Source organism: Serratia sp. C2(1) (genome assembly GCF_036352655.1).
Classification (GTDB): domain Bacteria; phylum Pseudomonadota; class Gammaproteobacteria; order Enterobacterales; family Enterobacteriaceae; genus Serratia; species Serratia inhibens.
Map to the genome: position 1 here is coordinate 1,379,951 of NZ_JAZFBA010000001.1, position 113,813 is coordinate 1,493,763.

A 113,813-nucleotide genomic window follows, 5' to 3' on the forward strand; every position below is an offset into this window, starting at 1 on the left:
CGCTGGGACGGCGAACGGATGCGTGGTGAAGGCTGGTGGCCGAAGCAATCGCTGAAAGTATTCCAGCCGTTGATCTCGCCGGATCTCAATATCACGCTGCGCGATGGCGAGTTCTATGCTCAGTCGGCTTTTTCGGCTGCTCGCGTGCAGGGCTTTGAAGCCGGTGGCCACTGGGTCGTGAACAACGGCGGCATGTGGCTGAAGGACGGTGAGATGAGCGGTCTGGATTTTGTCATGTCCTACCGATTCAAAAATCATTTGTGGCAATTGGGTGCCAAACGGCCGGTAACGTTGCGCATCAAGTCATTCAGCAACCTGTTCGAAATGCAGAATATCACTGCCGATCTTCAGGGCTTTTATCCCTACAGCGAGCCTGCGCCGTTAACGCTGAGCAATGTCGGCGTGGATGCACTGAATGGGCATATCAGCCTGTCGGCGTTGCGAATGCCGCAACATGATGCTGCGGTGCTGAAGCTGGATAAAGTGGATCTCAGCGCGCTGTTTACCGCGTTGAAGCCAAAGCAGTTTGCCATGTCCGGCAAGGTCGACGGCGAGCTGCCTCTGTACCTCAATCACCCCAAATGGTTGGTGCGCAATGGATGGATCGCCAATGCCGGCATGCTGACGCTGCGGCTGGACAAGGACATGGCCGATGCCATCGGCAGCAATAATCTGGCGACCGGTGCGGCGATTGACTGGTTGCGCTACATGGAGATCAACAGTTCGCAGGCCAGTGTCGATCTCGATAATCTGGGCGAACTGACGCTAAAAGCGCGCATTGACGGGGTAAACCCGCAGAAAAGCGCCAAACGTGAGGTTATCCTGAATTATACCCATCAGGAAAACGTGTTTCAGCTATGGCGCAGTCTGCGCTTTGGCGACAATTTACAGGAGTGGCTTGAGCAGGCCCTCTCAAAACCTGGGGAACAACCATGAAAATCATCAGCGGACCCTTGCTGGTCGCCATATTGGGCACTTTATTACTGAGCGGCTGCGTGCCGCGTATTGAGGTCGCGACGCCCAAAGACCCGATTACCATCAATATGAACGTGAAGATCGAACATGAAATTCATATCAAGGTGGATAAGGACGTCGATAATCTGCTGAAAACCCAAAGCGGTCTGTTCTAGGAGCCAAACAAAAATGAAAAAATGTTATCTAGGCTTGATGGGGGCCGCCTGGTTGTTCAGTGGTATGGCGATGGCACTGACGCTTGATGAAGCCAAACAGCAGGGCCGCGTGGGCGAGACGCTCAGCGGCTATATTGCGCCGGTCAAACAGGACGCCGAAACCCTGACTTTGGTGAAAAACATTAACGCCGGACGTACCCTAAAATATCAGGAAGTGGCGGACGGTAACCATATCGCCATTGATGAAGTGGCGCGCATGGCCGGGCAGAAGCTGGTGACGCGTGCGCCCGCGGGGGAGTATGTGCGCGGCATTAATGGCCAGTGGTTGAAGAAATAAAAAAGCGCGCCGTTTGGCGCGCAATCGCGATAGAGAATTATTTTGAGGGCAGTACAACCTTGACAGGCGTTAACGCAAACCTGTGAGGTTCGGCAGGGGCATATTGCCCCTGCGATAAGCATCAGGCGGCAACAACCTGCGCCAGCACGGCTTTGGCATCGGCCTGCGCTTTGGTTGCGACGTCCGGGCCGTAGGCGATACCTTCGGCGAACACGAACTCAACGTCGGTAATGCCGATAAAGCCCAGGAACAGACGCAGATAAGGTTCAACCAAATCGGTGGCGGTGCCTTTATGAATGCCGCCGCGGCTGGTCAGGATGATGGCGCGCTTGCCTTTCACCAGGCCTTCCGGGCCGTTTTCGGTGTAACGGAAGGTCACGCCGGCGCGGGCAATCAGGTCGAAATAGTTTTTCAGCTGAGTCGGGATGTTGAAGTTATACATCGGCGCCGCCATAACGATGGTGTCATTGGCCTGCAGCTCGGCAATCAGTTCGTCTGACAACGCCAGCGCTTCTTGCTGACGTGGCGTCAGTGGCGTATCGGAAGGGCGCAGCGCGCCAACCAGTTCGCCGTCAAGCACCGGGATTGGTTGCGCGGCCAGATCGCGGACGGTAATGGTGTCGTTGCCGTGGGTGTTGGCCCACTGTTCCACGAAGAAATCGGCCAGTTGATTCGACTGAGAATAGCCCGCCAGGATGCTTGATTTGAGAACCAATACTTTGCTCATCGGTAATTCCTTACGTTATGACAGTGACATCAGGACAACGCGTCCCTTGCATGCAGTACACTTTATTCAGATTCTTCCAACAGTGATAGCGCAATATTTCGAGTTCTTTGTTCGATTTTATTGAATGACCCAATGCCTCTTGCGCAGAGGTATTATGGGGAAAAAGCGGCTTGTGATACTCTGAGCGGCTAAAGCTGAAAATGTGCTAACACATCATTAAACCGTTGCTAAACCTTGATACGGCAGCGATGAAACAAGGAATACCGAACGTGAAATCTCCGCTCGCGGCATCCTCTGCCCAACTGGGCGAACTGATGCTCCGTGATCAACAACGCCTGCAACGTCGGCTGCAGGGCGCACGAAAAATCAAAAATCCCGATGCTCAGTTGGCGGTCGCCGCTGAAGTAGAAAGTGACATTGCGGCGGCGTTGCAGAAAGTGCAGGCGCGCGCTGCCTCTTGCCCGAAAATCTCCTATCCGGAAAACCTGCCGGTCAGCCAGAAAAAGCAGGATATTCTGAATGCGATTCGTGACCATCAGGTCGTGATTGTCGCCGGTGAAACCGGTTCGGGGAAAACCACTCAGTTGCCGAAGATCTGCCTGGAACTGGGGCGTGGGGTGAAGGGGCTGATTGGCCATACCCAGCCACGGCGCCTGGCGGCACGCACCGTAGCGAACCGCATTGCCGATGAACTGGAAACGCCGCTCGGCGGCAGCGTCGGTTATAAGGTGCGCTTTAACGATCAGGTCAGTGAAAATACGCTGGTCAAGCTGATGACCGACGGTATTCTGCTGGCGGAAATCCAGCAGGATCGGCTGTTGATGCAATACGACACGCTGATTATCGATGAGGCGCACGAACGCAGCCTGAATATCGACTTTATCCTCGGTTATCTGCGCGAACTGTTGCCGAAGCGCCCTGATCTGAAAGTCATCATCACGTCGGCGACCATAGATCCGCAGCGGTTTTCGCGCCATTTCAATAACGCGCCGATTATCGAAGTTTCCGGCCGTACTTATCCGGTCGAGGTGCGTTATCGCCCGGTGGTGGACGACGCCGAGGATACCGATCGCGATCAACTGCAGGCGATTTTCGACGCGGTAGATGAACTCGGCCGTGAAGGGCCGGGGGATATCCTGATCTTTATGAGCGGCGAGCGTGAAATTCGCGATACCGCCGACGCGTTGAACCGTCTTGATTTACCGCATACCGAAGTCTTGCCGCTGTATGCACGGTTATCGAACAGCGAACAAAACCGGGTGTTCCAATCGCACCATGGCCGCCGCATTGTATTGGCGACCAACGTGGCGGAAACCTCGCTGACGGTGCCGGGCATCAAGTACGTCATCGATCCGGGCACTGCACGCATCAGCCGCTACAGCTTCCGTACCAAGGTCCAGCGTCTGCCGATCGAACCGGTATCACAGGCCTCCGCCAACCAGCGTAAAGGCCGCTGTGGTCGCGTGTCGGACGGTATCTGTATCCGCCTGTACTCCGAACAGGATTTCCTGTCGCGGCCAGAGTTTACCGATCCGGAGATCCTGCGCACCAACCTGGCGTCGGTTATCTTGCAGATGACGTCGCTCGGGCTGGGCGATATCGCCGCATTCCCGTTTGTCGAAGCGCCGGACAAGCGCAATATTCTGGACGGCGTGCGTCTGTTGGAGGAACTCGGTGCGATTAAAACGGCCGAAAATGGCCATTACCAACTCACCCCGCAGGGCCGCCAACTGGCGCAGTTGCCAATCGATCCGCGTCTGGCGCGCATGGTGCTGGAAGCGCAAAAGAGCGGCAGCGTGCGTGAGGTGATGATCATCACCGCCGCGTTGTCGATCCAGGATCCGCGAGAGCGGCCGATGGACAAACAGCAGGCGTCGGACGAGAAACACCGCCGCTTCGCCGACAAAGACTCGGATTTCCTGGCCTACGTTAACCTGTGGGACTACCTGAAAGAGCAGCAAAAAGAGCACTCCTCCAGCCAGTTCCGTCGGTTGTGCCGCAATGATTTCCTTAACTATCTGCGGGTGCGCGAATGGCAGGATATCTACACCCAGCTGCGCCAGGTGGTGAAAGAACTGGGGCTGCCGATTAACAGCGAGCCTTCCGACTACCGCAGCGTGCATACCGCGTTGCTCACCGGGCTGCTGTCGCACATCGGCCAGAAGGATGCCGACAAGCAGGAGTTTACCGGCGCCCGCAACGCCCGGTTCTCGATCTTCCCCGGCTCCGGCCTGTTCAAGAAGCCGCCGAAGTGGACGATGGTGGCCGAACTGGTGGAAACCAGCCGTCTGTGGGGCCGCATCGCCGCGCGCATCGAACCTGAGTGGATTGAACCGCTGGCCCAGCACCTAGTGAAGCACAGTTACAGCGAACCGCACTGGTCGAAATCCCAGGGCGCGGTGATGGCCAGTGAAAAAGTGACGCTCTTTGGGTTGCCGATTGTCGCCGCGCGGCCAGTCAATTACAGCACTATTGATCCGCTGCTGTGCCGTGAGTTGTTTATCCGCCATGCGTTGGTGGAAGGCGACTGGCAGACGCGGCATGCATTCTTCAGCGCCAACCTGAAGCTGCGCGCCGAAGTGGAAGAGCTGGAGCATAAATCGCGTCGTCGTGACATTCTGGTGGATGACGAAACCCTGTTCAGTTTCTACGACCAGCGCATTCCTAGCGATGTGGTGTCCGGGCGTCATTTTGACAACTGGTGGAAAACCGCCGGTAAACAAAAAACGGATCTGCTCAGCTTTGAAAAAGAGATGCTGATCAAGGACGGCGCCAACAAAGTCAGCGCGCTGGATTATCCGAATGCCTGGCACCAGGGCAATCTCAAGCTGCGTCTGACTTACCAGTTCGAACCGGGCACCGATGCCGATGGCGTTACGGTGCACATTCCTCTGCCGATTCTCAACCAGATTGAAGATCAGGGCTTTGAATGGCAGATCCCGGGTATTCGCCGTGAGTTGGTGATTGCTCTGATCAAGTCGCTGCCGAAGCCGGTTCGCCGTAACTTTGTCCCGGCGCCGAACTACGCCGAGGCCTTCCTCGGGAGGGTGACCGCGCTGGAGCTGCCGCTGCTGGATGCGCTGGAGCGTGAGCTGCGTCGCATGACCGGGGTGACGGTGTCACGTGAGGATTGGCATTGGGATCAGGTGCCCGATCATCTTAAAATGACTTTCCGGGTCGTCGGCGAAAATCACAAAACCTTGCTCGAAGGCAAAGATCTGACGGCGCTGAAGCTGCAACTGAAGGATAAAGTGCAGGAGACGCTGTCGGCGGTGGCGGATGACGGGCTGGAACAAAGCAATTTGCATATCTGGAGCTTCGGCAAATTGCCCGAGTTTTATGAGCAGAAACGCGGCGGCTACTCGATGAAAGCCTACCCGGCGCTGGTGGATGAAAAAGACAGCGTGGCGATCCGCCTGTTCGACAGCGAGCAGGAGCAGCAACAGGCGATGTGGCAGGGTACGCGCCGCCTGCTATTGCTGAATATTCCTTCTCCAATCAAGTATCTGCACGAAAAGTTGCCCAACAAAGCCAAGCTGGGGCTGTATTTTAACCCTTATGGCAAGGTGTTGGATTTGATCGACGACTGCATCTCGTGCGGTATCGACAAGTTGATTGCCGAACATGGCGGGCCGGTATGGCAGGAAGATAACTTCGCGCGCCTGCAAGAGTTGGTGCGCGGCGAGTTGAATGAAACGGTGGTGGGGGTGGCCAAACAGGTCGAACAAATCCTGACCACGGTATTCAACATCAACAAGCGGCTGAAGGGCCGGGTAGACATGTCGTTGGCGCTGGCGCTGTCGGATATCAAAAACCAGCTTGGCGGCCTGATTTATCGTGGGTTCGTCACCAACAACGGCTGGAAGCGCCTGCCGGATACGCTGCGGTATTTGCAGGCGATTGAACGCCGGCTGGAGAAGCTGGCGATTGATCCGCACCGCGACCGCGCGCAGATGCTGCGGGTGGATCAGGTGCAGCAGGCGTGGCAACAGTGGCTGAACAAGTTGCCGCCGAAACGGCGGCAGGATGACGAAGTGAAAGAAGTACGCTGGATGATCGAAGAGCTGCGCGTCAGCCTGTTCGCCCAGCAACTCGGTACGCCTTACCCGATTTCGGACAAACGCATCATGCAGACTATCGAGCAGCTTTCAGCTTAAAACAAAGAGGGGTCAGCATGCTGACCCCGTCGTTATTTTCCTGCTGCCAGCGCGTCCAGCGCATCGCGAATGCCGGTCACTGCCAACGCGCGGTTATCGGCACGGTAACGGTCTTTGGCCGCCGGCGCGGAGCTTTGAATGGCGATCAACGACCAGCCGTCCGCGGTTTTCAGCAGCAAGGGCGAACCGCTGTCTCCGGGCAGGGTATCGCACTGGTGCGACAACACGCCCTGTTGCGCCCAACCCGTCACTTTACAGTTCTGGTGGCTGTAAAGATCGTCCAGATGGTCTTCCGGGTAACCCGCTTGGGTAATCAGCCGTTTGGCCTGTTTCATCGCCAGAGTCAGCGCTTTGCTGTCGCCTTGCCACAGCGGCAGAGGTTTAATCGGCAGCGGTTTTTTATCCTTCAGACGGATCAGCGCAAAGTCATAGGCTGCGGCAGCCGGCGGCACAATCCAGCCCTCGCCGTCAGGCTTGAGTTTTTTCCCCAATTTGCGGTCGACCAAGGTTTCAATATTGTCGGTCTGGTATTTCCAGCTTTTATTGCCGGCCACAAAGCGCAGGGAGATGGCTTTATCCAGTTGACCTGGCGGTGCCAGTACGCAATGGCCGGCAGTCAACGCCAGATGAGGGGAGATCAGTGTGGCGGTGCACAAGTTGCCGCTGGCAGTTTCTACCTGGCCAATCGCCTGCCAGGGCCAACCCTCGGTTTCTGTGACTTTTATCCGTTCATCCTTGCCAAAAAACAAGCGGGTTTGCTCAGCCGTCGACGTGTCGGATGGGCTGTCGGCCCGTGCCGAGAGGGGGAGTGCGAGCGGGAATGAGCACAGCAACAGCAAAACGGTTATGCGCATAGGTCTCTTGCCTGGCAAATACGAATCATCCATAAACACACAGAATGCTAACTATAGACTGATTTAGCTATTGTGTAGATGGGCAGTGATTGATTTTTCGATAATTTATAACCGAGGGGGATCGGCGGCTACAAATAAAAGAAGGTGGCGATCAACCCGCACAGGATCAGGGCGATCAGAATGATTTCAAATAAGTAGCGGCGCAGCATTGATGAGAACCCCCGATGAAAAAACACCCGGCTAACCGGGTGTTGGACAAATCAATTCTGGTCTGGTGAGGGGAACCTCACATCAGATTGCTGTTACGCCGCTTTTTTATGGCTGGCTTTTTTGTGGTGTTTTTTGGCTGCCTGGGCTTTCTGAGCCGGGGCTTTTTTAGCGGTGGCTTTGTGATGCTTTTTAGCCGCCTGAGCTTTTTGAACTGCCGCTTTCTTCGCGTGATGTTTTTTCACGTGAGTGGTTTTAGCCGGTGCAGCAGTCGTAGTGGTAGCTGTCGCCGCAGGGGCGGTAGTGGTGGTGGTAGCCGCGTCAGCAGCGAAGGCAACAGAAGACAGACCCATTGCAGCGGCAACAACCAGAGCTAATACTTTTTTCATCGAAGAATCCTCAAATTACTTGTCATGTATCAAGCCCACTGCGGGGCCGGTGTTAAGATAGTAGGCAAATGGCGGAATGCTTTCCGTGAGTGATTGGTTTCGGCGTGTAACCTAATGTACAAGCCGTGAGAGATAGCCTGCGGCCGCTATGATGCGCGGCTCCACAACGCAAAAAGGGACAGCAAATGAACGATATCGCAATCCGTCGTGGGCTCACCGAGCAGGGTGAAGTTCCGATAGCTTACGAAGACTGGGGCAATATTGCTCATCCGCCGCTGCTGTTGATTATGGGCATCGGTGCGCAAATGTTGCTGTGGCCGGATGAGTTCTGCCGTGCATTGGTGGAAAAGGGCTTTCGGGTGATTCGCTTCGATAACCGCGATGTCGGCCTGTCCGGCAAGACGCAGGGCAAAAGATCGCAGCCCTTGTGGCTATTGATATTACGGGCTCAGTTGGGCTGGCAAACGCGGGTGCCGTATTCGCTTGAAGACATGGCGAAAGACGCGGTGCATTTGCTGGATCACCTGCAAATCGCTCAGGCGCACGTATTGGGTGCCTCGATGGGCGGAATGATTGCGCAGGTGCTGGCGGCTGAATATCCGCAACGGGTAAAGGCGCTGACCATTTTGTTTTCCAGCACCAACCAACCATTATTGCCGCCGCCGGCACCTTCGTTACTGAAACTGTTGCTTCGTCGCCCGCCGGCAAATGCGACGCCGCAACAGCAATGCCAGTCTCTGAAAGAGGGGCTGCGCGCATTGGGTAGCCCGGCCTATCCGGTAGAGGACGCGGAACTTGATACGCTGGTAAGGCGGTTATTAAAGCGGGGGATGGATGCCGAAGGGCTGCAACGTCAATTATCCGCGTTACTCGGCAGTGGCGATTTGCGGCGTTACAGCCGCCGGATCACGGCGCCGACGCTGGTGATCCACGGCAATGCCGATCGCATGGTGCGTAAAGCCGGCGGTGTCGCCGTCGCCAGAGCGATAGCCCATTCGCGACTGCAGGTCATCCCGAATATGGGCCACGATCTGCCACCTCAGCTGCGCCCACAATTGGTCGAGATGATCAGCGCGCACGCGGCGCGGTAGCCCGGTCACCGTAGCGATACGGTGGTCTTTCCGGTTATTTTAGTTACAACATACATATGTAGAGCAGCCAACCCGCACTCTGTAACCACGGTGTCGCAAGTAAAGGCAGTGCTCTATAGAAGGGTATCGGTCACGCAGGCGAGAAAGGCACGGGCATACCCGTGCCTGGGGGCGTTACAGGTAGCGATTTTCCAGATGCTGACGGAAATAGCGCGGGTTTAACGCTTCGCCGGTCGCCTTGGTGATCAGCGCATCGGTAGAGAAGCGGCTGCCGTGATGCCAGATATTCTGTTTCAGCCAGTGGAACAACGGGTTCAGGTTACCTTCGGCGATGTCATTGCTCAGCGAGGGCAGCGCTTCGCGCACGCTGTGGAACAGTTGCGCGGCATACATCGCGCCGAGCGTGTAAGTCGGGAAGTAGCCGAAAGCGCCGTCGGTCCAATGAATATCCTGCATGCAGCCGTTGCGGTAGTTACCTACGGTGTCCAGGCCGAGATAATCGCGCATTTTTTCGTTCCACAACGCAGGGATATCCTCCACTTCGATATTGCCTTCGACCAGGGCCTTCTCTATTTCATAGCGCAGGATTACATGTGCCGGGTAACTCACTTCGTCCGCATCCACACGGATCAGGCCGGGTTTGACGCGTTGATTCAGGCGGATGAAGTTGCTTTCTTCCAGCGCCGGCTGCTCACCGAACTGCTTGATAATCAAAGGGCGCAGAATTTTCAGGAAATCGCTGCCACGCGCCAACTGCATTTCAAACAGCAGGCTTTGCGATTCGTGGATCGCGGTAGAACGCGCCTGCGCCACCGGTTGGCCCAGCCAATCACGCGGCAGGTTTTGCTCGTAACGTGCATGGCCGGTTTCGTGGATAATCCCGAGCAATGCGGTATGGAATTCTTTTTCATTGTAGCGGGTAGTGATGCGCACATCTTCCGGCACGCCGCCGCAGAAGGGGTGAGCGCTGACGTCAACACGGCCACCGTCGAAGTTGAAACCGAGCAGTTTCATCACGCTCAAGCCCAGTTGACGCTGGTCATCGACCTTGAACGGGCCTTCGGGAACGAGGCAGGGCTCCTGAGCCTGTTTGGCTACCACTTTTTGCAGCAGGTCGGGCAGCCAGGTTTTGAGGTCGCCAAAAATACGGTCGATATCGCTGCTGCGCATACCCGGTTCATACAGGTTGAGCAGGGCGTCGTAACGGTTGGAACCTGCCGCTTCAGCGCGGATCTGCGCTTCCTGACGGGTCAGTTTGACCACGTCACGCAGGTTCTCCGAAAATCCTTCCCAGTCGTTGGCTGGGCGTTGAGAGCGCCAGGCGTGTTCACAGCGGGCACCGGCCAGCGATTTAGCCTCAACCAGCGATTCCGGCACCAGTACGGCGTTGTCGTATTGGCGGCGCATTTCCAGCAAATTGGCCTGGTCAAAACCATCGAGCGTTTCCTGCTGCGCACGTTCAAACAGATGGCCGGTTTTTTCCGCCGTTAGAATCTGGTGTTGCAGCACGCTCAGTTCGGCCAAGGCTTCCGAACGCGCTCTGTTGCCGCCCGGCGGCATCATGGTCTGCATATCCCAGCCGGCAATGGCGGAAAGGTGGCCGAAGCGCGACAGCCGGGTGAAAATGGCGCGCAATTCGTGGTAGGCGGATGAAGGCGAATGTGCAGATGTCATTGTTTGGCTTCCTATTATTGTGAGCCGGATAACCTGATCGTTCCATCAGTTGAGCTGATGGAGGTTACACCGGCTCTGCTTTTAAATTGAAAGTGGGTTTCACTGGCCAGCAGAAACGGAAACTGGCTCCGCCGAGTGAGCTGGCGTCTACGTAAACCTGGCCCTGATAAGCGACGGCGATTGAATGAACAATCGCGAGGCCCAGCCCGCAGCCGCCGGTGGCGCGATCGCGACTGGGATCGAGACGCACGAAGGGTTCGAACACGCGTTCGCGTTCTTCAGGTGGAATGCCCGGTCCGTCGTCTTCTACCTGCAGGCAGGCGGCGTCGCCGTCAAACCACAAGCCGATACGCAGGCGTTGCTCGCTGTAGCGCAAGGCATTGTTCACCAGATTGTCCAACACCCGCTCCATCAGCCGTAAATCGACACCGCCAAAATCCCCGACATGCGGAATATCCAGCTGGATTTCGCGCTCGGGATGGATCAGGCGCATATCCTCTACTTTATCTTCCAGCCACTTGGGCAGATCGAGCGGCTCTATGTTCAGCGCTACCTGCGGACGATCCAGCCGAGCGTAAGTCAACAATTCGTCTATCAGCGATTCCAACTGACCGATATCGCGGTTTAGCGCCTGTTGTTCGCTATCGGAAAGGTTATCGCTCATTGCCAGCCGGTAGCGCAGCCGCACCAGAGGAGTGCGCAATTCATGGGCGATACCGTCTATCAACTGCTTTTTACTGGCAATCAGGGTATTGACGTTGTCCGCCATTTGGTTGAATGCCACCCCCAGACGATTCAGGCTGGAGGTCGGGTCGAAATGGGTACGCTCATCCAGATGCCCCGCGCCAAGGCGCTGAGCGGCATTCTCCAGCTTGAGCAAATCCTGCCAGTGCGGGCGCATCCATAAAAATACCGGCAACGCCAGCGACATGCCGATAAACACCAGCAGCGCCAGATCCAGCAACCGCATCTGGTGCAAATAAAACAGATAAGGAATGGGGCCGACCACCAACACATAATGGCTGCGCGGAATGCGCTGCATAAAGGTGTATTGATCGTCGAGAGCGATAATCTCGCCGAGGCGTAGCCGTTTTTTCAGATCCTCACTCAGATCCTGTTTGCCGAGCGGTTCGATGTGCAGCTTGAACGACAGGTTCAAGTCCAGCGTCGCGATGGTCTTGTTCCAGTCTTTCAACGGAATTTCCCGCAGCTCGCTGCGCATCAGGTACAGCGAACTTTTCATCAGGTCGTCCATGGACTGGCGGCCGGCGCGTTCGGCCGTGACCTTGTACACCAGGCCCACCAACATCGCCATCACCAGAAAGCAGACGAACAGCAGCAGGAAGAACTGCACGAAAAGCTTTCTCATTGCTGCACGAACTCCCAGGCATTTGGGGCGAACAGATAACCTTTATTGCGCACGGTTTTGACGCGGAACGGTTCCAGCGCATTGTCGTACAGTTTGCGGCGCAGGCGGGAAATCGCCACGTCGATGCTTCGATCAAGACCGTCGTAGCTCACACCGCGCAAGTTTTGCAGCAACGCTTCGCGGTCCATGATCTGGCCGGCGTGGGTAGCCAGCTCCCACAGCAGATCGAAATCCGAGGTGGATAGGGTGATCACCTCTTCGCCCAGCGTCACCTGGCGATTGACCGGATCGATGCATAACAACCCGAAGTGCAGCGCGTTGTGTTGGGTGATCGGTTGCGTTGACTCTTCCTTGGGATGATTGCCATGCTGGCGCAGATGTAAACGCAGCCGCGCCAGTAAAACCGCCGGCGGCGTGGTTTTCAGAATGTAATCGTTGGCGCCCATTTCCAATGAAAGGATATGGTTCATATCGCTGTCGAGCGAAGTGAGCAAGACGATCGGCCCGGGAAAGGTCGGGCGCAAATCGCGGCACAGCGTCATGCCGTCTTTTCCGGGCAGCATAATGTCGAGCAGGACCAGGTCCGGCAATTCTTGCTCAATGCGAGCCTGGGCGCTGTCGCCACGCGGCTCAATCAGCACTTCGATATCGTGCTTGCCCAAATAGGCGGCAATCAGCTTGCCGACTTCCGGATCGTCTTCCACAAAAACAATTTTATGCATATTCAGCGGTTTTATAAGAATAACGGAGTTCAGCATAACGCGGGGCTCAGCGATACGCCATGCACATCTTTGCCTAGCGCAGGGGCCGCCCTCCGTCCACACCATGAGTGCGGCCGGTGACATAACGGCTGTCCAGCAAGTAATTGACCAGGTTGACCACTTCGCTTTCACCCGGAGCGATTTTCATCAGCGACTTTGCCAGCGCCTGCTGACGATAAGGCTCATCGTCGCCCGGATTGAAAATAATCAATGCCGGTGCGATGGCGTTGACCTTGACTTCCGGTGCCAGTTTGCGGGCGAAAGAGCGGGTCATGTTGTCGAGCGCGGCCTTGCTGGCAGCATAAGCGATATGCTTGTCGCTGCCTTTCTCCACTACATAGTCGGTCAGATGGATAATATCGGCGCCTGCCTGCCCCTGGCCAAGCAGACAGGGCTCCAGTAACTGATTCAACAGATAAGGGGTGTAAACGTGGATTTGCAGCATCGCCGCCATAACCTGCTCCGGTGGCACTTCCGCAGACTCAGCCTGCCAGGCGCTGGCGTTGTGGATCACTGCACGCAGTTTCGGTGCGGCCTGACGGACCCGCTCGGCAAAGCGGTAAATGCCTTCGTGGGTCGAAAAATCGCCCTGAATGCACGTTGCCCCCAGTCTTTTCAGCTCTTTCAACGCCGGATAATCGCTACGATAGGCAATGATTACGGGGATGTCGCGTTGCAGGAAGGACCTGGCCAATGCCAACCCAATCCTGCGTGCGCCGCCTGTGATCAGCACCGGCGCTGAGTTGTGATGTTCCATTGATTAAAGCTCCTGGACAGACTGGCAAACAATAGGGGAATTATGCCATTATACGTCGGAAATTCGTTAAAGCTTCGCATCGATTATCCATTTCAGGATGTAATACACTGGCAATGAGAGGAAGGAAGGGATGAACAGCAGTCACCTTGCATCCGTCGCGCGCAGTGAGAAAATCTGCTTTGATTACATGGATTTTCTGTCCGCATCGTGCAAGAAGCACTGGCGCTTTGTTGATGCAATCTATGGTGTGATGCCATTTTTTGGCATGGTATTGAAATCTCAGGCTTGCGCTTCGCAAACGCGAAAAGAGCAGTTGAAGGAACTGGCGCTGCAGGTGGTATCCACCCAGGTCAGCGACGAAACCAATATCGTGCGCCTGATCGATCTGGCGCAGCAGCAGGGGCTGGCAGTGTTCGACATTAAACTGCCGTATGCGCTGGACCAACAGCAGTTGGCGGCCATTCAGCAAGAGTGCGTTGAGGGGGTGAGCATCTCTCAGGTAGAGGAACGCATGACCATTACCCTGCGCGCATCCTGAGGTAATTGACCGGGTGGTTCCACCCGGCCGCTTTTCACTACTGCAACATAAACCAGCCGGCCGGTATCGTGGCCACCAGTAACAGCAAAATGCTACTTTTCTCCAGCTGATTCAGCAGCTTGATATCTTCATGCCCACGTCTGGCATAGATAAACACCAGTAACCCCGGTGCATACAACAGCACCGACATCAACAGATGCATCAACCCTGAAGCATACAGCAGCCAAATGCCATACAGACAAGCGCCGGTGGCGGCGAACATCAGTCGTTTGTCCTGGCGGCGCAGCGCGACCTTGAACAAGAAAGCGCCGACCAGGAAGTAAGGCACCAAAATCATTTCCGAGGCGATAGTCAGCAGCGAATTATAGTTGCTGCCGGTCAGCCAGATCACCACCAGCGCGAACTGCACTGCAATATTGGTCAGCCATAGCGAAGCCGAAGGCGCGTGATGTTTGTTCTGCTTGCGGAATATTTTAGGAAAAGCACCGTGCTGGGCGGCCAGCAGCGGCACTTCAGCGGCCATGATCGTCCAGCTCAGATAAGCGCCGCATACCGAAACGATCAGGCCGGCGGCGATAATCACATCCCCCCAGGGGCCAATCAGATCGACCATCAGCACTGCCATCGAGGGATTGCGCATCCCGGCCAGTTCACTGCGCGGTACCACCCCCAACGACAACAGGGTCACCAGCAGATACACCGTCAGCGCGGAGAGCACCGCCAGCATGGTTGCACGGCCCACATCTTTTTTATGGCGTGCCCGCGCGGACACCACCACCGCACCTTCCACGCCGATGAATACCCACAGGGTAATCAACATGGTGTTTTTAACCTGTTCCCACACCGGTTTACCGAGCGCGACGCCGTGAAAATCCAGAGTGAATACGTCCATTTTGAACGCAATGGCTGCCAGTACGGCAAACAGCCCAAGGGGCAACAGCTTGGCCAGTGTTGCCGCTAGGTTGATGCTGGCGGCGGTTTGCACCCCGCGTAGCAGCAGCGCATGAACGACCCACAGCAGCAACGATTCCGCCAGCAGCGCCTGCCAGGTATTGCCGTCACCCAAAATGACCTCGCCGCCGCGATCGGTAAACAAGCTCAGCGCGGCAAACACGATCACCAGATAAGAGACGTTGGCGATCACCGCACATAGCCAATATCCCCAGGCGGAACAGAAGCCCACCAGCTCACCGAAACCCTCTTTTGCATAGGTGAAGATCCCGCCGTCCAGATCGGGCCTCAGGCGGGTGAGCAACAGCATGGCGAAAGCGAGAAACAGGATGCCGACACCGGTGATCGCCCAACCCAGCAGCAGTGCGGCCGGGCTGGCGACCTGCGCCATGTTTTGCGGCAGGCTGAACACCCCGGCGCCCAGCATGGAACTGAGCACCAATGCGGTTAACGCGGTAAGACCTAGTTTTTTTTCCAATGACGGATCCTGAGCGCAGAATAAACAACTGTAAGAGAACTGCCTGGCAGTAACAACGTAATGACAATTACTGAACAAATAGACAATAGCCCTAAAAACAGGCGCAAATTCTACGGATGGATCGTTACGGATGCAATGATTGAATATGCGGAATTTACAAAAAATTATTCAACCGGTGGGGCGGTATGCGGCAAAAAAACGGGCAGCTCAATGGCTGCCCGAGAGTAAACCGCGAAGTGAGATTTATTTGAACAGATCGGCGCTCACGGTCAGGTTGCCGCCACTCTTGTTCTGCCACTGACGAGTCACGTGGTAGAACTTGGCACCTTTCGCAGCGGCACGCTTCGCCACTTCGGTGGAAATGTCCGTCATGCTGTTGAAGTGGCCGGTGAAGGTCACGGAATCAAACGGTACCATCTGTGCGGCGGTAACGTTGTTCACTTCCTGGATTTTGGTGCCATTCGGCAGCGTAACGGTATAGCGTTGACCGGTAGAAGACTGGGTTTCGAAGAAACGGCCTACGTCACGGCTTGGCGACCCTGAGGAAGCGACGCCCGGGATTTCAACATTGGCGGCGGCTGCGCCACCGGCAGCAAGTGCGGCTTTGCCGGCTTCAGAATCGGCAGGAATGGCATCCGGGCTCTGAACTACGCGTTTAGGCGCATCGGCTTTATAAATGTAGGCGGTGATGAACTGGTTGCCGCCCTGGTTGGCATCGACCTGACGCACGATAAAGAACGAGGCTGCGCCTTTCTTTTTCGCTTCTTTGGTGATGGCGTCGTTGATGTCCGGCTGGCTGCGGTAGAAACCGCTGACGCTGACCGTATCGTAAGGCTCAAGCAGGAAAGCCTGCTCTTTCGGCAATTCAGTCACGCCGTTAATGACGCGGTACTTCGGCTCTTTGCTCACTTCTGCCGCGTCTTTATGATAAAGATCTGCGGTGACGCGCCAGTTGCCGCCATTGTTGCTGTTGTTGCTGTCCTGGATGTAGAAGGAGTCTGCGCCCAGTTTGTCTGCACGGCGGGATACGGCATCAACGGCTTCATTGATGGCATTAAAGCGGCCGGTAATAGTGATGCGATCAAACGGCTTCAACGCCGCTGCTTTTTCAGGCGTTAACTCAAGCGCAGCATGAGCAGACAACGCAGTGAGTGATAACAAGGCTGATGCGATGATCGTGTTCTTCAGCTTCATAAAAAATCCTTTCGCCAAGCGCATTAACGTTTATAACGTGCTGAACTGTTTATGGGTAATTCAGCCGCCGATTATTACATGTAATCTCGACAAGTGTCTCAGCATTTTATGTCATCGCATGAGACAAATCCCATGAAGGATTGTTTACGTCATTTGCCGTGTCATCGCCATAAGTTTCAATAATAAAGTCTTTGATGGCATAAGTGTTAATTATTCACAATTTTATAACTTTCATTCATTTTTGCCGCGCAGGGCCAGATATCTCCAGGCAGGAGTCCATCACAATTCTGCAGCAAAAATGGCATTGCGCGCGGGTTTTTGACTTTAAATTGCGATTTGTCATGTCCTTGTCTGAATTTTTATGTAAAAACGAGCATGAATGCGTAAGCAATTATGGATCATCGACCCTATTTTCAGTAGGTTATAGAGGGTGCCTTAATTCTATGCCGACAAGTATGCCTCCCGCTTTCAAATTGCGGCCACCAACGCGCAGTCTTGAAAGACGGTGGGAACAGATGTCAGCCGGCGCTACTGCTATGGGTAGAAAGATAATAAACATCATCAAAGACAGGTGAGAAGGGAACATTATGCGTATTGGTATACCAAGAGAACGGTTGGCCAATGAAGCCCGGGTTGCAGCAACGCCGAAAACGGTGGAACAACTGCTGAAGCTGGGCTTTACCGTCGCTGTCGAAAGCGACGCGGGTAAACTGGCAAGTTTTGACAATGCGGCGTATGAAACCGCAGGAGCAACGATCACCGATACTGCCGACGTCTGGCAATCGGATCTGATTCTGAAAGTGAATGCGCCACAAGAGGACGAGATCGCGTTAATGCGTGAGGGCAGTACGTTGGTCAGTTTTATCTGGCCGGCGCAAAACCCGGAGCTTATCGAAAAGCTGGCGGCGCGTAACGTCACCGCGATGGCGATGGATTCAGTGCCGCGCATCTCCCGCGCGCAGTCGATGGATGCGCTGAGCTCGATGGCCAATATCGCCGGCTACCGCGCGATTGTTGAAGCGGCGCACGAGTTTGGCCGTTTCTTCACCGGCCAGATCACCGCCGCCGGTAAGGTTCCGCCGGCAAAAGTGATGATTATCGGCGCAGGCGTAGCGGGGTTGGCGGCGATTGGCGCTGCGGGTAGCCTGGGAGCGATTGTGCGCGCCTTCGACACCCGCCCGGAAGTGAAAGAGCAAGTACAGAGCATGGGCGCGGAATTCCTCGAGCTGGACTTTGAGGAAGAAGCGGGCAGTGGCGACGGTTATGCCAAAGTGATGTCCGAAGCCTTTATCAAGGCCGAGATGGCGCTGTTTGCCGCCCAGGCGGCAGAGGTCGATATTATTGTCACCACTGCGCTGATCCCGGGTAAACCGGCACCAAAGCTTATTACTAAAGAGATGGTGGCTTCGATGAAGCCGGGCAGCGTGATCGTCGATTTGGCCGCGCAAAACGGCGGCAATTGTGAGCTGACGGTGGCCGATCGCGTGACCGTCACCGATAATGGCGTAAAAATCATCGGCTATACCGATCTGCCAAGCCGCTTGCCGACCCAGTCTTCACAACTTTACGGCACTAACCTGGTTAACCTGCTGAAATTGCTGTCGAAAGAGAAAAACGGTGAAATCGATATCGATTTCGAAGACACCGTGATCCGCGGCGTCACCGTGGTGCGCAGCGGCGAGGTGACATGGCCAGCTCCGCCAATCCAGGTTTCTGCCCAGCCGAAACAGGCGCCAGCGGCGGCGCCGATCGCTAAACCGGCGGCAAAACCGGTTTCACCTTGGCTGAAATACGGGCTGATCGCGCTGGCGATTGTCCTGTTCGGCTGGCTGGCCAATGCGGCGCCAAAAGAGTTCCTGTCTCACTTTACCGTGTTTGCGTTGGCCTGCGTGGTGGGTTACTACGTGGTCTGGAACGTCAGTCATGCATTGCATACCCCATTGATGTCGGTCACCAATGCGATCTCAGGGATTATCGTGGTCGGTGCGTTATTGCAGATTGGTCACGGCGGCTGGGTGAGTTTCCTCTCCTTCATCGCCGTGCTGATTGCCAGCATCAATATTTTTGGTGGATTCACCGTCACTCAGCGCATGCTGAAGATGTTCCGCAAGAACTAAGGGGTAACACATGTCTGGAGGATTAGTTACAGCTGCATACATTGTTGCCGCTATTTTGTTTATTTGCAGCCTGGCCGGCCTGTCGCGCCATGAAACGTCGAAGCAGGGCAACCTGTTTGGCGTCGCCGGGATGGCGATTGCGCTGATTGCCACCATCCTCGGGCCGGATTCCGGCAACGTGGGCTGGATCATCATTGCGATGATTATCGGCGGCTCCATAGGCGTCTATCTGGCGAAAAAGGTCGAAATGACCGAAATGCCGGAGTTGGTGGCGGTGCTGCACAGTTTCGTTGGTCTGGCGGCGGTGTTGGTGGGCTTGAACAGCTACCTGGATCACGGTGCGCCGATGGAGCCGGTGATGGAGAATATCCATCTGACCGAAGTGTTCCTCGGCATCTTTATCGGTGCGGTCACCTTCACCGGTTCGATTGTCGCTTTCGGTAAACTGCGCGGCATTATCTCATCCAAACCGCTGGCCTTGCCGAATCGCCACAAGATGAACCTGGCGGCGTTAGTCGTTTCCTTCCTGCTGCTGGTGGTGTTCGTTCGCGCCGACAGCGTAGGCTGGCAGGCGGTGGCATTGGTACTGATGACCGCGATCGCGCTGGCGTTCGGTTGGCATTTGGTTGCTTCTATCGGTGGTGCGGATATGCCGGTAGTCGTGTCGATGCTCAACTCCTATTCGGGCTGGGCGGCCGCCGCTGCAGGCTTTATGCTGAGCAACGATCTGCTGATCGTTACCGGCGCGTTGGTGGGTTCTTCGGGCGCCATTCTGTCTTACATTATGTGCAAGGCGATGAACCGTTCGTTTATCAGCGTTATCGCCGGCGGTTTCGGTACCGATGGTTCCTCGACCGGCAATGCGGAAGAAATGGGCGAGTATCGTGAAACCACGGCGGAAGAGGTGGCTGAGCAGTTGAAAAACTCCACTTCGGTGATCATCACCCCAGGTTATGGCATGGCGGTCGCGCAGGCGCAGTATCCGGTGGCGGAAATCACCGAAAAATTGCGCGCGCGCGGGATCAAAGTACGCTTCGGCATTCATCCGGTTGCCGGGCGTTTACCGGGCCACATGAACGTGCTGCTGGCGGAAGCCAGGGTGCCGTACGATGTGGTGTTGGAGATGGACGAAATCAACGAAGATTTCCCTGATACCGATACCGTGCTGGTGATCGGCGCCAACGACACGGTGAACCCGGCCGCACTGGAAGATCCGCGCAGCCCAATCGCCGGTATGCCGGTGCTGGAAGTGTGGAAAGCGCAAAACGTGATTGCCTTTAAACGATCGATGAACACCGGTTACGCCGGTGTGCAGAACCCGCTGTTCTTCAAAGAGAACACCCAGATGCTGTTTGGCGATGCCAAAGAGAGTGTGGAAGCGATACTGAGAGCGTTGCAGGCTTAATCGCAGCCAATAAAAACACGGGCCTTAATTGGCCCGTGTTTTTTTATGCCCGAAGATCAGTCCTCGTCGTCGTGCTCATCGTCTTCATCGACTTCGATAGGGCAGTTGAAATTATCCGGCTTAATCACCAGCAGGTCACATTTCAGATGGTCGATCACATGTTCTGCCGTGTTGCCGATAAACGCCGCCGAGATACCGGTGCGGCCTAATGTCCCCAACACCACCACGCCCGCCTGCAAGTGTTCGGCCAAATCCGGGATCACCTCTTCCGGCAGGCCTTTTTCGACGTGGGTGAACTCTTCGTTAATACAGAACTTCTGCCTTAATGCCTTCATGGCGATCAGATGCTGCCCGCGAATGGCGTCGTTATAGACGCTGGGATCAAAATCAGGCAGTTCGATGGCGATATTGATGGGGGTAACAGGATAGGCTCCGACCAGATGCACTTCCGTCTGGTTGACGTTTTGCGCCAGTTCGACGGTTTCCTGCACCAGCCTGATGTTCAGCGGATCGTGATAGGGTTCTTCGCTGGCCAGATTGACGGCGACCACCGCTTTGCCGCCTTCCGGCCAGGGTTGATCTTTGACCATCCACACCGGGCACGGACATTTGCGTAACAGGTGCCAGTCGGTCGGCGTGAAAATGACCGATTCCAGCCGGTCATGCTGATGTGCCATTTTCAGCAGCAAATCATGTTTGGCGGTGATCACTTCCTGAATAATTGCCTCGAAAGGGCGGTTATGCCAGACCACTTTGATTTCAATAGGAACGCCTTCGTCGAGGTAAAAACGGCATTGCTCGTTAATCCACGCGGCGCGTTGGCTGATAACGCCTTGCCGCATCGCCGTCCGTTCGTCGGGGGAGAGCAGGGTCGTCATCTCGTAAGAGAAGTCATAGATAGGAAGGAAGGCTTTGATACGCCCGCCGTTCCGTTTTACCAGGTAAACCGCACGGCGCAGCGCCGGCTGATCGTCCTGATTGGGGTCAATAGCCACCAGAAGATTCTGATACTTCGCCATAGGGCCTCCTTACAGCTGAAAATCAACAGTCTGTCAATTTACAGAGTAACCCAACATTGAAAAACAGAACAGCGGTGGAGATGTGCCGGGTCAATAATTCTGCGGAATTATTGACCCGGCATAGGATCAGGCGCTTACGGCTACGTTGATGCGGGGTGTGCCGGCCAACACCGACAGGGCGTCGACGTTTTCGATGGTGATGTACTTGCCTTTCACGCTGAGGATTTCGCTTTTCTGGAAGCGGCCCAGCAGGCGGCTGATGGTTTCAACCGTCAGGCCGAGGTAGTTGCCGATGTCGCCACGGGTCATGGTCAGGCGGAACTCACGCGGTGAGAAGCCCCGTTCCGCAAAGCGGCGCGACAGGTTGTAAACGAACGCCGCCAGGCGCTCTTCGGCGTTTTTCTTCGACAGCAGCAGGATCATATCCTGGTCGCCCTTAATCTCGCCGCTCATCAAACGCATGATTTGCTGGCGCAGGTTAGGCATTTTACCGGAAAGGTCGTCCAGGGTTTCAAACGGGATCTCGCAGACCATTGCGGTCTCCAGCGCCTGAGCGAAACTTGGATGCTTCAGGCCGCCAATGGCGTCAAAACCGACCAGATCGCCTGCCAGATGGAAGCCGGTGATTTGTTCGTCACCCTGTTCGGTAATGGTGTAGCTCTTGATGGTCCCGGAGCGGATAGCGTACAACGATTTCAGTTCATCGCCGGCCTTAAACAGGGTTTGCCCCTTCTGGATAGGCTTTTTCCTTTCGATAATGTTGTCGAGCTGGTCCAGCTCATGAGCATTAAGAGTAAAAGGAATGCACAGTTGGCTGATGCTGCAGTCCTGACAATGGATCGCACAACCACCAGACTGGATACGACGAATCACGCGTTTTTCCGGGATCATAGATTACGCTCGTTCAATAATTGATATGCGTCAATTTTAACATCTTTTGCCGCAGGTGATAAGAGTAGCATTAACATGAACAGGGGCATTGTGTGCGATTTTTGTTCTGTTGCGCCGCTGATTATCCTGTAGCTGACTGAATATTTTTGATTTTCTCATAACTTATGCAAATGCTTTACCCGCCCGACTCTCGTCGGTAACCTCGGGACAGGCAGCGTTTTTTAGAGTAAGCATTATTTCACTATCGGAGTTTGCCATCCTGAGGTGCGCATTTATGGCCGGAACCTGATGATATTGCCCGATGCGTTCCGGCCCAACCCTTTCCCCATCGGCACAGAAGCGCGCCGACATGAATTAAAGCCGATCGTTCTGTAAATAGCCTTCGTGTTTCAACAGCCACTGTTTGCGCTGCACGCCCCCGGCATAACCGGTCAACGCCCCCTGCGAACCAATCACCCGGTGGCAAGGCACCACGATGCTGATCGGATTGGAACCATTGGCCATACCGACCGCACGGGAGGCGGTCGGGCGCCCGATGCGCTTCGCCAATTCGCCATAGGTAATGATCTCGCCGCAGGGTATCCGGCGCAGTTGCTGCCAGACAGTACGCTGGAACTCCGTGCCCGCGGTCATGACCGGCAGGTTGTCAATCACCGCCAACTCACCGGCAAAATAGCGCTGCATGATATCGGTCAGGCCGCCGGGGTTCGCTTTTTCCTGCAATTGGAAACGGTCGGCGCGGTAATGGGTATTCAGCAGTTTCATCAGGCGCACTTCGTGTTCGGTCCAGTCGATGGCGCGTAAGCGGTCCTGTTCGTCGGCAATCAGCACCAGTTCGCCAACGGGAGTTGCCATACGATCAATAAAAAAGGTCTGCATTTTGATTACTCCTCTCGTTTGATGGGGCGATTATTACACGAAATGCGGCGGTGCGATGGCGGATTTCGGACATGAAGATGGAGGGGCTGAAACTGCGCTAATCGCAAGTGTAGAAGGTGCCGGATGGGAATATGCCATTAATGAATACTCACGCGAAAATCAATAAGTTAAATTTATGTTTTTTTTCCCGGGATTTTTAATGATTTTTCATTGTTGGCATATTGTTATTACAAGCCTGGTTATAGTCGATGATTACTCTTTATATCCTGATGTTATTATTTTTAGCATCAATGGTTATGGTTGAAATTAATCAATGTGAAATTTATTTGATTAAGTGGTGATATTAGTAAAATAAATGCAGGTGATTTATAGATGGAAATTTGAAACAAAAACACCGTTATCTTAGCGTGTTTAATAAGTAGAGGGATTATTGATGGTTTTATTTAAATATATGTTTTTATTGTGTTTATTTTTTGATTGATGGATGGCGGGTAACGCCAATGCCTTGAGTGAACTGGAGATCATCAATCCCTCTTTTAAGTGATGCAAAACTCATGTGATTAACAAAATTCAAATAAAGCGCATTGATTTAAAACAAAGAAACCAATTGCAACTTTCTTCGTATATAAAAATATTTTGAGAAATGTCAGCCATCTCTTGATTGATTGGTTTGATAATGGGGAGGCGGAATGAAGTAATGCCATAAAATGAACTACAGTGAAATTTAATTAATGTTTTTGTGGTGGGCAGTGAGGGTTGCGGGTATAGTGCGCAATGTATCGCATACAGCCGTTCTGGCGCAGTGTGCGACGGCATGTTTACTGCAGATTTAGTACCTATGACGATCGCTTCAGGCGCATAAAAATGCTGCGGCGGTGATGGTGGAGAAAAAACATCGCTGCCCTCTCTTCACTAATTTGATGCACCTGACAGGTCGAGGGAATTCATTTTTTGTCATGTAACTGACATGTTAGGGTTATGGCGCTGTCATGGGTTTGCAGCGGCAAAGCCGGGAGATAACGCGATGTTCAGCTTGGATTCTTTGTTGCAAGATGCATTTCCATACCGCAATACCCCTGCCTGGCAACGTAGCCTACTGAGAACCTTACTCTTCGAAAAAGAATTCAAACAGTTTGCCGCCGATTATCCGCACCTGAAAGGGCTGGATTTGATCGAGCAAGTGGTGGACTACTTCAACCTCAGCTGTGAACTGGTCGACGGCGACCTGGAAAACATTCCCAGCCAGGGGCCGGTGGTGCTGGTCGCTAACCACCCGATCGGCTCGCTGGACGGGCTGGTGTTGCTGCGTGCGGTCGCGGCGGTGCGGCCGGATGTGAAAGTGGTTGCCAGCCAACTGCTGACCAATATCGAACCGCTGCGCAGCCTGTTCGTGCCGGTGGGTAACGTGGGCGATAAAACCAGCCGCGAGCAAATTGAAGGCATGCAGACGCAACTCGATAAACAGGGCGTGTTGATCCTGTTCCCCGCCGGTGAAGTGTCGCGCATGAGCCCGAAAGGCATTCGCGACGGCCACTGGCATACCGGCTTTTTACGTCTGGCGGCCAAGGCGCGGGCGCCGATTGTGCCGATCCACATCAGTGCGCGTAACAGCAACCTGTTTTATTTCACTTCGTTGATTTACCGCCCGTTATCCACCTTGTTGCTGGTGCGTGAAATGTTCCAGCAGCAGGGCGGCCGTATCAAAATCCGCGTTGGCGGGCGCATTCCGTTTGCCAACTGGCACGATGGTCACGCCAGCGCCAAAGATTTGGCCGACCGTTTTCGGCGCCACGTCTATCGTCTGGGCCAGGGCAAGGAAGGGCTGTTCGCCAGCGAATCGGCCATCGCCCTGCCTGAGGACCGGCTGGAGCTGAAGAAAGCGCTGGCAAACTGCGAGCGACTGGGTGCAACGCCGGACGGTAAAATCATTTACCTGTATCGTCGCCGGGGTGAGGTGCGTACGCCCATACTGCGTGAATTAGGTCGCCTGCGCGAGATCGCCTTTCGCGCGGTGGGCGAAGGTTCCGGCCATCGGCGCGATCTGGACAGCTATGACGACGACTATTATCACCTGGTGCTGTGGGATGCGGACGAGCTGGAAATCGTCGGTGCCTACCGCTTTATTCCCACCGCCGAGCAGCTGGAGCGCAAGGGGCCGGAAAGTATCTACAGCAACAGCCTGTTCCATTTTGGTCGGGAGATGGCGCCGATCCTGGCGCAGGGCCTCGAGCTGGACCGCAGCTTTATCCAACCGGCCTATTGGGGCAAGCGTGGGCTGGATTACCTGTGGTTGGGCATTGGTGCCTATCTGGCCAAATACCCGCAGATCCGCTATCTGTTTGGCCCGGTCTCCATCTCCGGCAAGATGCCGGGGGAGGCACATGATCTGTTGATTGCTTTCTATCGGCTGTATTTCTCACGGGGGAGCGCGCGGGCGCAGTCGCATCAGCCTTACCCGGCTTCGTCGCCGCAGGTCCTGGCGCAGTTTGCCGGCGATAACTATCAAGAAGACCTGGTGCGGCTGAAAAGTCTGCTGAGCAACATCGGTTGCTCGATCCCCACCTTATATAAACAGTACACCGAGCTGTGTGAGCCGGACGGGGTACAGTTTATTGATTTCGGCACCGATCCGGCGTTCAGTAACTGTATCGACGGGTTGGTGTTGGTCGATCTCACCCGGATCAAACCGTCGCGCTTCCAACGCTATATTGCGGTTCATCAACCGAAGGAAATTTGCGTAGAGTGATCGGTCGCGCGTTCAGGCGTTTTTGCTCTAAGCGTCGGTTTGGGACCGGCGGTGAGAGAGCGCCGGGAGGATATAGCTCGCCTGGCGCTGTGTGCGGCGCCATATTAATACCGCAGGGGTTGATAGGAGCAGCAACGGCATGCCGGAAATCAGTCCCTTCGGGCTCCTGTATCAGTAGCTTAAAATGCGGCACCGGCGGTGATGGAAAAACCATCGCCACCTTATCTTCAATAATTTGCTATACCTGATAGGTCGAGGGATTTCATTTTTTTGTCATGTAACTGACATGTTAGGGTCATGGCGCTGGCATAAGTTTGCAGCGACTAAGCCAGGAGATAACGCGATGTTCAGCTTGGATTCTTTGTTGCAAGATGCATTTCCACACCGCAATACCCCTGCCTGGCAGCGTAGCCTGCTGAGAACCTTACTCTTCGAAAAAGAATTCAAACAGTTTGCCGCCGATTATCCGCACCTGAAGGGGCTAGATTTGATCGAGCAAGTGGTGGACTACTTCAACCTCAGCTGTGAACTGGTCGACGGCGACCTGGAAAACATTCCCAGCCAGGGGCCGGTGGTGCTGGTCGCTAACCACCCGATCGGATCCCTGGACGGGCTGGTGCTGCTGCGTGCAGTCGCGGCGGTGCGGCCGGATGTGAAAGTGGTTGCCAGCCAGCTGCTGACCTATATTGAACCGCTGCGCAGCCTGTTCGTGCCGGTAGACAACGTAGGCTATAAAACCAGCCGCAAGCAAATTGAAGGCATGCAGGCGCAACTCGATAAACAGGGCGCGCTGATCCTGTTCCCCGCCGGTGAAGTGTCGCGCATGAGCCCGAAAGGCATTCGCGACGGCCACTGGCATACCGGCTTCTTGCGCCTGGCGGCCAAGGCGCGGGCGCCGATTGTGCCGATCCACATCAGTGCGCGTAACAGCAATCTGTTTTACTTCACCTCGCTGGTTTACCGCCCGTTATCCACCTTGTTGCTGGTGCGTGAAATGTTCCAGCAGCAGGGCGGCCGTATCAAAATCCGCGTTGGCGGCCGCATTCCGTTTGCCAACTGGCACGACGGCCACACCAGCGCCAAAGATTTGGCCGAGCGCTTCCGTCGTCACGTTTATCGTCTGGGCCAGGGCAAGGAAGGGCTGTTCGCCAGCGAATCGGCCATCGCCCTGCCTGAGGATCGGCTGGAGCTGAAGAAGGCGCTGGCAAATTGCGAACAACTGGGCGTAACGCCGGACGGTAAAATCATTTACCTGTATCGCCGCCAGGATGAGGCACGTACCCCCATCCTGCGCGAATTAGGTCGCCTGCGCGAGATTGCTTTCCGCGCGGTGGGCGAAGGTTCCGGCCGCCGGCGCGATCTGGACAGCTATGACGACGACTATTATCACCTGGTGCTGTGGGATGCGGACGAGCTGGAAATCGTCGGTGCCTACCGTTTTATTCCCACCGCCGAGCAGCTGGAGCGCAAGGGGCTGGAAAGTATCTACAGCAACAGCCTGTTCCATTATGACCGCGATATGGCGCCGATCCTGGCGCAGGGCATCGAACTGGGCCGCAGCTTTATCCAACCGGCCTATTGGGGCAAGCGTGGGCTGGATTACCTGTGGTTGGGCATTGGTGCCTATCTGGCCAAATACCCGCAGTATCGCTATCTGTTTGGGCCGGTTTCCATCTCCGGCGGCATGCCGGTGGCGGCGCGCGATTTGCTGATCGCCTTTTACCGGCTGTATTTCTCACCGGGGAGCGCGCTGGCGCAGTCACGCCAGCCATATCCGGCTTCGTTGCCGCAGGTCCTGGCGCAGTTTGCCGGCGATAACTATCAAGAAGATCTGGTACGGCTGAAAAGCCTGCTGAGCAACATCGGTTGCTCGATCCCCACCTTGTATAAACAGTATACCGAGCTGTGTGAGCCGGGTGGGGTGCAGTTTATTGATTTCGGCACCGATCCGGCGTTCAACAACTGTATCGACGGGCTGGTGTTGGTCGATCTCACCCGGCTTAAACCGTCGCGCTTCCAGCGTTATATTGCGGTACATCAACCGCAGGAAACTTGCATAGAGTGATCGGTCGCGCGTTCATACGTTTTTGATCTAAGCATCGCCTTGGGGCCAGTGGTGGGATAGCGCTAGGATAAAGGTTTATCCCACCCAGGAGTTTTGCATGTCACAGTCCTTTGTCCCGCAGTTGCTATCCGCCGATGAGCCTCCCGCCGTTGCGGTTGAAACGCCCAACGGTGCCGCGCCCTTTTTATTGCTGTGCGATCATGCCGGCCAGGCGATACCGCAGCGTTTGGGCGATCTGGGCCTGCCGCCCGGTGAAATCGACCGTCATATCGGTTGGGATATCGGTGCCTTGGCGGTTTCACGTCATCTCAGCCGCCATCTGGACGCCACGTTGATTCATCAGCGTTACTCGCGTTTAGTGATTGACTGCAACCGGGCGCCCGGCATTGCCAGTTCGATCCCGCATCTGTCGGAACTGACGCCTGTTCCCGGCAATATCGGCATTGATGCCGAGCACGCGCTGGCCCGCGAGCGTGAAATTTTCTTGCCGTATCATCACAGAATTGACGATACGCTGGGGGAGCGGCAGCTGCGCGGAAAACCCACCGCTATTATCGCGATGCACAGTTTTACGCCGGTGTTCAAAGGTAACTCGCGTCCCTGGCAGGTTGGGTTGCTGTTTAACCGCCAACCGGAATTTGCCCACCTGCTGGCTGAGTTGTTGCGGGAGGAAGGGGATTTGCAGGTGGGGGTCAACGAACCTTACGCGATGACCGATGCGACGGATTACACCTTGCCGGTGCATGCGGAACGGCGCCGGTTACCTTACGTTGGCATCGAGATCCGGCAGGACCTGATCGCCGATGAACCGGGCCAGCAGGCCTGGGCAAAACGCTTCGCAAGACTGCTCCCACAGGCCTGGCATCGCTGGCAAATTTGACTTTAGGAATATTCCCAGTGATGATAACTGTAAGGAATTTGTAATCGCCATCGGGAAGAGTCAGGAGAGACGTGTGGAGCACAATGATAACGGATTGTTTATCAAACGGGAGCGTTTTGAAGTCCTGGCGATTTTGCGTGAAATTTGTAAACAACGCACACCGCTGCGGGTCGTTAACCAGCAGCAGCAGTTTCAAAGCCTGTTATTGAGCGTCGGTCCGGACAATATCGTCTTCAGCGGCGACAAGGCGGAGAGCGTGGCGGACGGCGAGTTTACCGTCGTGATTGAAAGCCACGACGCGAAGATCGAATTCACCGTCGGCCAACCCAAATTTACCGACCAACTGGGTGTTCAAGTCTGTTCTACCTGCCTGCCAAAAGAGCTGGTTTACATTCAGCGCCGCCGCCAGTTCCGCGTCACCACGCCACACTGGCGTCAGTTTCTCTGCAGCGGCGAATATGCTGACGGCACCGCATATCAGTTAAAGATCCAGGATCTCTCTGCGGGCGGTGTGGGCTTGCGCTTCGATGGCCCGTTACCGAGCAAGCTTCAACCGGGCATCCTGTTCAAAAAGGCGCTGTTGGATCTGGGCAGCTATGGCAGCTTCAAGGTTAATATGGAGCTGATGGTGATCAATGAGGATCAGGAACTGGACGATGATGACAAACCGGTGCATTTCTCGCGTTTGTCATGCCGCTTTATCAATCTCGGCCTGGCCATGGAAAGAAAAATCCAGAGTGCGGTGTTTGCGTTCGAATTGGATTTCAATAAAAAGAAGAAACGCTGAAGCAGGCGAACAGGGGCAGCGGGCTGCCCCTCTATGAGGTTGTTCTATCTCAAGGCACGCAGGCTGCCAATCTCCTCCCACCCGAAATGTTCCGCTTCCGCCAACACGTCACACACTTCGCCGCCGGCGGTAACTATGGCGTCGTTGAGGCTTTTGCCGTGCAGCAAATGGCTGACCAGCAGTGCGGTAAACATGTCGCCGGTGCCTTTCACCCCGGATTTGATTTTGGGGTGGGTATAGCTTTGCACCTGATTTCGGCTGACCAGCAATAACCCAAGCTCATCGTCGTTTTCCGCGATGCCCGGCGCGCTGGTCACCAACACCCACTCGGTAGTGTCATTCAAAAGCGCTTGCGCGGCGTGCTGAGTCTGTTCACGCGTAACCAGGCTGTGTCCGCAAAGCTGTTCCAGTTCAAACCCATTGGGAGTCAGGCCATTGGCGAGGCGCAGGAACGGTGAGCGGTAGTAATTGACGATGCGCGGGTCCACGTACACGCCTTCACCGTAATCGCCCATCACCGGATCGATATAGATTTTTATCTGCGGATTGATAGCGCGAACGCGCTGCAACCAAGCGTCCAGAATATGACATTGGCCGACATCCCCCAGATAGCCGACGATCACCGCCCGGGTGCGTTTCATCACGCTGCGAGCAATCAAATCGTCGAGAAAGCCGCTGAACCATTCGGCTGAAATCACGCCGCCGCTGGGGGCACCGTAATAGGGCGGGCAGCCGAACAGCACGCTGGGCACCTGCAACGCTTCCAGCCCCTTTTTCAGCAGGGTACGATAGGCGATACCGTTGCCGACGCTGCCATACACTACCTGCGATTGAATGCTGATCACATCAATTTGCGGCGGTTGCAATTGAAAAGTCTGTTGCATCTAACACGTCCTTTGTTCGTTTTTATCCAGCCACCGCGCGAACACCTGGCGGGCGCGCTGTTCCAATTCTGCGCCATGGCGTGCGGCCTGATCGCGCAATTGCTGCGGGGCAATGCCGGCCAACTCCAGCTCACAGGCGTGGCCAATCAGCCAGCGTTCAATATCGCGATGATCGGCCTCCAGGTGGAACTGCAATCCCAACGCGAAATCCTGATATTCGAACGCCTGATAACGGCAAGCCGCGGTGCTGGCCAAACAGGTTGCGCCCTCGGGCAGGGTAAACATATCACCGTGCCAGTGCAGCACCGGCGTGGCCGCCAGAGGCGCCAATACGGAGTCTTCATTTTCCGCCAGCGTCAGCGGCGCGTAACCGATCTCTTTCACGCCCAGTGACACGACGCCGGCACCTAAAGCCTGAGCCATCACCTGCGCGCCCAGGCAAATGCCGATCGTGGGGCGACGTTGCCGTAATCGCTGGGTGACCAGCGCCAGCTCGTCGTTGAGAAACGGATACTGTTGCTGCCCGGCAAAATGCTGTGCGGCGCTGATCGGCCCACCGAGCACCACCAGCAAATCGGTATCTTCATTATGGATGGCGCGGATATCGTCACGGCCGGCATCGTAATAATCAATCTGATAGCCGCGCAGTGAAAGCAGCGATCCCAGAATACCGAGGTTTTCAAAATTTACATGCCTGATAGCGACAACTTTTTTCATTGCTCTACTTCCCTGGCGTCGCGATAAGGCTCCAGTTCCAGCGCATCGCCGAGCACGGTAATGCCGTTGGCGCCGCTCTGATAAACAATCCGGCGCTCTTTGACCTGGCTGATGTGTAATTGATAGCCCTGCGCTGCGGGAAATAGCGCGCGGGCCTGTTGCAGTTGGTCGGCAGCCCAGGGCGTGAACATCTGCAAACGAGCGAAGGCTTTGCCGGCATGCTGAATGTCGAGTACGTAATGTTTTTCCATTTTGACCCCTTAACTTTTGCGTTCGAAACGGGTAAGCTATTTTGAACTAATACAAAAAGGTTTTATGTATGAGTTCATTGTATGCAAAAGGCGGCAGCGCTGTCCAGATTGCTGAACGGATCGGCGCGCAGATAAAGCGGGGTGACTTGCAACCGGGTGATCTGTTGCCGCCGGTGCGTCAGTTGGCCGGGGAGCTGGGGGTGAACCCCAATACCGTGGCCAGTGCGTACGCCAAGCTGCGGGATGCCGGGTTGGTGGCCACTCGTGGCCGCGCCGGTACTCAGGTGCTGGAGCCGCCGTTAAGGGCGGTGCGTAGCGTACGGCAGGTGCCTGAAGGCTTGTGCGACTTGGCCAGTGGCAATCTGGATGCCGCGCTGTTACCGGCGCTGTCGCTGGGCAAGGATGACGTATTTCCGCAGCAGAATGGTTATGACGTCAGCGGTGATTTACCGGCATTGTGCGCGCTGGGCAGCGAGTGGCTCAGCGAACAAGATGCAGAGTTGGGCGAACCCGCGGTGTTTTCCGGCGCGCTGGATGCCATTGAAAAGGCGCTGCGCTGCCATGCGACACCGGGGGCTGCGGTATGGGTGGAAGATCCTTGTTGGCCGCCGTTGTTGACGTTGCTGCGGCATCTTCGCCTAAAACCGCTGCCGCTGGCGATAGACGAACAAGGGTGCCAATTGCCGGAGAAGGATGCCGCAACGCTGGGTTGCGCGGTGATCCTCACGCCCCGCGCGCAGAATCCGACCGGCATGTCACTCAGCGCTGCCCGCGCCAAGTGTTGGCGTGAGTTCCTGGCGCAACAGCCCGGCTGCCTGGCGATTGTCGATGATTTCTGGGGGCCGCTGTCGCAGCAGCCGCTGCATTTACCCTGCGGTGCCGATAACGGTCTGTATGTGTTGTCACTGAGTAAGTTCCTCAGCCCGGATCTGCGCATTGCGTTGGCCTGTGGCGCACCGTCGTTATTGCAAGCGATGCGTGCCGATCAATACATCCGTGAGCGCTGGGTTAGCCATATCTTGCAACAGATTGCCGTCAAATTATGGACGCAGGTGCAGGGCGATGGCTTGCTGTTACGGGCGCAGGAAACCTATCAGGCGCGGCGCGATGCGCTGGCAGCGCGATTGGGCGCTCTGGCCGGCACGTCGTTGCCACCGGGGGAAGGCGTGCATATCTGGTTGCCGGTGCGCTCTGAAGCCGCCGCCAGCCAAATCATGGCGCTGCGCGGCTGGCTGGTGCAAAGCGGTGAGCCGTTCCGGCTAAAAAGTGGCCCGGCTGTCCGTATCAGCCTGGCCAACCTGCTTGAGGAAGAACGGGAGCGGCTGGCACAGGATTTGGCGGTGGCGATGGTCGCCGGCACCCTGGTTAACTGAAGGCAAGGCATCAAATCGGCATTGGCCATGCCGATTTAACGCTTATGGCCCCGTTTCCCCGATCAAGCCAACGCCAGGCTCTCCTGCGCCAGCAGTTGCAAAGAGGCCAGGCGCGCTGCGGGTTGGCTCACCGGCGTATCAATAACGAACTCTTCCACGCCATAGCGCTGGTGCAGTTGGTCCAACTGCCGGTGGACCTGCTGCGCAGTGCCGAGCAGAATGTGGCTTTCGCGCGGTTCGATGCGGTAATCGGTGGCGCCGGCCTGCTGAACAAAACTCTCCGCTTGCTCCAGGCTGCCCACCGTCACGCTCTGCCCGCCGGCCACGTGTACGCGGTATTGCTGGATCCCGGCCGCCAGTTCTTTGGCCTGCGCGGCCGTGTCTGCGACGATCGCCGCCACTGCCAGCAGGGCTTTGCGGCCGCCGCTTTGCGCGGAATAGTGCGCCAGCGCCCGTTGAATATCTTCTGGATTGCCATTGAGCTGGGCGGCAAAAACAAACGCCCAGCCGTGTTCGGCGGCCAGTTGGGCGCTTTCGCTGCTGGCGCCCAGCAGAAAGCGTTGAGCGGATTGCTCAGGCTGTGGCGTGGCGCTCAGGCCAGGTTGCGCATCGTCATTCAGATAAGCATTGAGCTGGGCCAACTGCTGCGGAAAATCCGGCTTATTCTGCTGGTCGTGCGCGGCCTGCAACGCCTGGGTAGAGAGCGGCAGCCCGCCGGGGGCTTTCCCCACGCCCAGATCCACCCGGCCCGGTGCGAGCGTTGCCAACAGGTTGAAGTTTTCCGCCACCTTATAAGCGCTGTAGTGTTGCAGCATTACGCCGCCTGAACCGATGCGAATACGCGAGGTTTGCCCGAGTAAATAGGCGATCAACACTTCGGGCGAAGGGCAGGCGAGCTGTGGGGTATTGTGATGCTCCGCCAACCAGAAACGGCGATAGCCCCAGATTTCCGCCTGCTGCGCCAGATGCAGCGTACGCGTCAGCGCCTGGGCGGCGCTTTCTCCTTCGGCAATCGGACTTTTATCCAACACGCTCAAGGCATAAGCCATTTTCCCGCTCCTTTATCATCAATTATTTATGACAAATACCATGCAGGGCGCCAAGGGCGTAATACTGATTCGGGATAGGATATTCCATTGATAAAAAACGGATTTAGATATGCGCAGCGCGGTTTAAGCCAGGCTACGCAAGGGCTCAGGACTCCAGCCAGGTTTTCAGCCGCAGCGCATCGGCGTAGTGCCCATAACGCTGCTGGGAGCCCAGCAGAATTATCACTACCGGCTGCCCCTTAATCAGGGTTCGCATCACCAGACAGTGGCCGGCCTCGTTGGTATAACCGGTTTTTTGCAACTGGATTTTCCAATGGTGATTATTGATCAGCCCGTTGGAACTGCGGTACAGCAGTTGGCCACGGCCGGGGTAAACGACATGCTGCTTATCGGTACTGAAACGGCGAATGGTTTGATAGCGATAAGCGTGATTGACCATTTTAAGCAGATCGTTGGCGCTGGCGACGTTGCGCGGCGTTAGCCCGGTAGGGTCGTAGAAACGGGCGTGTTTCATGCCGATGCTGCGCGCCTTCTGATTCATTTTCGCTACAAACGCCTTGCGACCGCCGGGATAGCTACGGCTCAACGCGGCTGCCGCACGATTCTCGGAGGACATCAACGCGATGTGCAACATATCGCGGCGGCTGAGTGATGAGCCCAGCGTCAGGCGCGAGTGGGTTTTCTTCAACAAATCGCGATCGGCGGCAGTCACCTTCATCTTGTTGCCCAGCGGACGTCGGCTATCCAGCGCCACCATAGCGGTCATCAGCTTGGTCAGCGAAGCGATGGGTAACGCGCGATTGGCCTGTTTCTGGAACAGCGTTTTGCCGGTGCGCTGATTGACGACCAGCACCGCTTTTGAGTGCAATACCAGCGGGACCGTGGCTTGCGCCGGGGAGAGAACAAACAGCAGGCTGAAGGCGATAACGGCGTGAAAACGCCGCAGGGAAAAAGGGATAACACAATTCAAGAATGACATGACAAGCGAGGCTCTTACTCTAAGGGACTAAAAAATATCGGTAAGAGTCTGCACAGCAAATGTGGAGAAAATAGGGTGAAGGCGATGAATATGCAGGCAAAAGGCCAGAGTATCCATCATGATGTCAGGCTGGGGGATGGCAATCCATCCCCCGATTGAAAATCAATATACTTCAGGGACCACCATCTCGTCAGGCACCGGATGGCGGTTATAGTCAGGGCTGCGTTTGCGCGGCGGCAGGGTGATCACGTTGCCCTCAGTCTCTTCGTAAGGCAGTTGCTGGAGCAGATGGCTGATGCAGTTCAGCCGCGCCTTTTTCTTGTCGACGCCCTGAACCACCCACCACGGCGCTTCCGGAATGTTAGTGCGTGCTAACATGACTTCTTTGGCCTCGGTGTAGTCTTCCCAGCGGCGGCGGCTCTCCAAATCCATTGGGCTGAGCTTCCACTGTTTCAGCGGATCGTGAATGCGGCTGAGGAAGCGCAGTTCCTGCTCGTCATCGGTGATCGAGAACCAGTATTTGATGATTTTGATGCCGCTGCGCGTCAGCATTTTCTCAAATTCCGGCACGCTGCGGAAAAACTCTTCGTATTCCTCGTCGTTGCAAAAACCCATCACTTTTTCCACGCCGGCGCGGTTGTACCAACTGCGGTCGAACAGCACGATTTCACCCGCCGCCGGCAGGTGGGCGATGTAGCGCTGGAAATACCACTGGGTGCGTTCGCGGTCGTTCGGTGCCGGCAACGCGGCCACCCGGCAGGTGCGCGGGTTCAGGCGCTGGGTGATGCGTTTGATCACCCCGCCTTTGCCGGCGGCGTCGCGGCCTTCAAACAGGATCACCACCCGGTGGCCGGTACGCATGACCCAGTCTTGCAGCTTCACCAGTTCCCCCTGCAGCCGCAACAGCTCGCGGAAATACTGCTTGCGCCAGGCTTTTTTCTGATCGCTGTCCACTTCGGTGTCGTCAAACCGCAGGTCATCCAGCTCCATTTCCAGCTCCTCGTCATAGCTGTCATAAAACTCCTGCAGCAGGCGCTGGTTGAAGGTGTCGTCGCGGTTAAATTCATGCATAGCCATAATTTATTCTCCGTGTTAACCCGGTTTTAGAAATGAGTGAAAACCCAGTACAGCCCGGCGGAAAGCAGTACCGAAGCCGGCAGCGTCAGAACCCAGGCCATCAGCAGGTTGCGCAGGGTCGACATTTGCAGGCCGGAACGGTTGGCCGCCATGGTGCCGGCGATGCCGGAGGACAGCACGTGGGTGGTCGAAACCGGCAGGCCGAAGGCGTCTGCCGCACCTATGGTGGTCATCGCCACCAGCTCGGCGCTGGCACCCTGGGCGTAGGTGAGGTGGCTTTTACCGATTTTTTCCCCAACGGTAACCACGATGCGCCGCCAGCCGACCATGGTGCCAAGGCCGAGGGCAATCGCCACCACCACCTTGACCCAGAACGGGATAAAGCGGGTGGCGCTGTCCAGGTCGCTTTTCAACGCATCCAGATTGCGCTGTGAGTCGGCGGAAAACTGAAGCCGTTTTTCCGCTTTCAGGTGTTTGATGGTTTCCGATGCCAGATACATATCGTTACGGGTGTTGGATACCGCCTGCGCCGGGATCTTGTCGACCGAGCCGTACTGGCGGACTTGATCGCCGATGGCGCCGGTCAACTGCGCCAGCGCGGGCACTACGTCCGGCGTCAGCTCATTGGTACGCACATAGCCGGTAAGCACCTCGCGTGGCGGCACCTGGCTGCCCGCCGGGAATTGGCGCAACAGATCGTTTTTGGTAACCTCCGCCAACGCGGCCACGCGCGGGATTTGCTCCGGCGACATCGAGCGGTTCAGGGCATAGGCGATCGGCATGGTGCCGACCAGGATCAGCATGATCAGACCCATGCCTTTTTGCCCGTCGTTGGAGCCGTGGGCGAAGGAGACGCCGGTACAGGTGAGGATCAGCAAACCCCGGATCCACAGCGGCGGCGGCGCATCATTTTTGGGTGCGGTGTACAGCAGACGGTTTTTAACGAACACCTTCAACGCCAGCAGCAGCAGGGCGGCAAACACAAAACCGATCACCGGCGAAAGCAGCAACGCATAACCCACTTTAATCGCCTGTCCCCAGTCCACGCCGCTGGTGCCGGTGCGCCCGTGGATCAGGGCGTTAGCCACGCCCACGCCGATGATGGAACCAATCAGCGTATGCGACGAGGAGGCCGGCAGCCCGAGCCACCAGGTGCCCAGGTTCCAGATAATCGCCGAGAACAGCAGGGCGTAAACCATGGCAAAACCGTTACCGGTGCCGGCTTGCAGGATCAATTCAACCGGCAGCAGCGAAATGATGCCGAACGCCACCACGCCGCTGGAGAGCAAAACGCCGAGGAAGTTGAAAAATCCCGACCAGACCACCGCCACCATCGGCGACAGCGAATGGGTGTAAATCACCGTGGCTACCGCATTGGCGGTATCGTGAAAACCATTAACGAATTCAAAACCCAGCGCAATAAGCAGCGCTAACCCCAATAAAAGAAAAGGCAGGTAGCTGGTATATACTGCACCGGCGTCGGTCACGTCGTTAAATAGATTTACTCCGGTAAAAGCGATCCCCAGTACTAATAAAAAAACAAAAAAAAGAACAGCGAGTCGACTGTTCTTTTGGTAGATCTTTGGCAGGCTGGACGCAGCTGGAACACCTGCTTGAACGGCGCTGTTATCGCTCATAAAGGACCTTCCCGATAAACTTCATTAGAATACTGACGGTGTTGAACGGCGTTGCCATGAAAGTATTGGGAAATAATGTGACTTTTTTATGACGGTAATATTAATCATCTGGAAAAGTGAAAATAATTAACGTTGGTATTTAAAGATTGATATAAAGGCTGAGGCCGGTTTATTGATTAATGCAGTTATTCGGGATAAAGATTTATGGTTCAAACGGTTGCGGATAAAATGCACAAGCTTGATTTTGATGATGAGGTTACCGGGCTGATTTACGGCCACGTGTTCCGCACGGGAGAAGCGCCGCTGCGCGTCTCTTCGCAGCAGGCCTGCCAGGCTTACCGGGATCTGTCGCCGGGCGAAGGGTTTATCTGGCTGCACCTTAATCTGAACCATGCGGCGGCAGAGAAATGGCTGAAAAATCACTTTGCGATCTCCGACTTTTTCTTCGATGAAATCCGTCACGGCTCCCACACCACGCGCATCGAACGGCAGGGGGATGACCTGTTTGCGGTGCTCAACGACGTGATTTTTCACCCCAAGGAAAATAATCCGGAGATCGCCACGCTGTGGTTGTATTGCCGCAGCGGGTTGGTGGTTACCGTGCGGCACAAGCCGCTGCGGTTGATCGAACGGTTGCTGGGCCGTCTGGGGCCATTGCAACTAGCCTCGTCCACCGAACTGTTGGCACACTTGCTGGAAGAACAGGAAGAGGTGCTGGAGCAGGTGGTGCGGCAGGCCAATCAGTATGTCGACACCATTGAAGATCGTTTGCTGAGCAATCATGTGAAACGCAATCGCACCGAACTGGGGCGCATGCGCCGCATGCTGTTGCGTTTTCAGCGTCTGCTGGCCCCGGAACCGGCCGCGCTGTTCCGCCTGCTGAATCGGCCACCGGCCTGGCTAAGCCGGGACGTGGTGCAGGATCTGCGGCAGTTTACCGAAGAATTCACCGTGGTACTGAACGATCTGGCCAGCCTGACCGAGCGCATTCGCCTGCTGCAAGAAGAGATTGGCGCCAAGCAAATGGAGCAGAACAACCGTACGCTGTACACCCTGACGGTGATCACCGTGCTGGCGCTGCCGATCAACATCGTCGCCGGTTTCTTCGGCATGAACGTGGGGGGGATCCCGCTGGCCAGCAATCACCACGGCTTTATTCTGCTGGTGTTGCTGGTCGGCGGTTTTACGTTGGTCACCGGTTATCTGGCGTTCAGACGCCGGGATGAAAGCTGATTACAGCCTTGCCCGGTACTCTTCTTCCAGCTTGGCGTGGGTGCTCCAGAACGGGCGCGGCTGGCGATCGTGCAGGCGGTCGAGCAGAATATCCAGATGGGTGTGCCATCCGCCGGCCACGCTGAGCATTTCGTCACGGTTGGCCAGGCGTCGGTGGGTGACCGTCAGCAGCACGGCGTTGTCCTGTTCGGTCAGTTCAAAGGTCACTTCGGAAGGGCGACCCTGTTCCTGTTCCGCCCAGGTAAAGCTCAGCAGTCGCGGTGGGAAAAGGCAGGTAATATGACCGAAGTGTTTGTCGTTGCAGCCGCTTTGTCGGTATTTGGCGGGAGCCTGCTCGTGTTCGCCCGTCAGCTCCGAATTGCGAAATACCAGTTCCACCGCAGCGCCTTTTTCCAGCGTCATCACGCCGGCAGCCAACCAGGTGGCGCGTTTGTCGGATTCCGTCAGGTAGGCCCAAACCCGCTCGATCGGGCCAGGCAGCAGCCGCTGAATGCGCAGCGTGCCGGTTTCAATAATCATACCGTAGTCGTTCATGCTTCACTCCTTGGGAGGATACTGTTCAGGCTGTCGCAGCGCGACTTCCAGCGCGTCCAGCCGTTCTGTCCAGAAATGCTCGTAGGTTTGCAGCCATTGCATGGCCTGCGCCATTGGCCCGGGTTCAAGCCGGCAGATATGGTTTCTTCCCTGCACGGTTCGCTGCACCAGCCCAGCAAGCTCCAGTGCCTTGATATGCTTGGAGGCACCGGCAAACGACATCTGCAACGGCGCGGCCAGTTCACCAATGCTGTGCTCGCCGTCGGCCAACGCACGCAAAATAGCGCGGCGCGTTGGGTCGGAAAGCGCGTGGAAAATGGCGTCCAGCTGTGAGGAAGATAATTTAACCATAAGGTTGAATATAGAACACGGAGGTGAATATTCAACCGATTCGTTGAATATTTTTTGCTATTGCCCCGGCCGGTTAACCGGGGCGAGGAGATCAGCTAGCCGTTTGCGCCAGCAACGCGTTGAGCAGCACGTTGGCACCGGCGGTGGCCCAGGCGGGCGAAATATTTTCCAGCTCGTTGTGGCTGATGCCGTCCACGCAGGGAATAAAAATCATCGCCGTGGGCGCTACCCGGCTCAGATAACAGGCATCGTGACCGGCGCCGGAAACCATCTCCCGGTGCGAATAACCCAGCGCTTGCGCGGCCTGGCGTACGCTGTCGATACAGTTTTCATCAAAGCGTATCGGTTGATACTGAAAGATGCGTTCGGCGCGAGCGCTCAACGTGCCGGCATCGATCTCGGCGACCGCCGCCAGCAACCGCTGCTCCATCTGTTCCAGCACCGCCTCCTGCGGATGACGGAATTCGACGCTGAAAAACACTTTGCCCGGCACCACATTGCGCGAGTTGGGGGTGATTTGCGCCATGCCTACCGTGGCGCGCGCATCCGGCATGAAATCCAGGCCGATCTGATTGACCGCCGTGACCATAGCGGCAAAGCCGAGCAGGGCATCGCGGCGCCGTTCCATCGGCGTGGTGCCCGCATGGGCGCTGAAACCGAGGATCTCCAGTTCATACCAGCGCTGGCCCTGCGCGCTGGTCACCACGCCGATCTCAATGTTTTCCGCTTCGAGGATCGGGCCTTGCTCGATATGCAGTTCAAAGGCGGCGTGGATGGGCCTGCCGCCGACCGGCTCCTCGCCGTCATAGCCGATTTGCTTCAGCGCTTCGCCGATACTGATACCCTGCGCATCGCGGCGCGACAGGCCGTATTCTTCATCGAACACGCCGGCAAACACGCCGGAGGCGATCATCGCCGGGGCGAAGCGGGCGCCTTCCTCGTTAGTCCAGTTAACCACCTCCAGTGCGCGCTCGGTAGCAATCTGATGATCGTTCAGGGTGCGGATCACTTCCAACCCGGCCAGCACGCCGTAAATGCCGTCAAAGCGCCCGCCGTTGGGTTGGGAGTCGACGTGGGAGCCGGTGACGACCGGCGCCAGTTCCGGGCGGGTGCCTTCGCGGCGCAAAAACATGTTGCCCATGCGATCGACCCGCACGCTGCATCCCGCTTCCAGCGCCCAGGTACGCAATTGATCGCGCGCCTGACGATCCTCCTCGCTCAGCGCCAGCCGGGTGACGCCGTCTTTCGGAATGGCGCCGAACTGCGCCATAGCGCGCAGGCTTTGCCACAGCCGTTCGCCGTTAACCTGTTGGGTCATTTTTTTTCTCCCGACGGTTTTGCGGCATAGCGGAAATCGCAGCAGGGCGCGCCGGACATAATGGTTTGGGTACGTTGCAGCTCGACGTCCGGCGCATAGCCGACGATAAACTGGCTGTCGCGGGCGCATGACAGCAAATGGCCAATCTCGCCCAACCCCATCTCGTGATACATCTCGGCATAGCGACAGCGGGTGACGTTATAGTCGAACTGCTGCTCGTCTTGATGGATCACCTTCACCTGCAGCGCGTCGTCTTTTTCCCACAGGTACTGCAAGGCGGCGAAACTCTGCAAATCCGCGCCATTCGGCTCCTGCGCGGCAAACTGCTTGCCCGCCTCGATGGCGGCGTTTTCAATGGCTTCGCCAATCACCGCCTGTGCGCGCTCCTTGCCGATCTCACGCACCAGAATCTGGTAGATCGGCTTGATGATCTCGGCTTCGATACGCCGACGGGCCAGAATGCCCAATTCGTTTTTTGCACAGCTCATCACCTTGCTCCCCTTGCTTTGTTATTGTGTTTTAGCGCCGCCCAATACGCTCTGCGGCTGCCATTTGCCGTCGACCACCTTGTAGAGGGTGAAGCTTGGCTGTTGCAGGTTGCCCTGCGGATCGAATGCGATGTTGCCGGTGACGCCCTGATAATGAATGGCGCGCAGTTTCGGCAGATAATCGGCCGGATTGGCGGATCCTGCCTGCTCAATGGCGGCAATCAATACCCGGGTGGCGTCATAGGCGAACGGCGCATGCAGTTCGATGTGGGTCTTGTAACGGTCGCGGTAAGCCTGCTCAAAGGCTTTGCCGCCCGGCATCTGCTCCAGCGGCAGGCCCGGTTCCAGCGCCACCACGCCTTCGCCTTCTTTCTGCGCCAGCGTCAGGAAGGTTTGGCTGACGAAGCCGCCGGCGCCCATCAGTTGAGTATTCATACCCAACTGTTTGATGCGGCGGGCCAGCGGTGCCGCCTGTGAATCCACGCCGCCGAAGAAGATCAGATCGGCATTCTTGCTGCGAACGGTGGTCAACACCGCGCTGAAATCGACGGTTTTGTCATCGACGTATTCACGCGCTACCGGTTGTATGCCCTGCGCCGCCAGCGATTTGATAAACTCGTCCGCCAACCCCTGGCCGAACGCGGTGCGATCGTCGATGACCGCAATGCGTTTGGCTTTCAGTACCTTGACGGCATATTCACCGGCGTAATTACCGCCGTCGTCGTCATGGCCCATCACGCGAAAGCTGGTATCAAACCCCTGTTGAGTATAGGCATGACCTGTGGCGACCGGTGCCACCTGGGCAATGCCGGCATCGTGATAAATGCGCGCCGCCGGGATGCTGGTGCCGGTATTCCAGTGGCCGACCACGCCGGCGACGCCTTCGTCCACCAGGCGCTGCGCCACCGCAACGGCGGTGCGCGGGTCGGACTGGTCGTCTTCGGACACCAATTTAAAGGTGACAGGTTTGCCATTCAGCGTCGGTTTTTGGGCATTGGCGTCGGCGATCGCCAACTGAGCGCCGTTTTCCAGATCCTTGCCGATACGGGCGGAAGGGCCGGTCAGCGGGCCGGCCAGGCCGATCAGAATGGTGTCGGCGGCCCACGCCGGCGTAGCTGCGCCAAGGGTAGCCAGAACGGCGGCGGCCAGGGCCAGCGGTTTAAAGCGAGTTATTTTGTTCATGTAAAACTCCCGGTGCGGTTAAAAGTAAAAACGACTATTCGCCCAGATAGGCTTGTTTGATTTTTTCATCGTCGAGCATGCCGGCAGACCGGCCGCTGTGGCTCAGGCTGCCGCTGTCCAGCACGTAGGCGCGATCGGTCGACTCCAGCGCCAGCCGGGCATTCTGTTCCACCAGCAATAGCGTGACACCGTCACTGGCAAGGGTTTTGATCACGTCAAAAATGGCTTCGACCACGATCGGCGCCAGTCCCATTGAGGGTTCATCCAGCACCAGCAGGCGTGGCCGGCTGAGCAGCGCTCGGCCCATCGCCACCATCTGTTGTTCGCCGCCGGAGAGCAGCCCGGCGGGTTGCCGCAGCCGTTCGCGCAGCCGTGGGAAAAGGGTGCAAACCCGCTCCAGATCCTGCCGTACCGCCGGTTTATCGCGGCGGGAATAGGCACCAAGCTGCAAATTTTCCAGCACCGTCATGCGGGCGAAAATGCCGCGGCCTTCCGGCACCATCACCAGCCCCTGTTGCAGCAGCCGATGCGGAGGAACACCGCGAATGGACCGGCCGTCGAACAGGATGTCTCCTTCGAAGGGTTGCAGGCCGGTCAACGCGCGCAGGCTGGAGGTTTTGCCCGCGCCGTTGGCGCCGATCAATGTCACCTGTTCGCCGTGGTTAACCGTAAAATCGATGCCTTTCACCGCATGAATGCCACCGTAAGACACTTTTAGCCGTTTGACCGACAATAAGGGTTCAGACATGCGCCGATCCTCCCAGATAAGCCCGGATCACCGCCGGTTCGCGCCTTACCTGCGCCGGTTCGCCTTCGGCGATGACTTTGCCGTAGTCGAGTACCGTCAGGCGGTCGCACAATCCCATCACCAGCTTGACGTCGTGCTCTATCAGCAGCAGGGTTTTGCCGCTTTCGCGGATGCGTTGCAGCAGCTCGCGCAGCGCCACTTTCTCTGCGGCGTTCATGCCGGCGGCCGGTTCATCCAGTGCCAATAACTGCGGGTCGGTAGCCAGCGCACGGGCAATTTCCAGCCGCCGCTGGTGCCCGTAGGAAAGATCGCCGGCGCGGTAATGGGCAAATTGACCGATGCCGACGTACTCCAGCAGCGCGTGAGACTTCTCCCGCGTTGCCCGTTCTTCCTCGCGGGCATGGCGGTGGCGTGAAATAGCCGCCCACAGGCCGTTGCGGGTACGTACATGGCAGCCCACCATCACGTTTTCCAGCACGCTCATTTCGTTGAACAACCGCAGGTTCTGGAAGGTGCGGGCGATGCCGGCCTGCACGACTTTGTCGATGGCCTGCGGTTTGTAGCGGCGATCCAGCAGGCGGAACTCTCCGTCGTCGGCGCGGTACAGGCCGGTAATCAGGTTGAAACAGGTGGTTTTGCCGGCACCGTTCGGCCCGATCAGCCCATAGATTTCCCCCTGGCGGATACTCATGCTGACGTCGTCCACGGCGGTCAGCCCGCCAAAACGTTTACTGACGTGGTTGAGGGTAAGTAGTGGCGTCATGATGCGGCTCCCGATTGATGACGCGCCGGCCACAGGCCCGCCGGGCGATACAGCATGACCAGAATCAGCGCCAGGCCGTAGAACAGCTGGCGGATAATTTCCGGGTCGATCCACACCTGGCCGAACAGGGCCAGTTGCAGCGGCCCCATGGTGCTGCGCAGCAATTCAGGCAGCGCTGCCAACAGCAAGGCGCCAAGGATCACGCCCGGAATGTGGCCCATGCCGCCCAGCACCACCATCGCCAGTACGGCAATCGATTCTTGCAGGGTGAAGGACTCCGGTGAGACAAATCCCTGGAACGCGGCAAACAGCGCGCCGGCGATGCCGCCGAACGTGGCGCCGATGGCGAACGCCAGCAGTTTGAAGTTACGGGTGTTGATGCCCATCGCCCGCGCTGCGTCCTCATCTTCGCGGATGGCGGTCCAGGCGCGACCGACCCGTGAATGTTGCAGGCGCAGGCAGATAAACAGGATCGCCAGCAGCAGGGCGGCGAACAGGTAGTAATACAAATACAGCGAGGAAAAACGGATGCCGAACCACTCATGCATGCCGGAAAACTTCAGGCCGAACAGGCTGACCGGATCGATGCCGGAAATGCCTTTTGGGCCGTTGGTGATATTGACCGGGCGATCGAGGTTGCGCATCAGAATGCGCACGATTTCGCCAAAGCCGAGCGTGACGATCGCCAGATAGTCGCCGCGCAGGCGCAGCGTCGGCGCGCCGAGCAGGATGCCGCACAGCGCCGCCAGCACGGCGGACAGCGGTATCAGCAGCAGGATGGACAGATGCAAGCCATCCGGGAACCAGTGCAACAGCAACGGAAACTGTTCGGTCAGGTGCGGCGACGACAGCAGCGCGGTCAGATAGGCCCCCACAGCGTAAAAGGCGATAAATCCCATGTCCAGCAGGCCGGTCAGGCCGACGACGATATTCAGCCCCAGCGCCAGCATCAGGTACAGCAATGCGAAGTCGATCACCCGCACCCAATAGTTGCCGCCGGCGGCCCCCGCCAACCAGGGGGCCAGCAGCAGGCCGAGCATGAACAGCGCGACGCCGAGCCTGGCGCGGCCTGGGGTGGCGGTTTGCAGGGTGGTGGTCAGAACGGTCATTTTATCTCCTCAGGCGCGGGTGGCGATGCGCTCGCCCAGCAGCCCGGATGGGCGTAATACCAGCACCGCAATCAGTATCAGGAAGGCGAAAACGTCCTGATAATTGCTGCCGAAGGTGCCGCCGGTGAGTTCGCCGAGATAACCGGTGCCCAGCGATTCGAATAGCCCCAGCAATAATCCGCCGAGCATGGCGCCGCGCAGGTTGCCAATGCCGCCCAGCACTGCGGCGGTAAACGCCTTGATGCCAGGCAGGAAGCCCATGGAGAAGCCGGCGTTGCCGTAGTTGCTGGCCATCATGATGCCCGCCACTGCTGCCAGCGCGCCGCCGAGGGCGAAGGTCAACAGGATCACCCGGTTGGGATCGATGCCCATCAGACCGGCGACCTGCGGATTTTCCGCCGTGGCGCGCATCGCGCGGCCAAAGCGCGAATGTTCGACCAGCAACAGCAGCCCGGCCATCACCAGCACGGCGACAACCAGCGTGGCGATACCGGTACCGGTGATCACCGCCGGCGCATGCCCGGCGCTGCCCTGGGTCAAGGCAATGGGGGACATGGGCAGCAGTTGCGGGAACATCAACGGATTGCGTGACCAGATCAGCATCGCCAGGGTTTGCAGCAGCAACGAGACGCCAATGCCGCTGATCAACGGCGCCAGGCGCGGGGCATTGCGCAGGCGGCGATAGGCCAGGCGTTCGATGCTCATCGACACCAGTGCGCAGACCGCCATGGCGAGCATCATCGCCAGCAATAGCACGGTGTACGGCGACAGAGTGGGGAAATGATGCTGCAACACGCCGATAGCCGACAGGGCGCTCAGCGCGCCGACCATCAACACATCGCCGTGGGCGAAATTGATAATGCGCAAAATGCCGTACACCATGGTGTAACCCAGGGCGATCAGAGCATAAATACTGCCGAGCATCAGGCCGTTGACGGTCTGCTGTACCAGCGTATCCATAGGGAGAGTCCCGAAAATAATGATTCAGGAGGCTCAGAGTAGAGAATTAAAAAAAATTGTAAAATACGGAAAAATAATTTCTTATGTAAAAAACGCGTGTTTTTAATTGATTGATTTATTTGTATATTAATTTAAACCCGCAGACGATTTTTTAGCAAATTAGTCAATATATGAAAAAAACAGAAGAGTACGATGCACTGCTACCGAACGATCCGCCACTGCGCGCCGTCAGGGCGTTCGAGGCTATCGCCCGCCTGGGCAGCATTACCGCGGCAGCGCAGGAACTGGCGATCTCACCTTCGGCGGTCAGCCATCAGCTCAAAACGCTGGAGGCTTTTTTGCAAATGCCGCTCACCGAACGGCAGGGGCGCAAGCTGATCTTGCGCAGCGAAGGGCGCGAGTATTACCGCTCGATCCGCTCGGCGTTTAACGTGTTGCGCCAGGCGACGGAGCATGTGCGTGAGCAATCGGCCTCCCGGCAGGTGACCATCAGCCTGATCCCGCTGTTCGGCATGGGCTGGTTTATTCCGCGTTTGCACGGTTTTCTGCGTGAGAATCCCGATATCGACATCAACGTGGTGTACGCCAATCACCGCAACTATCTCAGTGACGCCGCCGATATTTCGATTCGTTTTGGCGTGGGGCAATGGACCGGCTATCGCAGCGAAAAACTGATGTCCGGCAAAATGGTGCCGGTATGCAGCCGCAGTTTTATCAGGCTGCACGGGCTGCTGGATACGCCGGATCAGCTTTTGCCGCTGCCGTTGTTGCACGACGAAGAACGCAATACCTGGATGCAGTGGTTTCAGCAGGCCGGCGTCAGGCGGCCGCTGCGCAGCACCGGGCCGATGTTCGAGGATGGCCTGCTGACGCTGGCGGCGGTGCAGTCGGGGCTGGGCTGCGCCCTGATGCGCGAACCGCTGATCGCACCTTATCTTAACAGCGGCGAACTGGTTAAGTTGTTTGACCGACCGATTGACGATGGCCGCGATTATTACCTGTGCGTGCGGGCAGACAGCGAGCTGTCGCAAGAGGGGTTGAACCTGCAACAGTGGTTGCTGCGCGAGGCAGCCGGCCAATAAACAGGCACGCGCTAACTGCCTGAATTGACTATCCTGAGTAGAGTGCAATGGGCCAACAGGAGTGTCCGATGACTGCAGAAAACGAGCTGGAACAAACGCCAAAAATGAGCCTGCCGCTGCTGGCCGGTGGTGCCTTGGGCGTGGTGTTCGGCGATATCGGCACCAGCCCGCTGTATACGCTGAAAACCGTGCTTTATCTGTCTGGCGATGCGCCGTCCGCGCCGGTGATCCTCGGCTTGTTGTCGCTGATTTTCTGGACGCTGGTGATAGTGACCTCGCTCAAATACGCCATGTTCGCCATGCGGATCGATAACCGCGGCGAGGGCGGCATCATGGCGCTGATGTCGCTGTTGGTCAGCAAGAAAAACAGGCGTCCCGTCGTGGTGTTCGCCGGGCTGTTCGGGGCGGCGCTGATTTACGGTGACGGTGCCATCACCCCGGCGATCTCAGTGCTTTCGGCGCTGGAGGGGTTGAACATCGTCTTGCCCGAATCCAAACCCTATATTTTACCGGCGGCGGTAGTGATCCTGGTCACTTTGTTCGCCATTCAGCCGCTGGGCACGGCGCGTATCGGCAAGGTGTTTGGCCCGATCATGGCGCTGTGGTTTTTCTCGATCGCCGCCCTGGGCGTTTGGGGCATTATCCAGCATCCGGCGGTGCTGATGGCCGTCAACCCCGAGTACGGCGTGGCATTTCTGTTCTCCAACGGGTTAACCAGCTTTCTGGTGTTGGGCGGGGTGTTCCTTTGCGTGACCGGCGCAGAGGCGCTGTATGCCGACATGGGGCACTTTGGCAAAAGACCTATCTGGCTTGCCTGGTTCGGCATCGTATTCCCCAGTTTGTTGTTGAATTATGCCGGGCAGGCCGCGTTGATCCTCTCCGGCGCCGACGTGACCCAAAATATTTTCTTCCGCCTGTGCCCGCCAATGATGCAGATACCCTTGGTGATCCTGGCTACCCTGGCCACCATCATCGCCAGCCAGGCGATCATCAGCGGGGCCTTTTCCATGACCCGTCAGGCGATCCAGCTTGGCTGGTTGCCGCGCTTGCGGGTGAAACAAACCACCGAGGAGAGCTACGGCCAAATTTACATCGGTGCCATCAACTGGCTGCTGATGGCGGTGACGGTTTTTCTGACGGTGTTCTTCAAATCCTCCGATAACCTTGCCGCCGCCTACGGCATCGCCGTTTCGCTCACCATGATCATGACCAGCGGCTTGCTGTTTGTGGCGATGCGCGAGGTGTGGCGCTGGGGATTCGCCGCCAGCCTGCTGGTTGCCGGCGGTTTTTTTATCGTCGATCTCAGCTTTTTGGTGGCTAACCTCAGCAAGGTGCTGCAAGGGGGCTATGTACCGCTGCTGTTGGCCAGCCTGGTTTATGGCGTGATGCTGATCTGGCATCGCGGCGTGGCGGCGGCTTCACGCACGCTGGGCGAAAAGAGCCTGCCGCTGGCGGATTTCCTGGCACAAATCGAAGCGCAAGCCATTCCTCGGGTGCCGGGTACGGCGATATTTCTTACCCGTAATCTGAATGGCACGCCGCCGGTGATGAAATGGCACGTCAAACGCAACGGCTCGCTGCACGCCGATGTATTGACGCTGAACATCATGATCGTGAACGAGCCGCGAGTGGCGAATGCCGAGCGCTTGGTGATGCGGCAGCAGTCACCGGGCTTCTGGTGCGGCGTGGCCAGTTACGGCTTTATGGAAAGGCCGAACATTCCCCGGTTATTGCACCATGCCGAGGCGCAGAAAACCGGGTTGAATTTTGACGACGCCACCTATTACCTGGGGCATGAAACCGTGGTGCGTCGCGAAAGCAGCGGCAGATTGCCGGCGTGGCAGCGCAGTATCTTTGCGCTGATGGTGCGTAACGGCATGCACGTGACGGATTATTACTATCTCCCCAGCGATCAGGTGGTGGAGATCAGCCGCCGGGTGCCGGTGTGACGGTCTGGCTATAGGTTAAAAGCAACGGTTATTTAGCCGCAGGCATGGCGCAGGCTATAGTGCGGTGGCGCGATGTGCGCGGCTTTGCTCTGAGGGTTTATGTCACTGTTCGATCTTACTGCCTTGGCTACCGGCTTGCCGCTGGCATGGCGTTCCAGCATTCTGGGGCGCGTCGGTTCCGCCAATATCAAAGTGCTGCGAATGGATCAGCGCGCCATTGACGATGAGGTTCACGAATACCATGAGGCGCTGCTGGTGATCGAAGGCCAACTGAGGTTGGCGGTGCGGGGCGAGGAGATTAGGGTGAACGCCGGGCAGCTGTATCAGGCCGCTGCCGGCGTGCCGCATCGCGTGTTGGCGGGCAGCCACGGCACGCTGGTGATTGTTGATTTACCCGAGAATTAATGCCGGCCGTCCAGCGCGGACAACGCCACGTCAACCGCCGCTAACAGCCGTTCTTTTGTGACGCCGTCACGTGCTTGTGTCGATAATCCGTGCAAAAAGACCGCGAAGTAGTCGCCCAGGCTGTCGGCGTCGGTATCCGCCGGTAATTCCCCGTTTTTCACCGCTAGCTGCAGCCGCTCAATAATGCCCTGGGTACGCAGCAGACGGTGTTCCGCCAGCCAGGTTTTGATGCCGCTGTTTTCAGTGCTGACGCTGGCGGCGGAAGAGACCACCATGCAGCCCTGCGGCAACTCGCCGCGGCTGTACAGCGCCACCGCGTCTTCCAGCAGGCGCTTTATCGCCGCCCGCACGCCGGTTTCTTCGCTGAAGGCGCGTTCGGCAAAGCCGCCTTCATGGTTTTCGTAGCTGGCGATGGCTTCGCGGAACAGCAATTCCTTCGAGCCGAACGCCTTGTAAATGCGCGCTGAGGCGATACCCAGTTCGGCCACCAGATCCGACATCGAGGTGCCTTCGTATCCCTGGCGCCAGAAGAGATCCCGTGCTTTCAGTAATGCCTGTTCGCGGTCGAATTCGCGTGGTCTGCCTGCCATCGGTCGGCTCCTGTTTGCCTGTCATTCAGTGAGATAGGATCGCTTAAATCGCCCCGGACGCCAACGAATTTCTAAAATCTGCTTGCGGCGGGATTCATTTGAGCCTATTGTTTGTCAATCGACAACCAATAGGAGTTTACGATGAAAACCTTGAAAGGTCCAAGCCTGCATCTTGCACAATTCAGCGACGATGCCGCCCCCTTTAACAGCCTGCCCGCCATTGCACAATGGGCGGCGGAAACCGGTTTTAAAGCGCTGCAAATCCCCGCGTGGGATCGCCGCCTGTTCGATTTGGCTACCGCAGCGGAAAGCCAGACTTACTGCGATGAACTGGTCGGCATGCTGGCAGACAAGGGGTTGGTAGTCAGCGAACTGACCACCCACATTTTTGGTCAGTTGATGGCGGTGCACCCGGCTTATGACGCGTTGTGCGACAGCTTTGCGCCGCCGGCGCTGCACGGCAACCCGCAGGCGCGCGGCGAATGGGCGCGGCAACAGCTGCTGTTGGCGGCCAAAGCCTCCGCACGGCTGGGGCTGAGCGACATGGGCACCTTTTCCGGCTCGCTGGCATGGCCCTACCTGTTTCCGTTCCCACAACGCCCGGCCGGGTTGATCGAGACGGCGTTCGATGAGCTGGCGAAACGCTGGTTGCCGGTGCTCAACGCCTGCGACGAACAGGGCGTAAACCTGTGTTATGAAATTCACCCCAGTGAAGACCTGCACGATGGCGTAACGTTTGAAATGTTTCATCAGCGCGTCGGCGGCCACCCCCGTTGCCAGATCCTGTTCGATCCGAGCCACTTCGTGCTGCAACAGCTGAACTACCTGGATTACATCGATATTTATAAAGATTTTATCCGCATGTTCCACGTCAAGGACGCCGAGTTCAACCCGACCGGCCGTCAGGGCATTTATGGCGGCTACCAGTCGTGGACCGAACGCGCAGGGCGTTTCCGCTCGCTGGGCGACGGCCAGGTCGATTTCAAAGGCATTTTCTCCCGGTTGACGCAGCACGGCTACGCCGGTTGGGCGACGCTGGAATGGGAATGTTGCCTCAAGCACCCGGAGGACGGCGCTCGTGAAGGGGCTGCGTTCATCCGCGACCATATCATCAACGTCACCGACAAGGTGTTCGACGACTTTGCCGGCGCGCCGGTCGACCAGCAACAGATTAATACCTTGCTCGGCCTGCGCTGAGCCACGCTATTCCACCACGGAGAACACCCATGACAATGCAAAATAACGGGTCCATGCTGAATGGACCTGAACCCGAACACGTCTATGCACGGGTCAACGGCAACCGCATTCACTGCGTCACCCTCGGCGAAGGCCGGCCGGTGTTGCTGATCCCAGGCTGGCCGCAGACCTGGTATACCTGGCGTTATGTGATGCAGGCGCTGGCAGCCGCCGGTTTTAAGGCGATTGCGGTGGATCCGCCGGGCATCGGCGATTCTGATAAACCCACCGGCGGTTATGACACCGGTAGCGTCGCTGCCGTGCTGCACCAGACCATGCTGCAGCTTGGACACCCGAGTTATTCGTTGGTCGGCCACGATATTGGCATGTGGATCGGCTATGCGTTGGCCAGCGACTATCCGCAGGCGGTGGAAAGACTGGTCCTGACCGAAGCGGTGATCCCTGGGCTGGCGCCGGCACCGCCGATTTTTGTGTCGCCGGACCAAAACATCTTCCTGTGGCATTTCATGTTCAACCAACTGGCGGATCTGCCGGAGGCGTTGACGCTGGGGCGAGAGAGAGAGTATCTCGGTTACATCTTTAACCGCTGGTCTTATCGCCGCGATCGGGTGGCAGCAGAAACCTACATTGCCGCTTATTCTGCGCCGGGTAGCTTGCGGGCCGGCTTTGATTACTACCGCGCCATTCCCGAGACCGTGCGGCAAAACCAGCGGCGTGCCGAGAGCAGGCTCGAGATGCCGGTGATGACCATCGGCGCAGAACACGCCACTGGCGATGCGCCTTTTGTCACATTGCGCGATAACGCCGTGGATCTGCGGGGCGAGACGGTCGCCGGCTGCGGTCATTTTATTACTGAAGAGTGTCACGAGGCGTTTATCGCCCTGGTGGTGCCATTCCTGTCGGAGGCGCAGACCGATGCCGCTTGATACGCAGATTGCCCGTTTTCTGGCGGAAACGGCAGGTGCGGCGGCACCCGGTTCCCTGGCCGAGATGCGTGCCGCCGCCGAGGCCGGGCTGCTGCAACTGCAGGGCGAAGCGGAAGCCAGCGGCGGCGTGCGGGATTTTACGGTCACCGCCAACGACGGTCATGAGATCGCCATTCGCGCTTATCTTCCGCAGGGCGTGGCGGCAGAACCTTTGCCGGCCATGCTGTACGCCCACGGCGGCGGCTGGTGCCTGGGTTCGTTGGCGCTGTATGACCGGCCTTGTCAGGCGCTGGCCAATGCCACGGGGCGGTTGATCCTGTCGGTCGATTACCGGCTGGCGCCGGAGCATCCGTTCCCGCGGCCGCTGGAGGATTTTTACCAGGCTTTGTGCGCAGTGGTTGAGCGGGCGGATGAACTGGGGATTCTCGCCGGGCGTATCGCGGTTGGCGGCGACAGCGCAGGCGGCAATCTGGCGGCGGCCGTGGCCTTGCTGGCCCGCGACCGCGAAGGGCCGCAAATCGAGCATCAGCTGTTGCTGTATCCGGCGCTGAGCGGCGCTATGAATACCGCCAGTTATGACGACTACGCGCAGGGGTATTTTTTGACCCGGGAAGTGATGGCGTTTTGCTGGGAGACGTATCGGGGTAAAGAAGGGAAACCGCGTAATCCTTACGCCGAGCCATTGCATGCCGAAACTCTGCAACGGTTGCCCCCGGCGACCATTCTGAGCTGCGAATACGACCCGCTACGCGATGAGGCCGAGCAGTATGCGCAACGGTTGCGTGAAGACGGGGTGGCGGTGTGCTGCGAACGGTTGCCGGGCATGGTTCACGCCTGCATCCATATGCTGGGATTAACCCCGGCGGCGCGGCTGCTGTTCGACAAGGCGGTTTAACCTTTTGTTAGTGTGTTGAAAGCTGCACCTGGTGTGACTAATGCCCCGCATTGGAATTGCGGGGCATTGGTGTTTCCAGCGATGGGCGTCTAACGACCGGCGACGGTCACGAAACGGGTCTCCAGATAGGACTCGATCGCCTCGCTGCCGCCTTCGGTGCCGTGACCTGAGTCTTTCACTCCGCCAAACGGCGTTTCAGGCAGGCCGAAACCGATATGGTTGATGCTGAGCATGCCGCTTTCCACATCGCGCCCCAGCGCGTTTACCGTGGCGATGCTGCGGCTATAGGCATAAGCCGCCAGACCGTAAGGCAGGCGGTTGGCCTCGGCGATCGCTTCCTCATAGGTGGCAAATGGGCGCAGAAGGGCGACCGGACCAAAGGGTTCTTCAGACATCGCCCGCGCACTCAGCGGGACGTCGCGCAGCACCGTTGGCTCAAAGAAATTGCCGCTGCCTGGCAGCCGCTTGCCGCCGGTGCTGGCCTTCGCACCCTGATCGATGGCGTCCTTCACGAAGGCGTCGATGGCAGCGACGCTGCGCGCCAGCACCATCGGCCCCATGGTCACCCCCTCATCCAATCCGTTACCCAGCTTGATGTCACGCACCGCTGCGGTGAATTTCTCTACGAAGGCTTCATAGACGCCTTGCTGGATCAGAAAACGGGTCGGGGCGATACAGACCTGGCCGGCGTTGCGGAACTTGGCCTGTGCCAGCTCTTTGGCGGCGGCGTCGAGATCGGCATCGTCGAAAATCAACACCGGCGCGTGGCCGCCCAGTTCCATGGTGGCCTTCTTCATATGCTGCCCGGCCAGCGCTGCCAAATGTTTGCCTACGCGGGTAGAACCGGTGAACGAGATCTTGCGAATGGTCGGGTGCGGGATCAGGTATTCGGAGATATCCGCCGGGGTGCCATACACCAGCGCGATCACGCCGGCCGGGATGTCGGCGTCGGCAAAGGCTCTGATCAGCTCTGCCGGTGAGGCTGGGGTTTCTTCCGGGCCTTTGATGATGATGGAGCAACCGGCGGCCAACGCGGCGGACAGCTTGCGCACGATTTGGTTGATCGGAAAGTTCCACGGCGTAAAGGCGGCAACCGGGCCGACCGGCAGCTTAAGCGTTTGCTGTTGAACATCGCGGTTGCGGGCAGGGATGATTTGGCCGTAGGTGCGGCTGGCTTCGCCGGCAAACCAGTCAATGACGTCCGCCGAGTTAAGGATCTCAACCTTGGCCTGCGCCACCGGTTTGCCTTGTTCCTGCGTCATGATGGCGGCGATAGATTCTGCGCGTTCGCGCAGCAAGGCGGCGGCTTTACGCATCAGGATGGCGCGCTGATAGGCGGAGGTGTCGCGCCAGCGTTTAAAACCGCGTTCGGTAGCGGCCAGCGCCAGATCGAGATCGGCCTGTGCGGCGTGCGCCACGTTGCCAATGACCTCATCGGTAGCGGGGTTGGTGACCGGCATGGTGTTGCCGGCAACTGCGTTGCGCCATTGTCCGTCAATATAGAGTTGCGTATCTGGATACATTGTTGCCTCTTACTTTCAGGGAGTTAAACACCGTTTTCCCGCTCTGCGGCGGGATAATAAAATCCGCCGACGCCGATCAACAGGCGCCGGGCGATGGGTAAAATACCCTACGCCGAATGAGCGCTATCGTCCAGGGAACCGCGTTGCGCACTACTCAAACGGCATTGGTTTGACTATCATACAAGCCAGGTTCGGCCTTGATGCAAGGCGGCAGGGTGCAGGAGACGGAGGTAGAGTGCAGGGTGTTCCACAGCAGTTCCCTTTCGAAAAAGATTGCGCACAGTTCCGGCAGTTGCCGCAACTGCCGGGCGTAGAGCTTTACCACGCCCATATCGAGCGCTATGTCTTTGAACCCCATACCCACGACGCTTTCGCCATCGGCACCGTCGATGTCGGCGCCGAGCGCTTCCGTTATCGGGGGGCGCAGCATCTGGCGGCACCGGGTTCGCTGGTGTTGATGAACCCGGACGAGCTTCACACCGGCGAGGCGGAAACGGCCGGCGGCTGGAATTACCGAATGCTCTACCTTGAACCCGGGGCGCTGGAGTTGTTGTCCGGCGAGCAGGGGTTTTGGTTTACCGATGCGGTACGCCAGGATCCGCAGGCGGCGCGGCAACTTTCGGCGACGCTGGCCGCACTGTGGCAAGCCCGGGATCCGATGACGATTGATGACCTGCTGCTGCAAGTGGTGGCGATCTTCCGCCCCCACGCGCGCACCGCCCGGCCGCTGAAAGATGAGCCGGCACACCGTTTTGACATCGTCAAAACCTACCTGCGCGATAACTTTTCCACCGCCATCACGCTGGATCAGTTGGCGGCATTGGTGTCGCTCAGCCCGTATCATTTTTTGCGCAAATTCAAAGCCAAATACCATGTGTCGCCTCAACAGATGCTGATGGCGATTCGCCTTTCGCAAGCCAAGCTGATGCTGGGGCGCGGCATGCCTGCCGCGCAGGTAGCCGCGGCGGCGGGGCTAACCGATCAGGCGCATTTAACCCGCGCTTTCGCCAATCGTTACGGTGTCACACCCGTGCGTTATCAAAAACAGGTCATGTCCCGCTAAAACAGCAACCTGCTACAATATTGCCACGAGGAATTAGGCTAGGCTGCTCCTGAAATTCATTCACGGGTTGCTGGAGTCATTATGTTTTTTGGCGTGTTATTTGCCCTCTCGGCCGGGCTGATGTGGGGGCTGATTTTTGTCGGCCCGGTATTGATCCCCGAATATCCTGCGGCGTTACAATCCACCGGGCGCTACCTGGCCTTTGGCCTGATCGCCTTGCCGCTGGCGTGGCTCGATCGCCGCCGGTTGCGAAAGTTGCGGCGTAAAGACTGGCTTGAAGCGCTCAAACTGACGGCGATCGGCAATCTGCTGTATTACCTGTGCCTGGCCAGCGCCATTCAACGCACCGGGGCGCCGGTGTCCACCATGATTATCGGCACGCTGCCGGTGGTGATTTCGGTGACCGCCAACCTGTTTTACAGCCGGCATGACGGGCGGCTTTCCTGGCGGAAGTTAACGCCGGCGCTGGTGTTGATCGCCTGCGGGCTGGCGTTCGTCAACGTCGCCGAACTGAAGGGCAATACGGCACCGCTCGATCTCTGGCGTTATATCAGCGGTTTGGGGCTGGCGCTGTTGGCGGTGGCCTGCTGGACCTGGTTTCCGCTGCGCAATGCCCGCTGGCTGCGGGAAAATCCGGATCAAAGGCCAGCCACCTGGGCAACGGCGCAGGGGGTAGTCACCTTGCCGCTGGCATTGGTGGGTTTTCTGTTGGTTTGCGGCCAGTTGGCCTTCACTCAGCCGGAATTCGCGTTGCCGTTCGGACCCAGGCCGGGTGTGTTTGTCCCGTTGATGATTGTCATCGGTATATTCTGCTCTTGGATTGGCGCGCTGTGCTGGAATGAGGCGAGTCAGCGCTTGCCGACGGTGTTGGTGGGGCCACTGATCGTCTTCGAAATTCTGGCGGGACTGGCCTACACCTTTATGCTGCGCCAGACATGGCCGCCGCTGTTGACGCTGTGCGGCATCGCCTGCCTGATGATCGGGGTGATTTACGCCATGCGCATCAAGCCGCAGCCCGTAGTGGTGCGGCTGACAGAGAAAGCGTGACGCCTGCCGCGAAGGCGGCAGGCGGTGAACCCCTTAACGTTTGCTGTGGTGGATGATCTCTTCAGCCACGTTGCGCGGCGCTTCGGCGTAGTGGCTGAACTCCATGGTGTAAGTCGCGCGGCCCTGCGACATCGATCGCAGGGTGGTTGAATAGCCAAACATCTCGGACAGCGGCACTTTGGCGCGGATCTCCTTGCCGCCGCCGCCGGGGATATCCTCCATGCCTTGCACCAGACCGCGCCGCGACGACAGGTCGCCCATCACGCTGCCGGCATAGTCTTCCGGCGTTTCTACCTCCACCGCCATGATCGGCTCCAGGATCACCGGATCAGCCGCGCGACAGGCGTCTCTAAAGCCAAAGATTGCCGCCATACGGAAGGCTTGCTCAGAGGAATCGACGTCATGGTATGAGCCGAAGGTCAGATGCACTTTGACGTCAACCATCTGGTAACCGGCCAGCACGCCGTTATTCAGCGCCTCCAGCACGCCTTTTTTCACCGCGGGTATATATTCGCCCGGGATCACGCCGCCCTTGATTTCATCGAAGAACTCGAAGCCTTTGCCCGGTTCGTTCGGTTCCACCGTTAACACCACATGGCCATATTGGCCTTTACCGCCGGATTGCCGTACAAATTTGCCCTCCACGTCGACCACCCGTTTGCGGATGGTTTCGCGGTAAGAGACCTGCGGTTTGCCGGTGGTGGTCGCCACGCCAAATTCACGGCGCATACGATCGACGATAATTTCCAGGTGCAGCTCGCCCATGCCGTAAATAATGGTTTGACCGGAATCTTCGTCGGTGCGAACGCGAAACGACGGGTCCTCGGAGGTGAGGCGCTGCAGCGCGATGCCCATTTTTTCCTGATCGGCTTTGGTTTTCGGTTCAATCGCCTGCGCAATCACCGGCTCCGGGAACACCATTTTCTCCAGCGTGATAATGGCGTTAGGATCGCACAGGGTGTCGCCGGTGGTGACGTCTTTCAGCCCCACGCAGGCGGCGATATCACCGGCGTGCAGTTCTTCGACCTCTTTGCGGTCGTTGGCGTGCATCTGCACGATGCGGCCAATGCGCTCTTTCTTGTCTTTGGTCGGGTTATAGACGCTGTTACCCTTGGCCAGCACGCCGGAGTACACCCGTACGAAGGTCAGTTGGCCCACGAAAGGGTCGGTCATCAGCTTGAACGCCAGCGCCGAGAATTTTTCGTCGTCGGCAGCCCGGCGAATGATGATCTTGTCGTGCTCGTCATGGCCTTCCATCGGCGGCACGTCGAGCGGCGAGGGCATCAGTTCGATCACCGCGTCCAGCATGCGCTGCACGCCTTTATTGCGGAAGGCCGAGCCGCACAGCATCGGCTGGATTTCACCGGCTATGGTGCGCAGGCGCAGACCGTGAACAATCTCTTCTTCGCTCAGCGGTTGCTGATTGAGGTATTTGTCCATCAGCTCTTCCGAGCCTTCGGCAGCAGCTTCGATCATTTTATCCCGCCATTCTTGTGCGGAATCGCGCAGCTCGGCCGGGATCTCTTCAAAGCTGAAACTCATGCCCTGCGAAGCTTCGTCCCACAAGATGGCCTTCATGCGCACCAAATCCACCACGCCGGTGAAGTGGTCTTCGGCGCCAATCGGGATGACGATCGGCACCGGATTGGCTTTCAAACGTTCGATCATCATTTTGCGCACGCGGAAGAAGTCGGCGCCGACGCGGTCCATTTTGTTGACGAACGCCAGCCGCGGCACTTTATATTTATTGGCCTGCCGCCAGACGGTTTCTGACTGCGGCTGCACGCCGCCCACCGAGTCGTAGACCATGACTGCGCCATCCAGCACGCGCATAGAACGCTCGACCTCGATGGTAAAGTCAACGTGCCCTGGGGTATCGATAATATTGATGCGGTGCTGCGGATAATTATGCTGCATGCCGTTCCAGAAGCAGGTGGTCGCCGCCGAGGTAATGGTGATGCCGCGTTCTTGTTCCTGCGCCATCCAATCCATGGTGGCCGCGCCATCGTGCACTTCGCCCAGCTTGTGACTGACCCCGGTGTAAAACAGAATCCGCTCGGTGGTGGTGGTTTTGCCGGCATCGATGTGCGCCGAGATGCCGATATTGCGGTAGCGTTCGATAGGGGTAGTACGTGCCATAATTAACCTTTCTTAGCCGCGTTAAAGAAGGGCGGCTTAAACAGCATTAATAATTATGATAATCCTCAATGGGTTACCTTCTGGACCGCCAAGTGAATGAATCGGTCACAGAATAATCGTAGTTGATGAAGGGGGATTTACTAAGCAATGGCTGCGATAGGTAGAACCTGAATGATCGGGGCGGCGAACCGCCCCGGAAGGTTACCCGGCAAAGATATGCGCCTGCCCGATGATATTCAGGCTGACGTGGGAACCGGCATGGATGCCTTCGCGGCTGACGGTTTTTATTTCGATAGCGGCGTCGCTGCCGCTCATGCGCAGGTTGAGGGTCGAGACAAAACCGGCGAAATCGATGCTGGTGACCACCGCCTGGCTCTGCTGCGCTGGTTCTGACAGGCTGATTTGGATCTGCTCCGGGCGCAACATGATGCGGGCAGGCCCCTGGCGGTGGCGATCGTCCACCGCAATCCGTCCCAGCACGCAATCGGCCCAGCCGTGTTCAAGTTTGGCCGAAAGCACCAGGGTTTCCCCCAGGAAGGTGGCGGTCGGTTCATCTACCGGCCGCAGATAGAGATCCTGCGGCGGGCCGACCTGCGCCAGCCGACCATTGCGCATCACCGCGACCTGATCGGCAAACGACAGCGCTTCCGTCTGATCGTGGGTCACCAGAATTGACGCCACCCTGGCTTCCGCCAGCAGCTCCGCCACCGCTTTACGGGTGGCGGCGCGCAGGCCGGTATCCAGGGCGGAGAAGGGCTCGTCCAACAGCATCAGCTTGGGTTGCTGGGACAGCGCGCGCGCCAGCGCCACCCGCTGCTGTTGCCCGCCGGAAAGCTCATGCGGCCACAGCGCGCCCAGCCGCCGATCCAGCGCCACCATGTCCATCAACGCATCAATGCGTCGCTGCTTGTCGCGCTTGCTTCCCTTCAGGCCGAAACCGATATTCCCGGCCACGGTAAAGTGCGGGAATAGCGCGCCGTCCTGCGGCACAAAACCAATGCCGCGCAGGTGCGCCGGCACCCAGCCGCTGCCGTTGGCCATCGGTAAACCCTGCAAGATGACCTGGCCGCTGTCCGGTATTTCAAAGCCGGCGATAATGCGCAGCAAGGTGGTTTTTCCCGAGCCGGAAGGGCCGACAATCGCGGTGCGGCTGCCCTGTGCCACCTGTAAATCCACGTGTTCCAGGACCTTGACCGAATTATAGGACTTACCGATACCCTGCAGTTGAAGCGTGCTCATAATCCCGCCGTGCGTTTAGATTGAGAATAAAGAAGCCAGGTCAATGGCAGCGATAACGCCACCATAATCAGTGCGTAAGGTGCAGCCGCCACGTAGTCGATCTCGCTGGTCAGCGCCCAGAAGCCGGTCGCCAGGGTGCGGGTACCGTTCGGCGCGAGCAGCAGCGTCGCGGTCAGCTCATTGGATATCGCCAGAAACACCAGGGCTGCACCGGCCGCCGCGCCGGGTGCGGCCAGCCGCAAAGTGGTGCTCCACAGGGCCTGCGCCGGCGAGCGGCCAAGGCTGCGCGCCACATTTTCCAACTCCACCGGCGCCTGGGCAATGCCGGCACGCAGGTTGATCAACGCCCGTGGCATAAACATCAGCAAATAGGCCAGCAGCAGCGTGATTTCAGTCTGATAAATCGGCCGGAAGCTGTGAATGGTAATGGTCACCAGCGCCAGCGCCACCACGATGCCGGGCAGCGAACTGGTGACGTAATTGCAGCCTTCCAGCAGCCGATACAGCCGCGCCGGATAACGAACCGACAGCCAGGCCATCGGGATGGCGCACAGTGTGATCAGCAACGCACCGCCGGCGGCCAGCGACAGCGTTTGCAGCAACGCGGGCAGTAAATCCGCATTGCGCCAGACCTCGATCCCGCCCAGCGTCAGCCAGCGGGCCAGAGTGATAAAGGGCACGCCCAGCGCCAGCGCGCTAAGGCTCAATGGCAGTAACAGGGCAAGCAGAGTCGTCACCGGCCCCAGGCGGTAGGGGGTTTGGCTGCGGGCACTGCCGGAGCCTACTCGGGCATAACGCGCGCGGCCGCGGCTGGCGGCCTCCAGCAGCAGTAAACCCAGGCAACACAGCACCAGCACCCCGGCCAGCATGTTGGCTGCCGGGCCGTTAAAGGTGGACTGGAACTGATCGAAAATGGCGGTGGTGAAGGTGTCAAAACGGATCATGGCGTACAGGCCGTATTCCGCCAGCAGATGCAGCGCGATCAGTAACGATCCGCCCCAGGTCGCCAGTTTGAGCTGCGGTAACACCACACGGAAAAACACCGCCAACGGCCGGGCACCGAGCGAAGTGGCGACGTCTTCAATGCCGGGATCCAGGCGACGCAGCACCGCTGCGGCCGGCAGATAAATAAAGGGTAAGTAGGCAATGACTGAAATAAATACCCCGGCGCCCAGCCCATGCATCGAGGGCACCAGGCTGATCCAGGCGTAGCTTTGCACAAATGCCGGAACCGCCAGCGGCGCGGTCGCCAGCAGCGACCAGATGCGGCGGCCCGGCAGCGTGGTGCGCTCCGTGAGCCAGGCCAGCGTGACCCCCAGAATGGCGCAAATTGGCAGTGTGAATACCACCAGTAACAGGGTATTGAGCAACAGTTCGGCCACCCGGGGGCGCAATACCAGAGCTTTCACCGTCTGCCAGCCGGTTTCAAACGCCACGCTGACGACAAACCCCAGCGGCAACAGGGCCAACAGGGAGAGTAAAAGGGCGGCCGCCACGATAAACAGCCCCGGCCGCTGATGCCGCCGGGTGGTGGTGTAACGTGGCGTGACGCCGGTGGCGTTGAGGCTAATATTCGACATAGGGTAAAAGCTCTCTGCAACCGGCTTACAGCAGCCCGGCCTCGGTCATCAGTTCAACCACTTTTTTACCGTTCAGCTGTGAAGCGTCGATTTTCGGCGCGTCCAGCTCTTTCAGCGGCACCAGCTTAGGATTGGAAGCCGCGTTCACGCCTACCGCATATTCGAAGGCGTTATTGGTACGCAGAATGTCCTGGCCGTTCTTGCCGGTGATCCACTTCACGAAGGCCTGAGCCTGTTGTTGGTGTTTGCTGGAAGCCAGCACGCCACCGCCGGAGGTGCTGACGAACGCGCCCGGATCCTGGTGTTTGAAGTAATAAAGTTTGACGTTTTTGCTGTTTTCGCCGGTCTTGGCACCGTCGACGAACGGATAATAGTGATAGATCACGCCGCTGTCGATTTGGCCGGCATTGACCGCTTTCATCACCGTGCTGTTGCCCTTATAGGCGGTGAAGTTGGTTTTCATCGCTTTCAGCCATTCCAGCGTGGCTTTTTCGCCTTTCAGCTCCAGCAGCGCGCTGACGATCGCCTGGAAATCCGCACCGGATGGCGACGCGGCCCAACGGCCTTTCCATTCCGGCTTGGCCAGATCCAGCAGCGATTTAGGCAATTGCGCTTCGGTCAGTTTCGCCGGGTTGTAGACGAATACGGTTGAACGGGCGGCAATGCCGATCCAGCGGCCATGCTGCGGGCGGTACTGGGGTTCGACCTGCGCCAGCGTCGCGGCATCCAGCGGGGCAAACAGCTTGGCGTTGTCCACCAATACCATCGCCGGGGAGTTCTCCGTCAGGAAAACGTCGGCGGGGGATGCGCTGCCTTCCTGCACCAATTGGTTGCCCAACTCGCTGTCACCGCCGTTGCGCAGGGTGACCTTGATGCCGGTGTCTTTGGTGAAGCCGTCTACCCAGGATTTCACCAGGTTTTCGTGCTGGGCGTTATAAATAACGATGCCGTCATCGGCAGGGGCCGCATGGGCGGAAAACGCCAGCATCATCGATGAGGCCAGCAGGGCAATGGGGCCGAGAGAAGAAATACGCAGCTTCATACTGTTATCCTTTTTAGAGGTCGAAGAAGAAAAGCGAATATCGCCTGGCGAGCGCAAGCAGGCCCGATTGTAGCCAAGAACATTAATAATGATAGTGAAAACGATTCGTATTAATTTATTTTTTAAATTCGCTCATTAATTAACTCGCCCTAAGGAAAAATTAAGCTTCAGCCCGAATACTCTGAGCTGATTGCCTAATGTCGAGAGAATTCATCCGGTTGAAAATATCCCCTCATGCGCTCGCCTTCACAGGATCCGCCATCTCCACCGCAAACCAGTCTGCCAGTTGCGCTACGGAGCGGCTGTGCTTGCCTTCGGGGTTGCTGACAAAATAATGCGCAGCGCCCGGCAGCGAGTGCTCGAACGGCGCTACCAGCAGGCCCCTATTCAGCGCATGCTGCACCATCAGCTGGCTGGCGATAACGGCACCCTGGCCGGCGATTGCCGCTTGAATGGCGTGGGCCTCGTCGGTAAAGCGCGGGCCGGTATCGACCGCCAGTGCCGTCGGGCCAAACTCGCTGCGCCAACGCGGCCAGTCGGGGGAGGGCTGCGGCACCTGGCGGCCATCGATGTGTATCAGCGTGGTCTGCGACAGATCCGCGATTGAAGCGACATTCAACTGCGGGCTGACGACCAGCACGAAGCGGTCCCGTTGCAGCAATCGCGGCGACAGCAGTTCATCCGGCTCGTTGCCATAACGGATCGCCACATCAATCTGTTTGTTGCGCAAATCCACAATGCGGTCATCGGCGTGTAACCGCAGGTCAATGGCGGGGAACTGCCGCAACAGCGCCGGTAAACGCGGCACCAACCAGTGGGTGATCAGCGCCGTGGTGGCGGACAACGTCAACACCGCCGGCCGATGGCGTTCACCGATATTTTCCACCGCCGCCTGCAGCAGGTTGAACGCCTGCGCACTGGCATGTTGCAGGATCTTACCGTCATCGGTCAGCTCCACCTTGCGCGGCGTTCTTTCAAACACGCTGACGCCCAGCAGGTTTTCCAGCAATCGAATTTGGTGGCTGATGGCCGTCGGCGAAACGCCAATTTCTTCCGCAGCCAGTTTAAAACTCTGCAGTCTGGCAACCGCATCAAAAGCCCGCAGTGCCCCCAGGGGCGGCAGTTTTCTTTTCATGATGAGCTATTTTCATCTTTGGCTGAGAACTATGACTTTGAATTGCCGTTCATCGGCAGGTTATTTTCTGTATGCAGGTTAACAGATGAAAATTACTCAGCCAAATAACCAGGAGATAACCATGTCTGCATCATCGGTAAAACAGCTTCGTCTGGTGATCACCACCGAAGATTTTGATAACGCTTTGGCTTTCTACCGCGATCGGCTGGGACTGACCCAGGTCGACGCGGTGCCGCCGGACAGCGGCAGGGTGGCGATCCTCGAGGCGGGCAAGGCCACGCTGGAGCTGGTGGAGCCTTCCACCGCCGCCTATATTGACCAGATAGAGGTGGGAGAGCGCGTCTCCGGTTGGATCAGGGTGGCATTTGAGGTGACAGATATTGCCGCGACCACCGCCAGTCTGGCGCAGGGCGGCGCGCAGGTGCTGTCCGAGCCGCGAGTTACGCCCTTCAATTCGATCAATAACCGGCTGGAAGCGCCGGCCGGATTGCAACTGACGCTGTTCCAGCCGCTGTAAGCCCATGCCCGCCATCATGGCGGGTATTAAGATAATTTAGGGTATTTTGTTCGTGGCCATTATAGGGGGCTGACGCTCAGTGGAACGAAACTCACGCCTCACGCCAAGAGATTATGGTAAGCCAAGATAAGCAAAAAGATCCTTGTTGGATCCTTTTGCTTCTGAGAGACTGGCTGTTTATATTCCTCTGAATTGGGCTTATGAAGAATTTCAATCACCTTCAGTTATTTGACTTTTCCGGTAGCCCCATTTCGACAGTCTCAAGGGATTTAAGCATATAGGGGGTGAAATCGACTTCATTTCCGTCGACAAGGTTGATCATTGAGCCAAAACCGCAGAAAGCAGAGTAGCTCTGGTTTTGTATCAGACAGAATGAGAGGTTTTTTTTCACCCCTTTCTGTTTTTCCTGCAGGGATATATTGCGATTTACTACCGCATAGCCCCGGGCATTGACGGACCGGATATTATACAGATCCACAGGCTGTAACTCGCTCAGGCTTTTGATGCCGTAAACGTCCAGAGAACGCTGTATGCTTTCCCTGCTCAGGGGATACTTTTTCTTTTTCCAAAACCCTGTTTTTTTATCAAGGTAGATTCTTTCAGGCAGGACCTGCCCAGGTCCGTATCCGTCTTTGATGACATCAACAGGAAACAGACAAAGCCAGGACGCTGATGGCGGGTACTTATTGTACTCTGCTGGGTGGAATAATTTTAATGAAACAACTCCGCAGTCAGCCGTATTCGCCAGGTAGTTGCCTCTGTGTAATATTAGCTGGTCGAAAGACAATTCACTGAATTTGTCTGGAGTGGTAATATCCGGCGTTATTTTTCCATAGGAAAAAAAGGGAACTACCGCAAGCAGTAATAATTTTTTCATCAGCCTCTCCTTAGCTGGTCTGATTCAGGTTTTTCGTTGACCGGGTTGTTATTACTGTCCGGGAATTTCTGTTCGGTGAGCACGGCTATCGCACTGCCGTAGACGCAGCAGCGGGTATCAAAGCCATTCAGTCCCTGATAGTCTTCGTTGTTGACTTGGCCTGGCAGGTTAACGGCGGCGCTGGCCCGCCAGAAGGCCGGGCTGCGATAGTAAATCTTTATCCCGCTCCGCCGGGGGGTGACGCTGCACCGCTCCAGCACGTGTTCGGCATCGGCGTAGGGAGCCATATTCTTTGCCACCCAGTAAAATCCGGCGCTGCTGGCGGCCTCATGCAGGTCGCTGCTGACGTTATTCCGCCACTGGAGAATGTTCTCCGGGACATGGTTTTCCGCATCAGACAGGTGATTGTCAGAGTAGCGAAGGGGCCGGTGTGAATACAGACGATTGTATTCATTTTTCAGGGTGCTCCTGATATTTTCAGGGCAGGTTCGTCCCCTGAAGCTGAAATAATCAAAGTAATTCACTGGGCTGGTAAGCTGTAACAGGCCGCGCCCGTACCACGGATAATACCAAATGTTGTAGCGGCGGATGACCTGATGCGTACGCGGGTCTGTTTCCGTATAGCGGTAACCCTCTTCCATTGATCCCAGCCAGCCCGTTTCCTGAATGCCATTTCCCAGAAAACAGGCGATGCGCAGTGGGGGGGTGATCAGGTATTTCTGCATCGCTTTGTTCATGTGCGTACGGATAGTGTCCGCAACGCTGCCGACGCCGTCCCGGTAGGTGACGGCCTCCCAGCGGTATTCATTCCGCCCGGCCATTCTTAATGCGTTCCGGGGAACAATCTGCTTCAATTCTGATTTACTGAGCCAGCAGCACTTACGAAAGTGGCTGATGAAGGCTATCGGAGGAAAATGCCACAGCCTTCCGGTGCTGAGTTCGCCCATGTCAAAGCACAGTGCTGTAGCATGGCTTTTTAGCCTGTCGTAGTCCTCTTCAGACATGGCGGAGATATTGTCGGTACCGGTTTTTAGCCAAGTATAACGCTGGTCAAAGGTGGCTGCATTCCATTCGAGTGGGAAATGACAGACCAGACGGCTGCTCAGGTCGCTGAGATGTCCGCTTTCCTGCAGTCCGGCGATAAGGGGGGAATTGCACTGGCTGTTGTTGTCCGTGTCATCGTCCACCATTCGCCAGCCCGTCCAGTGCGGGAAGTCGGCATCGCTGAATTTTTTGATGTCGGAAGAGGCCAGGTTGACCATGCCCGTTCCGCCGGGAAAGCTGACGGTGCGCCACAGCGGGGCATCAGCAGGCGTCAGGGTTTCATGCCCGGTACTGATGACCCGCCCGAAGCGGAGCAGTTCGAACCCGGCAGACGGGTTCTGCGGGTACAGACGGCAGGCTGTCCTTTGGAGATTATATTCATATTTCAGAGATGTCCCGACAATGGAATTGTCTGCCGGACTGGCATCTGTATTCACCAGCGGCTCCCCCACGAGGTCGAATAATTCCGTGGTGGTGTTCTGCCTGCGGGTGACCATCGTGCAGTCGCCTTTTTCGAAGGTCATGCTGACGAACAGCGGTTCTGAGCTGGTGTAAACGGGATTCAGGCGGTTCGTACCTGGTGAGGCCGCGTCAGACACAGATTCGTAAAAACCTGTACCGGGAGGAAGATAAAAGTGAATATCGCCGTAAAGGGTATCGGTTCTGCCGTCACGAGTGATATCCAGTTCGGGGGTGGTGCGCCCGGTCAGTTTCAGCATGTTTTCGTTGTCACAGAACACCTGAAAATGAAAAGCATTGGTTTCGCTAACCATACCACTCTGCCCAATGCGGTCCTTGCGCCAGACTTTTGCTCCGCCCCTGATTGATGGGTCCAGTCGGTCCATGAGATGCATGTACAGGGAGTAATACACGACACTACAGTTTTCACCGATATCGGTCTGATGCTTCAGCAGCACATACCCGTCATCGGTTCTGCCATCATAATTCAGCGGGAAAGTATCGCGTTTGTCTGTGGAAGACGGAGAACGAAAAGAAACAACTTCCCCATCTGCAATGGCGCAGACGAGCTCAATGCGGTCGTAGCCTTCCTCACCATGGCGGTCAGTGTGGAGAACATGCACGCCACCGTGCCATGACGCGTGCCGGTTGAGCGGGAAGTCCCGGTTTATATCCACGGGCATCATCCTGCTAACCCATGACGGATCACTTTCTCCTGGGTTCCTGGGGCGGATAAACGGCGGGCTGATTATCATGCTGACTTCCTGTCTGATTTGTAGAATTAATAAAAGCGCAGAATAGCGCAATTTTATTTAAATAAACATTATGCACTGGCAAAGAAAATGTGGAATATTTACGCCTTGCCAGACGTTTTATAGACTGTGGAGCGGGCAATATTCAGTCGCCGGGCTATTTCTGATGCTCCCAACCCTTCCTGCCGTAGAGCCAACACCTGTTCCCGGTTTATTGTTCGCTTGCGGCTGAAGCGGATGCCTTTCAGTTTTGCTTCCTGTCTGCCTTCGTTTGTACATTCCAGAACTCTCTGCCGCTCGGTCTGGGCTACAGCCGACAGAATGGTGACCACCATTTTTCATCTTGATGAAGCAGACAAAGAATTTTGCTCGCAGATATCGTATTAATAGGGAGGTGCTTTTATTGTCTTTACGGTTAACATTGTTTTTTCTAAATATTTCATAAACGGCCGGCCAGATTTACGCCCGTCGCCCAAAAAACGCGTCTATAATGCCCCTCGTAGTTTATATGCAGTATCTCGTTTGGCGAGGCTCCTATACAAACACAGGTTACTGATCTGACGACATCGAGAGATGCCCAAGGTTAAGACAGGCTTTATCGGATTAAGGTTTAGCCCAAGGTAACTTCTGATAAATACATCAGATACGTTGTATAGTGCTAAAACCTGGACGCGGAGATAGGCTGTCTGCACTCCCTCTGTGGTTAACGCCCCTATGCGATTCGCTGTTGAAGTTTAAACAGAAATAGGGACTGACATGATGAAGTCACATCAAAATTACTCATCCGCGGCGCTGGCCCATACTGAAACTCTCGACGAGTCTTCGGTAGCCAACTATATGAACGCCAATTTCATTACCGTCCCCGGTAATATGACGGTCAATAAAGCCAAGGAATATTTCCTTTCACAGCTTAAAACGGACGAAATTCCGGCTCAGCTGTTTGTCACCGCCGACGATTATCAATTGCGCGGCACGCTGTCGGTTAAAAAATTGTTGCAGTGCGCGGACGATGATAAAACCGTTGGGGTAATGATTAACCACAGCTATTTCCAGGTATCGCCCGACGACGATCGTAATGACGTTGCCCATTTATTGAGTAAGGGCGGGTTGGACGTGGTGCCGGTGGTGGTGAATAAAACCTTGGTTGGGGTGTTGGGGGAAAAAGAAATCGCCCAACTGATTGAGGATGAAAACACCGAGGATGCGCAACGACAGGGCGCCAGCCTGCCGCTGGACAAGCCCTATCTGGAAACCAGCCCCTGGGCGCTGTGGCGCAAACGTTCGGTTTGGTTGCTGATGCTGTTCGTCGCCGAAGCCTACACCGGCAACGTACTGAAGGCGTTTGAAGATCAGTTGGAAGCGGCGATCGCGCTGGCGTTTTTCATCCCGCTGCTGATTGGCACCGGCGGTAACAGCGGGACGCAGATCACATCCACACTGGTACGCGCCATGGCGCTGGGCGAAGTCAGCCTGCGCAACCTGGGCGCGGTGATCCGCAAAGAGGTGTCCACCTCGCTGCTGATCGCCGCCACTATCGGCATAGCCGCCTGGGTTCGCGCCTGGATCATGGGGGTGGGCATGGACGTGACGATGGTCGTCAGCCTGTCGCTGGTGGCGATCACCGTCTGGAGCGCGATTGTGTCCTCGATTATCCCTATGTTGCTGAAAAGAGTGGGGATCGATCCGGCGGTGGTGTCAGCACCCTTTATCGCCACCTTTATTGACGGTACCGGCCTGATTATTTATTTCAAAATTGCCCAGTACATTCTGCATATTTAAACCGGGATCCGCTTCGTGTCGCTGCCGGAGCGGGCATTTTTATCTCAGCCAAAGGGAGGCGCGTTAATAGCAATGAACAATCCTTTAACCCACTTTTTAATTAAAGAGGTTTTTATCGATAACCGTTAACTGAGGAAATAATAATGGGAAACATGACAATTTTTGTAGGATTCCTGAGTATCATCAGCTCACTGGGCCTGTTAGCTGCCTATATGAGCACCAAATGGGATGATTAATGAACGTCGAAGAACCGCCTGAACGCATCCTCCCCGAAGTGCTTTTATTGACGACGGGGAGGATACCGATAAAGCTCTGACCGCCACCTGCGGTTTTAACGAGTGAAACGATAATGATTATTTTTATTTTAGGCCTGCTTTATGCCGTTTTAATGATCTCTGTGGGTGTTAATGAGATTTATTTTTATTCAACCGGTAAATCAGAATTCCTGGCTAGTTTAATGCTGACATTCTCGGGTAGTATGCTGCTGGTTGCTTTTGTCTGGCAATTGTCCGCGAAAATGAAAAAATAAATTCCCCTTCGAATGTGAGCCGTATTATGCAAAATGAAAAACAGTCCGTTGCCAGAAACTCGATGATAGCCAGCGGACTATTGGCGACCGGGAAATTTGCTGCGGGTATTTTTACCGGCAGTATTGGCCTTATTTCCGAAGGGATACACTCTTTCACCGATTTTGTCGCCACCAGCATTACCTGGCTGGCGGTGCGCATCAGCGATAAACCGGCCGATGAGGATCACCACTTTGGTCACGGCAAGGTCGAAAATCTGGCGGCCTTGTTTGAAGTGCTGCTGCTGTTGGGCGCGGCGGGCTGGATTGTTTACGAGGCCGGTACCAGCCTGCTGGGGCAGGCGCATGAAATTGTCGCCGCGCCGGTGGTGATTGCGGTACTGTTGATCTCGATTGTGGTCGACTATTTCCGCGTCAAGGCGCTGAATCGCGTGGCGAAGGCTACCGACAGCGCAGCGCTGGAAGCCGACGCGCTGCACTTTTTCTCCGACATGTTGTCTTCCGCCGTGGTGCTGCTGGGAATGATATTTGTGTTGCTGGGGTTCAGCCGCGCAGATGCGATTGCGGCGTTGATCGTGGCCTGTTTTATCGTGGTCGCAGCCGTGAAGCTGGGCAAACGTTCGTTCGATTCGCTGATGGACACCGCGCCCGCCGGTGCCAAAGAGGAGATTAGCGCGTTACTGGAGAGCTTTCCGGCGATACTGGCGACCGAGAATATCCGCATTCGCAACGCCGGTGCGGCCCTGTTTATCGAGGTGACCGTCGCCGTCTGCCGCACCTTGCCGCTGGAGCGCATCAACGCGCTGAAGCAGTCCATCGCCGAACGTCTGGAGCGGCAGTATGCCCATGCCGAAGCCACGGTGATTGCCAACCCGCAAACCCGCAGCGATGAAGACATGGCGACCCGCATCCGGGTGATCGCCGCCAATCACGGCGCGGTGGTGCAAAACCTGGCGTTGCAGCAATTGGCGGAACGTATGTCGATCAGCATGGATCTGGCGGTGCCGGCCAGCGCCAGCGTAGCGCAGGCGCACGATATCGCCAGCGAGATTGAAAACCTGCTGCGCCAGGCCATCGGCGAAGATACGGAAATCGAAACTCACCTTGAACCGCAAATGCATCACTGGGTCGCCAGTAAGGACGTAGAGCCGGATGAACTGGCCAACATTCGCCAGATCCTGCGCACCGCGGTGGAGAAGGGGGTGATGGTGCAGGACGTGCATAACATTCGGGCGCGCAAAACGGCAGAGGGCATTATCGTCAATTTCCATTGTCGGGTGTCGCCGGCTGCGTCCATTGTGGCGGCTCACGACGCGGTGGACCGTATAGAACGCCAACTGCGGGCGCTTTACCCCACCATTTCGCGGGCGATAGGGCACGTGGAACCGATCAAACCCGCTTTGTGAACCTGCATGCGGCGACAGTGGGATGACAATAAAGGCTTAAACAAGATAAAGTATCGGTAAACCAACAAGTTGGTATTACTGTTTGAAACGCGAGGACGAGCGATGGCCGAGTTTGCTTCCGATCACTATCACGATTCCATCGCGATGCCCGTCACCGGCGTAGCCGTCGATTACGCCAACGGCCACGTGATTGCCGCGCACAGCCATCGGCGTTCGCAGCTGGTTTATGCGGTTGAAGGGGTGTTGGTCATTGAAACGGACGTAGGCCGCTGGGTCGTCCCGCCGAGCCGGGGCGTGTGGCTGATAGCCGGCGTCAGTCACACCGTGCGTATGCGTGGTGTGGCGCGAATGCGCAGTATTTTCGTCAATCAGGATGCTATTCCCGGACTGCCCGACGCAGACTGCGTGATCGAGATTTCACCTTTGCTGCGTGAGTTGATCCTTGCCGCGACCAAAGTCACGGGTCATTACGATCTGCAAAGCCGCGACGGCCGTTTGATGCGTTTTATCCTCGATGAGCTGTGTTCTTTGCCCGTGCTGCCCTTTAATCTTCCCTGGCCGCAGGATGCGCGGATACTGCGCGTTTGCCAGACACTGTCCGAAGATCCCGCCGATAATCGCGCCGCCGATGACTGGGCCGCTGATTTGGCGATGAGCGCCAAGACGTTCCATCGTCAGTTTCAGCGGCAAACCGGCATTACCTTTGGACGTTGGCGGCAGCAGGCGCGCCTGCTTTTGTCACTCGAATGCCTGGCTCAAGGCATGCCGATTGTGCAGGTGGCGCTGCAACACGGTTACGAAAGCCAAAGCGCCTTTGCCGCCGCCTTTAAACGCCAGTTTGGATTGCGGCCTTCCGAGTTTTATCGCTAACGATCAGTTTTTTCGCAAAAAGAACCCAGCCAGCACGCAGGCCAGCATTGCCAGGCCGGCAAGGTAAAAAGCGTCGCTGTAGGCCAGCAGCAGGGCATCACGACGCACGATCTGATCAATCAACCCCAAAGCCTGCAGGCGCAACCTTGCCGCCCCCGCGCCATACAGGGCCGCGGCGTGATCGAGATGACCGTGCGAGAGCATTCTGACCGTCTCGACCAGCCGTTCCTGCGTCGCCTGAGCAAAAGAGGTCACCGATTCGCCAATGCGCTGCGCATGCAGTTTTTCACGCTCAACCACGATCTGGCTGGAAAGGGCGATACCGATAGCCCCGCCGATGTTGCGCACCATCGAAAAAAGCCCCGATGCCGATCCCACCTGATCCTTTTCCAGCCCTTGAATTGCCATCACCCCCAACGCCACCACCACTAACGATTGCCCGATGCCGCGCACGATCAGCGAAGGAACAATCACGTTATAAGCCGCATCGGGATTGAGATGAATGTTCATCAGGCAACCGAGGCCGGTAATCAAGAATCCGGCCACGATCGCGGTGCGTGCGCTGGTCCAGCGCATCAATCGAGGCGTAGCGAACGACATGATAAATTGAATAATGCCGTAAGGGATCATCATTGCCCCGATCTGGCTGGCGTTGTAACCGTGCACTTCGGCGAAATAGTTGGGCACCAGAAACACCACGCCAAACACCACTGCGCCGAAGCAAAACTGCATCAGGCTGGCGAGGCCGAAATTATAGCGGCCCAGCAAGCGCAAATTAATAAACGGCGTTTTGCTTTTAAGCTCCGCGTAAATAAAACCGGCAATGCCCAACACGGCCAGCAAGGTGCAATTGACGATAAAAGACGAAGCGAACCAGTCCTCTCGCCCACCTTCCTCCAGCATGATTTGCAGAGCGGAAAGACCCATCGCCATGGTGATAATTCCCCACCAGTCACCCTGTTTGAGTTTCTCGAGCCGCATGGGCTGCGGTTTGACCGACCAGCCAATGGCGGCCAGCAGCACTATCCCAGGGGGCACTTGCAGATAAAATATCCAGCGCCATGAATAGGCATCGGTTAACCAACCGCCCAGTGATGGGCCTGCCGCCTGCGCAACATTGTTAGCCACCGCAAACAGCGCCATGCCGAGAGAATGCTTGTGAGGGGGCAATTCGCCGACGATTAGCTGAAACGACAAGGGGATCAGCACGCCGCCAAACGCGCCCTGCAGCGCACGGGCGAGGATCATGGTCTGAATATTGGGCGCCAGCGAGCAGGCCATGGAGAAGAGCACAAATCCAGAGGTTCCGACCATCAGCACGCGGCGCATGGAAAATATCGAGACTAACCACCCGGTTATCGGGATGATGATGATTTCGGCCACCAGATAGGCGGTGGTGATCCAGGATCCTTCTTCAAAGGTGGCGCCCAGCGAACCCCTAACGTCGGGTAATGAGGCGTTGGTGACGTGTACATTCATGCCCGCCATAAAACAGCCGACGACGCTGCCCAATACGGCCACCCAGGTGCGTAACGAGATCTTGTCTGTGGTGGGCATGACCGTGGCCTGGGTCGAGATACGGCTATTCATGGCGCGTGTCCACCGTCACCATCACCGACATTCCGGGGCGGACCTGTTCAACCCTTGGCTGGCCGGCATCAAGGCGAATTCGCACCGGCATCCGCTGGACGATTTTGGTAAAGTTTCCGGTGGCGTTATCCGGGGGAAGCAGCGCAAATTGTGCTCCGGACGCAGGGGAAAAGCTTTCGATCTTGCCCTTGAAAACCTGCCCATCAAACGCATCTACCCGTACCTCGGCAGGTTGGCCAACCCGCATTGGGTCAATTTGCGTTTCCTTAAAGTTGGCAATCACGTAAGTATTGCCGGGAACCACGGCAAGCAGCGGCGAACCCGTCTCGACATATTGGCCGGCCCGCAAAACATGCTCACCCACAGTACCGTCGATCGGACTGACAATCCGGGTGCTCGCCAGATTAATGCGCGCGATTGCCAGCATGGCCTGCGCTTGCGTCTGCATGGCTTTCGCTTTGTCCAGCTCGGCCTCGGTAGCCTGTTGGCTGCTGGCGAGTACGGACAGCGCCTGCTGCTGGCTAGCGAGTCGCGCCTGGGTCTGTGCCAGCTGTGCGGCGGTTTTACGGGCATCCGCGTCAGCCGATTCTACCTGTTGGGCGCTGCTGATGTTTTGGCGAACCAGGCGATGCTGGCGCTGGTCCTCCAATGCCGAGCGATTTGATTCTGCGACGGCGGCGCGGACGGCGGCTTGAGCTTCCGCAATCAGGCTTGCCTGCTGCTGCTGGCGAGCGACCAGGTTGGCGATACGCGCCTGTTTCACGTCATTGTCGGCAACCGCCGCCGCGACGGCGGCCTCGGCCAGATCAACCTTGGCCTGATAATCGCGGGCGTCGATTCGGGCCAGTACCTGGCCGGCTTTTACCTGTTGATTGTCCTGCACCTCCACGGCGACCAGATAGCCGTTGATGCGGGGCGCCAGCGTGACAATGTCGGCGCGCGCATAGGCGTCATCGGTCTCGATCATCCAGCGGCCAGTGGTCCACCAGTAAGTTCCCCACGCCAACGCCAACAGGGTGACCAACAGGATGCCGGCCAGAGTTCGGGGCCGTGGTTTTGCGCGTCGGGTAGCAAAAACCGGCGTTTTAGCAGGCGAAGTATTTTCGGTCATTATTATGATTCTCTTTTAAAAACAGGAGGAAATAACATGCTGGAAACGGTTTTAGACCGCTGAGGGACCGGGAGCACCACAGAGGGAGCCTGCTGCCACCCGCCGCCCAGGGCTTTAAATAACGTCACCTGAGCCTCAATCACCCGCGTATTTGCGCGCGCCAATTCACTCTGAACGGCGACGTCGTTACGTTGGTTATCGAGATAGTCGAGAGCGGTTGCCGCACCGTCCTGATAGGCAAGCGTCGATAGCTTCAGCGCTTGTCGACTGTTTTCGGCAGTCTGCTGAAGGAGTTTTTGCCGCTGCAGGGCGGAGTCATAGTTTGTCAGGCTCACCTGTACCTCTTTCAGCGCAGCCAAAATCGCGCCGTCAAAATGCGCGAGTGCCGCGCTTTCTTTGGCTCCTGCCTGAGCGATGCGTGCGCGGGCCTCAGTGATATTGGGGAAGGACCATGAGATCAGCGGCCCGATGCTCCAGACGGTGGCACCGCTGTTACCCCAATCTTCAGGCTGGTGAGCGGAGCTGAGCATGTTGGCCCCCAGCGAAATTCGCGGATAGAGATCGGTGGTCGCTACGCGGAGGTTGGCCGTTGCGGCGACAAGCTGTTGTTGTGCCGTGCGCACATCGGGGCGACGGCGTAACAGGGCCAAGCCGTCGTTGTCAGGCAAGCCGCGATACGCCAACGTTGGCGGTTTCAGGCAGGCAAGCGCCTGTGCGGGGGGATTGGAAGGCAGGCGGCCCATTAGCACGGCGAGTTCAGCAAGTGCGCGCTGACGTTTGGCTTTCAACAGCGGCAGCTCGGCGCGAGTTTGGTAAACCAAACCTTGAGCGCGAACCACATCCAGCATGACGCCGGCCCCGGATTGATACAGCGCTTCGGTAATCTGCTGCCCTTGCTCAACCTGCGCCAAAGCCCGTTGAGCAATACCGATCCGTTGGCCGTAACTGCAGGCGCTGAGCCAGGCTCGGGTTGTTTCGGCGGCAACCCACACGCGCACACCGTCTTCTTCGGCCTGAGCAGACTCCGTGCCTGCTTGTGCCGCGCCGGATTGTGAACGCAGGCGGCCAAACAGGTCGAGTTCCCATTGCAGATCGATCCCGGCGCTATAGCGGCTCCCGGTGCGGATCTTGTCGCTTTGACCTAATGCCGCCTCGATTTGATCGTCGAGCGAACTGCCATATCCACCTTTGGCAGAGAAACTTGTGCCGGGCAGTTTTTGCGCATCGGTTTCGCGTAGAATCGCCTGGGCCGCAAGCACGTTTGCCGCTGCCGCACGCAGATCCCGGTTGTTGCTCAACGCCTGCTCGACGGCCTGGTTTAAGGCGGGATCCTGATACAAAGACCACCATTTATCCGGCGTATCCGGCGTGATAGTTTGGTTTTTTGCCAAAGGCTCAGCCGCGAGCGGCAGAGTGGTGAGGGGAGGTTGATCTGGGCCTACCACGCAGCCAGCAGATAACAAGGGAAGTAAGGCAATCGTCAGCCTTTTGGATATCAACATGGGTTGCACTCTTCAATGAGAATGCGTCCAGATTAGCGGGTAAAAAACTGTCTTTATGCCGAGATTTCGACTTTCATTATCTTGAAATGGTCATTTTTAACGGACCGACTAGCCAACGCGAGCTTTAACGATTATCAATAGCCTTCCTCCAATCATCGTTGTCTCGACAGCGCAGGTACCTCCCCATGTCACGAAGTAAAGACCTGCAAGACTGGGTAAAACCGGCCCGGTCGCCAATGCAAATTGAGCGTATCGAAGCCTTTTTCGGTGGCCACGGCTATGAGCTCCATCGCCACGATACCTACGCCATTGGCCGCACCTTGTCCGGTGTGCAAAGTTTTAACTATCGTGGCGGCAGGCGTCACAGCCTACCCGGCGGCACCCTGGTATTGCATCCGGACGAACTCCATGACGGGGAGGCCGGCACGGAAGAGGGGTTTCAGTACCGCATGGTTTATATCGAACCTGCATTAATCCAAAAGATACTCGGCGGCAAGCCGTTGCCCTTTATTCCGGGCGGTCTTTCCGGTGACCCAAGGCTTTTTGCTGCGGCTCAACCCTTGCTCAGGGCCATGGACGATCCGTTTGAAACGCTTGAGGAAGAGGATGCGCTTTATGACCTGGCGCAAACCCTGGCCATTGTCGGGGGGCAACGTTATCAACGGCGGGCGTTTGACTATCAGGCGGCTGAAAGGGCAAGGGAATATATCCATTCCTGTTTCGATAAGAATATTACCCTGGATGAGCTTTCTTTGGTCAGCGGCCGAGATCGCTGGAGTCTGAGCCGGGATTTTCGGGTGCTGTTTGGCACCAGCCCCTACCGCTACGTCACTATGCGCCGCCTTGAACATTGCAGGCGGCGGATGTTGGCGGGCCATAACCTGGCCGATGTTTCAATCGATGCGGGCTTTGCGGACCAAAGCCACATGACACGCCAATTTATCAGCAATTTTGGCGTTTCTCCTGGCCGCTGGCTGAGGTTTATCAAAGGAGGTTGAGCCGGAAGTTGCACAATCATTCAAGATTGCCGCCCGCCGGGTCCCCTATGCTGGGCTCCTGTTAACCAAGGAGCCTGAAAATGCATCAACCTATTAATTTCGCTCATAAACTCTCTCTGTTTACTGAACAATGGCAGCCGAAAGTGATTGCCGAGATGAATGATTACCAGTTTAAAGTGGTCAAAATTCACGGTGACTTCGTCTGGCATACGCATGCCGAAACCGATGAAACCCTTATCGTGTTGGACGGCGTTTTGCGCATTGATTTTCGCGATGGTCATGTGCTGGTCAATGCAGGCGAGATGTATGTGGTCCCGCGCGGCATCGAACACAAAACCTCTGCCGAGATCGAAACCCAACTGATGCTTATCGAACCTCGCGGCGTATTGAACACCGGTGACGAACGGGGAGAACGTACTGCGGTCAACGATGTCTGGATTTAAGTACGCACTCCGGTAAGCCGGTATCGGGGATAATAGAAAGGCCGCCAAAACAGGCGGCCTGTGAAGGTCAGTCCAGCTTCAGCCGGACGGTGATTTCAGCCATTTCGTTGCGCCATTGCCGTTGCAACGCCGGTTTTTGGTGCCTGGTTTTGCGCGCCAAATCTTCCTGCAGTTTAGCCTCGAGTTCGAACAGGCAGGCCAGCAGTCGCTCCTCGTCATGGTGTAGCCTCTCGCTGTCGCCGGAGGCGGTTTGCCTTGCCGCGTGGGGTTCGGCACCGGGTTCTTCCGCCAGCCGGGCATAGACCGGTTCCAGATCCTGCCACTCTTCCAGTTGTTGATGGTCAATCAGCCAGAAGCGGTTGCAACTGTTTTCTATCAGCATCCTGTCGTGAGTGACCAGCATCACTGCGCCCGCAAACTCGCGCAGGGTTTCCGCCAGCTCTTCTTTGCCCTCCATGTCCAGATGGTTGGTCGGTTCGTCGAGCAGCAACAGCGAATGGTTGGCCAGCGTCAGGCCGACAAACAGCAGGCGCGAACGCTCGCCGCCGCTCAGGGCGCTGATCCGTTGCTGATGGCGCAGATAAGGGAAGCCGGCACCAATCAGCGCCATTTTGCTCTGTTCTTCGGTCAGCGGAGCGAAGTGCGTCAACGCCTCGCTCAGCGTATCGCCATCCCGCAACTGCTGAAGGCTCTGATCGTAATACCCGATACGCACCCTGGGGTGGAATACCACGTCACCGCAAACGGCGCTTTGGTATTCCCGCCACAGATGCTGCAACAGCGAGGATTTACCGCAGCCGTTACGGCCAACGATGGCGATGCGATCGCCGCTTTTCACCCGCAGATGCGCCAGGCGAAACAGCACCGGCGCATCGGCTGCCGGGCGTACATCCAGCTGCGGCAGAGCCAACAGGCGATCGGCGTCCAGGGCTTCGCCCCGCAGCCGGAGCCGCCACTGGGTACCTGCCGTCAACCGGGTTTGCTCCTCTTTCAGACGATCGACCCGTTTTTCCATCTGTTTGGCCTTGCGGGCCAGATCCTCGTTGTCGTACACCCGCCCCCAGACCGCCAGCCGCTGGGCGCTTTTTTCCACCCGCTCGATCTCCTTTTGCTCCGCCTGACGGCGATGCGTATCCGCCGCGTCCTTCTCCCTCAGCGCCTGACGCGCCGCAGAGCAGGGCAAGCGGAAGAACTGCAGGGTGTTGTCGCGCAGGATCCAGGTACAGTTGGTCACCTTATCCAGCAGGTAGCGATCGTGGGACACCAGCACGAAACTGCCCGACCAGCCTTGCAGGAACCGTTCGAGCCACAACAGCGTCGGGAGATCCAGATGGTTGCTGGGTTCATCCAGCAACAGCAGGTCCGGCCGACGTATCAGCGCGCGCGCCAGCAGCAGGCGAGTATGCTGGCCACCGCTCAGGGTGCCGGCGGTCAGTGTCCAGGAGGACGCGGCAAACCCCAGTTGGGCCAGCAGGACTTCGGCTCGCCAACTTTCGCTGACGCGCTGGTTTTCCGGCAGGCGCGCCAGTACCGCCTCCAGCAGGGTGCAGCCGTGCAGTTCTGGGGGAAGATGCTGTTCCACTCGCGCCATCAGGCACTGATGAGAGAGGGTAACGCTGCCACAGCCGGCAGACAGATCGCCGCTGAGGATTTTAAGCAGAGTGCTTTTGCCGCAGCCGTTGTGGCCGATTAAACCGATGCGATCGCCTTTTTTCAGGCTGAAGGAAACCTCAGCCAGCAGCGGGCCGAACGCGTTGTCGTAACCGACGGATTGTGCAGATAATAATGTGCTCATTGCTTACTCAAGAGTTACAGGCATGCAAATGCCTATCGTCAAACATCGCTGACGACAACCCGGTAAGCCGGAGGGAAGGGACTCAGATTTTAGTAAGCTTCGCTCAAGCCTGGGTTATCGCAGCACGATACCGGTAATGCTTGAGCAGCGGCAATTACTATAGAAGTGTGAGTAAATAAACAATTCACACATCGGCATAGTAATCCTCCTTTTATAATGTTGGTTAATAGGTGAGCTGAGTATAAGGGGATTCTTCAGGATACGCCACTGCCCAATAACTCGGGTTATCAGTAAGCTAAGGACCAAAAGCGGCCAGGTTTCCGGTCATGTCGTTCGCGGCGAAGCAGCAGTAGGAATAATCTTGCTGAATGGGAATAATACTGATATTTAAGCTCGGATTAAGCAGCTATCATAATCCCAGTTTATGCTTAACCAAACGGGCCGGTAACTAATCAATACCGGCCCGTTTGTTTCGTTTGTCTATCATGCCAATGCCGAGCACTGAATTTATGTTAAAACCCCGTCAGATCATTCTTTTCCTGTTCCTGTTGTTTGGGTTGCAGTTGGTACCGCTGACCGGCGTCGCCGCTGAGGATGACCCTGTTGACATCAGCGCACCGGATGCCGCCATCGCGCTGAAAAACTACCAAAAGCAGCTGGACGGCATTAAACAGCAGGTCTCCAAGGCCAGCACAGATACCCAGCTCAGCAAGCTGAGGCAGACCACCGACGAGCTGGCCGCGGGTCTGGAGAAACTGGCAACCGATCTGCAACCGGCGCAGGAAAAGTTGCAGGGGCAGTTGGACGTCCTGGGCCCGCAACCCGCCGCCGGTTCGATGCCTGAAACCGCTGCCGTGGTACAACAGCGCAACGCGTTGAACAACAGCAAGAAACAGCTGGATGACGCGCTAAAACGGGCGCAAGAGATGAGAACCGGCGTGCTCGATCTGGGGCAGCAAATCGGCGATATGCGCCGCGTGGCGTTCAAAACCCAGTTGGCGCTCAATACCGGCAGCGTGTTGGGCGTCAAGTTCTGGTCGCCGATCGTGCAACCTGCGGCCGATGACGCACAGCGGCTGGATCAGTTCCATGTCGCCATGAAAGAGACGTGGGACGCCAGTTGGCAGGAGGAGTGGCGCTACGGCACCCTTGGCCTGCTGCTATTGGCGGTCGTTATCTGGTCATGGGGCCGCTATTTCTCCGAGCGTTTCCTGGCCTGGGTGAGCATTCGTTATCTGCCGGACGGACGTTTGCGACGCAGTTTTATGGCGATGGTGACCGTCAGCGTCACGGTCATCACCACCGGCATTGCGCTGAATCTGCTGTATCTCACCTTTACCCGCGTGCAGCCGCTGCCCGCCATGCTGGAGGATTTCGCCGAGGGGTTTAATCGGCTGGGGATCTTCTGCGCGCTGATCGCCGGACTGGGCCGCGCGACGCTTTCGCTTAACCGCCCGTCATGGCGTTTGGCCTCGCTGGACGACGCCGTCGCTTCCGGTCTGCGTTTCTTCTCGCCGTTGCTGGCAGGGTTGGCGCTGGCGTTTGGCACCATCGAGCTGATCAATAACGTGGTGAGCGCCAGCCTGGCCGCCACCATTTTCGGCAATGGTCTGGTGGCCGGGTTGATCGGCATGGTGTTGCTGGCGATGCCGCTGCGCGCTCAACGCATCCGCCGCAAACTGGAGCAGCAGGGCGAACACGTCGAGAAACGTTCCACCATCAGCGGGTTGCTGCACATGAGCACGCTGGTGTGCTCGCTGGTGATCTTGTTCTCGCTGCTGATTGGTTATATCGCCTTCGCCCGTTTCCTGACCTATCAGGCGATCTGGATCGCTCTGGTGCTGATGGCGTTCTATTTCCTGCTGCTGTTTGCCGTCGATCTGTGCGGCGCGATTTTCTCGCCGCAAACCGCCAGCGGCAAAATGCTCAAGAAGTCCTTTAACTTCAAGGACCGTCATTTGGAGCAGATGGCGATAATCTTCACCGCCGTCGCCAAATGTTCTTTGCTGTTACTGATGATTGTCGCGCTGTTCAACGGCACCTTCGGTACTACCACGCCTAACTCGCTGTTGGACAAGATTATCGCCATTCTCAGTGGCGAAGGGTTGAAGAGCCTGAACATCGTGCCCGGCAACCTGATCAACGCGGTGATATGCCTGGCCATCGGCATCTATATCATGCGGGTGACCCAACGTTGGCTGAGTCAGGAACTGCTGCCGAAAACCATCTCGGATATCGGCATTCGCGCATCCTTGGTCACATTGTTCAGTAATGTAGGCTATGTGCTGTTGATCCTGATCACCCTGGCGGCGCTGGGCATCCAGTGGAGTAATCTGGCGTGGATCGTCAGTGCGTTGTCGGTCGGTATCGGTTTTGGCCTGCAAGAGATTGTGAAGAACTTTATATCCGGCATGATCCTGTTGACCGAGCGGCCGGTGAAAGTCGGCGATATGATCGGTATCGGCGGCGTAGAAGGGGATGTGCGCCGGATCAATATCCGTGCCACCGAAATCCAACTCAGCGACCGTTCGACGATGATCGTGCCCAACTCGCAGCTGATCTCGCAGAACGTGCGTAACGCCACCATGGGCAACGCCCAGGGCGTGGTGACCATTGCGTTGACCTTCCCGACGGAAATCGATCCTGAGCAGGTGCGCAATATTCTGCTCAGCGCTTATCAGGAGTATGAAGCCATTCAGGAAACGCCGGCGCCTTATGTCCGTTTCAGCCAGCTCGGCCCGGACGGCATCATCCTCAGCGTGACCGGCTACGTTGCCAGCCCGCGTATGGTCGGCGCCACCAAAAGCGAATTGCTGTTTAATATTCTTAAACTGCTGCGCGCGCAGCGGGTCAGCATGTCCAGCCCGCAGGAAGTGGTGTTTATGAAGCAGCAGGCGAAGAATCTGGCCAACGAAGAAGAGCAGTCTTCTTAAGCTTTGCCTGAGGCCGGCGGGCCGGGGCGTTGCTCAGTGGCCCGCCACTCCGCCGCTTAATGCATCGGCGGCACTACCGATTGCGAACATTCGCTGTTGGCGCTGGCGGATGAGTTGTTGCAGGTGTGCGGATCGTTTTGCGCCGGCGGTGGCGGCACGTCTTGCGGGCCGCCTCTGCCGCTGAAACAGCCGGAAAGGACAAAAATCAGCATCGCAGGGATTATCGCTTTCATTTCACTCTCCTGAAGTCAATGTCACTGCCGTGCATTACCGCGGATACCGTATTTTGATCGTCGTGTCGGGCTTCAGACCTTGGCGCCGGTCATTATGTAGAGCAGCATGCAAACGATCAGCAATGATATAACGATAGCCCAGATTAATCGGTTCATCTGCGGTCCCTGGTTATTCTGTGAACTCAGGGCCTACCATAGCGCTGCCGGTGGCGCAGGGATATCAAAGATTGCCGTTTTTTTGTTCGCCATAGATTCACTCTATATCCTCATGGCCGAAACCAATTTCACTTTGCCCGGCGACCGGGCCTATGCTGCAGCGGCGTGTGGCAAACTCTCTCAGGAGGCATAATGGAAAAGCATGAGCTGGCGGCATCGGTGTTGGCGGCATTCGGCGGGGCGGACAATCTCATCAAACTGCGTTACTGCGCCAGCCGCATTCGGGCGGAACTGCGCGATGGCAGCCGCTTGGATCGGCCAGGGATGGAGGCGCTGGATGGGGTCAAAGCGTTGCTGGAAGTGGAAACGTCGCGCCGAACCCCCGAGTTTCAACTGGTGGTGGGGCCAGGCAACGCCCGGCCCCTGTATCAGGCATTGATCGCAGTGACCGGCGAGAAATAACTACAGCAACAAAGGGCGGATCTGCTCCAGGTGCTGATGCATCAACGCCTGCATCTGCACCACATGGGGCGCATCCGCCTTTTCGCGCATCAGGTAAATGCCTACCGTGCAGCGCAGGCTTTCTTGCGTCGTTTTCAGCGGCACAATGCCGTAGTCGGCGAAATAACCCGCCATGCAGGTGGGGTAAGCCAGCATCACCGCGTCAGAATCGTTGACCATGTCCACCGCCGACATCATCGAGTTGGTCGAGCAAATCACCCGTTCCGCCAAATGCAGCCGGTTACGCGCCAGCCGCTTCGGCTGCATGTCTTCCACCATATGTTGATAGCGACTTTCGTCCGGCGTCAGTTCCACGCACGGGTAATCCAATAATTCGTCAGGCTCAATCTGCCGGCCCGCCAGCGGATGCCCGCTGCGTACGAACATGCTGTCGGTGGTGCCGAACAGCGGCAAAAAGCTGATGCCGGCCTTGGGGTTCAACCCCTGAATTTCATGGCCGATAAACATATCGATATCCCCGCCCAACAGCAGATCCATCAGGCGCAGGTGGTTACCCAGGTCGATATGAATATTCACCGTGGGGTGCAGGCTGCGGTAGGCATTAAAACTGTCGCGCACGAACATATACCACCAGGCGTGGCCGGTACCCATGCGCAGGCTCTGCTCCTGACGCGCCTTGATAAACGCCAGTTTGATCAGCGTGTTGTCATAAATGCGCTGCATCATTTGCGCCTGTTCCAGCAGCAGATCGCCGTATTCGGTGGTTTTGACCCCGGTGGAGGTGCGTTCCAGCAGTTGCACTCCCAGATTCTCTTCCAGTTTCTTCATGTTGTGGGTCAGCGTCGGCTGGCTCAGGCACAGCTTGTTTGCTGCATGACTCACATTTTTGAACATCGCAACTTCGATAAACTGCCGCAGAATTTTGTCCACGATCATGTTTTCCGCTAGTGATATAGAAAGTTTCTATATCGTAGCGACGAAAAACGATTTCCGCCAATAGCCCGCCTTCGATAGTTTGCTCCTATGCCCAAAATAATTGGCGTTGCATCACAACAAAACCAACGGTTTGTTGAACAGCGCTTGCGCTGGCCCCAACGGGGCGAGGCTTTGCCGAGTAACGCGGCAAGGCCGTAAATCCCCAGGAGCTTAGTCAACTAAGTGACTGGGGTGCGCGGGTGCAGCCAACACAGATGCAGCTTCAAGTATGACGGGGATATGCCGGGATTCCCAGCCGCCACCAGAGAGGACGCAATGAGAAGATTGATACCGAGTATGGTCGCTACCGCACTGGCGTTAATGTCCGGCCAGGCGCTGGCCGATACCTTGCGGATGGAGTGCGCCCCCAGCAAAGAAGGGCGTCTGTTCTGCAACGAGATTAAGCAGCGCTTCGAGGCGCAGACCGGCCATACCCTGGAGTTTATCGATCTTCCCCGCGCCTCCGACGAAAAACTGTCGCTGTTTCAGCAATTGTTCGCCGCCAAAGATTCCAGCGCCATTGATCTGTTTCAGGCCGATACCGTGTGGATCGGCGTGTTGAACAAACACCTGTTGGATCTGACCGACAGCGTGGGCGATATCCGGCAGGATTTTTTCCCCGCAGCCTGGCAGAACAACCTGGTCAATGGCCGGCTCAAGGCGGTGCCGGCTTATCTGGATACCGGGGCGCTCTATTACCGCAAAGATCTGTTGGCAAAGTACGGCGAACAACCGCCGGTCACCTGGGACGATTTGACGCGCATCGCTACCCGTATCCAGCAGGGCGAGCGCCAGGCGGGCCATAAAAACTTCTGGGGGCTGGTGTTCCAGGGCAAATCCTACGAAGGGCTGACCTGCAACGCGCTGGAATGGGTGGCCTCGCAGAACGGCGGGGGATTTATCGATGCCCACGGCAACATCACCATCGACAATCCACAGGCGGCAAAGGCATTGGACAGAGCCGCCGGCTGGATCGGCACTATCTCGCCGAAGGGCGTGTTGGGTTACATGGAGGAAGAATCCCGCGCGGTATTCCAGAACGGCGACGCGCTGTTTATGCGCAACTGGCCCTATGCCTACGTACTGGCGCAGGACGACAGCAGCGCAATCAAAGGCAAGGTCGGCGTGCTGCCGCTGCCAAAGGGGGCGGACGGCAACTCGGTCAGCGCGTTGGGCGGTTGGCAGTGGGCGATCAGCGCCTATACCAAAAACCCCGAGGCGGCGATAGCGCTGTTGAAAATCGTCAGCGACGCCGAGTCGCAGAAAAAGGCGCTGGCGCTGATGGGCTGGGCACCGTCGCGCACCGCGCTGTATGACGATCCCAAGGTATTGGCGCAGGCACCGTATTTGGCGGACTTCAAGGGCATTTTCTCGCAGGCGATGCCACGCCCGGCGACGCAGACCAAAAGGCAGTATGCGCAAGTCTCGAAAGCCATCTACAACGCCACCTTCAATGTGTTGCGCGGTGACAGTGACGGCGTCACGGAAGTGGCGGATTTACAGCAGCGGCTGGAGCGGATTAAAGCCAGAGGATGGCGTTGAAGGCAGTGCAATTCCCCCCATTAACAACGGCCCGGAGTCTGATGCATGAAACGCGATACGCACAGGTTAACCCTGACCGCCACACCCGCTCCGGCGGCAGTGCAGCCGGTCAGGCGCAGCAAGCTTAATCATCGGCAGCGCCGCAGCCGCATCGCCTGGCTGTTGGTGGCGCCGGCAATGTTACTGCTGGCGGCGGTTGCCGGCTGGCCATTGCTGCGCACCCTGTTTTACAGCTTTACCGACGCGATGCTGGATGCGCCGGATGAATACCGCTTTGTCGGCTTCGCCAACTATCTGGATCTGACCGGGGGCGAACACGCGTACGGCGTACTGGCGGACCCGCAGTGGTGGCAGGCGGTAGGCAATACGCTACGTTTCAGCCTGCTGTCGGTATCGCTGGAACTGGTGTTCGGCATGCTGCTGGCGCTGCTGATGAACCAGAAATTTCGCGGTCAGGGGCTGGTGCGCACCGCCATCTTGGTGCCCTGGGCGATTCCTACCATTGTCTCCGCCAAGATGTGGGGCTGGATGTTCCACGATCAGTACGGCGTGGTGAACGATCTGCTGCTCAGGTCGGGGATTATCGCCGCGCCGCTGGCCTGGGTCGCCGAGCCGGGGCTGTCGATGTGGGCAGTGGTGATTGCGGACGTCTGGAAAACCACGCCGTTTATGGCGCTGATGCTGCTGGCCGCGTTGCAGCTCATCCCCGGCGATCTGTACGAAGCCGCGCGGGTGGACGGGGCTAACGCCTGGCAGCGGTTCCGGCGCATCACTTTGCCTTTGATTATGCCGGCGATGATCGTTGCGCTGATTTTCCGGGTGATGGATGCGCTGCGGGTATTCGACCTGATCTATGTGCTGACGTCCAACAGCGAAGCCACCATCTCGGTGTCCGGCTATGCTCGCGACCGCATGGTCAGCTACCAGGAAATGGGTTCCGGCTCGGCCGCTTCGGTACTGGTGTTCATGATGGTGGCCGGTATCGCTGCCTGCTTCCTCACGCTGGGCCGCTTGAATGACAAGGAGAAACGCGCATGAAACTGAATCGCCGACAACAACAGTACGGCCATAAGGCGTTGATTTTCGCCGGCGCCGCGCTGGCCAGCGTCATCTGTTTGTTTCCCTTTTACTACGCGCTGATCACCTCGCTGCGTTCGGGAGGCAGCCTGTTCCAGGTCGCTTACCTGCCGGGTGCACCGCATTGGGGCAATTATCTGACGGCGTTGATGGATAACGGCATCGCCCGCAGCTTGTTGAACTCGATCGTCGTGGCAACGCTGACGGTGGGCATCTGCCTGCTGGTGTCGATTACCGCCGCCTTCGCGCTGGCGCGCATCAGCTTTCGCGGCCGCAAATATCTGCTGTTCACCATTTTGTGCGTCTCGATGTTCCCCCAGGTGGCGGTGCTGTCCGGCATGTTCGAACTGGTGCGCTTTATGGGGCTGTACGATTCATTGGGCGCACTGGTGCTGTCTTACACCACCTTTTCGCTGCCGTTTACCGTCTGGGTGCTGACCACCTTTATGAAGTCGATCCCGGCGGAACTGGAAGAGGCGGCGATCGTCGACGGCGCCAATACCTGGACCATCATTACCCGCATCTTCGCGCCCATCATGGGGCCGTCGTTGGTGACCACCGGGCTGCTGGCGTTTATCGGCGCCTGGAATGAATTCATGTTCGCCCTGACGTTTGTCATCTCCAGCGGCAAGCGCACCGTGCCGGTGGCGATCGGCATGCTGCAGGGCGCCTCTCAGTTCGAACTTCCCTGGGGCACCATCATGGCGGCCTCGGTCATCGTCACACTGCCGATCATCGTGCTGGTTCTGATTTTCCAGCGTCGCATCGTCAGCGGATTAACCAACGGCGCAGTAAAAGGCTGATTTTCGATTAACCCTGAAGCAGGAGAAATGCAATGGCTACAAAAATCGTTTTAGTGGGCGCAGGCAGCGCGCAATTCGGCTACGGCACCCTGGGCGACATCTTCCAGAGCGAGACGCTGTACGGCAGTGAAATCGTATTGCATGACATCAACCCGGCCGCGTTGGCAGTGACCGAAAAGACCGCCCGTGACTTCCTGGCTGCGGAAGATCTGCCGTTTACCCTCAGCGCCACCACAGATCGCAAAACCGCGCTGAGCGGAGCGGAGTTCGTGATTATCTCCATTGAAGTGGGCGACCGCTTTGCGCTGTGGGATCTCGACTGGCAGATCCCGCAGCAGTACGGCATTCAGCAGGTGTATGGTGAAAACGGTGGCCCCGGCGGGTTGTTCCACTCGCTGCGCATCATTCCGCCGATCCTCGACATCTGCGCCGACGTGGCGGACATTTGCCCGAACGCCTGGGTGTTCAACTACTCGAACCCGATGAGCCGCATTTGCACCACCGTGCATCGCCGTTTCCCGCAGCTCAATTTTGTCGGCATGTGCCATGAAATCGCCTCACTGGAGCGTTATCTGCCGGAAATGCTCGGCACCTCCTTCGACAACCTCAGTCTGCGTGCCGGCGGGTTGAACCACTTCAGCGTGTTGCTGGAGGCCAGCTATAAAGACAGCGGCAAAGACGCTTACCCCGACGTACGCGCCAAGGCACCGGACTATTTCTCCCGCCTGCCGGGTTACAGCGACATTCTGGCCTACACCCGCAATCACGGCAAACTGGTGGAGACCGAAGGCAGCACCGAGCGCGATGCGCTGGGCGGCAAAGACAGCGCCTATCCGTGGGCGGACCGCACGCTGTTCAAAGAGATCCTGGAGAAGTTTCACCATCTGCCGATCACCGGCGACAGCCATTTTGGCGAGTACATCCGCTGGGCCAGCGAAGTCAGCGATCACCGCGGCATCCTCGATTTCTACACCTTCTACCGCAACTACCTGGGGCAGGTGCAGCCGAAAATCGAACTGAAGCTGAAAGAACGCGTAGTGCCGATCATGGAAGGGATCCTCACCGACTCCGGCTATGAAGAGTCTGCGGTCAACATTCCGAACCAGGGATTTATCAAGCAGTTGCCGGCGTTTATTGCCGTTGAAGTCCCGGCGATTATCGATCGCAAGGGCGTACACGGCATCAAGGTCGATATGCCGGCGGGCATCGGCGGCCTGCTGAGCAACCAGATTGCGATTCACGATCTGACCGCCGACGCGGTGATTGAAGGTTCGCGCGACCTGGTTGTCCAGGCGCTGCTGGTGGATTCGGTCAACGATAAATGCCGCGCGATCCCGGAACTGGTGGACGTGATGATTTCACGCCAGGGGCCGTGGCTCGATTACCTGAAATAAACCGGATGGCGGGGCGCGCTTGCGCCCCCTTGAATGCAACTACCTGGGGGTCGGGAGGAATATGGCGCAATTAACGCTGGAAAAACTGCAAAAACGCTATGGCGCTAACGCAGAGGTTATCAAATCGCTGGATCTGCAGATCAACAGCGGGGAGTTCGTGGTGATCGTCGGGCCCTCCGGCTGCGGAAAATCGACGTTGCTGCGCATGATTGCCGGGCTGGAGGAGATCAGCAGCGGCGGTATGTACATCGATGGCAACTACGTCAATGACGATACGCCTTCCGAGCGCGGTATCGGCATGGTGTTCCAGTCTTATGCGCTCTATCCGCATATGAGCGTATACAAAAACATGGCGTTTGCGCTGGAGCTGGCCGGTCATTCGGCGGAGGAGATCGACCGCCGGGTTCGCGAAAGCGCCCGCATTTTGCAACTTGAACCCTTGCTGGAGCGGCGTCCGAAGGATTTATCCGGCGGGCAACGCCAGCGGGTGGCGATTGGCCGCGCCATAGTGCGCGAACCTAAGCTGTTTTTGTTCGATGAACCTTTGTCAAACCTCGATGCCTCGCTTCGCGTACAAATGCGCATGGAGGTGGCCTCGCTGCACAAACGGCTGGGTTCGACCATCATTTACGTGACCCACGATCAGGTTGAAGCCATGACGCTGGCCGACCGTATCGTGGTGCTCAACAAAGGGCATATCGAGCAGGTGGGGACGCCACTGGAACTTTACGATCAGCCGGCCAACGAATTTGTCGCCCAGTTTATCGGCTCGCCGAAGATGAACCTGATCCCGGCCATTCTGCGGCGCGCCGGTGAGCGGCAGAGTGTGGTAGAGCTGGACAACGGCAAAGCGCTGGTGCTGCCGATCGCCACGCCGGTGGCGGCGGAAGGCCAGAGCGTCAACGTCGGCATTCGTCCGGAGCATATTCGCGGCGGTGAACAGGCGCAGTGCGAGTTTCAGGGCGAGGTGATGTTCGTCGAGCATATGGGCAACGAAACCTACCTTTATCTGGACAACGGCAACGCGGCGGAACCCTGGGTGCTGCGCAATCCAGAACGCTCGATCATTCAGGCCGGAGAAACCGTCGGCGTACGCCTGCCGGTAGAGTGCTGTTATCTGTTTGACCGCCAGGGCCGCGCTTTCCCACGCATTCTGGCATCCGAACAGGCGCATTGACCGATGATAAGGAAGCATGACATGAGCGGTGTACAAACGGCGCGATGGTGGAAAGAGGCGGTGGTTTATCAAATCTACCCGCGCAGCTTTATGGACTCTAACGGCGACGGCATTGGCGATCTGAACGGCATTACCGCGCGGCTGGACTATTTGCAGTGGTTGGGCGTTGACGCCCTCTGGATCTGCCCGATGTACCGCTCGCCGAACGACGACAATGGCTACGATATCAGCGACTATCAGGCGATCATGACCGAGTTTGGGACCATGGCGGACTTTGATCGCCTGTTGGCGGAGGCGCATGCGCGCGGCATGCGGCTGATACTTGATCTGGTAGTGAACCACACGTCGGACGAACATCCGTGGTTTATTGAATCCCGTTCATCAAAATCCAGCGCCAGGCGCGATTGGTATATCTGGCGCGACGGCAAAAACGGCGCGGAGCCCAATAACTGGGAGAGCATTTTCAACGGCTCGGCCTGGAAGTACCATCCCGACAGCGAACAATACTTTCTGCATCTGTTCTCCGAGCGCCAGCCGGATCTGAACTGGGAGAACCCGCAGGTGCGCGCGGCGCTGTATGACATGATGCGTTGGTGGCTGGACAAAGGTATCGACGGTTTCCGCATCGACGCCATTTGCCATATGAAAAAACAGCCGGGGCTGACCGACATGCCGAACCCGCAAGGGTTGCGTTACGTACCGTCGTTCGAGCGGCATCTCAACTACGATGGGCTGCTGGATTACGTTGATGAAATGTGCGAACAGGTGTTTAACCGCTACGACATCATGACGGTGGGGGAAATGAACGGCGCTTCGGCGGAACAGGGCGAGGAGTGGGTGGGGGAACGGCATGGCCGCTTGAACATGATTTTCCAGTTCGAACACGTCAAGCTGTGGGAAACCGCCAACCAGCAGGCGCCGGATGCCGGGCTGGATGTGCTCGGCCTGAAAAGCATTTTCACCCGCTGGCAGACCCTGCTGGAGGGCAAGGGCTGGAATGCGCTGTACGTCGAGAACCACGATATTCCGCGTGTGGTATCGAAATGGGGGGACGACGGGCGCTACCGACGCGAAAGCGCCACCGCCATAGCCGCGCTGTATTTTCTGATGCAGGGAACGCCGTTTATTTATCAGGGGCAGGAGTTGGGCATGACCAACACCCATTTTGCCGGTCTGGATGATTTTAACGACGTCGCCACCAAGAATCGTGCTGCCGACCTGCGCCGGCAGGGAATGGATGAGGATCGGATCCTGGCGACGCTGCGCCGCAGTTCGCGTGATAACTCACGCACGCCAATGCCCTGGAACGACGGGCCTAACGGCGGCTTTAGCGCCGCAACGCCGTGGTTTGCGCTTAACGCCAACTACCGCGATCTCAACGTGGCGCGCCAACGTGGGGAGCCGGACTCGGTGCTGAATTTCTACCGCGCGCTGATTCGGTTACGCAAGCAGACCCCGGCGCTGCTGTATGGCCGTTATCGGTTATTGCTGGCTGAACATCGGCATATTTACGCCTATACCCGCACGTTGGATGACCGGCAACTGCTGGTGCTGTGCAACCTGAGCGGCGACCCGCAACAGGTTGATCCCCAATCTTTGGCGCTGGACAGTTGGCAACTGCGGTTGGGCAATTATCCACACGGCGGAGAGCCACAGACGCTGCGCCCTTATGAGGCACGGATTTATCAGGCATAAGGGCTGATTCAACCCGCTTTGCGGCCGGGGCCTTTGTGTGAACGGAGAGCTGCACCGGCCGCATTTTCATCCCACGGAACAATCCCGCTTTTTAACTAACCATAACCGGTATTGTTATTTCGCTTTGCCATAGCCTGTTGCTAGCTTTTGTTCGTTCCATCAGGGGATGAATAACAGGGTAATAACAGAAATGACAAAAAAACTTATTAAAATCACAGCGCTGGCACTGTCAGTTTTCGCTGCTCACGGCGCCCAGGCGGCGCTTTCATTGCAGGGGAAAACCATTGGCGTGGCGGTGGTCGGCACGCAGCATTTTTGGGATCGCGAAGCATTCAAAGGCGCCAGCGACGAAGTGGAACATTTGGGGGGCAAAGTGGTGGCGGTCGATGGCGGCCGCGATAACCAGGTGCATGCCGACAATCACGATATCCTGCTTGCGCGCAAGGTGGATGCAGTGATCAGCATTTTGGGCGACAGCGCCGTCGAGCCTAAATTCAAAGCCTTGCGCGCCGCCGGGATCCCGGTATTCACCGTCGACCACGTATCGCCGTATTCCATCAACAACACCACCTCGGACAACTACAGCATCGGCAGCACCATCGGCCGTTATACCGCCGAGGCACTGGGCGGCAAAGGCAATGTGGCGGTGTTCAACGCCTTCTCCAACTCACTGCGCATCTGCGGCATTCGCTACGATCTGTGGAAGTACGTGTTGAAAGATTACCCGGACATCAAAATCATTCAACCGGAGCTGGCCGAGCAATACGCCAACTCGCCGGAAGATGCGCGCAAGAAAACCCTCGAACTGCTAAGCCAGCACCCGAAAGGCACACTGGATGCGATTCACGTCGCCTGCTGGGACCAGCCGGCGATCGGCATAGTGCAGGCGCTGGAAGAGAGCGGCCGCGCCGGCGACGTTAAGGTCACGGCGATCGACGCCGGGCCGGAAACCCTGGAAATCATGGCGGAGAAGGATAGTCCGTTGGTCGCCAACGTGGCGCAACAGCCGCGGTTAATCGGCACCACTTCAGCGGATAACGTGGCGCGTTATTTCGCCGGCGAGAAGTTGCAACCGCAAACCTTTGTGCCGGTATTACCGGTGAAAGGGCCGGAAGAGGCCAGGGCGGTGTACAAGCAGCTCGGCTACGGCGAGCTGAAATAACGCCATGAGCCAGCAGGAAACGCAGGCCGCTCCCGCCGTGGGCGGCCTGGAAATGATTGGCATCGAGAAACGTTTTCCCGGCACTCAGGCGCTGAGCGGTGCTTCACTGCGGGTGCTGCCGGGCGAGGTCCACGGTCTGATTGGCGAAAATGGCGCCGGCAAATCCACCTTGATCAAGATCCTCGCCGGGGTTTATGCGCAAGACGGCGGGGAGATCCGCATTGGCGGCCGGCGGCTGGCCTCCGTCACCCCGGCGGCGATACGGGCGGCCGGGGTGCGGTTTATCCATCAGGAACTGCATTTGATTCCGCACTTTACCGTGGCGGAGTCCGTGTATGTCGGTCAGGAGCGGCGTAACCGTTGGCTGGGATTGGACAAGCGCGGCATGCGTCATGACGCGGAACGTTTTCTGTTGCAGGTGCTGGACACTCGCCTGGACGGTAACCGACTGATCCGCGATCTCAGCATTGCCGAACGCAAGCTGGTGCAGATAGCCCGGGCGTTAATCGACGGGCAGGCGCAACTGGTGGTGTTTGACGAGCCTACTGCGCCGCTGGAAGCCCGAGAGTCGCAATTGTTGTTTAACGCCATCGCCCGCCTGAAACGGCGCGGCATCGCCATTATTTACGTCTCTCATTACCTCGCGGAAATCGCCCAGATTTGTGACCGTGTCACGGTGTTTCGTAATGGCCGCGACGTTGGCACCCTGCAGCAACTGGGCGATGGCGATATCGCGCGCATGATCCCGATGATGGTCGGCCGCGAAATCACCCACCTGTTTGCCCCGCGCCCGGCTCAGCGGGCGGTGGTTGAGCCCTGGCTTAGCGCAGAAAGTCTGTCGGACGGTGCACAGTTGCGCGATGTCAGCTTGCAACTGGCGCCGGGGGAGATCGTCGGCATCGCCGGGCTGCTGGGTTCCGGCCGCGAAGCGTTGATCGACGCTCTGTATGGATTACGCCCGCTTCAGCAGGGGCAACTGCGCATAGCCGGAAAGCCGGTGCGCATCGCTTCCCCGGCGCAGGCCACTGCCGCGGGGATGGCGTTGGTGCCTCGCGATCGGCGGAATACCGGTCTGGTGTTGCCCATGCCGGTGGCGGACAACATCAACCTGGCATCGCTTGGCACATTGGCGCGTGCGGGGTGGGAACTGCGCAAAAAGGCTCGGCTGCATGCCAAAGCGCTGGCGGAACAGTTGGATATCCGCCCGCGCAATCTGCAATTGCCGGTGCGTCTATTGAGCGGAGGCAATCAGCAAAAGGCGATTCTGGCGCGCTGGCTGGCGACTAACCCGCAACTGTTGATCCTCGACGAACCTACCCTGGGCGTAGACATCGGCGCCAAGGCGGAGATTTACCAACTGGTGGCCGCCCAGGCGGCTGAAGGGCGCTGCGTGCTGGTGTCGTCGAGCGACGGCAGCGAACTGATTGGGTTGTGCGATCGTATTCTGGTGATGTTGCGCGGCGAGATTGTCGCGAATGTCCGTACCGCCGGGCTGACGCAGGACGCGCTGCTGGCGTTGACCAGCGGCGGTTCAACGGCGTCCCCTTTAGTACAGGAGCCGGTTCTATGAGCCTATTGACCGAAGGCAATGTGGCGGCACGCTCCTCCTGGCGTCGCTTTTTGCCGCCCGGAGAGCAGATCGCCAATAAAATTCCGCTGTTGCTGTTTGCCGCGCTGCTGCTGTTTTTCTGCCTGCAGGCGCCTTACTTCACCAGTTGGCAGAATCTGAGCACTATCCTCAAACAAAGCGTACCCTTGGCGATACTGTGTTTTGGCCTGACCTGCGTGATTACCGGCGGCGGCGATGACGTGGTTTCCGGCGGTATCGATATCTCGCTGCCGGCGATCGCCGTGTTGACGGCGGCCCTCATCAGTAACGGCCTGACCCACAGCGGTGACGGTTATTTGTGGCTGACGGCGCTGGCGTTTGGCGCGGCGCTGCTGGCGGGGGGCGTCAACGCTTTGCTGGTGGTGGCCGTCGGGTTGCCGCCGTTGCTGGCAACGCTGGCCAGTTCGGTGGCGGTGGTAGGCCTCGCCAACCTGATCACCCAACAGCGGCGCATCAGCGTCAGCGACGCGGCCATTGTCGCGCTGCGTGACGACACCTGGCTGGGGTTGCCGCTGATGGTATGGTTAATGCTCGCTGCGCTGGCGTTGTTTGGCTGGGCATTGCATCACACCCGTTGGGGCATGCAGTTGCAAGCGGCGGGTGGCAATCGCGAAGCGGCGGAGATCTCCGGTTTGCGCGTCAAACCGCTGGTGATTGGCTCTTACCTGCTGGCGGCTGCGGCGGCCGGTTTGGCGGCCTTTGCCCTGGTGGCTCGCGGCTCGGGCAGTTCACCCGGCAGTGAAGAGCCTCTGCTGTTGGAAATGGTACTGGCGACTTTTATTGGCGCGTCCTTCTCGCGCCGGCGAGTCGTGACCATCTGGGGTGCGCTGCTGGGTGCCTTGCTGGTTAATGCCTTGTCGAATGGGTTGGCGCTGTTGCGGGTAGACATCTTTTGGGTCGGGGCGATCAAAGGCGGGCTGATCCTGCTGGTACTGGCCGCCGCCGCCAGGCAAAACCGGGGAGGAAACCCATGACGGCGTTGAACAACCTTTTGATTCGCTACGGCTTTATGCTGATTTTCATCGTTTTTTTCCTGTTCTTCTCCTGGGGCAATAGCGTGTTTTACAGTCTGGGCAATCTCAGTAATCTGTTACAGGGTAACGCAATATTGCTGATTGTCGCGCTGGCCATGACGCTGGTGGTGACCGCCGGTGGCGTTGACCTGTCGGTGGGCGTCGCGCTGGATTTTGGCGCGGCTTTTGCGCTGATCGCCCTGAAGCAATATCAGCTCAGTTGGCAAATGGCGGTAGTCGCCGCGCTGGCCGGCGGCGCGCTGATCGGCGCACTCAATGCGTTGCTGATCGTTTACTGTCGGGTTAAGCCGTTTTTGGCGACGCTGGGCACCTTTTTCATCGGCAGCAGCGTCGAACGTATTTATACCGACGGCGGGGGATCGATAGCCTACCGTCGCATGGCACAGCAGTATCACGATCTGGCGGTGGGCAACCTCGGTGGCGTGCCGTTACCGATAGTTATCGCAGCCGCGCTGCTGCTGGGCTATTTTCTGTTCTTCGAACGTACTGTCTTCGGCAAGCGGATTCATGCCATCGGCCTGAACCCGCAGGCGGCCCGTGCGGTGGGGATCCGCAATGGTCGTTACCTGTGCTGGCTGTTGATCGCCTCAGGCATGACCTGCGCGCTGGGCGGCGTGATCCTTTCGGCCAATCTGCGCCAGTTTACCCCACTGGCCGGGCAGGCCTATTTGTTGGACGCCATCGCGGCGGTGTTTATCGGCACCGCGTTTCATCCGCAGGGGCGACCCAACGTGCTGGGCACGCTGGTTGGCGTGCTGTTCCTGGGCATGGTGGCGAACGGCCTGAACCTGATTGGGCTGAATTTTATGGTGAAAGACGCGCTGACCGGCGTGATCCTGGTGGTGGCGCTGGCGCTGTCCTTTATCCAGAGCCGGTTAAAACAAACGCAACAGGCGGAGGCCGGCAGTGAATCGATATGATGCGGTATTTGTCGGTTTAACCTTGCTCGATATCGCGGGGCGGCCGGTCAGCGCTATCCCGGCAGGCGGCGGCGTGCAGTTTATCGAGCAGATCCGGCTGAACCCGGCGGGCACCGCCAGCGGCGCGGTGATGAATGCCGCCAAGCTGGGGATACGCACCGCCACCTCGGCCTGTCTCGGCGAGGATGAAAAGGCGGAGTTTATCCTCAATGCCTACCGTCGGCTGGGCATCGATTGTTCGCTGATCCAGCGCACGGCGCGGGCGGAAACGTCCGCCACCATTTTGCCGATCAGGCCCAACGGCGAGCGCCCGGCTCTGCATTACCGTGGGGCCTCGGATTTTCTGTTCGTTGACGATGCCGACTTTGACGCGCTGTGCGATACCCGTTTCTTGCATCATGGCGGCACCGGGCTGCTGGCGGCGATGGACGAGGGTCAAAGTGCCAGATTGCTGCGCCATGCCAAACGACTCGGCGTTACCACCAGTTTCGACCTGATTGCGCCTGGCCCGCATACCTTGGCGTTGTTGCTGCCGCTGTTGCCCAGCGTCGATTACTTTATGCCGTCGTTGGAGGAGGCGGCTTATCTGTCCGGCCGGCAAACGCCGCAGGAGATCGGCGCGTTCTTCCTCGATCACGGGGTGGGGAGCTGCATTTTCAAAGCCGGTGAGCAGGGATCCTTTATCGTCACCCGCGATGCCTGCGTGCGTATTCCGGCCTATCAGGTTGAGGTCGTGGACACCACCGGCTGCGGCGACAGCTATTGCGGCGGGTTTATCGCCGGGCTGAGCCGTGGGCTGGCGGTGCCGGAAGCCTGCCTGCTGGCGACGGCGGTGGCGGGGTTGGTCGCAGGCGGGTTGGGATCGGACGCCGGGGTGATCGACTGGGAACACACCCGGCAGTTTATGCAGCAAACGCCGCGCAGCGCTTAGCGCCAGGCGTACAGCAGCGGCTCGCCTTTGAGATAACGTTGGATGTCCTGGGCGATCATCTCGGTATGTTTGACCAGCGTCTCCCGCGTGGCGCCGGCGATGTGCGGCGTAATCACCACATTGTCGAATTCGGTGATAAACGGATGGCGGCGGTAAATAGGTTCGCTGGCGTACACGTCCAGCGCCGCGCCGGCCAAGCGTTTCTCCCGCAGGGCGGCAATCAGATCTTCTTCAATTACCACCGCCGCGCGCGAGGTATTGATAAACAGCGCGTGGGGTTTCATGCGGTTAAACAATTCACGGCCAATCAGCCCATCGGTTTGCGGCGTCGCTTTCAGGTGCAGGCTGATAAAATCGGCGTCGCTGAACAGCTGTTCCAGCGTGGTTTTCTCAATACCCGGCTCGTTAATTTCTACCCCGGAAACGTAAGGGTCCGCCACCAACAGCCGCATGCCGAAAGCCCGGGCAATACGGCCGACGCGTTGGCCAATGCTGCCGTAACCGACGATGCCCAGCGTTTTGTTGCGCAGTTCGCTGCCTTTAAACACTTCATAGGGGCTGGATTTATCCACGTCCCACACCACATCGCTGCGCAGACCCTCTTTGGCCGCCGCCGCGTGCGGTTGCTCGCGGGTGAACTCGCCGCGCTTGAGCGCTGCGTGGGCCTGGGGAATATGGCGGGCCAGGTTCAGCATCAACGCCAGCGTCAGTTCCGCCGCGGCGTCAGAATTGCGGCCTGGGGTGTAGATCACCGGAATATTGCGCCGTGCGGCGGCCTGCAGGTCAATATTGACCGGATTGGCACGGGTACAGGCAATCAGTTTCAACTGCGGGCAGGCGTCGATCACCCGGGCGGTAATATCGTCGTAGCTGGTGATGATAAAGTTGGCGTCATGGGCCAGATCAATCAGCGCGTCTTCGGTCAGCTTGCTTTCGCCGGCCGCCCAACCGCGGATGACCAGTTCGCCCAATTGGCGGAAATCATCAAGCGAGCCGGCGTATTCGGCGGTAAAGAGGGTTTTCATGATGCGGGGGTTCCTGCGTTAAGGGCATTGAGAATTTGCTCCCGGCTTTGCCACAGCGGTTCAAGCTGAAGGCGTAACTGGCGGAACAGTGGGTAGAGTGCCTGATAGATCTGCTGGTTGGCCGGATTGGGGACAAATAGCCGGCGGTTTTCGGCCTGAACAAGCGTTTCATGTGACACCGTCACGCCAATGCTTTGCGCCGCCAAAATCGCCACGCCTCGGGCGCTCAGCTCTTTCACCCGGCTGGTAATCACCCGCCGGCCGGTGCAGTCGGCGATGATCTGCAACCAGACGGCCGAAGCGGCTCCGCCACCGGCAAGATAAAGATCGCCCTGCGGTGGGTAATCGTGCAGCGAGTCTTTAATGGCGAACGCCAGCCCTTCAAACACCGCCCGCAGCAGGTGCAGATTGCCGGTATGCTGACCGATGCCGAAAAAACCTGCGCGGGCCGCCTGGCTGTAGAAAGGCGCGCGTTCACCGTTCAGATAGGGCTGATAGAGCACGCCGCCGCTGCCGGCGGGAATGGCGGCGATCTGCTCGCCAATACGCTCGAGATCGCCATCGCCACCCAGCTCACGTACCGCCCAGTCCAGGTTCGGCGTGCCCGCCTGCATGGCGAACAGGTTGATATAACGTCCTTGCTGCGCATGGGCGACAAAGCGCGTTTTCGGGCTGACCTGCGCCAGGCTGTCGCAGACAATGCCGGTGCAGCAGGTGGTGCCCAACAGGGTGTAAACGTCGTCGTGATGCACGGCGCCAATGCCCAGCGCTGCCGCCGACACATCCAGCGCGCCGGCGCATACCGGAATGCCTGCCGCCAGCCCGGTGACAGCCGCCGCCTGCACCGTGATTTCTCCGGCGCGTTGGCCGGGGCGCAACAGCGGCGGGAACAGCGGCCGAAGGGCCTGCAGGCCCAGCTCCGTCAAGACCTCGTCGGAAAGCGTTTCGCTGTGAAGATCGAGCAGTGAGGTGCCGGTATCCGTCAGCTCAAGATTGGCCGCACCGGTCAGGCGATAGCGGATCCAGTCTTTGGCGAAGAAGAAATAGCGCGCGCTGTTTAGCGCGGCGGGCTGATTTTCCGCCAACCATGTCAGGATCAGCGAACTGTTGCACGGCAGCAGGCGGGTACCGGTTGCCCGAAACAGCCTTTCTTCCCGTTCCGGTTGTTGCTTGAGACGCGCCACTAAAGGCGCGCTGCGGGTGTCGCTCCATAAAATGGCCTTGCGAACCGGTCGCCCTGCGGCATCGACCAGCCAGGCGCCTTCGCCCTGGCCCGAGAGGCCAATGGCGCGGATGCGCCCTTGTTGCAACAACGGCGAGTCGGCCAGCGCGCGCAATGTCGTGACCATATTGCGCCAAAGCTGCTCCATATCTTGCTCAGCATGGCCGGGGAACGGCACTTCGGTCAGGTTGTCGGCGCTGGCGACCTGGCATTGATTAAACTGCTCGTCGAATAAAACCGACTTGATCTTCGAAGTGCCTATGTCGATGCCGAGATAATAATCCATGAGAGCGCCAGCCTGCGGGGAACGAGATAGCCAGCGTAGCAATGAAGGAAAGGATCCCATATGCCATTTCCGGAAAAGCTAATCCATTAATAAGATTATGATTATTAATACCTTATAACGGAATGGTATTGGTGGCGCGCGAAGGCTTGGTGCTAGTTTTTTATTACTTTATGGAATCAAATAACCATAAATAAGAACGTACGGTTCTTAACCGGCGCAGAGTTTTGATCTTTCATTGGGGGTGACCATGTTTAAAACGACAATTTCCCGTTTGGCACTGCTGACGGCGCTGGCGCTACCGACCTCTCTGTTGGCGGCAGAACCGCTGCGGGTGGCGGCCGATCCGGTGCCCCATGCGGAAATCCTGGCCTACGTGCAGAAAATTGACCCGCAGCTGAAACTGAAGGTGATTGAGATCAGTAACGGCGTGAATTCCAATGAACTGTTGGCGCACGGCGACGTGGATGCCAACTACTTCCAGCACCTGCCTTATCTGCATTCGCAAGAGCAGGCGCTGGGCACAAAATTTGCCGTGGCGGCCAGCGTGCATATCGAGCCGTTGGGCATCTATTCGAGCAAGTATAAAAAGCTGAGCGAGGTGCCGGACAACGCCAAGGTGGCGGTGCCCAATAACGTCACTAACCTCAGCCGGGCGCTGTACCTGCTGCAGGCGCAAGAGTTGATTACCCTGAAAGCCGGCTTTAACGATCCGGCCAAGGATCAGGCAACGCCAAAAGACATTGCCAACAACCCCAAACATCTCAAGATACTGGAGATTGAATCGCCACAGATCCCGCGTGCCTTGGATGACGTCGATTTGGCGGTGATTAACGGCAACTATGCGCTGGAGGCGGGGCTTACGCCGGCCAAGGACGCGCTGGGGCTGGAAAGCCCGAAAAATAATCCGTATGCCAATATTCTGGTCACGACGCCGCAACTGGAGAACGATCCGCGCATCAAACAGCTGGCCAAAGATTTGCAGTCGCCAGAGGTGGCCAAATTCATTCAGCAAAAATATCAGGGTTCGGTGATCCCCGTGACAGCTGCGGACGCCGGCTGATGATTGTCGTAGAAGGGCTGGGTAAAACCTACGGCGCCGGTGAACCGCCGGCGCTGGAGCAGGTGTCGCTTACCATTAACGACGGCTCGGTGTTCGGCATTATCGGCCGCAGCGGTGCCGGCAAGAGTACTCTGATCCGCTGCCTTAATTTACTGGAACGGCCCAGCAAGGGCCGCATTTTGATGGACGGCCGCGATCTGACCCAACTGAGCGAAGCGGAACTGCGGCGCCAGCGCCAACGTATCGGCATGATATTTCAGGGGTTCAATCTGCTGCATGCCCGCAACGTGCGAGATAACATCACGGTGCCGCTGGAGATCGCCGGCGTACCTCGTGCGGAACGTATTCGCCGCGCCGGTGAACTGCTCGATCTGGTCGGGCTGAACGACAAGGCACGCGCTTTTCCTTCTCAGCTTTCCGGCGGGCAGAAACAGCGCGTCGGCATCGCCCGGGCGCTGGCGGCCCGGCCGGATTATTTGCTTTCCGATGAAGCGACCAGCGCGCTGGATCCGGAAACCACCGCCTCTATTCTTGCCTTGTTGAAAGACATCAACCGCCAGTTGGGGCTAACCATTGTGTTGATCACCCACGAACTGGACGTGGTCAAGGCCATTTGTGACCATGCGGCGCTATTGGCGGCCGGGCGGGTGGTTGAATGGGGGCCGATTGGCGAATTGCTGGCGAACCCGACATCGCCGCTGGGGCAGGCGTTGTTGCCGGGCTGCCTGACGCCGGTGGCGCCGGAGACCCAGGTGGCGGAGCTGACATTTTTCGACAGCGTGCGCGCCTCACCGGTGCTCAGCGAACTGGCGCAGCGCCATGCGGTGGACGTTACGCTGCTGGGTGGGGGCGTTGAATTGATTGCCGGCCAGAGCGTCGGCCGTTTCCGGGTGGGGTTGCGATCGCCGCAGGGCGGCTTGCCGCTGGCGGAAGTGGTGGCGTTCCTCAATCAACGGGGCGTGAGGGCCGAATTGCTATGAGAAATCAATTGTCCTGGGAAGATCTTCTGGCGCTGGTGCTGAACGCCACCGGCGAAACCTTGTATATGGTGGCGCTGGCATCGCTGTTTACCTTATTGATCGGTCTGCCGCTTGGCGTGGTGTTGTTTATTACCCGCAAGCAGGGCATCTTGCCCGCACCGCGCATCAACGGGGCGCTAGGCGCCATCGTCAATCTGGGGCGATCGCTGCCCTTTGTGGTGCTGTTGATAGCCTTGATCCCGTTAACCCGGCTGATTATCGGCACCACGTTAGGCAGCTCCGCGGCGGTAGTGCCGATTACCATCGGCGCTTTTCCGTTCTTTGCTCGCATCGTCGAGTCGGCGCTGGATGAGGTGGAAAAAGGGCGGATCGAAGCGATTTTGTCGATGGGCGGCAATGTGCGCCACGTCATTTTTAAAGTGTTGCTGCCGGAGGCCTTGCCGACGCTGTTGGCCGGGCTGACGCTGACGGTGGTGATGTTGATTGGTTTTTCTTCCATGGCCGGCGTGATCGGCGGAGGCGGATTAGGCGATCTGGCAATCCGTTACGGTTATCAACGTTTCAACAATCAGGTGATGATCGCGACGGTGATTATTTTGGTGCTCCTGGTGCAGGGCGTGCAAACCCTGGGCGATCGCCTGGTCCGCTCGCTGGCGCATCGGCGTTAGGGGTTTTGTCATTGGGGGCGTGCCGGCTTGGCGCAATATTGCGGTACGGACTAAGCTACATGCTGAAAATCACCGAGTTATGAGGAAAGCATGAGCGGAGCCATTAAAATCAGGGAGCTTGAAACGCGAGATTTTGCTGCATGGCATCTATTGTGGCAGGGATACAATGCATTTTATGGCCGCCAGGGCGCTACGGCATTGCCGGATGAGGTTACGCAAACCACTTGGTCGCGTTTTTTTGACGCCTATGAACCTATGCATGCGTTGGTGGCGGAAGACGATGGCAAGTTGGTGGGGCTGACACATTATCTGTTGCACCGCAGTACTATTCAGATCCAACCCAACTCGTATATTGGAATACGCATGAAACCAACCTGAACGCCATACGGCTGTACGACAAGCTGGCGGACAGACCCGGTTTTGTGATGTACCGAAAGATACTTTGACTCTACGGGCAAACCCGCGCCGTTGATGAACGACGCCAAAGGTCCAAACATCATGGCCACAGGCTCTGGCTGTGTGGTTCCCCTTCATGTTGTTCATGCCAACGCTTTCTGCCTTGATCCTGGTTTGCGGCATGCATTCAGGAAGGCGGGTGTATTGCCTAATGCTTGTCAGTTAAGCCTGACTGGCATTTTTTATCCAATCTCTGTGCGCTCCGTGCAGGAGGAATTGCCGTAAATATCCCGTATTTCTCTGCTACCGCCATGAACGGTAATGGGAGGGGCCGAAGGCGCGGCCCCTCCACCCGCGCCCTCGCTTAACACCGTCTGTCCGCTACGCGGATACCCTCGCTGCACCCGCGTTGCCGGGCGGGTCGGCTACGACAAACCTCCCTGTTAGTCTCGCCTCAACCGGCCTCCCTGGCCGGTTGCCCCTGACAACACCGTCTTGCTCGGCAGCCGGTGATGCGCGCCAGGGTCAACACCCGAATCGGCTGCCACCGGGCAACGTTGGATATTGCGTTATGAAAAACAGTGAAAATGATGAGATGAGCAGGGTGTTGGGCGCCCTTGAAGACGCCGAACGCAGGAGCGGCGCCTAGGCGAAACCGCCACGGACGGCGGTTTCAGGCGAGACAGGCAGGGACGCCTGTCGTAGCCGGCCGTGATGCGCGGTGACGGAGGGAGGGGCGTTGGCGTAGCCAACCGTCTGACAGGGCAACGGCGCGGGTTGCAAGGGGCCGCGCCTACGGCCCCTTGCTCGGTCGAGACGAGTGAGTTTCATGGCGCATTTCACCTTTATCGACCGAAAACTTCACCACACCTTCAGAAAAACGCTAACTGACAAGCATTAGGGTGTATTGCACCATTTGGCGCTACAGTTAATTTATAAATATATTGCCAAGCCTTAAATTAACAGGTGATCGGACCTGTGAAAGTAGCAATAATGCCACTCTGACCGCTCAATTTTTACGCGTATCGTCAGGTATGATGAATCGGTTGTCGCTCCTCATCATGCAGGCAGGATTTTATCCGTATTCTTCGAACGCTCTGGAAGCAAGATGCACACCACCCAGTCACCGGACACCACAAAATTACAGCCTGCGCTCACCATCTTTATACTGGTGTTCGCCGCCTGTATCTTCGGTATCGAGAGCCGGCCCATTGGCTTTCTGGCGGCCTTTTGGCCGAGCAATGCGGTGTTGCTGGCGGTGTTCGTGCGTTATCCGGAGCTTGTCAGCCGTTTAGGTTGGGTGATGGCGATATTAGGGTATTTGACGGCGGATCTGATCACCGGCAGCACGCTCGACAAAGCCCTGTTGCTGAACGGCGCCAATATTGCCGGCGTCGTGGTGGGGTATCAGTTGTTTAAGCGTATGCCGCCGCAGGCCAAAACGCTGGAGCGCACGTCGGCCAGCGTTTATCTGTTTGCCATTTGCCTGGCCAGCGCCGCTACCACCGGGGTAATAGGCGCCTTGGCCTCGGTGCTGTTGTTTGATCGCGAATATTTCTCCGCCCTGGCGCTGTGGATGTCTTCGGAGTTTACCAATTACATTACGCTGATGCCTTTTATCCTGGCCTTTCCTGCCGATTGGCGGGGTTACCTGCGCGGCCTCGTTGAGGGCATTACACAACAACGTGAGTGGTATAACACCGGCAGAAAACTGGCGGTTCTGGTGCTGCTGGCGCTGGCCTGCATTGGCAGTATCCTGATTGGCGGGCCTGGCGCCGTAATTTTTCCGATACCGATCCTGCTGTGGCTGGCGATGTCGTTTTCACTGTTCACCACCCTGGTGGTGGTGCTGATCTACGTTTTATGGTGCCATCTGGCCATTGATTTGGGTTTGATCGCCATTAACGTCGATATGCAGGCGCTGCAGAACACCGTGTCGATGCGACTCGGGGTAGCGCTGTTGGCCCTGGGACCGATTGCGATCGCCAGCATGAATTTCGCCCGTAATGCGCTGCTGCGGCAGTTGGAGCACGTGGCGAACCACGACGCGCTGACCCACGTGCTGACGCGCAATGCCTTTATGCAGCGCGGCTCGCGGTTGCTCACCCAAAAAGGCGAGCAGGTCTGCATCATGATGCTGGACATCGACTATTTCAAATCCATCAACGATCGCTTTGGGCACTCCGGCGGTGACGCCGCACTGATTTCCTTTACCCGCGCCATCACCGGCGATCTGCGCGATTCCGATCTGTTTGGCCGCATGGGTGGGGAGGAGTTTGCGATTGTTGCGCTTATCGAGCGCCAGCAAGATGCGTTTTATCTGGCCGAACGTTTGCGCCGGCGGGTGGAGATCGAATCGATCGCCATGCCTGCCGGCAATCATCTGCAAATCACCGTCAGCATCGGGATGGTGACCTGCCTCGGCGGTACGGAGCAAAATCTCGATAATCTGTTGAAAATCGCCGACATGGCCGTCTACAAAGCCAAAAACAGCGGCCGCAACCGGGTTGCCACGCCAGAAATATCCCCACTGATTTACAGCGATCGTTGAAACCCGCTGCTTGTCGTTCATGGTTGACCCCGGCCAGGGGGTCTAAAATGAAAGGGTGCGCGGGCAATCTCGCTTGCGCCATACCTGATGTCCGATCGGACAAGAGGAATCATCTCATGAACTATGTTGATGGCTTTGTTGTGGCGGTGCCTGCCGCCAATAAAGAGGCGTACCTGAAGCTGGCCGCCACGGCCGCCCCCTTATTTAAAGAGTTCGGCGCAACGCGGGTTGTCGAATGCTGGGGCAACGACGTGCCCGAAGGTAAACTCACCGATTTTCGCGGTGCGGTGAAAGCCGAGGCCGATGAAGTGGTGGTTTTCAGCTGGATCGAATATCCCTCAAAAGCGGTGCGCGACGCCGCCAACGAGAAAATGATGAACGACCCGCGTATGAAGGCGCTGGGCGAGCAGATGCCATTTGACGGCAAGCGCATGATTTTCGGCGGTTTCGAACCGATCCTTGACGAGTAGCGGAGAGGGAGCGATGAAGATCACACAACACCTGTGGTTTGAAAAAGACATGGAGGCCGCGCTGCGTTGCTACATAGCGCTGATCCCCGGTTCTTCCCTGACCTGGATCTCCACCTTGCCCGCCGATACCCCGAGCGGCCCTGCAGGCAGCGTAAAACTGGCGGCCTTTACCCTCGGCGATCAGCGCTATGCGGCTATCGAAGCCGGCCCGCTCGATGCTTTCAATCACAGTTTTTCGATTATGGTTGAATGTGCGGATCAGGCGGAAGTGGATCGGTTATGGGATGCGTTAAGCGAAGGTGGCACCATAGAGCAGTGCGGCTGGTTGCGCGATCGCTGGGGGTTGAGCTGGCAAATTGTCCCCCGGCGGCTGGGTGAGTTGATGAGCGACCCCGACAGCGCGAAGGTGAAACGGGTGACTGAAGCTATGCTGCAAATGGTCAAACTGGATATCGCCGGGCTGGAAGCGGCGGCTCGCGGCTGACTTTATCCCCGTAACAAGGACGGACATGATGCATAAAGAACGGCACAGCATTGAGAATATAGGTTGGCTGCGGGCGGCGGTGCTGGGCGCAAACGACGGTATTGTCTCTACGGCCAGCCTGTTGCTCGGCGTGGCGGCGGCCAATGCTGCGCACGGCGGCATCTTGCTGGCCGGCATTGCCGGGCTGGTTGCCGGCGCGATGTCGATGGCTACCGGTGAATACGTCTCGGTGTCGTCGCAAGCGGATACGGAAAAGGCCGCGCTGGCGGAGGAGCAGTCGGAGTTGCTCAGCGATTACCCGGGCGAGTACCGTGAACTGACCTCTATCTACGTGCATCGCGGGTTGGATTTGGCGCTGGCCAAACAGGTGGCTGAAAAGCTGATGACGCATGATGCGCTGGGAGCCCATGCCCGCGATGAATTGGGGATTTCGTCCATCACCACGGCGCGGCCATTGCAGGCGGCGCTGGCCTCGGCACTGAGCTTTTCCGTCGGGGCGCTGTTGCCGTTATTGGTCGCGGTGCTGGCGCCGGTCGCATGGACCATTCCGGCTATCGTGGTCTCCGCCCTGGTGTCTTTGGGCGTTCTCGGCGGGATTGCCGCCAGGGCAGGCGGCGCGCCGATTCGCCCGGGTGTAGTGCGTATCCTGTTCTGGAGCGCGCTGGCGATGGCGGTTTCCTCCGGCGTTGGCCTGCTGTTTGGCTCCGCGCTGGGGTAATGGTCAGGCTCGTCGTGCAACAAAATCAGTTTTGCATTAATGCCGCTCATGCAAGGCTGAGTTTTTATCATTTGTCAGCGCCGCTGAATCGCTGCACCCTAGGGAAATCGTTACGTAGCGTAGAGAATAACAATGGATAAATCACAGATTCAGCAGTGGGTTACGCAATTTCCGTTGGTGCAGGACCTGATCGACCTCAAACCGATAACCTGGTTCAACCCGCGAGCAACGACCTTGGAAGCGGGGTTGCCGTACGTAGGATTGGGCGCTGACGACGTCGCCGATGCGGAGCGGCGGTTGGCGCGTTTCGCCCCCTATCTGAGTGCCGCTTTTCCGGAAACCCGGGCAGCCAACGGCGTGATCGAATCCGAGGTTGTCGCCATCCCGGCGATGCAAACTGCGCTCAATCAGCGTTATGGACTGAAACTCGGTGGCCATTTGCTGCTGAAAAAAGACAGCCATCTGCCGATCTCCGGCTCAATCAAAGCGCGCGGGGGCATTTATGAGGTGCTGGCACATGCGGAAAAGTTGGCGCTGGCGGCGGGGTTATTACGGCTTACGGACGACTACGGCAAACTGTTCTCGGAGGAATTTCGCCAGTTTTTCAGCCGTTACCGCATTGCCGTGGGGTCAACCGGTAATCTGGGGATGTCGATCGGCATCATCAGCGCCAGATTGGGATTCAGCGTTAGCGTGCATATGTCGGCGGACGCGCGTGAATGGAAAAAGCAGAAACTGCGCGACAATGGCGTCAACGTGGTTGAGTACGAACAGGATTACGGCGTCGCCGTTGAGCAGGGCCGGTTACAGGCGGCGGGCGATCCGAGCTGCTTTTTTATCGATGACGAAAACTCGCAAACGCTGTTTCTCGGTTATGCGGTGGCCGGTGGCCGCCTGAAGCGGCAGTTCGCCGAGCGCGGCATTCGGGTCGACGTGCAGCATCCGCTGTTTGTCTATCTGCCCTGCGGCGTCGGTGGCGGGCCGGGCGGGGTGGCTTTCGGGTTAAAGCTGGCCTTTGGCGACCACGTTCACTGCATCTTTGCCGAACCGACGCACTCGCCGTGCATGCTGCTCGGGGTGTATACCGGGCTGCATGATCGGATCGCGGTTCAGGATCTGGGCATCGATAACCAAACCGCAGCGGACGGGCTGGCTGTGGGGCGCGCTTCCGGCTTTGTTGGCCGCGCCATGGAGCGCCTGCTCAGCGCGTTTTACACGTTAAGCGATCGCGAGATGTTCGCGCTGCTTAGGCTGCTCGATAGTGAGGAACATATCCAGCTGGAACCTTCGGCGCTGGCGGGCATGGCGGGGCCGTGGCGCGTGGCGGCTAACCCCGAGTGGCTGGCCGGGCGCGGGCTGGATGAACACCAGATGAACCAGGCCACTCACCTGGTGTGGGCGACCGGCGGCGGCATGGTGCCAGAGGCGGAGATGGCGAAATACCTGGGTTTCATTTGAGAAAAGGAAAATATTATGCACGTTTTTCGCCGTGTTCATTTTCATAGGTAGACAGTCCGTAATCGCAGACCCGGCGCTTAAACATCCAGACTTTAAACGCCGGCCTCTTTTCTGCCATCCACCCAATCGATGGATAAGGCTGCGCTCAGAATATTTAGCTTCTGTTAGGGAAGAATATCAGGCAGTGCAACGATCATTCCATGTAGGCCTAGTGGGAGCGAAGCTGCAAAATGCGACATCTGACTTTTTTTAACTGGATCTGAGTAAAAAGTGAAATGGTTGCCATAGCGATTACCCATTGATGATTCAGGGAGTTGGGATGTTGTCACAGGAGCAGACTTTTGATGACAGGGACGGCAGGCACAGCAGCACCGCCAAAATATTCGTCGCTATCCACCCGCAATAACATTCAGCATCCAACCTATAAGGCACTCGCGGAGCTGGGCAAAGCGATTAAGACTATCTTCCTCTGCCGTTATTTGCAGGATGAGTCACTGCGTTGCGAAATTAATGCTGGCCTCAACGTCGTGGAAAACTGGAACAGCGCCAATAATTTTATTTTTTATGGCGAACACGGAGAATTCACCAGCAACCGGCCTGCGGATCAGGAATTGTCGATGCTCTCTCTGCACCTGTTGCAAATCAGTCTGGTCTATATAAATACATTGTTGATTCAGAACGTGCTGGCCGAGCCGGTCTGGCAGCAGCGAATGACAGAAGAAGACTGGCGTGGTCTGACGCCATTGATATACCACCATGTTAATCCGTATGGTCGTATCGAGTTGAACATGGACCAACGGCTGGCACTGGCAGCCTGATATCGAGGGCTTCCTGAATTTTTAAAAAATGTATCACCAGTTCTTATAATACAGTCCAATAGTTGGAACAAAGAGGAGATAATATGAAATTAAAATTTTTATCATTAGCACTAACTCTTGCTGCAGGCATCGTTCATGCTGATCCTACGATATATTATGAAGCACCGAGTGGACATGACTATGACTCCATGTCGGTGGGAATTAAAGTTGACAGCATGACTAAACAGAAAGGGTATTACTGGGCAAATACGTATATCTTTTATGAAGGGAATCATCAGGGATACATGGGGATTCAGCCTCGTGCAGAAGGAGAATCAAATCTAGTTATCTTCAGTGTATTTGGTGATGGTGCTAAATCTACTTCCGTAAACTGTAATTCAGGCGCTGATGGAGGAAAGGGCGTTTCCTGTCGTGTGGCTTATGAATTTAAAGAGGGGAAAGAATATTTGCTTAAGATTGAGAAAGAGGAAGGAGGTGATTCAGGCTATAATAAATGGCTGGGTACAATAACGGACCGTAGTACAGGTGAACGCATCACTATAGGAGAATATATGACCCCTGTATCTTGGGGAATGTTGTGGCGTAAAGCAACATTTTTTGATGAATGGTTTCCATTCAACGGGGGCCCATCCGATCCTTCGAAACGTGACTGCGTGCCTTACGCAAAACTAACTACCTACAATCCAATATTCAGCGTAAATGGTAAGCAAGCGAACACGAAGGTAACTGGGTCACGCATAACCGCAGGCCAGGATAAATGTGCCGTAGCACATGGCTCCCCAAATACCCGTCTGACACTTGGAACCGATAGTCACATAGTGGAAAATGGTATTTTTACGGAAAAATAAAATTTTCTAAAAACTAATGTGGTCGGCTTTAGCCGGCTACATTACGTATGATTAAGTAATCAATAGGTAATCGGGGTAGTGACCGGGTAGCTGCGATAAGGGGTCTGACGCTCAGTGGAACGAAAACTCACGCTAAGCAATGTTTTCTTCCTCTGACGCCTCTTATTAATGGCCGCAGATACCCTTTTGTCACCAGTTCTGCCAGTGTGAAGGAATAATGGCCGAGCATATTGATATGTCCGTGGCAAAGCGGTGAGAGGCGCGCAATATCTTCATCATTCAGAGTTTCCCCCTGTGCCCGGAGATGCTCCAGGGCTGCCTACATATAAATAGTGTTCCATAACACGACGGCGTTAGTGACCAGCCCCAGCGCTCCCAGTTGATCTTCCTGACCATCGGTATATCGCTTTCTTATCTCACCTTTCTGACCGTGACAGATAGCTCTGGCAACGGCATGGCGGCTTTCTCCCCGGTTAAGTTGGGTCAGGATGCGCCTGCGGTAATCTTCATCATCAATATAATTAAGCAGATACAGCGTTTTGTTAGTGCGTCAGCAGCGAAAGCTCTTGCGCGCCTTCGAGCAGGATCGGCAGGATGCGCTCGGTCAATTCACTCACTGGGACATGGCCGGCTTGTACGCCGACGTTTAACGCCGCGGTGACGCTGCCGTTGGCCGACATGATCGGCACGGCAATGGAACGCAGGCCGATTTCCAGCTCCTGATCGTTAATCGCATAGCCCTGCGCGCGGACCTTATCCAGCTCTTCGCGCAGTTTGTCGATGGAACCTATGGTGTATTGCGTATAGCGCATCAGGGTGAGGCGCTGCAGGTAATCATCCCGCTTATCCGCCGGTAAATGGCTCAGCAGTACGCGCCCCATCGAGGTGGCGAACGCCGGCAGCCGGCTGCCTATGTTCAGATCGATAGTCATGATGCGTTCGGCGGAGGCGCGGGCGATATACAAAATGTTGTCGCCGTCCAGCGTAGCGATGGAACAGGATTCATTCAGCAATTGGCTGATGTGTTTCAGCACCGGCTGGGTGGCCTTGGCCAAGGGTGTCGATCCGAGATAAGCATGGGCCAGCGTCAAAATACGCGGGCGCAGCTCGAAATTTTTGCCGTCCTGCGCGTAAACAAACCCCAGCTTGTTCAGGGTGTACAGGCAACGGCGCACCGCAGCGCGCGGAATACCGGTTTTCTGGCTGATTTGCGAAATCGACATCAGGCGGCGTTGCGGGGTAAAGGCCTGGATCACCTCCAGCCCCCGGGCCAGCGAGGCCATAAAGTTGGGATCGCCCTTGAAAGGATCGCCGCTGGCGGCGGTCAGCGGAATGTCATGGGTGGCGAGGTCTTCGCCGGCAGAGGTCTTGGTCATTCAGGCTCCCGGTTTAAATACTTACAGCGCCAGATAGCGCAGGGTCGCCACGACGGCCAGCCGCCGGTTATGGATAACCTGATCTTCCGGCGGTTCATGACTTTCGAACAGCGTATTAAAGGTGTACTGGTTGGCAACATAGTGGAAACACAGGCTGCTGATCAAGCGGTGCACGTCGGCGGCGCTGGCATCTGCAGTAAACTCCCGGCTTTGCTTGCCGCGCTGCAAGATATCTTCCAGCAAGCTCAAGGCGCTCTGATTCAATGCCTTAATGCGCGGTGACTGGCGGATGTACTGACCACGCAGCATGTTCTCCATGCAAATCACGCGGATGAAGTCCGGGTGCTCCGCATGGTAGTTGAAGCTTTCCTCAACCAGCCGGGTCATCGCCTCCACTGGCGGCAGCGCTTGCAGATCCAGCGCGGTTTCATGTGCGCGAATATGCTGATACACGTGCTCGAGCACCTCCAGATAGAGCGATTCCTTGTTCTTGAAATGATAAACCACCATGCGTTTGGTGGTGGCCGCGTGCTCGGCAATGTTCTCCATGCGGGCGCCTTTCAGGCCCGCCTCGGCAAACTCACTCAGCGCCCCGGCGAAGATTCGCTGTTTCAGGCCGACCGGGTCGTTTTTGCGTTTGGTGGCGGGGATATCATCATTGTTCAACACATCAGTCACTTATCGTTTAGGTACACCGGTTAAGAGTAACCGGGGTGACCGGGTAATACAATCCGCTGCTGTGGCGCTTTTGTGAGTGCGATCATGTTGCTCCCACAGGCGATGACGGGGCGCAGGATGATACCGCTGCATCGCCCAACGAGCAGCGATAAAAATGTGGGGTAGGGTGTGTAAAGAAAGAACCTGAATCTGAGCGGCCATCCTATTAATAAGGAACAGGTATCCTGTTCTCATCACAGGGTAGAGAATATATCAACCTGAACAGAGGCTGCGTTTGGTCTGTGGGTTTGAAAAGTGGTTTATATCGGCTAATGGTGAACCGTAAAGAACGTTATTTTAACTCCCCGGATTCTCCGATTCAGTCTTTCCCCGGGTTAATGATTACGAACTTCGTTTGCACTTTTTCCCCGGATGGCGTGTGGCTTACATAGCCCCTGTTATTTTTTTCAACGTCGCAAGGCTTAATTTTGCTCGTCTATTCTCAAGGGGAATCGACGCATTTTAAATAAGAGGGTGGTGCCAAGAGTCAGTCATGCTGGTACAGCGTTCATTTATGTGAGAATACGGATATTGCGGGTAAACCAAGAGGAATATCTGCTGCATAGGCGACAACGGCAGGGGGGATGGCTGAAAAACACGGTGACGAAAAGCAAATTCGGATAATCAATGTGATGGCGGATTTCAAATGTCGCAAAAAGCGCGATAGGGATGTATAGAAATCATACAGGCGCTATACAAAAGCAAGATTTAGATGATAATCGATGACTAAATTCTTTTAGTTAATTGATTTTAAATGATTTTTAATCTATTCCGAAGGTTGTGAAACAAGGTGGACACCTGAGTTCGTGGCTAAACCAAAGTGAAATTTTATGAACATTGACGATTTCACTTTTATTTTCACATTAACAAAGCCTGTTGATTTTGATTTCATGTTTTTTTACATGCCAGGCTGCAGTTTTGGCGCTACTCTGATTCGGCAGTGTTTAATTAAGGATGATGTTATGCAGGATATGCAGATAGCATAGGGACATGTTATGGATTCTTCTTTTGAACTACGAGTATTATATTTCATTGTCCCGAGTTTACCTCCTGAAGCATTCTCTTTTCGTAGCGCTGTAAAGTTTTTATTTGGCTG

100 protein-coding genes, 3 pseudogenes and 1 riboswitch (1 of these 104 cut by a window edge) are annotated in these 113,813 nt (G+C 57.2%); of the genes and pseudogenes, 54 read left to right on the top strand and 49 right to left on the bottom strand.

The annotated features are described in order from the left end of the window. The 3 genes in view from V2S86_RS06420 to V2S86_RS06430 are tightly spaced (at most 13 nt apart) and all read left to right on the top strand, a layout consistent with a single transcriptional unit that may run on beyond the window. A protein-coding gene (locus V2S86_RS06420) for a YdbH family protein (protein WP_330761705.1) crosses the window boundary here: on the top strand, window positions 1-936 show its end. The gene continues 1,677 nt to the left of window position 1, outside the view; the window shows 936 of its 2,613 coding nt (coding positions 1,678-2,613); its start codon lies off the left edge, out of view; its stop codon occupies window positions 934-936. Continuing rightward, entirely contained in the window at window positions 933-1,130 is a 198-nt protein-coding gene (locus tag V2S86_RS06425) for a YnbE family lipoprotein (RefSeq protein ID WP_330761706.1), read from the top strand. Before V2S86_RS06420 ends, V2S86_RS06425 begins: the two co-directional genes overlap by 4 nt. 13 nt (window positions 1,131-1,143) lie before the next feature. Then, window positions 1,144-1,467, top strand: coding sequence for a YdbL family protein (locus tag V2S86_RS06430; RefSeq protein ID WP_006319568.1), 324 nt, complete (start codon window positions 1,144-1,146; stop codon window positions 1,465-1,467). A 121-nt stretch (window positions 1,468-1,588) separates the two neighbouring features. Here V2S86_RS06430 and azoR read toward each other — a convergent pair whose 3' ends face one another. Beyond that, window positions 1,589-2,194 carry an FMN-dependent NADH-azoreductase gene (gene azoR / locus V2S86_RS06435; RefSeq protein WP_006319569.1) on the bottom strand — a complete coding sequence of 202 codons (606 nt, stop codon included), beginning with the start codon at window positions 2,192-2,194 and terminating at the stop codon, window positions 1,589-1,591. Window positions 2,195-2,463: 269 nt separating this feature from the next. On the opposite strand from azoR, the gene hrpA reads away from it, so the two are divergent. Further along, window positions 2,464-6,351 carry an ATP-dependent RNA helicase HrpA gene (gene hrpA / locus V2S86_RS06440; protein WP_330761707.1) on the top strand — a complete coding sequence of 1,296 codons (3,888 nt, stop codon included), beginning with the start codon at window positions 2,464-2,466 and terminating at the stop codon, window positions 6,349-6,351. A 32-nt stretch (window positions 6,352-6,383) separates the two neighbouring features. Here the strand turns inward: hrpA and V2S86_RS06445 are convergent, their stop codons facing one another. Together V2S86_RS06445 and asr are read right to left on the bottom strand one after the other, a co-directional pair. Beyond that, a complete protein-coding gene (locus tag V2S86_RS06445; RefSeq protein WP_330761708.1) occupies window positions 6,384-7,205 on the bottom strand; it encodes a trypsin-like serine peptidase in 822 nt (273 codons plus the stop codon). 302 nt (window positions 7,206-7,507) lie between these two features. Further along, window positions 7,508-7,801, bottom strand: coding sequence for an acid resistance repetitive basic protein Asr (gene asr, locus V2S86_RS06450; protein WP_330761709.1), 294 nt, complete (start codon window positions 7,799-7,801; stop codon window positions 7,508-7,510). 185 nt (window positions 7,802-7,986) lie between these two features. On the opposite strand from asr, the gene V2S86_RS06455 reads away from it, so the two are divergent. Continuing rightward, window positions 7,987-8,892 carry an alpha/beta fold hydrolase gene (locus V2S86_RS06455; protein WP_330761710.1) on the top strand — a complete coding sequence of 302 codons (906 nt, stop codon included), beginning with the start codon at window positions 7,987-7,989 and terminating at the stop codon, window positions 8,890-8,892. A 174-nt stretch (window positions 8,893-9,066) separates the two neighbouring features. Here V2S86_RS06455 and V2S86_RS06460 read toward each other — a convergent pair whose 3' ends face one another. The 4 genes from V2S86_RS06460 to folM all read right to left on the bottom strand — a co-directional run bounded on the left by V2S86_RS06460 (window position 9,067) and on the right by folM (window position 13,453). After that, window positions 9,067-10,566, bottom strand: a complete 1,500-nt coding sequence (locus V2S86_RS06460; RefSeq protein ID WP_330761711.1) for a carboxypeptidase M32 — start codon at window positions 10,564-10,566, stop codon at window positions 9,067-9,069. 64 nt (window positions 10,567-10,630) lie between these two features. Continuing rightward, on the bottom strand, window positions 10,631-11,935 hold the full coding sequence (gene rstB, locus V2S86_RS06465; protein ID WP_330761712.1) for a two-component system sensor histidine kinase RstB: 1,305 nt from the start codon (window positions 11,933-11,935) through the stop codon (window positions 10,631-10,633). Beyond that, window positions 11,932-12,657, bottom strand: a complete 726-nt coding sequence (rstA, locus tag V2S86_RS06470) for a two-component system response regulator RstA (protein WP_004945009.1) — start codon at window positions 12,655-12,657, stop codon at window positions 11,932-11,934. The genes rstB and rstA overlap by 4 nt, the downstream gene beginning before the upstream one ends. Before the next feature lie 73 nt (window positions 12,658-12,730). Next, on the bottom strand, window positions 12,731-13,453 hold the full coding sequence (gene folM / locus V2S86_RS06475; protein WP_212559974.1) for a dihydromonapterin reductase: 723 nt from the start codon (window positions 13,451-13,453) through the stop codon (window positions 12,731-12,733). 130 nt (window positions 13,454-13,583) lie between these two features. On the opposite strand from folM, the gene V2S86_RS06480 reads away from it, so the two are divergent. Further along, window positions 13,584-13,991, top strand: coding sequence for a hypothetical protein (locus V2S86_RS06480; RefSeq protein WP_330761713.1), 408 nt, complete (start codon window positions 13,584-13,586; stop codon window positions 13,989-13,991). A gap of 37 nt (window positions 13,992-14,028) precedes the next feature. On the opposite strand, the gene V2S86_RS06485 is transcribed toward V2S86_RS06480, so the two are convergent. Together V2S86_RS06485 and ydgH are read right to left on the bottom strand one after the other, a co-directional pair. Continuing rightward, the gene (locus V2S86_RS06485) at window positions 14,029-15,420 is read right to left on the bottom strand and encodes an amino acid permease (RefSeq protein ID WP_330761714.1); all 1,392 of its coding nucleotides are present in this window, start codon (window positions 15,418-15,420) and stop codon (window positions 14,029-14,031) included. A gap of 243 nt (window positions 15,421-15,663) precedes the next feature. Continuing rightward, window positions 15,664-16,614: a DUF1471 family protein YdgH gene (gene ydgH, locus V2S86_RS06490; RefSeq protein WP_006319620.1), complete on the bottom strand. Its 951-nt coding sequence runs from the start codon at window positions 16,612-16,614 to the stop codon at window positions 15,664-15,666. Between the two features lie 587 nt (window positions 16,615-17,201). On the opposite strand from ydgH, the gene pntA reads away from it, so the two are divergent. Next, entirely contained in the window at window positions 17,202-18,731 is a 1,530-nt protein-coding gene (gene pntA, locus V2S86_RS06495; RefSeq protein WP_330761715.1) for a Re/Si-specific NAD(P)(+) transhydrogenase subunit alpha, read from the top strand. A 10-nt stretch (window positions 18,732-18,741) separates the two neighbouring features. Next, on the top strand, window positions 18,742-20,136 hold the full coding sequence (gene pntB, locus V2S86_RS06500; RefSeq protein ID WP_006319624.1) for a Re/Si-specific NAD(P)(+) transhydrogenase subunit beta: 1,395 nt from the start codon (window positions 18,742-18,744) through the stop codon (window positions 20,134-20,136). A 56-nt stretch (window positions 20,137-20,192) separates the two neighbouring features. On the opposite strand, the gene uspE is transcribed toward pntB, so the two are convergent. The 3 genes from uspE to ogt all read right to left on the bottom strand — a co-directional run bounded on the left by uspE (window position 20,193) and on the right by ogt (window position 22,925). Further along, a complete protein-coding gene (gene uspE, locus V2S86_RS06505) occupies window positions 20,193-21,155 on the bottom strand; it encodes a universal stress protein UspE (RefSeq protein WP_006319628.1) in 963 nt (320 codons plus the stop codon). Window positions 21,156-21,281: 126 nt separating this feature from the next. Next, complete coding sequence (locus V2S86_RS06510; protein ID WP_006319629.1) at window positions 21,282-22,046, bottom strand: FNR family transcription factor; 765 nt, start codon at window positions 22,044-22,046, stop codon at window positions 21,282-21,284. Between the two features lie 354 nt (window positions 22,047-22,400). Then, window positions 22,401-22,925 (bottom strand): methylated-DNA--[protein]-cysteine S-methyltransferase, encoded by a 525-nt coding sequence (ogt, locus tag V2S86_RS06515; protein WP_330761716.1) that lies wholly within the window; start codon window positions 22,923-22,925, stop codon window positions 22,401-22,403. A gap of 1,024 nt (window positions 22,926-23,949) precedes the next feature. Here ogt and V2S86_RS06520 point away from each other — a divergent pair. The 4 genes from V2S86_RS06520 (at window position 23,950) to V2S86_RS06535 (ending at window position 29,403) form a co-directional block, all read left to right on the top strand. Next, window positions 23,950-25,671: a lysophospholipid acyltransferase family protein gene (locus tag V2S86_RS06520; RefSeq protein ID WP_330761717.1), complete on the top strand. Its 1,722-nt coding sequence runs from the start codon at window positions 23,950-23,952 to the stop codon at window positions 25,669-25,671. 343 nt (window positions 25,672-26,014) lie between these two features. Beyond that, complete coding sequence (gene olsF, locus V2S86_RS06525) at window positions 26,015-27,736, top strand: ornithine lipid synthase OlsF (protein WP_330761718.1); 1,722 nt, start codon at window positions 26,015-26,017, stop codon at window positions 27,734-27,736. 97 nt (window positions 27,737-27,833) lie between these two features. After that, window positions 27,834-28,616 (top strand): N-formylglutamate amidohydrolase, encoded by a 783-nt coding sequence (locus V2S86_RS06530; RefSeq protein ID WP_330761719.1) that lies wholly within the window; start codon window positions 27,834-27,836, stop codon window positions 28,614-28,616. Between the two features lie 73 nt (window positions 28,617-28,689). Beyond that, window positions 28,690-29,403 (top strand): flagellar brake protein, encoded by a 714-nt coding sequence (locus tag V2S86_RS06535; protein ID WP_330761720.1) that lies wholly within the window; start codon window positions 28,690-28,692, stop codon window positions 29,401-29,403. 44 nt (window positions 29,404-29,447) lie between these two features. Here V2S86_RS06535 and V2S86_RS06540 read toward each other — a convergent pair whose 3' ends face one another. From V2S86_RS06540 to V2S86_RS06550, 3 genes are read right to left on the bottom strand one after another with little or no spacing between them, the layout of a single operon-like run. After that, window positions 29,448-30,287 carry a PfkB family carbohydrate kinase gene (locus V2S86_RS06540; protein WP_330761721.1) on the bottom strand — a complete coding sequence of 280 codons (840 nt, stop codon included), beginning with the start codon at window positions 30,285-30,287 and terminating at the stop codon, window positions 29,448-29,450. After that, a complete protein-coding gene (locus V2S86_RS06545; protein ID WP_330761722.1) occupies window positions 30,288-31,004 on the bottom strand; it encodes a glutamine amidotransferase in 717 nt (238 codons plus the stop codon). It lies immediately after the preceding gene. After that, entirely contained in the window at window positions 31,001-31,255 is a 255-nt protein-coding gene (locus tag V2S86_RS06550; RefSeq protein WP_330761723.1) for a hypothetical protein, read from the bottom strand. Before V2S86_RS06550 ends, V2S86_RS06545 begins: the two co-directional genes overlap by 4 nt. A gap of 68 nt (window positions 31,256-31,323) precedes the next feature. Here V2S86_RS06550 and V2S86_RS06555 point away from each other — a divergent pair, with 68 nt between their 5' ends. Beyond that, window positions 31,324-32,628 carry an aminotransferase class I/II-fold pyridoxal phosphate-dependent enzyme gene (locus V2S86_RS06555; RefSeq protein ID WP_330761724.1) on the top strand — a complete coding sequence of 435 codons (1,305 nt, stop codon included), beginning with the start codon at window positions 31,324-31,326 and terminating at the stop codon, window positions 32,626-32,628. A 62-nt stretch (window positions 32,629-32,690) separates the two neighbouring features. Here V2S86_RS06555 and V2S86_RS06560 read toward each other — a convergent pair whose 3' ends face one another. The 4 genes from V2S86_RS06560 to V2S86_RS06575 form a co-directional block, all read right to left on the bottom strand. Beyond that, the gene (locus V2S86_RS06560) at window positions 32,691-33,677 is read right to left on the bottom strand and encodes an LLM class flavin-dependent oxidoreductase (RefSeq protein ID WP_330761725.1); all 987 of its coding nucleotides are present in this window, start codon (window positions 33,675-33,677) and stop codon (window positions 32,691-32,693) included. A gap of 145 nt (window positions 33,678-33,822) precedes the next feature. Next, window positions 33,823-34,656, bottom strand: coding sequence for a serine hydrolase (locus tag V2S86_RS06565; RefSeq protein WP_330761726.1), 834 nt, complete (start codon window positions 34,654-34,656; stop codon window positions 33,823-33,825). A gap of 162 nt (window positions 34,657-34,818) precedes the next feature. After that, window positions 34,819-35,733, bottom strand: a complete 915-nt coding sequence (gene ppk2, locus V2S86_RS06570; protein ID WP_330761727.1) for a polyphosphate kinase 2 — start codon at window positions 35,731-35,733, stop codon at window positions 34,819-34,821. Window positions 35,734-35,759: 26 nt separating this feature from the next. Then, window positions 35,760-37,370, bottom strand: coding sequence for an inorganic phosphate transporter (locus tag V2S86_RS06575; RefSeq protein WP_330761728.1), 1,611 nt, complete (start codon window positions 37,368-37,370; stop codon window positions 35,760-35,762). Between the two features lie 204 nt (window positions 37,371-37,574). Here V2S86_RS06575 and V2S86_RS06580 point away from each other — a divergent pair, with 204 nt between their 5' ends. Continuing rightward, window positions 37,575-38,603: a transporter gene (locus V2S86_RS06580; RefSeq protein ID WP_330761729.1), complete on the top strand. Its 1,029-nt coding sequence runs from the start codon at window positions 37,575-37,577 to the stop codon at window positions 38,601-38,603. On the opposite strand, the gene V2S86_RS06585 is transcribed toward V2S86_RS06580, so the two are convergent. The 9 genes from V2S86_RS06585 to V2S86_RS06625 all read right to left on the bottom strand — a co-directional run bounded on the left by V2S86_RS06585 (window position 38,604) and on the right by V2S86_RS06625 (window position 46,056). After that, on the bottom strand, window positions 38,604-39,137 hold the full coding sequence (locus V2S86_RS06585) for an SRPBCC family protein (protein WP_330761730.1): 534 nt from the start codon (window positions 39,135-39,137) through the stop codon (window positions 38,604-38,606). A gap of 3 nt (window positions 39,138-39,140) precedes the next feature. Further along, window positions 39,141-39,488 carry an ArsR/SmtB family transcription factor gene (locus V2S86_RS06590; RefSeq protein WP_006319643.1) on the bottom strand — a complete coding sequence of 116 codons (348 nt, stop codon included), beginning with the start codon at window positions 39,486-39,488 and terminating at the stop codon, window positions 39,141-39,143. Between the two features lie 91 nt (window positions 39,489-39,579). Continuing rightward, window positions 39,580-40,806, bottom strand: a complete 1,227-nt coding sequence (locus V2S86_RS06595) for a Zn-dependent hydrolase (protein ID WP_330761731.1) — start codon at window positions 40,804-40,806, stop codon at window positions 39,580-39,582. After that, window positions 40,803-41,294 (bottom strand): L-2-amino-thiazoline-4-carboxylic acid hydrolase, encoded by a 492-nt coding sequence (locus V2S86_RS06600; protein WP_330761732.1) that lies wholly within the window; start codon window positions 41,292-41,294, stop codon window positions 40,803-40,805. The genes V2S86_RS06595 and V2S86_RS06600 overlap by 4 nt, the downstream gene beginning before the upstream one ends. Before the next feature lie 21 nt (window positions 41,295-41,315). Further along, window positions 41,316-42,476: a branched-chain amino acid ABC transporter substrate-binding protein gene (locus V2S86_RS06605; RefSeq protein ID WP_330761733.1), complete on the bottom strand. Its 1,161-nt coding sequence runs from the start codon at window positions 42,474-42,476 to the stop codon at window positions 41,316-41,318. Between the two features lie 34 nt (window positions 42,477-42,510). Continuing rightward, window positions 42,511-43,224 carry an ABC transporter ATP-binding protein gene (locus V2S86_RS06610; RefSeq protein WP_330761734.1) on the bottom strand — a complete coding sequence of 238 codons (714 nt, stop codon included), beginning with the start codon at window positions 43,222-43,224 and terminating at the stop codon, window positions 42,511-42,513. After that, window positions 43,217-43,987, bottom strand: a complete 771-nt coding sequence (locus V2S86_RS06615; RefSeq protein ID WP_330761735.1) for an ABC transporter ATP-binding protein — start codon at window positions 43,985-43,987, stop codon at window positions 43,217-43,219. Before V2S86_RS06615 ends, V2S86_RS06610 begins: the two co-directional genes overlap by 8 nt. Further along, the gene (locus V2S86_RS06620; protein WP_330761736.1) at window positions 43,984-45,096 is read right to left on the bottom strand and encodes an ABC transporter permease subunit; all 1,113 of its coding nucleotides are present in this window, start codon (window positions 45,094-45,096) and stop codon (window positions 43,984-43,986) included. The genes V2S86_RS06615 and V2S86_RS06620 overlap by 4 nt, the downstream gene beginning before the upstream one ends. Window positions 45,097-45,105: 9 nt before the next feature. Beyond that, the gene (locus V2S86_RS06625) at window positions 45,106-46,056 is read right to left on the bottom strand and encodes a branched-chain amino acid ABC transporter permease (protein ID WP_330761737.1); all 951 of its coding nucleotides are present in this window, start codon (window positions 46,054-46,056) and stop codon (window positions 45,106-45,108) included. A 170-nt stretch (window positions 46,057-46,226) separates the two neighbouring features. Here V2S86_RS06625 and V2S86_RS06630 point away from each other — a divergent pair, with 170 nt between their 5' ends. From V2S86_RS06630 to V2S86_RS06640, 3 genes are all read left to right on the top strand, one after another. Continuing rightward, window positions 46,227-47,138: a LysR substrate-binding domain-containing protein gene (locus V2S86_RS06630; protein WP_330761738.1), complete on the top strand. Its 912-nt coding sequence runs from the start codon at window positions 46,227-46,229 to the stop codon at window positions 47,136-47,138. 68 nt (window positions 47,139-47,206) lie between these two features. Then, on the top strand, window positions 47,207-49,087 hold the full coding sequence (locus tag V2S86_RS06635) for a potassium transporter Kup (RefSeq protein ID WP_330761739.1): 1,881 nt from the start codon (window positions 47,207-47,209) through the stop codon (window positions 49,085-49,087). Window positions 49,088-49,186: 99 nt separating this feature from the next. Beyond that, a complete protein-coding gene (locus V2S86_RS06640) occupies window positions 49,187-49,492 on the top strand; it encodes a cupin domain-containing protein (protein ID WP_330761740.1) in 306 nt (101 codons plus the stop codon). Here the strand turns inward: V2S86_RS06640 and V2S86_RS06645 are convergent. Then, on the bottom strand, window positions 49,489-50,082 hold the full coding sequence (locus V2S86_RS06645; protein ID WP_330761741.1) for a TetR/AcrR family transcriptional regulator: 594 nt from the start codon (window positions 50,080-50,082) through the stop codon (window positions 49,489-49,491). The genes V2S86_RS06640 and V2S86_RS06645 overlap by 4 nt on opposite strands. Window positions 50,083-50,223: 141 nt before the next feature. Here V2S86_RS06645 and V2S86_RS06650 point away from each other — a divergent pair, with 141 nt between their 5' ends. The 3 genes from V2S86_RS06650 to V2S86_RS06660 are packed head-to-tail and all read left to right on the top strand — an operon-like array spanning window position 50,224 to window position 53,100. Continuing rightward, a complete protein-coding gene (locus tag V2S86_RS06650) occupies window positions 50,224-51,279 on the top strand; it encodes a sugar phosphate isomerase/epimerase family protein (protein WP_330761742.1) in 1,056 nt (351 codons plus the stop codon). A 29-nt stretch (window positions 51,280-51,308) separates the two neighbouring features. Further along, window positions 51,309-52,205, top strand: coding sequence for an alpha/beta fold hydrolase (locus V2S86_RS06655; protein ID WP_330761743.1), 897 nt, complete (start codon window positions 51,309-51,311; stop codon window positions 52,203-52,205). Then, window positions 52,195-53,100 carry an alpha/beta hydrolase gene (locus tag V2S86_RS06660; protein WP_330761744.1) on the top strand — a complete coding sequence of 302 codons (906 nt, stop codon included), beginning with the start codon at window positions 52,195-52,197 and terminating at the stop codon, window positions 53,098-53,100. The genes V2S86_RS06655 and V2S86_RS06660 overlap by 11 nt, the downstream gene beginning before the upstream one ends. Window positions 53,101-53,189: 89 nt before the next feature. Here V2S86_RS06660 and V2S86_RS06665 read toward each other — a convergent pair whose 3' ends face one another. Then, window positions 53,190-54,623, bottom strand: coding sequence for an NAD-dependent succinate-semialdehyde dehydrogenase (locus V2S86_RS06665; RefSeq protein ID WP_330761745.1), 1,434 nt, complete (start codon window positions 54,621-54,623; stop codon window positions 53,190-53,192). A gap of 235 nt (window positions 54,624-54,858) precedes the next feature. Between V2S86_RS06665 and V2S86_RS06670 the strand changes: the two genes are divergently transcribed. Both V2S86_RS06670 and V2S86_RS06675 read left to right on the top strand, forming a co-directional pair. After that, window positions 54,859-55,686: an AraC family transcriptional regulator gene (locus tag V2S86_RS06670; protein ID WP_330761746.1), complete on the top strand. Its 828-nt coding sequence runs from the start codon at window positions 54,859-54,861 to the stop codon at window positions 55,684-55,686. Between the two features lie 81 nt (window positions 55,687-55,767). After that, window positions 55,768-56,733, top strand: coding sequence for a DMT family transporter (locus tag V2S86_RS06675; protein WP_330761747.1), 966 nt, complete (start codon window positions 55,768-55,770; stop codon window positions 56,731-56,733). 33 nt (window positions 56,734-56,766) lie between these two features. Here the strand turns inward: V2S86_RS06675 and fusA are convergent, their stop codons facing one another. The 5 genes from fusA to V2S86_RS06700 all read right to left on the bottom strand — a co-directional run bounded on the left by fusA (window position 56,767) and on the right by V2S86_RS06700 (window position 63,868). Then, window positions 56,767-58,872 (bottom strand): elongation factor G, encoded by a 2,106-nt coding sequence (gene fusA / locus V2S86_RS06680; protein WP_330761748.1) that lies wholly within the window; start codon window positions 58,870-58,872, stop codon window positions 56,767-56,769. A 201-nt stretch (window positions 58,873-59,073) separates the two neighbouring features. Beyond that, window positions 59,074-60,111: an ABC transporter ATP-binding protein gene (locus V2S86_RS06685; RefSeq protein WP_330761749.1), complete on the bottom strand. Its 1,038-nt coding sequence runs from the start codon at window positions 60,109-60,111 to the stop codon at window positions 59,074-59,076. Beyond that, window positions 60,108-61,691, bottom strand: coding sequence for an ABC transporter permease (locus V2S86_RS06690; RefSeq protein ID WP_330761750.1), 1,584 nt, complete (start codon window positions 61,689-61,691; stop codon window positions 60,108-60,110). Before V2S86_RS06690 ends, V2S86_RS06685 begins: the two co-directional genes overlap by 4 nt. 25 nt (window positions 61,692-61,716) lie before the next feature. Then, window positions 61,717-62,733 carry an iron ABC transporter substrate-binding protein gene (locus V2S86_RS06695; protein WP_330761751.1) on the bottom strand — a complete coding sequence of 339 codons (1,017 nt, stop codon included), beginning with the start codon at window positions 62,731-62,733 and terminating at the stop codon, window positions 61,717-61,719. A 232-nt stretch (window positions 62,734-62,965) separates the two neighbouring features. Next, window positions 62,966-63,868 (bottom strand): LysR substrate-binding domain-containing protein, encoded by a 903-nt coding sequence (locus tag V2S86_RS06700; RefSeq protein ID WP_330761752.1) that lies wholly within the window; start codon window positions 63,866-63,868, stop codon window positions 62,966-62,968. Between the two features lie 121 nt (window positions 63,869-63,989). Between V2S86_RS06700 and V2S86_RS06705 the strand changes: the two genes are divergently transcribed. Next, the gene (locus V2S86_RS06705) at window positions 63,990-64,385 is read left to right on the top strand and encodes a VOC family protein (protein ID WP_330761753.1); all 396 of its coding nucleotides are present in this window, start codon (window positions 63,990-63,992) and stop codon (window positions 64,383-64,385) included. A gap of 220 nt (window positions 64,386-64,605) precedes the next feature. Here the strand turns inward: V2S86_RS06705 and V2S86_RS06710 are convergent, their stop codons facing one another. The 3 genes and pseudogenes from V2S86_RS06710 to V2S86_RS06720 all read right to left on the bottom strand — a co-directional run. Next, window positions 64,606-65,262 (bottom strand): hypothetical protein, encoded by a 657-nt coding sequence (locus V2S86_RS06710; protein ID WP_330761754.1) that lies wholly within the window; start codon window positions 65,260-65,262, stop codon window positions 64,606-64,608. Then, on the bottom strand, window positions 65,262-67,520 hold the full coding sequence (locus V2S86_RS06715; RefSeq protein ID WP_330761755.1) for a M23 family peptidase: 2,259 nt from the start codon (window positions 67,518-67,520) through the stop codon (window positions 65,262-65,264). The genes V2S86_RS06710 and V2S86_RS06715 overlap by 1 nt, the downstream gene beginning before the upstream one ends. A gap of 98 nt (window positions 67,521-67,618) precedes the next feature. Next, a pseudogene (locus tag V2S86_RS06720) lies at window positions 67,619-67,855 on the bottom strand (helix-turn-helix domain-containing protein); the annotation flags it as partial. A 172-nt stretch (window positions 67,856-68,027) separates the two neighbouring features. Next, window positions 68,028-68,201, top strand: a riboswitch (M-box (ykoK) riboswitch). A 72-nt stretch (window positions 68,202-68,273) separates the two neighbouring features. On the opposite strand from V2S86_RS06720, the gene mgtE reads away from it, so the two are divergent. From mgtE to V2S86_RS06745, 5 genes are all read left to right on the top strand, one after another. Next, on the top strand, window positions 68,274-69,296 hold the full coding sequence (mgtE, locus tag V2S86_RS06725; protein ID WP_330761756.1) for a magnesium transporter: 1,023 nt from the start codon (window positions 68,274-68,276) through the stop codon (window positions 69,294-69,296). Between the two features lie 152 nt (window positions 69,297-69,448). Next, complete coding sequence (gene mgtS / locus V2S86_RS06730; RefSeq protein WP_375190752.1) at window positions 69,449-69,532, top strand: protein MgtS; 84 nt, start codon at window positions 69,449-69,451, stop codon at window positions 69,530-69,532. 113 nt (window positions 69,533-69,645) lie between these two features. Further along, the gene (locus tag V2S86_RS06735; RefSeq protein WP_330761757.1) at window positions 69,646-69,825 is read left to right on the top strand and encodes a hypothetical protein; all 180 of its coding nucleotides are present in this window, start codon (window positions 69,646-69,648) and stop codon (window positions 69,823-69,825) included. Window positions 69,826-69,851: 26 nt separating this feature from the next. Further along, a complete protein-coding gene (locus V2S86_RS06740) occupies window positions 69,852-71,228 on the top strand; it encodes a cation diffusion facilitator family transporter (protein WP_330761758.1) in 1,377 nt (458 codons plus the stop codon). Between the two features lie 102 nt (window positions 71,229-71,330). After that, a complete protein-coding gene (locus tag V2S86_RS06745; RefSeq protein ID WP_330761759.1) occupies window positions 71,331-72,098 on the top strand; it encodes an AraC family transcriptional regulator in 768 nt (255 codons plus the stop codon). A 3-nt stretch (window positions 72,099-72,101) separates the two neighbouring features. On the opposite strand, the gene V2S86_RS06750 is transcribed toward V2S86_RS06745, so the two are convergent. From V2S86_RS06750 to V2S86_RS06760, 3 genes are read right to left on the bottom strand one after another with little or no spacing between them, the layout of a single operon-like run. Beyond that, complete coding sequence (locus V2S86_RS06750) at window positions 72,102-73,688, bottom strand: DHA2 family efflux MFS transporter permease subunit (protein ID WP_330761760.1); 1,587 nt, start codon at window positions 73,686-73,688, stop codon at window positions 72,102-72,104. Then, window positions 73,681-74,799 carry an HlyD family secretion protein gene (locus V2S86_RS06755; protein ID WP_330761761.1) on the bottom strand — a complete coding sequence of 373 codons (1,119 nt, stop codon included), beginning with the start codon at window positions 74,797-74,799 and terminating at the stop codon, window positions 73,681-73,683. The genes V2S86_RS06750 and V2S86_RS06755 overlap by 8 nt, the downstream gene beginning before the upstream one ends. A 2-nt stretch (window positions 74,800-74,801) precedes the next feature. Further along, window positions 74,802-76,301, bottom strand: a complete 1,500-nt coding sequence (locus V2S86_RS06760) for a TolC family protein (protein ID WP_330761762.1) — start codon at window positions 76,299-76,301, stop codon at window positions 74,802-74,804. 185 nt (window positions 76,302-76,486) lie between these two features. On the opposite strand from V2S86_RS06760, the gene V2S86_RS06765 reads away from it, so the two are divergent. Together V2S86_RS06765 and V2S86_RS06770 are read left to right on the top strand one after the other, a co-directional pair. Further along, on the top strand, window positions 76,487-77,299 hold the full coding sequence (locus tag V2S86_RS06765; RefSeq protein WP_330761763.1) for an AraC family transcriptional regulator: 813 nt from the start codon (window positions 76,487-76,489) through the stop codon (window positions 77,297-77,299). Between the two features lie 80 nt (window positions 77,300-77,379). Continuing rightward, a complete protein-coding gene (locus V2S86_RS06770) occupies window positions 77,380-77,742 on the top strand; it encodes a cupin domain-containing protein (RefSeq protein ID WP_330761764.1) in 363 nt (120 codons plus the stop codon). 67 nt (window positions 77,743-77,809) lie between these two features. Here the strand turns inward: V2S86_RS06770 and V2S86_RS06775 are convergent, their stop codons facing one another. Next, entirely contained in the window at window positions 77,810-79,537 is a 1,728-nt protein-coding gene (locus V2S86_RS06775) for an ABC-F family ATP-binding cassette domain-containing protein (RefSeq protein ID WP_330761765.1), read from the bottom strand. 509 nt (window positions 79,538-80,046) lie between these two features. On the opposite strand from V2S86_RS06775, the gene V2S86_RS06780 reads away from it, so the two are divergent. Next, complete coding sequence (locus V2S86_RS06780; RefSeq protein WP_330761766.1) at window positions 80,047-82,470, top strand: DUF3772 domain-containing protein; 2,424 nt, start codon at window positions 80,047-80,049, stop codon at window positions 82,468-82,470. A gap of 56 nt (window positions 82,471-82,526) precedes the next feature. Here the strand turns inward: V2S86_RS06780 and V2S86_RS06785 are convergent, their stop codons facing one another. Continuing rightward, window positions 82,527-82,703: a hypothetical protein gene (locus V2S86_RS06785; RefSeq protein ID WP_330761767.1), complete on the bottom strand. Its 177-nt coding sequence runs from the start codon at window positions 82,701-82,703 to the stop codon at window positions 82,527-82,529. A gap of 348 nt (window positions 82,704-83,051) precedes the next feature. Here V2S86_RS06785 and V2S86_RS06790 point away from each other — a divergent pair, with 348 nt between their 5' ends. Then, a complete protein-coding gene (locus tag V2S86_RS06790) occupies window positions 83,052-83,321 on the top strand; it encodes a PTS transporter subunit EIIB (protein WP_330761768.1) in 270 nt (89 codons plus the stop codon). Here V2S86_RS06790 and V2S86_RS06795 read toward each other — a convergent pair whose 3' ends face one another. Beyond that, window positions 83,322-84,257 (bottom strand): LysR family transcriptional regulator, encoded by a 936-nt coding sequence (locus V2S86_RS06795; RefSeq protein ID WP_330761769.1) that lies wholly within the window; start codon window positions 84,255-84,257, stop codon window positions 83,322-83,324. Between the two features lie 315 nt (window positions 84,258-84,572). Between V2S86_RS06795 and V2S86_RS06800 the strand changes: the two genes are divergently transcribed. The 11 genes from V2S86_RS06800 to V2S86_RS06850 all read left to right on the top strand — a co-directional run bounded on the left by V2S86_RS06800 (window position 84,573) and on the right by V2S86_RS06850 (window position 97,640). Further along, a complete protein-coding gene (locus V2S86_RS06800; protein ID WP_330761770.1) occupies window positions 84,573-85,838 on the top strand; it encodes an ABC transporter substrate-binding protein in 1,266 nt (421 codons plus the stop codon). A 45-nt stretch (window positions 85,839-85,883) separates the two neighbouring features. Next, window positions 85,884-86,876 carry a carbohydrate ABC transporter permease gene (locus V2S86_RS06805; protein WP_330761771.1) on the top strand — a complete coding sequence of 331 codons (993 nt, stop codon included), beginning with the start codon at window positions 85,884-85,886 and terminating at the stop codon, window positions 86,874-86,876. Further along, a complete protein-coding gene (locus tag V2S86_RS06810) occupies window positions 86,873-87,718 on the top strand; it encodes a carbohydrate ABC transporter permease (RefSeq protein WP_330761772.1) in 846 nt (281 codons plus the stop codon). Before V2S86_RS06805 ends, V2S86_RS06810 begins: the two co-directional genes overlap by 4 nt. Window positions 87,719-87,750: 32 nt before the next feature. Continuing rightward, complete coding sequence (locus V2S86_RS06815) at window positions 87,751-89,112, top strand: family 4 glycosyl hydrolase (RefSeq protein WP_330761773.1); 1,362 nt, start codon at window positions 87,751-87,753, stop codon at window positions 89,110-89,112. 61 nt (window positions 89,113-89,173) lie between these two features. Continuing rightward, window positions 89,174-90,289 (top strand): ABC transporter ATP-binding protein, encoded by a 1,116-nt coding sequence (locus V2S86_RS06820; RefSeq protein ID WP_330761774.1) that lies wholly within the window; start codon window positions 89,174-89,176, stop codon window positions 90,287-90,289. A 21-nt stretch (window positions 90,290-90,310) separates the two neighbouring features. Beyond that, the gene (locus V2S86_RS06825; protein WP_330761775.1) at window positions 90,311-91,984 is read left to right on the top strand and encodes a glycoside hydrolase family 13 protein; all 1,674 of its coding nucleotides are present in this window, start codon (window positions 90,311-90,313) and stop codon (window positions 91,982-91,984) included. 190 nt (window positions 91,985-92,174) lie between these two features. Then, window positions 92,175-93,146, top strand: a complete 972-nt coding sequence (locus V2S86_RS06830; RefSeq protein ID WP_330761776.1) for a sugar ABC transporter substrate-binding protein — start codon at window positions 92,175-92,177, stop codon at window positions 93,144-93,146. 4 nt (window positions 93,147-93,150) lie between these two features. Further along, the gene (locus V2S86_RS06835) at window positions 93,151-94,716 is read left to right on the top strand and encodes a sugar ABC transporter ATP-binding protein (protein WP_330761777.1); all 1,566 of its coding nucleotides are present in this window, start codon (window positions 93,151-93,153) and stop codon (window positions 94,714-94,716) included. After that, window positions 94,713-95,729 (top strand): ABC transporter permease, encoded by a 1,017-nt coding sequence (locus V2S86_RS06840; RefSeq protein WP_330761778.1) that lies wholly within the window; start codon window positions 94,713-94,715, stop codon window positions 95,727-95,729. Before V2S86_RS06835 ends, V2S86_RS06840 begins: the two co-directional genes overlap by 4 nt. Continuing rightward, entirely contained in the window at window positions 95,726-96,709 is a 984-nt protein-coding gene (locus V2S86_RS06845; protein ID WP_330761779.1) for an ABC transporter permease, read from the top strand. The genes V2S86_RS06840 and V2S86_RS06845 overlap by 4 nt, the downstream gene beginning before the upstream one ends. Continuing rightward, a complete protein-coding gene (locus V2S86_RS06850; RefSeq protein ID WP_330761780.1) occupies window positions 96,696-97,640 on the top strand; it encodes a carbohydrate kinase family protein in 945 nt (314 codons plus the stop codon). The genes V2S86_RS06845 and V2S86_RS06850 overlap by 14 nt, the downstream gene beginning before the upstream one ends. On the opposite strand, the gene V2S86_RS06855 is transcribed toward V2S86_RS06850, so the two are convergent. Both V2S86_RS06855 and V2S86_RS06860 read right to left on the bottom strand, forming a co-directional pair. Further along, window positions 97,637-98,665 carry a 2-hydroxyacid dehydrogenase gene (locus V2S86_RS06855; RefSeq protein ID WP_330761781.1) on the bottom strand — a complete coding sequence of 343 codons (1,029 nt, stop codon included), beginning with the start codon at window positions 98,663-98,665 and terminating at the stop codon, window positions 97,637-97,639. The genes V2S86_RS06850 and V2S86_RS06855 overlap by 4 nt on opposite strands. After that, window positions 98,662-100,173: an FGGY-family carbohydrate kinase gene (locus V2S86_RS06860; protein ID WP_330761782.1), complete on the bottom strand. Its 1,512-nt coding sequence runs from the start codon at window positions 100,171-100,173 to the stop codon at window positions 98,662-98,664. Before V2S86_RS06860 ends, V2S86_RS06855 begins: the two co-directional genes overlap by 4 nt. Before the next feature lie 247 nt (window positions 100,174-100,420). Here V2S86_RS06860 and V2S86_RS06865 point away from each other — a divergent pair, with 247 nt between their 5' ends. The 11 genes and pseudogenes from V2S86_RS06865 (at window position 100,421) to V2S86_RS06915 (ending at window position 110,624) form a co-directional block, all read left to right on the top strand. After that, window positions 100,421-101,233, top strand: coding sequence for a MetQ/NlpA family ABC transporter substrate-binding protein (locus V2S86_RS06865; protein ID WP_330761783.1), 813 nt, complete (start codon window positions 100,421-100,423; stop codon window positions 101,231-101,233). Beyond that, window positions 101,233-102,213, top strand: coding sequence for a methionine ABC transporter ATP-binding protein (locus V2S86_RS06870; protein ID WP_330761784.1), 981 nt, complete (start codon window positions 101,233-101,235; stop codon window positions 102,211-102,213). Before V2S86_RS06865 ends, V2S86_RS06870 begins: the two co-directional genes overlap by 1 nt. Then, window positions 102,210-102,881, top strand: a complete 672-nt coding sequence (locus tag V2S86_RS06875) for a methionine ABC transporter permease (protein WP_004944784.1) — start codon at window positions 102,210-102,212, stop codon at window positions 102,879-102,881. Before V2S86_RS06870 ends, V2S86_RS06875 begins: the two co-directional genes overlap by 4 nt. Before the next feature lie 90 nt (window positions 102,882-102,971). After that, window positions 102,972-103,259, top strand: a complete 288-nt coding sequence (locus V2S86_RS06880; protein WP_442996155.1) for a hypothetical protein — start codon at window positions 102,972-102,974, stop codon at window positions 103,257-103,259. Window positions 103,260-104,385: 1,126 nt separating this feature from the next. Beyond that, window positions 104,386-105,828 carry a sensor domain-containing diguanylate cyclase gene (locus V2S86_RS06885; RefSeq protein WP_330761785.1) on the top strand — a complete coding sequence of 481 codons (1,443 nt, stop codon included), beginning with the start codon at window positions 104,386-104,388 and terminating at the stop codon, window positions 105,826-105,828. Window positions 105,829-105,944: 116 nt separating this feature from the next. Beyond that, window positions 105,945-106,298, top strand: coding sequence for a DUF1428 domain-containing protein (locus V2S86_RS06890; RefSeq protein ID WP_330761786.1), 354 nt, complete (start codon window positions 105,945-105,947; stop codon window positions 106,296-106,298). 13 nt (window positions 106,299-106,311) lie between these two features. Continuing rightward, the gene (locus tag V2S86_RS06895) at window positions 106,312-106,782 is read left to right on the top strand and encodes a VOC family protein (protein WP_330761787.1); all 471 of its coding nucleotides are present in this window, start codon (window positions 106,312-106,314) and stop codon (window positions 106,780-106,782) included. A 28-nt stretch (window positions 106,783-106,810) separates the two neighbouring features. After that, window positions 106,811-107,500: a VIT1/CCC1 transporter family protein gene (locus V2S86_RS06900; protein WP_330763160.1), complete on the top strand. Its 690-nt coding sequence runs from the start codon at window positions 106,811-106,813 to the stop codon at window positions 107,498-107,500. Window positions 107,501-107,632: 132 nt separating this feature from the next. Beyond that, entirely contained in the window at window positions 107,633-108,958 is a 1,326-nt protein-coding gene (locus tag V2S86_RS06905) for a D-serine ammonia-lyase (RefSeq protein ID WP_330761788.1), read from the top strand. 392 nt (window positions 108,959-109,350) lie between these two features. Continuing rightward, window positions 109,351-109,776, top strand: a pseudogene (locus V2S86_RS06910) (Tn3 family transposase); the annotation flags it as partial. An 83-nt stretch (window positions 109,777-109,859) separates the two neighbouring features. Then, window positions 109,860-110,624, top strand: coding sequence for a DUF3472 domain-containing protein (locus V2S86_RS06915; RefSeq protein WP_330761789.1), 765 nt, complete (start codon window positions 109,860-109,862; stop codon window positions 110,622-110,624). A gap of 132 nt (window positions 110,625-110,756) precedes the next feature. Here V2S86_RS06915 and V2S86_RS06920 read toward each other — a convergent pair. From V2S86_RS06920 to V2S86_RS06930, 3 genes and pseudogenes are all read right to left on the bottom strand, one after another. Continuing rightward, a pseudogene (locus V2S86_RS06920) lies at window positions 110,757-111,174 on the bottom strand (Tn3 family transposase); the annotation flags it as partial. Next, complete coding sequence (locus V2S86_RS06925) at window positions 111,167-112,000, bottom strand: IclR family transcriptional regulator domain-containing protein (RefSeq protein WP_330761790.1); 834 nt, start codon at window positions 111,998-112,000, stop codon at window positions 111,167-111,169. The gene V2S86_RS06925 and the pseudogene V2S86_RS06920, both read right to left, overlap by 8 nt. A 21-nt stretch (window positions 112,001-112,021) precedes the next feature. After that, complete coding sequence (locus V2S86_RS06930; protein ID WP_119804088.1) at window positions 112,022-112,669, bottom strand: TetR family transcriptional regulator; 648 nt, start codon at window positions 112,667-112,669, stop codon at window positions 112,022-112,024. Window positions 112,670-113,813 lie beyond the last annotated feature (1,144 nt).

What these genes read in the sequence shown, in the direction of transcription:
- V2S86_RS06425 (WP_330761706.1), top strand. Translation starts at nt 933, where the DNA reads ATGAAAATCATCAGCGGACCCTTGCTGGTCGCCATATTGGGCACTTTA.
- V2S86_RS06430 (WP_006319568.1), top strand. Translation starts at nt 1,144, where the DNA reads ATGAAAAAATGTTATCTAGGCTTGATGGGGGCCGCCTGGTTGTTCAGT.
- azoR (WP_006319569.1), bottom strand. Translation starts at nt 2,194, where the DNA reads ATGAGCAAAGTATTGGTTCTCAAATCAAGCATCCTGGCGGGCTATTCT.
- V2S86_RS06445 (WP_330761708.1), bottom strand. Translation starts at nt 7,205, where the DNA reads ATGCGCATAACCGTTTTGCTGTTGCTGTGCTCATTCCCGCTCGCACTC.
- asr (WP_330761709.1), bottom strand. Translation starts at nt 7,801, where the DNA reads ATGAAAAAAGTATTAGCTCTGGTTGTTGCCGCTGCAATGGGTCTGTCT.
- V2S86_RS06455 (WP_330761710.1), top strand. Translation starts at nt 7,987, where the DNA reads ATGAACGATATCGCAATCCGTCGTGGGCTCACCGAGCAGGGTGAAGTT.
- V2S86_RS06460 (WP_330761711.1), bottom strand. Translation starts at nt 10,566, where the DNA reads ATGACATCTGCACATTCGCCTTCATCCGCCTACCACGAATTGCGCGCC.
- rstB (WP_330761712.1), bottom strand. Translation starts at nt 11,935, where the DNA reads ATGAGAAAGCTTTTCGTGCAGTTCTTCCTGCTGCTGTTCGTCTGCTTT.
- rstA (WP_004945009.1), bottom strand. Translation starts at nt 12,657, where the DNA reads ATGCATAAAATTGTTTTTGTGGAAGACGATCCGGAAGTCGGCAAGCTG.
- folM (WP_212559974.1), bottom strand. Translation starts at nt 13,453, where the DNA reads ATGGAACATCACAACTCAGCGCCGGTGCTGATCACAGGCGGCGCACGC.
- V2S86_RS06480 (WP_330761713.1), top strand. Translation starts at nt 13,584, where the DNA reads ATGAACAGCAGTCACCTTGCATCCGTCGCGCGCAGTGAGAAAATCTGC.
- ydgH (WP_006319620.1), bottom strand. Translation starts at nt 16,614, where the DNA reads ATGAAGCTGAAGAACACGATCATCGCATCAGCCTTGTTATCACTCACT.
- pntA (WP_330761715.1), top strand. Translation starts at nt 17,202, where the DNA reads ATGCGTATTGGTATACCAAGAGAACGGTTGGCCAATGAAGCCCGGGTT.
- pntB (WP_006319624.1), top strand. Translation starts at nt 18,742, where the DNA reads ATGTCTGGAGGATTAGTTACAGCTGCATACATTGTTGCCGCTATTTTG.
- uspE (WP_006319628.1), bottom strand. Translation starts at nt 21,155, where the DNA reads ATGGCGAAGTATCAGAATCTTCTGGTGGCTATTGACCCCAATCAGGAC.
- V2S86_RS06510 (WP_006319629.1), bottom strand. Translation starts at nt 22,046, where the DNA reads ATGATCCCGGAAAAACGCGTGATTCGTCGTATCCAGTCTGGTGGTTGT.
- ogt (WP_330761716.1), bottom strand. Translation starts at nt 22,925, where the DNA reads ATGCAGACCTTTTTTATTGATCGTATGGCAACTCCCGTTGGCGAACTG.
- V2S86_RS06520 (WP_330761717.1), top strand. Translation starts at nt 23,950, where the DNA reads ATGTTCAGCTTGGATTCTTTGTTGCAAGATGCATTTCCATACCGCAAT.
- olsF (WP_330761718.1), top strand. Translation starts at nt 26,015, where the DNA reads ATGTTCAGCTTGGATTCTTTGTTGCAAGATGCATTTCCACACCGCAAT.
- V2S86_RS06530 (WP_330761719.1), top strand. Translation starts at nt 27,834, where the DNA reads ATGTCACAGTCCTTTGTCCCGCAGTTGCTATCCGCCGATGAGCCTCCC.
- V2S86_RS06540 (WP_330761721.1), bottom strand. Translation starts at nt 30,287, where the DNA reads ATGCAACAGACTTTTCAATTGCAACCGCCGCAAATTGATGTGATCAGC.
- V2S86_RS06545 (WP_330761722.1), bottom strand. Translation starts at nt 31,004, where the DNA reads ATGAAAAAAGTTGTCGCTATCAGGCATGTAAATTTTGAAAACCTCGGT.
- V2S86_RS06550 (WP_330761723.1), bottom strand. Translation starts at nt 31,255, where the DNA reads ATGGAAAAACATTACGTACTCGACATTCAGCATGCCGGCAAAGCCTTC.
- V2S86_RS06555 (WP_330761724.1), top strand. Translation starts at nt 31,324, where the DNA reads ATGAGTTCATTGTATGCAAAAGGCGGCAGCGCTGTCCAGATTGCTGAA.
- V2S86_RS06560 (WP_330761725.1), bottom strand. Translation starts at nt 33,677, where the DNA reads ATGGCTTATGCCTTGAGCGTGTTGGATAAAAGTCCGATTGCCGAAGGA.
- V2S86_RS06565 (WP_330761726.1), bottom strand. Translation starts at nt 34,656, where the DNA reads ATGTCATTCTTGAATTGTGTTATCCCTTTTTCCCTGCGGCGTTTTCAC.
- ppk2 (WP_330761727.1), bottom strand. Translation starts at nt 35,733, where the DNA reads ATGGCTATGCATGAATTTAACCGCGACGACACCTTCAACCAGCGCCTG.
- V2S86_RS06575 (WP_330761728.1), bottom strand. Translation starts at nt 37,370, where the DNA reads ATGAGCGATAACAGCGCCGTTCAAGCAGGTGTTCCAGCTGCGTCCAGC.
- V2S86_RS06580 (WP_330761729.1), top strand. Translation starts at nt 37,575, where the DNA reads ATGGTTCAAACGGTTGCGGATAAAATGCACAAGCTTGATTTTGATGAT.
- V2S86_RS06585 (WP_330761730.1), bottom strand. Translation starts at nt 39,137, where the DNA reads ATGAACGACTACGGTATGATTATTGAAACCGGCACGCTGCGCATTCAG.
- V2S86_RS06590 (WP_006319643.1), bottom strand. Translation starts at nt 39,488, where the DNA reads ATGGTTAAATTATCTTCCTCACAGCTGGACGCCATTTTCCACGCGCTT.
- V2S86_RS06595 (WP_330761731.1), bottom strand. Translation starts at nt 40,806, where the DNA reads ATGACCCAACAGGTTAACGGCGAACGGCTGTGGCAAAGCCTGCGCGCT.
- V2S86_RS06600 (WP_330761732.1), bottom strand. Translation starts at nt 41,294, where the DNA reads ATGAGCTGTGCAAAAAACGAATTGGGCATTCTGGCCCGTCGGCGTATC.
- V2S86_RS06605 (WP_330761733.1), bottom strand. Translation starts at nt 42,476, where the DNA reads ATGAACAAAATAACTCGCTTTAAACCGCTGGCCCTGGCCGCCGCCGTT.
- V2S86_RS06610 (WP_330761734.1), bottom strand. Translation starts at nt 43,224, where the DNA reads ATGTCTGAACCCTTATTGTCGGTCAAACGGCTAAAAGTGTCTTACGGT.
- V2S86_RS06615 (WP_330761735.1), bottom strand. Translation starts at nt 43,987, where the DNA reads ATGACGCCACTACTTACCCTCAACCACGTCAGTAAACGTTTTGGCGGG.
- V2S86_RS06620 (WP_330761736.1), bottom strand. Translation starts at nt 45,096, where the DNA reads ATGACCGTTCTGACCACCACCCTGCAAACCGCCACCCCAGGCCGCGCC.
- V2S86_RS06625 (WP_330761737.1), bottom strand. Translation starts at nt 46,056, where the DNA reads ATGGATACGCTGGTACAGCAGACCGTCAACGGCCTGATGCTCGGCAGT.
- V2S86_RS06630 (WP_330761738.1), top strand. Translation starts at nt 46,227, where the DNA reads ATGAAAAAAACAGAAGAGTACGATGCACTGCTACCGAACGATCCGCCA.
- V2S86_RS06635 (WP_330761739.1), top strand. Translation starts at nt 47,207, where the DNA reads ATGACTGCAGAAAACGAGCTGGAACAAACGCCAAAAATGAGCCTGCCG.
- V2S86_RS06640 (WP_330761740.1), top strand. Translation starts at nt 49,187, where the DNA reads ATGTCACTGTTCGATCTTACTGCCTTGGCTACCGGCTTGCCGCTGGCA.
- V2S86_RS06645 (WP_330761741.1), bottom strand. Translation starts at nt 50,082, where the DNA reads ATGGCAGGCAGACCACGCGAATTCGACCGCGAACAGGCATTACTGAAA.
- V2S86_RS06650 (WP_330761742.1), top strand. Translation starts at nt 50,224, where the DNA reads ATGAAAACCTTGAAAGGTCCAAGCCTGCATCTTGCACAATTCAGCGAC.
- V2S86_RS06655 (WP_330761743.1), top strand. Translation starts at nt 51,309, where the DNA reads ATGACAATGCAAAATAACGGGTCCATGCTGAATGGACCTGAACCCGAA.
- V2S86_RS06660 (WP_330761744.1), top strand. Translation starts at nt 52,195, where the DNA reads ATGCCGCTTGATACGCAGATTGCCCGTTTTCTGGCGGAAACGGCAGGT.
- V2S86_RS06665 (WP_330761745.1), bottom strand. Translation starts at nt 54,623, where the DNA reads ATGTATCCAGATACGCAACTCTATATTGACGGACAATGGCGCAACGCA.
- V2S86_RS06675 (WP_330761747.1), top strand. Translation starts at nt 55,768, where the DNA reads ATGTTTTTTGGCGTGTTATTTGCCCTCTCGGCCGGGCTGATGTGGGGG.
- fusA (WP_330761748.1), bottom strand. Translation starts at nt 58,872, where the DNA reads ATGGCACGTACTACCCCTATCGAACGCTACCGCAATATCGGCATCTCG.
- V2S86_RS06685 (WP_330761749.1), bottom strand. Translation starts at nt 60,111, where the DNA reads ATGAGCACGCTTCAACTGCAGGGTATCGGTAAGTCCTATAATTCGGTC.
- V2S86_RS06690 (WP_330761750.1), bottom strand. Translation starts at nt 61,691, where the DNA reads ATGTCGAATATTAGCCTCAACGCCACCGGCGTCACGCCACGTTACACC.
- V2S86_RS06695 (WP_330761751.1), bottom strand. Translation starts at nt 62,733, where the DNA reads ATGAAGCTGCGTATTTCTTCTCTCGGCCCCATTGCCCTGCTGGCCTCA.
- V2S86_RS06700 (WP_330761752.1), bottom strand. Translation starts at nt 63,868, where the DNA reads ATGAAAAGAAAACTGCCGCCCCTGGGGGCACTGCGGGCTTTTGATGCG.
- V2S86_RS06705 (WP_330761753.1), top strand. Translation starts at nt 63,990, where the DNA reads ATGTCTGCATCATCGGTAAAACAGCTTCGTCTGGTGATCACCACCGAA.
- V2S86_RS06710 (WP_330761754.1), bottom strand. Translation starts at nt 65,262, where the DNA reads ATGAAAAAATTATTACTGCTTGCGGTAGTTCCCTTTTTTTCCTATGGA.
- V2S86_RS06715 (WP_330761755.1), bottom strand. Translation starts at nt 67,520, where the DNA reads ATGATAATCAGCCCGCCGTTTATCCGCCCCAGGAACCCAGGAGAAAGT.
- mgtE (WP_330761756.1), top strand. Translation starts at nt 68,274, where the DNA reads ATGATGAAGTCACATCAAAATTACTCATCCGCGGCGCTGGCCCATACT.
- mgtS (WP_375190752.1), top strand. Translation starts at nt 69,449, where the DNA reads ATGACAATTTTTGTAGGATTCCTGAGTATCATCAGCTCACTGGGCCTG.
- V2S86_RS06735 (WP_330761757.1), top strand. Translation starts at nt 69,646, where the DNA reads ATGATTATTTTTATTTTAGGCCTGCTTTATGCCGTTTTAATGATCTCT.
- V2S86_RS06740 (WP_330761758.1), top strand. Translation starts at nt 69,852, where the DNA reads ATGCAAAATGAAAAACAGTCCGTTGCCAGAAACTCGATGATAGCCAGC.
- V2S86_RS06745 (WP_330761759.1), top strand. Translation starts at nt 71,331, where the DNA reads ATGGCCGAGTTTGCTTCCGATCACTATCACGATTCCATCGCGATGCCC.
- V2S86_RS06750 (WP_330761760.1), bottom strand. Translation starts at nt 73,688, where the DNA reads ATGAATAGCCGTATCTCGACCCAGGCCACGGTCATGCCCACCACAGAC.
- V2S86_RS06755 (WP_330761761.1), bottom strand. Translation starts at nt 74,799, where the DNA reads ATGACCGAAAATACTTCGCCTGCTAAAACGCCGGTTTTTGCTACCCGA.
- V2S86_RS06760 (WP_330761762.1), bottom strand. Translation starts at nt 76,301, where the DNA reads ATGTTGATATCCAAAAGGCTGACGATTGCCTTACTTCCCTTGTTATCT.
- V2S86_RS06765 (WP_330761763.1), top strand. Translation starts at nt 76,487, where the DNA reads ATGTCACGAAGTAAAGACCTGCAAGACTGGGTAAAACCGGCCCGGTCG.
- V2S86_RS06770 (WP_330761764.1), top strand. Translation starts at nt 77,380, where the DNA reads ATGCATCAACCTATTAATTTCGCTCATAAACTCTCTCTGTTTACTGAA.
- V2S86_RS06775 (WP_330761765.1), bottom strand. Translation starts at nt 79,537, where the DNA reads ATGAGCACATTATTATCTGCACAATCCGTCGGTTACGACAACGCGTTC.
- V2S86_RS06780 (WP_330761766.1), top strand. Translation starts at nt 80,047, where the DNA reads ATGTTAAAACCCCGTCAGATCATTCTTTTCCTGTTCCTGTTGTTTGGG.
- V2S86_RS06785 (WP_330761767.1), bottom strand. Translation starts at nt 82,703, where the DNA reads ATGAAAGCGATAATCCCTGCGATGCTGATTTTTGTCCTTTCCGGCTGT.
- V2S86_RS06790 (WP_330761768.1), top strand. Translation starts at nt 83,052, where the DNA reads ATGGAAAAGCATGAGCTGGCGGCATCGGTGTTGGCGGCATTCGGCGGG.
- V2S86_RS06795 (WP_330761769.1), bottom strand. Translation starts at nt 84,257, where the DNA reads ATGATCGTGGACAAAATTCTGCGGCAGTTTATCGAAGTTGCGATGTTC.
- V2S86_RS06800 (WP_330761770.1), top strand. Translation starts at nt 84,573, where the DNA reads ATGAGAAGATTGATACCGAGTATGGTCGCTACCGCACTGGCGTTAATG.
- V2S86_RS06805 (WP_330761771.1), top strand. Translation starts at nt 85,884, where the DNA reads ATGAAACGCGATACGCACAGGTTAACCCTGACCGCCACACCCGCTCCG.
- V2S86_RS06810 (WP_330761772.1), top strand. Translation starts at nt 86,873, where the DNA reads ATGAAACTGAATCGCCGACAACAACAGTACGGCCATAAGGCGTTGATT.
- V2S86_RS06815 (WP_330761773.1), top strand. Translation starts at nt 87,751, where the DNA reads ATGGCTACAAAAATCGTTTTAGTGGGCGCAGGCAGCGCGCAATTCGGC.
- V2S86_RS06820 (WP_330761774.1), top strand. Translation starts at nt 89,174, where the DNA reads ATGGCGCAATTAACGCTGGAAAAACTGCAAAAACGCTATGGCGCTAAC.
- V2S86_RS06825 (WP_330761775.1), top strand. Translation starts at nt 90,311, where the DNA reads ATGAGCGGTGTACAAACGGCGCGATGGTGGAAAGAGGCGGTGGTTTAT.
- V2S86_RS06830 (WP_330761776.1), top strand. Translation starts at nt 92,175, where the DNA reads ATGACAAAAAAACTTATTAAAATCACAGCGCTGGCACTGTCAGTTTTC.
- V2S86_RS06835 (WP_330761777.1), top strand. Translation starts at nt 93,151, where the DNA reads ATGAGCCAGCAGGAAACGCAGGCCGCTCCCGCCGTGGGCGGCCTGGAA.
- V2S86_RS06840 (WP_330761778.1), top strand. Translation starts at nt 94,713, where the DNA reads ATGAGCCTATTGACCGAAGGCAATGTGGCGGCACGCTCCTCCTGGCGT.
- V2S86_RS06845 (WP_330761779.1), top strand. Translation starts at nt 95,726, where the DNA reads ATGACGGCGTTGAACAACCTTTTGATTCGCTACGGCTTTATGCTGATT.
- V2S86_RS06855 (WP_330761781.1), bottom strand. Translation starts at nt 98,665, where the DNA reads ATGAAAACCCTCTTTACCGCCGAATACGCCGGCTCGCTTGATGATTTC.
- V2S86_RS06860 (WP_330761782.1), bottom strand. Translation starts at nt 100,173, where the DNA reads ATGGATTATTATCTCGGCATCGACATAGGCACTTCGAAGATCAAGTCG.
- V2S86_RS06865 (WP_330761783.1), top strand. Translation starts at nt 100,421, where the DNA reads ATGTTTAAAACGACAATTTCCCGTTTGGCACTGCTGACGGCGCTGGCG.
- V2S86_RS06870 (WP_330761784.1), top strand. Translation starts at nt 101,233, where the DNA reads ATGATTGTCGTAGAAGGGCTGGGTAAAACCTACGGCGCCGGTGAACCG.
- V2S86_RS06875 (WP_004944784.1), top strand. Translation starts at nt 102,210, where the DNA reads ATGAGAAATCAATTGTCCTGGGAAGATCTTCTGGCGCTGGTGCTGAAC.
- V2S86_RS06880 (WP_442996155.1), top strand. Translation starts at nt 102,972, where the DNA reads ATGAGCGGAGCCATTAAAATCAGGGAGCTTGAAACGCGAGATTTTGCT.
- V2S86_RS06885 (WP_330761785.1), top strand. Translation starts at nt 104,386, where the DNA reads ATGCACACCACCCAGTCACCGGACACCACAAAATTACAGCCTGCGCTC.
- V2S86_RS06890 (WP_330761786.1), top strand. Translation starts at nt 105,945, where the DNA reads ATGAACTATGTTGATGGCTTTGTTGTGGCGGTGCCTGCCGCCAATAAA.
- V2S86_RS06895 (WP_330761787.1), top strand. Translation starts at nt 106,312, where the DNA reads ATGAAGATCACACAACACCTGTGGTTTGAAAAAGACATGGAGGCCGCG.
- V2S86_RS06900 (WP_330763160.1), top strand. Translation starts at nt 106,811, where the DNA reads ATGCATAAAGAACGGCACAGCATTGAGAATATAGGTTGGCTGCGGGCG.
- V2S86_RS06905 (WP_330761788.1), top strand. Translation starts at nt 107,633, where the DNA reads ATGGATAAATCACAGATTCAGCAGTGGGTTACGCAATTTCCGTTGGTG.
- V2S86_RS06915 (WP_330761789.1), top strand. Translation starts at nt 109,860, where the DNA reads ATGAAATTAAAATTTTTATCATTAGCACTAACTCTTGCTGCAGGCATC.
- V2S86_RS06925 (WP_330761790.1), bottom strand. Translation starts at nt 112,000, where the DNA reads ATGACCAAGACCTCTGCCGGCGAAGACCTCGCCACCCATGACATTCCG.